Here is a 115010-nt window from a genome sequence, read left to right on the forward strand (position 1 = left end):
GGCATGGACACCGTGGCGGTATTCTCCGGTGGCGTGCGCTTCTACCGGCCCCTGATTAGGAGACACGCCCTAGGAGGCTGCTGAATTAATCGTGGGTTGGGCGCGTCGGCTGGACTCGTGGGCCTGGTGATTAAGACTGGTCTTATGCAGGGACGCGAGGACGCGCAACGCGGGTATTTGGATGTGGAGGCATTGGCCGGAGAGTTATTGGCTCCGGGCAGTGTCTTCGCTTTTCTGGCCAAACACCGGGGGCGCCTGTTTCCGGATTCAATGATGGAGGACCTCTTTCCGTCGCGGCGGGGCCGGCCGTCGGTTCCGGCGCGGGTCATCGGTTCGGTGCTGGTGTTGCAGGCACTGCAGGGGCTCTCTGACCGGGAAACCGCCGAGGCTTTGATCTTCGATCTGCGCTGGAAAGCCGCGTGCGGGTACGGGTTGACCGATACCGCGTTCCACCCGAGCACGCTGACGTATTGGCGACGGCGTCTGGCCGGGTCGGGAAACCCGCACCGGATCATGGAGGCCATCGCCGAGGTCGTGGCGGAGACCGGAATCCTGAAGGGCAAGCGCCGGCGGGCGATGGATTCGACGGTCCTGGATGACGCGGTCGCGAGGCAGGACACCATCACGCAGCTGATCGCCGGAATCCGCCGCTTCGGCCGTGACGTCCCTGACGGCCAGGACCTGGTGAGCGCCCACGCTACGGGGTATGACTACACGCGCACCGGCAAACCGGACATCGCCTGGGACGACCAGGAGGCCAAGGACGGGCTGGTCTCGGCGCTGGTCACCGACGCGCTGGCGCTGCTGGCCGCGGTCGATCCCGAGACCTTGGACACCAAAGCGGCCGATGCGTACGCACTGCTTGCACTCGTCGCCGGACAGGACGTGGAACCCGCCGAAGACTCGGACGGGACCGACGGGCGGTGGCGCATCGCCCGGAAGGTCGCCCCGGACCGGATGATCTCCACCGTGGATCCGGACACCCGGCACGCGCATAAGACCCGGTCCCGGCAGCAGGACGGATTCAAGGCCCATTTGGTCATCGAGCCCGATACCGGGCTGATCACCGCCGCGGAGCTGACCAAGGCCTCCGGACCGGAGAACAGTGACGGAGCCGTCGGTGCCCGGCTGATCGGCATGGATCCCACGATTGCCGGCACCAGCGTGGACGTCCTGGCCGACTCGGCCTACGGTTCCGGGGAAATGCTCGCCGCTCTCGCCCGCACCGCGCACACCCCAGTGATCAAACCCTGGCCGCTGCGCCCGGCTGTCGAAGGCGGGTTCACCCTCGATGACTTCACCGTCGATGAGGCCGCCGGCACCGCGACCTGCCCGAACAACATCACCCGCACCATCACCGTCAAACGGCGGGTTACGTTCGGCACAGCCTGCAACGGGTGTCCTCTCAGGGCCCGGTGCACCACCTCACCACGGGGACGCAAGCTCGTCCTCCACGAACACGATGCCCTGCAGCGCGAACACCGTCAACGCGCCACGGACCCCGCCTTCAAGGATGACTACCGCACGCACCGGCCCATGGTCGAGCGGTCCATAGCCTGGCTCACCCGCGGCAACCGACGCGTTCCCCACCGCGGCATCAAACGGAACAACGCTTGGCTGAAACTGCGAATCGCTGGACTCAACCTGCGACGCCTTCTCGCCCTCGGACTGACAGAGAACGACGGATCATGGGCGCTGGGATAATCCACCGCCCGGACCCCGACTCATCGATAAAACCACTGGATGACGCCCCAGATCTGAGGCAGAATGAAGCCAAGCGGGCGGAACGACCCCGTTGTCGCACCCAAGGGTGCTGACCAGAACACGCCGCTAGACGACCATTGGTGGCGTCCCGCCCGCCCCACAACCGCCTTATTCAGCAGCCTCCTAGCGGAGTCCCCACCAAAGAACCGGTCGTCCTCGTGGCACCCTTCGCCGCCCAGGCCACCGCCGCCGGCTACNCCGTTGTCGCACCCAAGGGTGCTGACCAGAACACGCCGCTAGACGACCATTGGTGGCGTCCCGCCCGCCCCACAACCGCCTTATTCAGCAGCCTCCTAGCGGAGTCCCCACCAAAGAACCGGCGGCTGTACTGCGAGAGTTGCGGGAACCAACGCTTCGTGGCGGCTGGCGCTGACAGGCAAATGCTTTCAGCCTCAGCCGCATGTGCAGCACGTCGGTCCCTTGGGCCCCCGAGTGCCAGTACGCCGATTCGCTCAGAGCCGCGAATAGGCCACGTTACTTACCGGCGTTCACTCCTGGCTGGCTCGGCGTCGACATACGAGCCTGGTCGCAGGGTGGGCTGGGACGCGCATTTGCACTGTGCGTCCACTTGCAGATGGACAGTTACTTCGCGGGTGTCCTCAGGGACGTTGAGGGTGAGCGTTTGCATCACGTTTGTGTCTTTCATCATTTCGGAACGCCTCTCGATAGTTTGCTGATTATTGGACCATCTCTGCGCTGCCACGCGGCGCGCGAGTAAGCCTTGCTTCCGCACCCGGAGGTCCTTGTCGACCGCGGGTTACGTGCCAAGGCCCGATATCACTGTAAATCCTCAACTGCACAAAATGTAAGCCCCAATGCTCATGTGAGCATGGCGGTGGATCGGCGGCTGACAGCAAACTTCGCCGGGGAGGCTTCTCATTCCAGCTTTGCCACCGACGTCGCACAGATGGCGGTAGCGGAACCTCTGCAAGTTGTGGAATTCTCCCGGAGCGCTGGCATTCGGCGAAAGTGTCCCGTCGGAACCGCGATCGGCGTTCAACTGGACCTGCGAATTTAGAGGAGCTCGGAGCCGAAAAGGACTGCGCCGGTTGATTTGTGCCTGTTTCTGACGTCTTCGGCCCATTCAACCGCCTCTGACGGATCCAGGAAGGTCCGTTCAGAACGGGGCCAGTCGGGTAGTTCACCTGTGAGTGCCCAGGCTGCCTGGCGGGCGGCTCCCAGAGCTGCGTATTCGCGAGGTTCGGGCCAGCCGACCTGGCGGCCCGTCAGATCGGCGACGGCCTGTCTTAGCGCCATGGAGCGTGACCCGCCACCGATTAGGGTGACACGCTGAACACGAAGTTCGGCCCGGGCCAGGTCATCGATGGCATCAGCGATCGCGCAGGCAAGGCCGAGCACGGCGGCGCGGGCAAGGTTCTCGGGGGTCATGGATTGTCTGGTGAGGCCTACCAGGGCACCTTGCGATTCCGGAAGCAATGGTGTTCGTTCGCCATCCAGGTAGGGCAGGAAGCACAGTCCCTGGGCGTCCGGTGGACCTGCGGCGGCGAGCATGTCCAGTTCGTCGAGGCTCAGCCGGAGCATCCTGGCGGTGGAGTTCAGCGTCCGTGCACCGTTCAGCGTGGCCACAATGGGCAGCTGGCCGCCGGCGGCGTCCGCCATGTCTGCGACGTGCCCGGCAGGGTCGGCAACGTGCATGGTGTCGGACATGGACACGGTCATGCTCGTGCCAATGGACACGACCGCTTCACCGGGCTCCGCGCCGAGCCCGAACACGGCCGCGGCATTGTCCCCGCAGCCTGCACCAACGACTACCCCGGACCGGGTGATGCCTGCACGTTCTCCGGGTTCCAGGACCCGTGGCACTTCCGGCGCCCTCCCGAAGGCGAATTCCATGATGTCTTCGCGGTAGCCGGCGCCTGTGGAAGCCCAGTATCCGGTTCCCGAGGCGTCGGAGCGGTCCGTCGTCGGTTCGCCCGCTGCCCCCAGCAGGTGCCAGGTCAGCCAGTCATGGGGGACCATGACTTTCCGGAGCCGGGCGGCGGTCTCTGGTTCCGTGCGCGCGAGCCAGCGCAGCTTTGATACGGGGTGGGCAGCGGTGGGAACCATGCCGATCTCCCTCGCCCAGCGGTCTTGTCCGTATTCGTGCCGGAGGTCGAGCGCGCATTGGGTGGCGCGGTGGTCGTTCCACAGGATGGCGTCGCACAGGGGCTCGTTGTCTTTGCCGAGCAGAATCGTCGAGTGCTGCTGGGCCGTGATGGATACGGCTTTGACGCCGCGCAGGGACGCCGCGCCGACGCCGATGAAGGCGTCCCACCAGTGCCGCGGGTTTACGGCTGTGCCGTCGGGGTGCGGCAGCGCCGTTGATCCTGTTACGTCTCCCGTTGCAACATCGACGGTGATGTATTTGCAGCTTTGCGTCGAGGAGTCGACGCCGGCGACGAGCAGTGGGCGCGCCATGGTCAGCCTCCGAGTAGTCTTTCGGCTGTGGCGCTGTCTGTCACGAGGCCATGGAGCAGGCCGGAGGCCAGTATCGCCCGGATGGCCCGGGTTTTCGTGGGGCCACCGGCCACCGCGATGACGGTGGGGATGGCACGCCACTGTTTCTCGGAGATTGCGATGCATCGGTCATCGATGTCGTGGATGACTTCGCCCGTGTCGGTGATCAGTGTTGCGCCGAATTCCGCGACGACACCCCGGGCCAGCAGCTTCTCGCGGTCCGAGGTGTCGAGTGCGCGGTTCTTGATCATTTGGGAGTTTTCGGGTTGCCACGAGCCGATTGCCCCTACAGCGACGGTCACGCGAGAAAACTGTTCAAAGGTCTGGCTTGTGTCCGGCTGACGGCGCACGCCAACCGCGGCCTGGGCGTCGCTCATCACCAGGGGCGAGTAGATCGTCCACGGCCGGACACCGGCGATTGCACTGATGCGGCGCATGATCTCGAGGCCCGTCTCCTGGATGGGACCTGCGACCCCTGCAAGCTGCACAACCCCGCACTTCGGCAGGCTGCTCAAGGACCGCGCCATGGCGCTGAGGGTGCGGCCTGAGGTGAGTCCGAGAACATCGTTGTCGGTGAGGATTTCGCTCAGCAGGTCCCCGGCGGTGGATCCCAGCCTTGCCTGCAGGACATCATCGGAGTCCGAAGGCACATCGACAACAACGGCGTGCATGAGGCCGAAACGGTCCTTGAGCTGCACAGAGAGATCGAGCCGCATGCCCGAAGGACTCTGAATGTCGATTCGAACGATCCCTGAGCTCACTGCTTCGTCGAGAAGCCGGCCAACCTTGAACCGGCTCAGACCGGTTTCGTTGGCGATCTCAATGCGGGTCTTGTTCTGCAGGTAGTGCTGGGTCGCTATATGCGCGATCTGCACCTGCCTACCCGGACCTGGGGTCTGTGCCATGACATCTCCTCCTTGATTCATTTGAGCACACATTCCCAGCAAATGTCAGGGGTGCTCCTATGAGCAATATAATATCATTTAATGTCGTTTGCTCATATGAGCATTGGGTATTAACTTTTGTGCCTCATTGTCGTAGAGTGATACCTGTCACTCCCCACGTGGCGATGAGACGGCAAGCAAAGGAGCTCGATACAGGTGTCGACCGTCCAAACCGACGACAGAACTACCGTCGTCCCCATGCTCGATTGTTCGGGTATCACTATGTCCTTCGGAGGGATCCCCGTTCTCAAAGGGATCACCTTCTCCCTGGAGCCAGGCACCGTCACGGCCCTCGCTGGCGAGAACGGTGCCGGGAAGTCCACGCTCATGAAGATCGCTTCGGGTCAGTACCGCCCCGACAGCGGCCAGGTGCAGGTCCGCGGCCAGCACCTGCCAAGCGGCAACACGCAAGCGGCCTACGCCCTGGGCGTCGCTATCGTTCCCCAGGAACTCGCGTCCATCCCCGAAATGATGGTCTACGAGAACCTGTTCATCGGACGGGAGCTGAAGAACCGCTTCGGCGTTCTCGACCGTGCTGCCATGATCGAGGCCGCGAAGGGCTACCTCAAGGAATTCGGCCTGGACACGGACCCCAAAACCCGCATGAAGGCGCTGCCCGTGGGCGTGCGCCAGATCATCGAAATTATCAAGGCAACCCACCGCGGGGCCCGCGTACTGCTGCTCGACGAACCCACCAGCGCGATCGCAGCGCGCGAAGTCGCCCGGCTGGTCGGAATCGTGCGCTCACTGCGCGATCAGGGCGTGGCCATCCTCTTCACCACGCACAAGATGGAGGAAATCCGGGCGATGGCCGACCGCGTGGTCGTGCTCCGTGACGGCAAGCTCGTCAGTGACACGCCGCTGGCCGACATCACGGACGACGGCATCGTCACCGCCATGATCGGCCGCGAACTCGACCAGCTCTTCCCGGAACGGCCTGACGCCGGAACCGACACCGTGCTCGAAGTCGATAACCTCGTCATCGCCGCCGGCGCGGAACCAGTCAGCTTCACCGTGAAGAGAGGCGAAATCCTTGGCCTGGCCGGCCTCGTCGGTGCCGGACGCACCGAGCTCCTCGAGTGCATTTACGGCATCCGCAAGCCCGTCTCCGGGACGGTGACGGTATCCGGCACCACACTGAAGCCAGGTGCCCCGCTGAGCTCGATCGCCCGGAACCTGGCGATCGTCCCGGAGGACCGCAAGGGCGCCGGCGCCGTGCTCTCCCTGAGCGTTCTGGACAACGCCACACTGCCGCGCATCGCCGCTTTCTCGAAATTCGGCATCCTCAGCGGCCGTAAGCGGCGCGAGGCCATTGGCACGGTCATGAAGTCGATGCGCCTGAAGAGCAACGGCCTGGACCAGCACCTCGACCACCTTTCCGGCGGCAACCAGCAGAAAGTCGTCTTCGGCCGGTGGCTCACTGGCGAGGTTGACGCGCTGCTGCTGGATGAACCCACGCGAGGCGTCGATATCGGCGCGCGCAGCGAGATCTACCGCATCATCACGGAACTGTCGTCCGCCGGAATGGCTGTCGTCATGGCCTCAAGCGACATGCCCGAGATCCTCAGCCTCTCCCACCGTGCGTTCGTGATGCGCGAACTGAGCGTCGTCGGCGAACTTGACCGCGCCCAGCTTGACTCCCCGACCGTTCAGGACTCCATCTTCCGACTGGCCTCCGGCCAGAATGCCGCACCCGTGAAAGACACCACGCCATGAATACAATCATTGAAGCCGTCCCCGCCCTGCAACGCCGAGACTTGAAGGAAATCGCCAGCGGATTCCTCATCCGCCACATCATGGTCGTGGTGATGCTGCTCATCGTCGCGTTCTTCGCCTACCGCAGCGCACGGTTCGCCACACCCGATAACCTCACCAACATCCTCATCGCGGCCGCGCCTTTCGCGCTCATCGCCCTCGGGCAGACGCTCGTGATCCTGACCGGCGGCATCGATCTCTCCGTCGGCAGCGTCATGGCCGCCAGCGCCATGGCCGCCGCCTGGACCGCGAAAAACGCAGGCGACAACCCCATGCTGCCGCTGCTGGCAGCAGTGGTCACCGGCCTGCTCGCAGGTTCCATCAACGGGCTCATCGTCAGCAAATTCGAAGTGCCGCCGTTCATCACCACACTCGGGATGTTGACCCTGGCGTCCGGCATCGCCTACGTCATCGGCAACGGCGCCCCCATCAGCGGGCTGCCGGCCAGCTTCGGATCCTACGCCAACACCCAGATCCTGGGCCTGACGCTCCCTGTCGTCCTCATGATCGTTGCGATCCTCGTCCTGGCCTTCGTGATGAAACGCACGAACTATGGCCTGCGCGTTTACGCGATCGGCGGCAACCGCCTTGCCGCCGAAATCGCTGGCGTCCGCTCCCGCAACATCCTGTTCAGCGTCTATGCCATCAGCGGCGTGCTTGCCGGGCTCTCCGGCCTGATGCTCGCCTCTCGCGTCATCACCGGCGCCCCTAACCTTGGCCAGGGCTACGAGCTGGACGCCATCGCCGCGGTCGTCATCGGCGGTGCGAGCCTCATGGGCGGCCGGGGAACCGTGTGGGGCACCGCAATCGGGCTGCTGTTGATCCAGACCATCAACAACGGCCTGGACCTCCTGCTCGTGCCCGCCTACTGGCAGAACGTCATCAAAGGCGTGATCATCGTCGCCGCCGTCGGCGTCGACGTGTGGGCCGCCCGCCGCGGCAGCCGCTGACAGTCCCGAAACCATCCCCCACTAGCCCCAAACCTATGAGAAGGAACATCATGAAGAAACCATCCTCAATGACGAAGAAGCTGCTCGCGGGCACCGCGATGGCGGCCGTCGCCACCCTCGGCCTCGCAGGCTGCGGCGCCGGAGACCCCAGCGCCACCGGCGGAGATAAGACAATCACGGTCGGCGTGACTGTGTACGACATGTCCTCGTTCATCACCCAGGGCAAGGAAGGCATGGAGGCCTATGCCAAGGCCAACGACATCAACCTGCAGTGGAACTCGGCCGGTGGCGACGTGTCGGCCCAGGCCAACCAGATGGACCAATACGTCAACGCCCAGGTCGACGCGATCATCATCGTCCCCGTCCAGGCCGACTCCCTGCAGCCGCAAATTGCTGCCGCGAAGGCGGCCGGTATTCCCGTCATTGACGTCAACACCGCACTGTCCGGTGCGGATCTGAGCGCCAGCGTGCAGCCCGATGACGTGGCGGCAGGAGAGCAGGAAGCGACGATGATGATGGAAAAGCTCGGCGGCAAGGGGAACGTCGTCATCCTCGAGGGCCCCATTGGCTCCTCCCCGCAGATCAACCGGGGCAAAGGCATCCAGAACGTGCTCAGCAAGAACCCGGACGTCAAGGTCCTGGCCAAGGACACCGCCAATTGGAAGCGCGACGAGGCCGTCAACAAGATGAGCAACTGGGTTTCCGCGTTCCATGGCGAGATTGACGGGGTGATTTCGCAGAATGACGACATGGCGCTCGGCGCGATCCAGGCGCTGCGTGAGGCAGGAGTTACCAATATCCCCGTCGTCGGAATCGACGGCATCGAGGACGGACTCAAGGCCGTGCAGGCCGGGGACATGATTGGCACTTCGCTGCAGCACGGCACCGTTGAGCTTGCCGCCGGCCTCGCGGTCGCCGCAAAGATTGCCCGCGGCGAGGACGTGAACAAGAAGCCTCTCTACACGATGCCCGCCATCACCGCGGCCAACGTCGGGGATGCCTTCAAGAACGTCGTGACCGGCCGGGAGGCCTTCCTCGAAGGCCTGCCCAAGCTCATCGACGAGAACCTCAAGAGCGGCAACATCGCTTACGAAGGCCTCCCCGGCCAGAAGAAGTAACCGCTCACCCACCCTGCCGGGGCCCGAACACCATGGGCCCCGGCCACCCCTCAACAACCTTCCGACCGGAGCGCACCACCATGACTGTCCTTTACAACGACCCCGCCGATTTCGCCGAAGATCAGTTTGCCGGCTTCCTCGACCTCTATTCCGACCGTCTGCGAGGTGTCCCTGGCGGTGCCGTCGCCCACCGCTCCGAGACGCCGCAGGTCGCCGTCGTCGTCGGTGGAGGCTCCGGGCACTATCCCGCGTTCTGCGGCATCATCGGTCCCGGCTTCGCAACCGGAGCCGTCGTCGGCAACATCTTTACATCCCCCAGCGCAGCTCAGGTCTACTCCGTGGCCAAGGCTGCCCACCAGGGCAAAGGCGTCATCCTCACCTTTGGCAACTACGCCGGGGACAACATGAACTTCGGCATCGCCGCGGAACGCCTGCGCAAGGAAGGGATCGACACGCGCATCGTCGTCATCACTGACGACATCGCCTCCTCGCCCACCGAGTCAGAGCGCCGCGGCATCGCCGGCGACTTCACCGTCTTCAAGGCCATGGGCGCGGCCGCTGCAACAGGTCTGGACATCGACGAAGTCGAGCGGATTGGCCGGGCCGCCAACACCGCCACGCGCACTTTCGGCGTCGCGTTCTCCGGCTGCACCATGCCCGGCGCGTCCGCGCCGCTCTTCACGGTACCCGCCGGACACATGGGCGTCGGCCTCGGCATCCACGGCGAACCCGGCATCCGCGACGAACCCCTCACAACAGCCGACGACCTCGCCCACCTCCTCGTCACAGACCTCCTCGCCCACGCGCCGGCTTCTGCCTCCTCCCGCGTCGCGGTCATCCTCAACGGCCTCGGCACCACCAAGTACGAGGAGCTCTTCCTGGTGTGGAAATCCGTCGCGCCGCGGCTGCGAGAGTCGGGCCTGGAAATCATCGACCCCGAAGTCGGTGAACTCGTCACGAGCCTGGACATGGGCGGCATCTCCCTGACACTTATGTGGCTCGACGAAGAACTCGAGCGCACATGGACTGCCGACACCTACACTCCCGCCTACCGCAAGCAGAAATCTCCGATCAGCGCGCTCCGCCCCGCCGTGAGCGACCTCATCACCGCCGAAGCCCACGAGGATGCGCCCACCCCGAGCGCCGCAGCAGCCCCCATCGCCGAACTCGTCGTCGACGGTCTCCGCACCCTGGCACGCACGATGCACCACAACGAACTCGAGCTGGGGCGCATCGACGCCGTCGCCGGCGACGGTGACCACGGCCGCGGCATGGTCAAAGGCTCAGATGCGGCACTCGCCGCAGCAGAGAGCGCGGCCGCAGCATCTGCAGGTCCAGCGTGGATCCTGGCCAAGGCAGGACAGGCATGGGCCGCCGCAGCCGGCGGCACCTCCGGTGTTCTCTGGGGCGCAGGGCTGGAAAGCGCCGGAGCAGCGCTCGATGATCAAGCCCTCACCTTCGGCGGCGGCGAGCTCACCGCCGCTGTGCACGCCTTCGCCACCGCCATCACCGACCTCGGGCGTGCGAAGCTCGGCGACAAGACACTTGTCGATGCGCTGCTGCCCTTCGTTGACACCCTCGAGCTCGCGCTTCTGAGCGGCAAAGACCCCGCCGACGCCTGGGCCACCGCGGCAACGACGGCCACGACAGCTGCCGCGGAGACAGCCGCACTGACCCCGAAGATCGGACGCGCCCGCCCCCTCGCAGAGAAGAGCGTCGGAACACCGGACGCCGGGGCGACCTCCTTCGGCATGATCGTCAGCGCCCTCGAAGCCCTCACCCCCGCAAAAGAAAGGAACCAAGCATGACCGACAACAAATGGCGCATCGTCATCGGCTGCGATAACGCCGGGTACGACTACAAGGAAATCCTCAAACAGGACCTCGAAGCAAGCGGCCTCGTGGCCTCAGTAGTCGACGTGGGCGTCGACGCAGACGGCGACACTGCCTATCCGCACATCGCAGTCAACGCGGCCCGAATGATCGCCAACGGCGAGGCCGACAGGGCACTGCTCGTCTGCGGCACCGGCCTCGGCGTCGCCATCGCCGCCAACAAAGTGAACGGCATCCGCGCTGTCACAGCCCACGACTCGTTCTCAGTGGAACGCAGCGTGCTCAGCAACAACGCCCAGGTGCTCTGCATCGGCCAGCGCGTTGTCGGCCTCGAGCTCGCAAGGCGTCTCGCCAGGGAATGGCTGACCTACCAATTCGACACCAGCAGCACCTCGGCCGAAAAGGTCCAGGAAATCTCCGCCTACGAAGGATGACACTAATGGAACAGGAATTTGAAGGCCGCGTCGCCATCGTGACCGGCGCCGCGAGCGGTATCGGCTACACCGTCGCCCACCACTTCGCCGTCCGCGGCGCACGCGTCGTCGGCGTTGACCTCTCCGACCGCGTCAGCGCGCTCATGGCCGAGCTGCCCGGGAAAGGCCACCACGGCATCGCCCGCGACCTCACCGCTCCCGAGGCAGCCACCGAGGTCGTTGCCGAGGCCGTCCGGGTGGCAGGCACACCCCATATCCTGGTCAACTCGGCAGGCATCGCCCTGCTCGACCCGGCAGTGGATGTACCGGCCGCCCGCTGGCAGGCCACAATGGACGTCAACCTCAGCGCCAGTTTCTACATGGCCCAGGCCGCCGGCCGAGTCATGATCGACGCCGGCTACGGCCGCATCATCAACCTCGCCTCCCAGGCGGCAGTCATCGGACTCGACCAGCACGCCGCCTATTGCGCGTCAAAGGCCGCGATCGTCGGGCTGACGCACGTGCTCTCCCTCGAATGGGCGCCCAAGGGCGTCACGGTCAACGCAGTGTCACCCACAGTCGTTGAGACCCCGCTCGGCAAAAAAGCCTGGGCCGGGGAGAAGGGCGAGAAGGCCAAGCAAGCGATCCCGGTCGGCCGGTTCGCCCAGCCCGAAGAAGTCGCATTCCTCATCGCCTACCTTGCCAGTGACGTCGCCGCGATGATCACCGGCACCAACGTCCTGATCGACGGCGGATTCACCACCGTCTAGTCAGGCATCGCACAGCGACGGAACGTCGCGCACCGCGAGGCGTTCCGCTGCTGTGCAATAGCCGTAGGCAAAGATCCGTGCCCACTGCCAGCGAACGTACGCTCCAGGCTAAGGGCGGCCGTGCCGCCGGAACCCTCCAGATTCGTCGACGTAGCCCCCGAGACACGGACATACGAATCTGGCCACCACTCCCATAACCCCTTAGACAACGGTGCACCAGGTACCGTCATCAGCACAGAGAGGGCCCGTTTTCGTGCCACATTTGGAAGAGCAAGAACTGTCATGGACCAGTTTGGACCAGAAGGCCGTGGACACTGTCCGGGTACTGGCCGCTGACGCGGTCGAAAAAGTAGGCAACGGCCATCCCGGCACCGCGATGAGCCTTGCCCCGGCCGCTTACCTTCTCTTCCAGAAGCTGATGCGGCACGACCCGAAGAACCCGGACTGGATCGGCCGGGACCGGTTCGTCCTGTCCCCGGGCCACACGTCCCTGACCCTGTACATCCAGTTGTTCCTTTCCGGCTACGGCCTGGAGCTGAACGACCTGCAGGCGCTGCGGACCTGGGGTTCGCTGACCCCGGGCCACCCGGAGTACAAGCACACCGCCGGCGTGGAGATCACCACCGGCCCGCTGGGCCAGGGCCTGGCGTCCTCGGTCGGGTTCGCGTACTCCCAGCGCCGCATGCGCGGCCTGTTCGACGCCGACGCCGCCGAGGGCACGTCCCCGTTCGATCACACGGTGTGGGTCATCGCCTCCGACGGGGACCTCCAGGAAGGTGTCACCTCCGAGGCGTCCTCGCTCGCCGGGCACCAGGAGCTGGGCAACCTGGTGGTGATCTACGACGAGAACCACATCTCGATCGAAGACGACACGGACATCGCGTTCACCGAGGACGTGCTCAAGCGCTACGAGGCGTACGGCTGGCACACCCAGCGGGTGGACTGGACCAAAACCGGCGAGTACGTCGAAGACGTCCAGGAACTGTACGCGGCGCTGCTCGCCGCGAAGGCCGAGACCACCAGGCCCTCGATCATTTCGCTGCGGACCATCATCGGCTACCCGGCGCCGAAGAAGCAGAACACCGGCAAGATCCACGGTTCGGCCCTGGGCTCGGAGGAAGTCGCGGCGCTGAAGCAGGTCCTGGCCTTCGACCCGGCCAGGAGCTTCCAGGTCGACGAGGACGTCCTGGCGCACGCCCGGGCCGTGGTGGAGCGCGGCGCCGCCGCCCGCACCGAATGGCAGTCCTCGTTTGAGGCCTGGCAGGCCGCCAACCCCGAGAACGCTGCCCTGCTGGAGCGGATCGAGGCCAAGAAGCTGCCCGTGGAGCTGGACGCGGCCCTGCCGGTCTTCGAAGCCGGCAAGGACGTCTCCACCCGCGCCGCGTCGGGCAAGGTCCTGAACGCGATCGGCCCGGTCCTGCCCGAACTCTGGGGCGGCTCCGCTGACCTGGCCGAGTCGAACAACACCACCATCGAGGGGTCCGCGTCGTTCATCCCGGCCTCCCGCTCCACCGGGGCCTGGAAGGGCAACCCGTACGGGCGGGTGCTGCACTTCGGCATCCGTGAGCACGCCGCCGCGTCGATCGTGAACGGCATCTCCCTGCACGGGCGGACCCGGGCGTTCTCGGGCACGTTCCTGATCTTCTCCGACTACCAGCGCCCGGCCATCCGTCTCGGCGCGCTGATGGGTGTGCCCTCGCTGTACGTGTGGACGCACGACTCGATCGGCCTGGGCGAGGACGGTCCCACTCACCAGCCGGTGGAGCAGCTGTCCACCCTGCGGGCCATCCCGGGCCTGGACGTGGTCCGCCCGGGAGATGCGAACGAGGTCTCCGTTGCCTGGAAGGTGATGCTGGAGAACCACGAGAACCCGGCCGGGATCGTCCTGACGCGGCAGAACATCCCCACCTACGCCCGCGGTGAAGGCGACGCCGAGGGCGACACCTTCGGCTCCGTAAACGGAGTGGCGAAGGGCGGGTACGTCCTGGCTGAAGCGTCCGCGGACGGCAAGACCGCCGAGGCCCAGGTCATCCTGATCGGCACCGGTTCCGAGGTCCAGCTGGCCGTGAACGCCCGCGAAGCCCTCCAGACCGAAGGCATCCCCACCCGCGTGGTGTCCATGCCCTGCGTGGAGTGGTTCAACAAGCAGGACGCCGCCTACCGCGACGCCGTCCTGCCCCCCGCCGTGAAGGCACGCGTGTCCGTCGAAGCCGGACTGGCCCTGGGCTGGCGCGAATTCGTCGGCGACGCCGGCCGTTCCATCTCGCTGGAGCACTTCGGCGCGTCCGCCGACGGTAGGCGCCTCTTCCAAGAATTCGGCATCACGGCAGAAGCCGTCACCGCAGCGGCGAAGGAATCCCTCGCCGGCCTCTTTAACTGATCCACCACGGTTCCGGGGGAACACCGTCCCCCGGAACCGCTGATCTCAAGGAGTTTGATATGACTACCCCCACCCAGCAGCTCTCCGACGCCGGCGTCTCCATCTGGCTCGATGACCTCTCCCGCGGCCGCCTGAAAACCGGCACCCTGCGGAAGCTGATCGAAGAGAAGAACGTCGTTGGTGTCACCACCAACCCGTCCATCTTCCACGCCGCCATCACCACCGGCCACGACTACGACGCCGTCATCGCAGCCCAGGCCGCGGCCGGCGCCACCGTTGAGGAGACCGTCTTCGAAATCACCACCACCGACGTGGCCGACGCCTGCGACCTGTTCGCCCCCGTCGCCGCCGCTTCCAGGGGTGTCGACGGCCGCGTGTCCATCGAAGTTGACCCGCGCCTGGCCTGGGACACCGCCGGCACCATCGCCGAAGCCAAACACCTGTACAAGAAGGTCGGCAAGGACAACGTCCTGATCAAGATCCCGGCAACGCTCGAAGGCCTCGAAGCGATCACCGCCACCCTCGCCGAAGGCATCAGCGTCAACGTGACCCTGATCTTCTCCCTGGAGCGCTACCGCGCGGTCATCAACGCCTTCCAGTCCGGCCTGGAACAGGCAAAGGAAAACGGCCACAACCTCGCCACAATCCACTCGGTCGCCTCATTCTTCGTCTCCCGCGTGGACGCCGAAATCGACAAGCGCCTCGACGCCATCGGCACTCTCCAGGCCAAGTCACTCAAGGGAATGGCCGGGGTTGCGAACGCCCGCCTGGCCTACCAGGTCTACGAGGAACTGTTCTCCACCGAACGCTGGGCCGTCCTCGCCGAAGCCGGCGCCCTGCCGCAGCGCCCGCTGTGGGCCTCCACCGGCGTGAAGGACCCGGCCTACCCGGACACCCTCTACGTCACCGAACTCGTCGCACCCGGCGTGGTGAACACCATGCCGGAGAAAACCCTCGACGCCACCTTCGACCACGGCACCGTCACCGGCGACACCATCACCCGCGGCTACGACGACGCCAACGCCACCCTCGACGCCCTCGAAGCGCTCGGCGTTTCCTATAACGACGTCGTGGCCATCCTCGAGTCCGAGGGCCTGGACAAGTTCGTCGCCAGCTGGAAGGAACTCCTCGGTGATGTCGAAGGCGCCCTCTCCACCGGTCGCTGAATCGAGCCCTCCTCTACAGGTTGCGCAGACGGTAGAGGCAGCCGGCCGCGAGCATCAGGTATGAGTCAGGACATTTACATGAACCTTGCCAGGACGCGGGAGATCCCTTGGTGGGACACCGAAAATGGACGACGCCGAGCGTTTCCGCCAGCTCCGGCTCTGGAGAAGGCCGCCCCACAGGAACACAGATCCGCCGCACGCTGACCGCCACGCATCCCCCACTACCGTTCAAGAATGAGGTCGCTATGTCTGAGGCTTCCAGGTCAACCCGCTATTCAACCCTGTCCCCGGCGCTGGCCGTGGGCGATGACGAACCCGACCGGAACCTGGCGCTGGAACTCGTCCGCGTGACCGAAGCGGCCGCCATTGCCGGTGGCCACTGGGTCGGGTTCGGCGACAAGAACAAGGCCGACGGCGCGGCCGTGGACGCCATGCGTTCCCTGCTGTCCACCGTCCATTTCAACGGCGTCGTCGTCATCGGTGAAGGCGAAAAGGACGAAGCCCCCATGCTGTACAACGGCGAGCACNGCCATGCGTTCCCTGCTGTCCACCGTCCATTTCAACGGCGTCGTCGTCATCGGTGAAGGCGAAAAGGACGAAGCCCCCATGCTGTACAACGGCGAGCACGTCGGTGACGGCACCGGCCCCGAATGTGACGTCGCCGTGGACCCCATCGACGGAACCCGCCTGGCCGCCCTCGGCATCAACAACGCCCTCGCGTCCTCGCCGTGGCCGAGCGCGGCACCATGTTCGATCCGTCCGCCGTCTTCTACATGGAGAAGCTGGTCACCGGGCCGGAGGCCGCGGACGTCGTGGACCTGCGGCTGCCGGTCAAGCAGAACCTGCACCTCATCGCCAAGGCCAAGGGCGTCAACGTCAACCAGTTGAACGTTATGATCCTGGACCGCGACCGCCACCGCGGGCTGGTGGAGGAAGTCCGCGAGGCCGGTGCCCGCGCCAAGTTCATCATGGACGGCGACGTCGCCGGTGCGATCGCGGCAGCGCGCTCCGGTACCGGCGTTGATGCCCTCATGGGAGTCGGCGGAACGCCGGAAGGCATCGTAACAGCCTGTGCCATCAAGACGCTCGGCGGCGTGATCCAGGGCCGGCTGTGGCCGACCAGCGATGACGAGAAGCAGAAGGCCATCGACGCCGGCCATGACCTGGACCGGGTCCTTTCCACCGACGACCTCGTCACCGGCGACAACTGCTACTTCGCGGCCACCGGCATCACCGACGGCGACCTTCTCCGCGGTGTCCGCTACGCCAAGGACAAGGTGCTGACCCAGTCGATCGTGATGCGGTCCAAATCAGGCACCGTCCGCTTCGTCGACGGCGAACACCAGGCCCACAAATGGGAATGCTATTCCCGCCGGAGCTAACCACTGAACCTCACCGGTCGACGCATTCCAACCGGAATGCGTCGCCTGGTGAGTTCGGGGTCTGAGGAGGATCGGTACGTCGGCTGACGCACAACGACGGCCGCAAGGCAGTGGCGACACCACTTTCAGAGTAAGCCCGGCCGCCGGCAGCCCCCACGGGCAGCCTCCGGCAGATAGTTGCACCGATTCCGCGCCGCTAGAAGCCAGAGTGGCCGTAAATCCGTTGCACGCCCAGGCCCAGGCCCAGGTTCAAGTTTCCGCTGTCCTCCGTCCCGTTCTGCTCGTTCCTACACGCGGCAGAAAGACGGATGTGGCGTCCGCGCGTTCCTGGGCGCGTGACCGTACACCGCCGGCAAGACAGCCCGGCGGGTCAAGCCTTCAAGAGGACCCCATGACGATCACTGCCCTGACCATTCCCCAGCCGACCGCCGCTATCGCGCACACTGGCTCCACAGCCCCTCCCCTCGATGCCGAGGCCCGGCTCGCCGCGATCCGTGTACTCCACCTCAGGGCCCTCAATCCGATGGATCCAGTGGGAGCAATGTGGACCAATTCTCATCTGTGTCAGGTCGAGGTCCCTTGGCTCACCGAAGTGCTGGAATTGGCGCTGCGGAGAATCCAGGAGCTTGAAGACGGACTCACCCGGGTACAGCCCGATGACATGCCGGACAGTGATGCCCTCCTAAGAGCCGTACGCCGCTAGTCGACACATACGGCTTATTTCTCTTAGCTAGGACGTTCAAATGCCTATTCCAGCTGGAAAATCCATCATCTCCGCCCATGCCACGGCATCGGCGGACCAACCGCGTCTTCTACTTGAATTTGCCGAACCCGGAGGAAGTCTCGCCGCTTCAGCTTTGTCTAAGATGCATCGTTCCAGACGACGGGACGAAAGCCGTCGGCCTACCAACGGGCGATCACGCGAGTATTCAGCCCGGGGTTTCGCCCTTTACGTGGGCGTCGATGAATCAGCGGCCCAAGCAGCTGGTACATCAGTTACCGCACTGGCTCGGGAAATACGCGCCTTTAGTCATTCACTGGTCCAAGGGCTGGAAAGCCATGCAGCAGTGGCACTCGGCCCCGCCAATGCTCCAGGAGGGGCCTTGGACAGCGTGTTCTCAGCTTTCGGTGACCCGACGCTGCTGGTGCGGCCTCGAACGGATGCGGAGCACCCGGGCAGGGAAGAGCAATCCGGTCACGTGGGTGTGATCATCGACGTGTCGGGGCGCAGTGTGCACCTGGACGGAATGCCCGTGCGCCTGACGCGTGTGGAGTTTAGCCTGATGATTTACCTCATGGGTGCCAGCATGCGTGCTGTCGGCCGGGAAGAACTCCTATGCCGCGTTTGGGGTGATGGCGCTGCCGTGCCGATCGACCGAACCATCGACGTCCACATCCGCCGCCTTCGGAACAAGCTCGGGCGATTCGCCAGGACGATTCGGACGGAACGAGGTGCTGGCTACCGTTTCCACGCTCATCCGGAGATTAGCGTGTTCACACCGGAATACGTGATCTAGGCCCGGCGTCCGGGTGCACTTCAGCTCGGGTGAGGGCTGTCCAGCCGAGCGCCTTACGCTGGAGTCTGCGAATTCCCGCACTCAACACGAAAAAGTCGTCAGGGGTCCGGCGAAACCGCACCTCCGAGGCGGATGCCATCTGGGTCGGCGGCACCAGCCGCACCATCATCAACGGACACATCCGACTCTGAGCCACCACCACCGGCGGTGAAGATGCCCAAGGATGACAGGAAAAATAAAGGCCATCATCGCCGGCCCGTTCCGGGGCGGGTCATCAGCGAGGGAATCTTCAGGGCGACCCCAGCTCCGCACCCCGGTGACAAAGCCGCCAAGCCATCCTGCAAGTTAACCGCCACTACCGACTAACAGTCACAGCCTGCCTTAGTCCACGATTGAATGCGGCCGTGTCGTGGGCCTCCACCCTTCCGGTCCGGTTTATTCACACCCCAACCTGACGAATAGGACGCGTATGACTTGACGTGCTTCTGGGGCAGGCCTAGAACTCAACCTGACAGAACAGACTGGGGAGGTCTTGACTTTCAGCTGGAGCGGGCCTAGAAGTCATCCTGACAAAACGAAGGTTGGAGGAAACCGTGGCTGGCCAGCGGATCGGATACGTGCGAGTGAGCACTCTGGATCAGAACGAGAAGCGCCAGCTCGAAGGCCAGGTTCTGGACCGGGTCTTCATGGACAAGGCCTCCGGCAGGGACACCGCCAGACCACAGCTCACAGAGCTGCTGCGGTTCGCCCGTGACGGGGACACCCTGCACAGCATGGACCGGCTCGCACGCAACCTCGATGACCTTCGCGCCCTGGTTCACGTCCTAACCCGCATGGGCGTGCGGGTGGAGTTCGCCAAAGAAGGCCTCGTCTTCACCGGCGAGGACTCGCCCATGGCCAACCTCATGCTCTCCGTCATGGGCGCCTTCGCCGAATTCGAACGCTCCCTCATCAGAGAACGCCAAAGGGAAGGCATCGCTCTGGCCAAGCAGCGCGGCGCCTACAAAGGACGAAAAAAGACCCTCACCCCGGAACGGGCCGCCGAACTGGTCCAGCGCGCCAGCAGCGGTGTACCTAAAGCCCTCCTTGCCCGTGACTACGGGATCAGCCGGGAGACCGTCTACCAGTACCTGCGCCACGCCAAGCTGGACTGAACCTCTTGCCCGCCGGCGCGGCTGTTACTGCTAGGGAACGCAATTTGCTTGATGGAAGGTCCCTTATCGGCCAGTTTCGAAGAGGGCCGGAATGCGCAGCTCTCGTGTCCGGTTTTAGTTTTGTTGGCAAGGATCTCAATAGCCCTGGCAATCTACGGACTGTCGGGATCTGCCTCGCCGTACTTGGCAAACGCAGCTGGCGGACTCGAATGGCGTTACCTTGCCAGGGGCACCTCGCGGCCGCCGGGCTGCTGCATACGGAATTGTCAAATTAAATGAGACGGAGGCGGCATGATCTATCTCAGCTAACCCGGCAAAACCTCACGTCGGCAGTTGGCGCGCGCCACTGGTGAAAGGAGATGGTGTCCAGCTCACGGGACTTCGGCTCCGCCTACGATGTCACCGAAAGACATCTTCGAATCCGGATCCATGGCCGAGTCCACGCCACATTTCACCGCGGCCTGCGCAGCGATGCGGTTGCGGAGGCCAGCTGCCTGGCGGATGTGCCTTCAGTCTGGGCCCTGGAGACCGCTAATCTCCGGGCTGGCAGCTCTGATGGACACGTAGGACGGCTCTTCTCCGCTGAAGGTTCGCACGCCTCCTGCGGGCCGGTAGCTTGGGACCATGAGACTGAAAATGTGCAGCATCCATGTCCAGGATCCGGCCACGGCCCACACGTTCTACACCGGGACCCTCGGGTTCGAGACCCTGATGGCGATGCCTGAGTACAATCTCTTCATCATCAAGGATCCGGGCGCCGACGCCGCTTCGGTGGGTCTGCTGCTGGAGCCCAGCGACAACCCGATCGGTGCGAACTACATGAACGCACTGCACGACGCCGGGATCGCGGCGATCACGTTCGGGGTTCCGGATGTGCAGGCCGAGTACGACCGGCTGGTGGCTGCCGGCGTGAAATTCCAGGGCGAGCCGTCAGAGGATCCGTCCGGGATCAGTGCAGTCTTCGACGACGGCTGCGGCAACTTCGTGCAGCTGCACCAGGACTGATTAACCAGCCTTCGGCACCGCGAGGAACGTGCTTTCCTGAAGTTCACACGTCACATCGATGCTGCCCGGCAGGTGGTACCAGCGGGGTGCGGGGCCGAAGTTGAAGACTCTGATGAGGTGGAAGACCTCAGCCTGCTCTTGGGAAAGTCTTAATTCGTTGCGGGACACGAAGAACGGCGTCTCGGCACGGGATTTTGTGGTTTTGACCTCGAGGAGCCGTTCTTTTCCGCTTTCTTCGAAGGAGAGGATGTCGTACCCGAGGCCATCGCCGCGGGTCTTGGACACATGCTCGACCGACTCCGCAAGCTTGCGCTTTCCAGCACTGTGCAGCCGCCGCCGTTCAAGGTCGACGACGGCTTCCTCGCCGCCGTCGCCGAGCTTGCGGTTACTCGCCTCAACTGTTGCGTAGTCGTAGTGACGCGCTGTTCGGGGGGAAGCTCGGGCGTCAGGGAGGACGATTTTGGGGATGGGGGACCAGGCGATGTCGAGTGACCCAATTGCGGCGGCGTCGGGCGTCTGCAGCGCTTCGGCCAACACTTGTTCAATGATGGACGGCGAGGAAGCGAGCTGCGCTTGAACTTCAGCGATCAGGGCGTGCTGGTAGTTTTTAGCTGGCTGGTATCCCTTGATGGGGCGAAGGCCCAGCCTCATCATGACGGCCGAGATGTTCTGGTGCTTGTACTCGACGGCGGTGTGGGTCCGGTTGTTCAACAAGGCCAGCAGCCGGTCGCGGAACATCGTCTTACTGTAGGGCTGCCCGAGGACTTCCAAACGAAGCATTTCCAGGTAGCTGGCCACAGTTGCCGCGATTTCAGCTCCTGACCAGTCTCTGGTCGTCAAAGTGTTTCGCTCCCAGTGCGCATAGCGTCCAGGCTATCGCTTCGACGCCCGGACCCGGCCCCGTAATGAGCTGGATTGTCAGCCCCGCCCTCAGTCGCCTACGGTGAGGATCTCCACGACATCCTGAACCAACTCGAAGTCCCTGGCGTTGCGGGTCATCAAAGGTATGCCGAGCGAGTGGGCTTGGGCGGCAATCATGATCTCCTTACTTCTGGCGTGCTGGGGCCTCAATAGCTTGACCCGCGCGGCCAGCTCGCCATAGCTCTCGGCGGCATGCTCGTCGAAGAGAATCCAGTCCATTAGCTCCCGCCAAACGGCAAGGCGGCGGACTCTGTTGCGGCGGATCTCCTCAGATGCTGACGATCGGATTCCGAATTGGAGTTCCGCCAGGGAGATGATGCTCGAGCCGAGCACTGTGCCGGCTGGCCACACGGCCGGGGGTGCGATCAGGACATTTGTGTCCAGCAAGATCATGGGGTTGTCCACGGATCTACCAGGGGATCGGCATCCCTGGATTCTTCATGTTCTGTGAGCCACCCGGTCTGGTCTGCGCCGAGCTCGGCAAGCTTCAGGGCGATTGCCACTTCAGCGGCTGAAGTCCACTTCTTGCGATGCGTTACGGGTGAGATCACTGCAACCGCGCGGCCTTGGAGGGTTATCTCCAGCGTGGCGCCGTGCTCAACCCGCTCAATGACGGCCCTCGGATTTTGCTTGAGTTCCCGAACACCAACCTTGTCCATGGCTGAATTCTACGCCAGATGTAGCCTTTGTTCTACGATTGGCAATGAAAAGAAAACAACAGAGGCTTGACCGCGGATCTGAATCGTCAAGGTTCGGATCCGCGGACAAGCCTATGAAAAGCGGAGGCTACTCGGCCTGGGCGCGGGCTTTCTTGGCGTCCTTTTTGGCAGCCTCGTCCTTGACGCGCTGGGCTTCGGTGCGGACGGCGGCGTGGGTGGAGCGCTCGGCGACCAGCCAGGCCGGGGGAGCCTGCAGCAGCGCGGTGATTTCCGCCGTCGTCAGCGCTTCCTCAACACCGCCGCGGGCCAGGCCGCTGATGGAGACGTTCAGCTTCTGGGCCACCACGGGGCGGGGGTGCGGGCCGTTCCGGCGGAGTTCCGCGAGCCACTCCGGCGGGTTGGCCTGGAGTTCGGCGAAATCGGCGCGGCTGATGGTTGAATCCTGGAACTCCTGCGGTGTTGCCGGCAGGTAGATGCCGAGTTTCTTGGCAACGGTGGCCGGCTTCATGGACTGGGAGTTTGCAGAGGTCATGGTTCAAGGGTATCCGGCTGCCTGCCTGAAAGGCACCAATACAGCACCACCTCGGTACCAGTCCTGAGTCAACGCCGCCCCAGGCCCGGCATCGCGGGGCCGCGCGGGCGGTACTGTGAAGACGTGCCCGCAGACAATGAATCCCCGCAGAACACCAGCCCCGACGAATCGCCGGAGCAGGAGGCGCCCCGTGTGCTCCGCTTCGCCTATGTGGCCGGCGTAACCCCGGGCAAGTGGATCCGCCGCTGGGAAGAGCGCGTGCTGGACATCCCGCTGGAGTCGTTTATGTCCGACGACGGCGCCCAGCTTTCCGTATTAGGCGACGGTTCCGCGGACCTCAGCTTTGTCCGGCTTCCGGTGGAGCGGGAAGGCCTCAACGTGATCCCCCTGTATGAGGAGCAGCCCGTGGTGGTGGCGCCCAAGGGGCACGAGATTTCGGTGTTTGAGGAAGTGGCCCTGGCCGACCTGTCGGCAGAGACTTTCCTGGACGTCGCCGAAATGGGTGGCCCGGAAGCGGCCATGCAGGTGGTGGCGTCCGGTGCGGGCCTGGTGATCCTTCCGATGTCCGTGGCCAGGCACTTCAACGTCAAAGACACCGTGGCCCGTAAGCTGACGGGTGCCCCGGTCACAGAGATCGCGCTTGCCTGGCCCAGCGACTCCTCGGACGACATCATTGAGGAGTTTATCGGGATTGTCCGCGGCCGCACCGCGGCGAGCTCCCGGCAGCCCTCGGCCCAGCAGGAGAAGCCCAAGAAGGAACCGAAGCCGGACCGGCGCGGCCCCGCGGTCAAGAAACCGAAGGTGGCCCAGCGTTACGCGCCGAATCCGGACAAGGGCCGCGGCAAGGGCTCGCGGAAAAAGGGGAAGCGCTAGCTTGTGAGGAACGCGGGGTCACTCCCTGCCCAATAATCCCTGGATATCGGGCCGGAAGTGACCCCGCGTTGCTCTAACAGGAACCGGCGGAACTAAGCCGAGCAGGCTTCCGTCAGTGCGTCGACTGACTCAGTCGGCACCTGGTCTCCGGCCTCGGCGATCTGGCCCAGCGGCGTCGTAATTTCAGTGGGGACCCCGGCAGCGTCCGCTGCGGACACCAGCCCGCCCAGCAACGCCTTGTCCTGAACGCTGACCAGGCCGTCCTCCACCACGGTGCAGACCTGCTTCTTGACCTCGTCCGAGGCTGCGGTGGCCACCTTGGAGGCGGCATCGTTTGCGGTGTTTTCAGCGACTTCCTGAACCGATCCGCAGGCGGAGAGCAGGAGCATCAGGGGGACGGCGGACAGGGCAGCAAGGCGGCGTTTCATCAGTTCAGCCTACCGGCTCAGTCTGTTCCGGCTTCGCCGTGCACTTCGCTCAGGTTGTCTTCGGAGCGGTCCAGATACGCCTGCAGAAGGTCAGCCGCACGGTCAAGTTCCCCGGATTCCAGGGCCAGGCAGATCGTCTCGTTGTCCTTCAGATAGTGATGGTAAAACTGCGCGTCCACCGTGGCCTTGTGGAAAAACAGGCGCATCTCGGCCAGCACCTGGCCCATGATGCTGTTCAGCCGCGGGCTTCCGGCCATGGCCACAATGGCACCGTGGAAGTGCTGGTTGGCGGTGCCCAGGGCTTCATCGTCACCGGCTGCCGCCGCGCGTTTGCCTTCCTCAACGGCGGCCCGGACGGCGGCCACATTTTCCGGGCTACCTCCTGCTCGCATGGCGCTAACCTCGATGGCGCGGCGGACCGTATATACGTCGTGGATATCGCCCGCCTCCAGGCTTGCCACAAAGACGCCGCGGTTGGGATGACGGACCACCAGGCGTTCGCTGGCAAGTTCAACGAAGGCCTCACGTACCGTGTTGCGGGAGACGCCCAGGTCCTCCGCGATGGTGGATTCGGTGAGCCGTGTGCCGGGAAGCAGCGCGCCCTCCGCCAACTGCAGGCGGAGTTCATCCGCCACCCGGTCCGCCACTGACGGAACGGCCACCCGCAGGCGGCCTGCGGCGGTCCGCGTCGCCGCGTGATTCGCCGCAACGCGGGAAGAGGGGACGATCGGTTCTGAAGAGGCCATACTCGAGAATTTACACGATCGTCACATTGTTGAATCGAAGGATTGTTGAACAATCTGTAAATTTAGTGCATCCTAGTAGGACCACTCCATGAGACGGGGATCACAAATGGCAACGATTGACCTGAACAGCGACGTCGGCGAGTCCTTCGGCCGTTGGAGCCTCGGCGATGACCTGGCCATGTTCGGCTCGGTTTCGAGCGCGAACGTGGCCTGCGGATTCCATGCCGGCGATCCCAGCGTCATCCGCAGGACCTGCCGCGAGGCAGCAGGAGCCGGCGTTGTCATCGGTGCCCACGTCGGCTACCGGGACCTTGCCGGTTTCGGACGCCGTTTTATGGACATCAGCCCCACGGAACTGGCCGACGACGTGGTCTACCAGATCGGTGCCCTGCAGGCGCTGGCCGCTGCCGAGGGAACGAAAGTCCGGTACGTGAAGCCGCACGGCGGACTGTACAACGCCATCGTGACGCACACAGCGCAGGCCCAGGCCGTCGTTAATGCCGTGAAATCGGTTGACCCCAACCTACCGATCCTCGGCCTCCCCGGGTCGGAAGTCCTGCGGCTTGCCGAAGCAGCCGGACTGCGCGCAGTGACCGAAGCGTTCGCGGACCGCGCCTACAACCCGGACGGCACCCTGGTGTCGCGCTCCCTCCCGGGAGCAGTCCTTGAGGATCCGGAACAAGTGGCGGAACATGTCCTGCGGATGGCCACTGAATCCGCAGTCCGCGCAATCGACGGTTCCGTCCTCAAAATCCGCGCAGAAAGCATCTGCGTGCATGGTGACTCACCCGGGGCCCTAGCGATGGCCACTGCAGTGAAGTCCGCTCTCGGAGACGCCGGTGTCAGCATCGGCTCGTTCCTCTAGCCCCATCCCATGGCCGCAAACAGGCCCCCGCACCATCCCTCATCCCCCCGGAGGAAACCATGACCAGCACAAACAAGGCAGCAAAGGCCGCGGCAAGGAAGCCGCCGCCCGGCGCGCTCAAGGCCTATGTCGCCAGCCTCACCGGCACCTCGCTTGAGTACTACGACTTCGCCATCTACTCGGTGGCCTCAGCCCTCGTTTTCCCCAAGATATTCTTCCCTTCGGACGATGAATTCGTGGGCCTCCTGCTGTCCTTCTCCGCCTTCGCGGTGGGCTACCTCGCCCGCCCCATTGGCGGCATCGTGTTCGGCCGGCTCGGCGATAAGGTGGGCCGCAAGTACGTCCTGGTCTTCACCTTGGTCCTGATCGGCGTCGCCACCGTCCTCATCGGTGCGCTGCCTGACTACTCCGCAATCGGGATCTGGGCCCCCATCATCCTGGTGCTCCTGCGCCTGGCCCAGGGCATCGGCGTCGGCGGTGAATGGGGCGGCGCTGTGCTGCTGTCCAGCGAATTCGGCGACCCCAACAAGCGTGGTTTCTGGTCCTCCGCAGCCCAGATCGGCCCGCCCGCCGGCAACCTCATGGCCAACGGCGTACTTGCCATCCTGGCAGCCTCGCTGAGCACCGAAGCGTTCCTGTCATGGGGCTGGCGCGTAGCCTTCCTGGCCTCGGCACTGCTGGTGGTCTTCGGCCTGATCATTCGCCTCAAGCTTGAGGAAACCCCGGTCTTCAAGGCCATCGCGGCCCTCGGCGACCAGCCGAAGGCACCGATCAAGGAAGTCTTCACCACCCAGCCCCGCGCGCTGATCTCCGCCGCCCTGTCCCGCGTCTGCCCGGACGTGCTCTACGCGCTCTTCACCGTTTTTGTGGCCGTCTACGCCACCAAGGAACTGGGCATGACCACCGGCAACGTGTTGGCCGCCATCCTGATCGGCTCCGCGTTCCAGCTCTTCCTGATCCCGCTCGCCGGCGCCCTGACCGACCGGTTCAACCGCCGCTGGGTTTACGGCATTGCCGCTGCTGCCACTGCGGTCTACATTCCCCTGTTCTTCCTGATGATCGCGGGCAAGTCCGTGGTGATGCTGATCATCGGCGTGGTGATCGGCCTTGCCCTGCACGCCTTTATGTACGGCCCGCAGGCAGCATTCATCACCGAGCAGTTCCCGGCCCGTCTCCGCTACGCCGGCAGCTCCCTGGCCTACACCCTTGCCGGCGTCATCGGCGGCGCTGTGGCTCCGTTGATCTTCACCGCCCTTTACGGCGCAGCGTCCGGCGGCTGGTACCTGATCGCCGGGTACATCCTCCTGACGGCCATCATCACGATCGTGGGCATGCGCCTCGGCCGCGACCCGCAGCCGGAAGAGGACCTCCGCCTGCTGCACCGCGACGACGCGCAGGAGCGCCGCGCCTGAGCGGCGCGGCCTGATCCCCATGGAAACAGTCAGCAAGCCCATTGCCGCGGCCCGCGTCCTCGCCGTCAGGCCGGTAGGTACGACGGCGGTGCTCGCCGAACTCTCCGGGCTCCACGACGTCCTGGCACTGCAGTCCCTCCTCCTGGAGCGGCCGCTGCCCGGCCAGGTGGACGTCCTGGCCGCCGCCGAAACCGTGATGGTCAAGGCGGATTCACCCGCTGCCGCCCGCCGGATGGCGGCCCGGCTGCTGGAGATGGACCTGACGGTCCAATCCCACGCCGAAGGCAAACTGGTGCAGATTGAGACCGTGTACGACGGCGACGACCTCGCCGAAGTGGGCCGGCTCACCGGGCTGGGCACCGACGGCGTCATCGCCGCCCACACCGGGCAGGTCTGGACCGTCGCATTCGGCGGCTTCGCGCCGGGCTTCAGCTACATGGTGGGGGAAAACCAGGTACTTGAAGTCCCGCGCCGGAGTTCGCCCCGGACCTCCGTCCCCGCAGGTTCCGTGGCCCTGGCCGGCAACTATTCGGCCGTGTACCCGCGGAAGTCCCCGGGCGGCTGGCAGCTGATCGGCCGCACCGCGGCCCACATGTGGGACCTCAGCCGGGAGCAGCCAGCCCTGGCGGCACCCGGTGACCGCGTGCAGTTCAGCGCGGTACGCGAGCTCATTGAAGTCGCGGAGCCGCTGGTTGCTGCCGTGGATGCCGCCGCCCTTGCTGCCCAGGAACCGGACGTCCAATCCGGTCTGCTGATCCTGTCGCCGGGACTGCAGAGCCTCATCCAGGACCTCGGCCGCCCCGGTCACGCCGGGCTCGGAGTGTCCTCGGCCGGGGCCCTGGACCGTTCTTCGCTGCGCCGCGCCAACCGGATCGTGGGCAACGACCCCTCGGCCGCCGTCGTCGAATCCGTTGCCGGCGGGCTGCGCGTGCAGGCCGTTGGGGACCAGGTGCTGGCTGTGGCCGGCGCGCCGTCGGCACTGACTGTGGTGACGCCGTCGGACGTCCCCGACCCGGACGCACCGGAAGACGAAGGTGACCAGTCCGAGCAGGTGCGCGAGGTGCCCATGGCCACGGCGTTTGCCCTGCTGGACGGCGAGATCCTGACCATCGGAGCGCCCGAGCGCGGCTTCCGCAGCTACCTGGCCATCCGCGGCGGCGCAGCAGTCGATGCGGTGCTGGGGAGCCGGTCCACGGACACCATGTCCGGGATCGGGCCTGCACCGCTGGCCGCCGGGCAACTGCTGGGAGCCGGCGCCGCCACGTCCTCCAACGTGGTGGGCAACCCCGAACTGCAGCCCGACTTCCCGGACACCGGCGTCACGGTCCTGGACATCGTTCCCGGACCCCGCGAGGACTGGTTCGACGCCGCAGCATTGGAATCCCTCTGTGCCCAGGAGTGGGCCGTGACGCCCCGCTCGAACCGCGTGGGCATGCGCCTGGACGGCCAGCCGCTGAGCCGAAGCCGTGACGGTGAACTGCCCAGCGAGGGAACCATGGCCGGCGCGCTGCAGATCCCGCCGGAAGGACAGCCGGTCCTCTTTCTGGCCGACCACCCCATCACCGGCGGCTACCCCGTGATCGGCGTGGTGGTTGACCACCAGCTGGACCTGGCCGCCCAGGTTCCCATCGGCGGGTCCATCCGGTTCCGCTGGGCTCCCGGATACCGGCTGCCCACCGGCTTTTCCCATTCTTCCCATGACATTTCCCAGACAAAGTGAGCAACTGATGCGCAAGGTCCTGATCGCCAACCGCGGAGAAATCGCCGTCCGCATCGCCCGCGCCTGCGAGGACGCCGGACTGGAGTCCGTGGCTGTCTATGCGGACGTTGATGCCGACGCCATGCACGTGGGCGCCGCCACCGAGGCCTACAGCCTGGGCGGCAACGCACCGTCGGAAACCTACCTGGATATCCCCAACCTGCTGCGCGTGGCCGCGGAGTCCGGGGCGGACGCGGTGCACCCGGGATACGGCTTCCTGTCCGAGAATGCCGGCTTTGCGCAGGCGGTCCTGGACGCCGGCCTGACCTGGATCGGGCCTAGCCCGGAGGCGATCCGGCAGCTCGGCAACAAAATCACGGCGCGCGAGATCGCCGTCCGTGCCGGCGCCCCCTTGGTGGCCGGCACCGACGGTCCGGTGGATTCGGCCGCGGAGGTCCGTAAGTTTGCCGAGGAGCACGGCCTGCCGATCGCCATCAAAGCGGCCTTCGGCGGCGGCGGACGCGGGCTGAAAGTGGTTCGCGAGATGGACCAGATCGAGGAGTCCTTCGATTCCGCGGTCCGCGAAGCGGTGGTGGCCTTCGGCCGCGGCGAGTGCTTTGTGGAGCGGTACCTGGACCGGCCCCGGCACGTGGAGGCGCAGGTCCTGGCGGACCAGCACGGCAACGTGGTGGTGGTGGGCACCCGCGACTGCTCGCTGCAGCGGAGGCACCAGAAACTGGTGGAAGAGGCCCCCGCACCCTTCCTGACCGAAGAACAGACCCAGCAGATTTACGACGCCGCCAAGGCAGTGTGCCGCGAAGCCTCCTATTCGGGGGCCGGGACCGTGGAGTTCCTCGTGGCCGCCGACGGCACCGTCGCGTTCCTCGAGGTGAACACACGCCTGCAGGTGGAGCACCCCATCACCGAGGAGACCACCGGTGTGGACCTGGTCCAGGAGCAGTTACGGATCGCCGCCGGCGAGCCGCTTCGCTTCACCGCCGATCCCACACCGCGCGGCCACTCCTTCGAATTCCGGCTCAACGCGGAGGACGTGGGCCGGGGATTCCTGCCGTCGCCCGGAACCATCGCCACCTTCAGCGGCCCGACGGGACCGGGCATCCGCCTGGACTCCGGGGTCCGCTCCGGCTCCATCGTGGCGCCGCAGTTCGATTCGTTGCTGGCCAAGCTGATCGTCACCGGCGCCGACCGCCAGCAGGCGCTCCGCCGGGCCCGCCGGGCCCTCGCCGAAATGGAGATCACCGGCGTGGCCACCGTCCTGCCGTTCCACCGTGCCGTGGTCCAGGCGCCGGACTTCACGTCCGAGACCGCGCTTGGCATCCACACGCGCTGGATTGAAACGGACTTCGCGGATTCCATCGCGGCGGATCCGGAGTTCGGCACGTCCGTTCCGGACGGTGAGCGGCGCACCATTACCGTCGACGTCGACGGCCGGCGCCTCGCCGTCGGCCTGCCCGCTGACCTGCTGGATGGCTGGGCGCGCTCCGGTGCCGCCGTTCCGGCGGGTGTCTCCCTTGACGGGACTGGTTTGGATGGCACTGCCGACGGCGGTGCTGCGGCAGGTGCCGCTGATCCCGGCGAGCTGCGGGCAGACATGGCCGGGACCGTGGTCAAGTGGCTCGTGGAGCCGGGCGCCGAAGTGTCGACGGGGGACGCCGTCGTCGTGCTTGAGGCGATGAAAATGGAGACCCAGGTGACCGCCCACCGTCCCGGAATGCTGACCGGGATCCGCGCAGAAGCCGGCGGCGTGGTGAACGCAGGAGCCGTGCTGGCGCTGATCGGCTGAGCCGTTCGGGCATGCCTGGCTCCAGCGAAAAGGTCCGGCCGGTGTTCGCACCCGGCCGGACCTTTCCTGGCTTGTCGAGTTTCTTGCCCAGCTCAATTGAAACGGCCGGTGGGGACGGACGACGAAGGTGTTTGACTATGCTTCATGACACTAAATCGAAACCCGGTGGTTGATTCGTTTCTTGAATCATTGGACCACCCGTTGAAGCCTGTGATTGAGCGCCTTCGGCTGGCTATCCTGGACGCGGATGACGCCATCACGGAGCACATTAAGTGGAAGGCGCCGAGCTTCTGCTTCAATTCTGTTGACCGGGTCACCTTCAACTTGCGGCCGCTTCATCAAGTGCAGCTGATTTTTCACCGCGGTGCAAAGACCATCGAGGATGACTTCCATTTTGATGCCGCGAAATGGAGCGGGGTGTTGGAAATGATCGGGCAGGACCGCGGCCAGGTGATTTTTCCAAGCGCGGAGTTAGCGGCAGCCCGGCAGGCGGAATTCGTGGCGCTGGTGCGGGAGTGGGTTCGAGCCTGACCTGCTGGTTGACCTGCGCATACCGGCAGTGAGTGCGCGATTCGACGGCTTTGGCTGGCGGTGACCTGGCATGATTCTGATAGTCTTCAGTCATCCACGGGCCTCCCGGTCGCTTCTTAGGCCGGTTGTAGATAACGAGTGGGAGCTCGCGATTTATCGCGAATGATTAGGAGGCTTTTATGCATCTAACGCCACGCGAAAGCGAAAAACTGATGATTGTGGTTGCTGCCGATCTTGCACGACGGCGGCAGAAACGCGGACTTAAGCTCAACCATCCGGAATCCGTCGCGATTCTTACCTATGAGCTGGTGGAGGGCGCCCGCGACGGACGCCGGGTCGCCGACCTCATGAGCTATGGCACCACCATCCTGACCAGGGAAGATGTCATGGAAGGGGTCGCCGACATGATCCATGACGTCCAGGTCGAGGCGACGTTCCCGGACGGCACCAAGCTCGTCACCGTGCACAACCCCATTCGCTAGGCGAAGGAGAACCCATGAAACCCGGCGAATACATCCTCCGCCCGGAGCCCATCACATGCAATGCGGGCCTCATTCCGCTCGCCCTCGCCGTGATCAATCGCGGTGACCGCCCCATCCAGGTGGGGTCCCACTATCATTTCTTCGAGGTGAACGATGCCCTCGAGTTTGACAGGGACGCGGCCCACGGCTTCCGGCTGGACATCCCGGCGGGTACTGCGGTGCGTTTCGAGCCCGGCGATGCCAAAACAGTCAACCTGCTCGCGCTCTCGGGCGAGCGAGCGGTCTACGGGTTCCGGGACCGCATCAACGGCCCGCTCGAGCCGAGCCGCGGCCTGATCTCCCTGCAGGACGACACAAAATGAGTTTTGAGCTGAGCCGCAAACAGTACTCGGACCTCTACGGCCCCACCACGGGCGACGCCGTTCGCCTGGCGGATACCGATCTTTTCCTCGAGATTGAGCACGATCACACCAACTACGGTGAAGAGGTGGTGTTTGGCGGCGGCAAGGTCATCCGCGACGGTATGGGCCAGAACGGGCAGCTGGTCCGGGACGACGACATCCCGGACACCGTGATCACGAACGTGATCGTGCTCGACTACACCGGCATCTACAAAGCCGATGTGGCTCTGCGCGACGGACACATCTTCAAAATCGGCAAGGCCGGCAACCCCCAGATTTCCCGGGGCGTGACCATCACCATCGGCGTTGCCACCGACATCATCGCGGGCGAGGGCAAGATCCTCACCGCAGGCGGCATTGACACGCACGTGCACTTCGTGAGCCCCGATCAGGTGCCCGTGGCGCTGGCGTCAGGGGTCACCACCATGATCGGTGGCGGCACCGGACCGAGCGAGGCGAGCAAAGCCACCACCGTCACGCCGGGCGCCTGGCACATTTCACGCATGCTTCAGGCCGTGGAGAACCTGCCGATCAACATCGGCCTGCTCGGCAAGGGCCATGCCAGTGCCATCGAGCCACTCGCGGAGCAGATCCGGGCCGGCGCCATCGGGCTGAAGGTGCACGAAGACTGGGGCGCCACCACGTCCTCGATCGACATGTCCCTGCGGGTGGCCGATGAGTATGACGTGCAGGTGGCCATCCACTCCGACACCCTCAACGAGTGCGGCTTCGTCGAAGACACCATCCGGGCCATCGGCGGCCGCGTCATCCACACGTTCCACACCGAAGGTGCCGGCGGCGGGCACGCTCCGGACATCATCAAGATCGCGGCGCTGCCCAACGTCCTCCCGGCGTCGACCAATCCCACCCTGCCGTACACGGTCAACACCATCGACGAACACCTCGACATGCTGATGGTTTGCCACCACCTGAGTCCGGACATCCCCGAGGATGTGGCCTTCGCCGATTCGCGGATCCGCAAGGAGACCATCGCGGCGGAGGACGTGCTGCATGACATGGGCATCTTTTCCATCACCAGCTCCGACTCCCAGGCCATGGGCCGGGTCGGCGAGGTGGTCCTGCGGACCTGGCAGGTAGCGGACGCCATGAAGCGCCAACGCGGAAAGCTCGACGGCGATCCCGCGGTTGGCGATAACTTCCGGCTCAAGCGCTACGTGGCCAAATACACGATCAACCCGGCGATCGCCCACGGCATCGCGGACTCGGTCGGAAGCATCGAGGAGGGCAAATTTGCCGACCTCGTGCTCTGGGACCCGATGTTCTTCGGCGTCAAGCCCGAGCTCGTGCTCAAAGGCGGGCAGGCGGTCATGAGCGTTATGGGAGATCCCAACGCCTCGATCACCACCCCGCAGCCACGCGTCCTGCGCGGCAACTTCGGGGCACTCGGCACCGCGGTACATGCCTCATCGATCACGTTTCTTTCCCAGGCCGCCATTGCCTCCGGAGTCCCCGATCAGTTGGGCCTGCGCCGCGTGATCCGGCCGGTGAGCGGTATCCGTACCCTCACCAAGGCAGATATGAAGCACAACGGCGAGACGCCGGATATCGCCGTTGACCCGGAAACGTACTCGGTGACTGTCGACGGCGATCCGATCACGGCGGAGCCCTCGACGGTGCTGCCCATGGCGCAGCGCTACTTCCTCTTTTAGACACATATCCCTAAGGGGGCATATATGATCATCGACCACGTCATCGCCAACCGGCACGATCTCCGCGACGGCGAGCTGGCCGGCCTCCACGAGGAACAGGTTCTGCTGCCGAGCGCGGAACTCGTCAAGAAAATCCAGCGGGTGACCACCGACCACGGCCGTGAGCTGGGCATCCGGCTCAGCGATGCCGCGGGCCCGGTGCGCGATCTCCGCGACGGCGACATCCTGTTCCGCGACGACAAAACAGTCATCGTGGTGACTGCGCTGGCAACCGACGTCCTTGTTATTGCCGCGCGCAGCATCCGTGAAATGGGGGTCGTGGCGCACAACCTCGGCAATCGGCACATGCAGGCGCAGTTCTTCGACGCCGACAGTGAATATGCCGCCGAGGTGATGGTGGTGCAGTACGACCACACGATCGAGGACTACCTGATCCACGTTGGTGTGCCGTACTCGCGCCAGGAACGTGTGGTGCCTGTGCCGTTCCGCCATGCCGAACACACCCACTGAGCGCGTGAACGAGCCGCCGTCGTACCTGCTGCCGCTGTTGCAGCTTTCTGACTCCGCGCTCCCCACGGGCGGGTTCAGCCATTCCTTCGGAATGGAGACGTTCCTGGAACGCGGGCTCATCGACGGCGAAGCGGGCTTCGCCAGCTGGCTGAGCCAGTTTGTGGGCATCCAGCTGACCTACAGTGACGGGTTCGCCCTGCGCCTGGCCTACGAGGCGTCCTCGGTTGACGATATTGCCCGGGTCGACCGGATGATCGCCGCGGCGGCGCTGCCCCGTGAGGTCCGCGAGGCGGGGACCAAGATGGGCGCACGGATGCTGGCCATCGCCGGTACGGTGGCGCCAGGTGCGCGGCTCGCGGGCTACGCGGCCGACGTCGGATCCGGGCGTTGCGCCGGGCACCCGGCGGTAGCGTTCGGCGTTGCCGGCCGGCAGCTGGGCGTTCCGCTGGAGGAATTGCTCGCGAGCTACCTCTTCACGGCGGTCACGTCACTGACCCAAAACGCCATCCGGGCCATCCCCATCGGGCAGGACGCCGGTCAGCGTGTGTTGCTGGGAACGCATCCCAGGATCATGGATGCCGTCCGCCGGATCCAGGCACTCGATGCCGACGACTTCGGGATCACGGCCCCGGGCCTCGAAATCGCCCAGATGCGCCACGAACGCCAGCGCGTCCGCATGTTTATGTCGTAGCAGTCCGCGGTTGGCCGCATCCAATACGTAGCAAGGAGCACCATGAAACTCATCAAAATCGGCGTCGGCGGTCCTGTCGGCGCAGGCAAGACCCAGCTCGTGGAACGCCTGACCCGCCACCTCAGCGCCGAGATTTCGATGGCCGCGATCACCAACGACATCTACACCATCGAGGACGCCAAGATCCTCGCGGCCAACGGGATCCTTCCACTGGACCGCATCATCGGCATCGAAACCGGCGGCTGCCCGCACACGGCCATCCGGGAGGACACGTCGATGAACTCGGCCGCTGTGGAGGAGCTGCGGCTGCGCCACCCCGGCCTCGAAGTCGTCTTCATCGAAAGCGGGGGAGACAACCTTTCGGCCACGTTCAGCCCGGAGCTTGTGGACTTCTCGATCTACATCATCGACGTGGCGCAGGGCGAAAAAATCCCGCGCAAGGCCGGCCAGGGCATGATCAAGTCCGACTTCTTCATCATCAACAAAATGGACCTTGCCCCGTATGTGGGTGCTGACCTCTCCGTGATGGAGGCGGACACTCTCGAGTTCCGCGGCAACAAGCCCTACTGTTTCACCAATCTCAAGACCGACGAAGGCCTGGAGCACGTCATCAACTGGATCAGGCGCGACGTGCTCATGCTTGATCTCCGCCAGTGACGGGTGCGTCGGCGCCCGAAGTCCCGGTGCGCCGCGCCGCCGTCGAACTCGCCGGTACGCTCGCCCTCACCGTGGGTGTGCGGGGCGACCGCTGCATCGCCACGAGCCAGTACCACCAGGGCGCTCTGCGTATCCTGCGGCCGCACTACCTCGACGACACCAGCCAGGTCTGCTACGTGGTGGTCAATCCCGGGGGCGGGTACGTCGGTGGCGACGAGTATGAAATCGACATCACTGTGGAAACAGGGGCACGGCTCCTGCTGACAACACAGTCAGCGACGAAGGTCTACCGCACTCCCGCGACCCGCGCCGAACAGCGGACGCACATCCGGCTCGGCCCCAACGCGAGCCTGGAATCCGTGCCCGACCCGCTGATCGCCTACCGCGGGGCGACCTACCGGCAAGCCACCGTGATTGAGATGCACGGCAGCGCCTCGCTGGTGATGGCCGAGATCGTCACGCCGGGCTGGTCACCGGACGGCGCCCTGTTCGGCTACGACGAAATCCGGCTGCGGAACGAGATCTCGGTCGACGGGCGCCTGGCGGTGCTCGACAACCTGCTGATCCGCCCGCTGACCGGTGCCGCCCCGATAGACGGCATGGCCTTCCTCGAGGACTACACGCACGTCGGTTCCCTCCTGGTCATGGATGCCCGCGTGGACGCCGCGCTGCTGAACGAGCTGCATGAGGAGCTGCTGCCGCTTGCCGGGGGCTGCAACCTGGGCATGTCACTGCTTGACGGCGGCCTGGCCATCCGGGCCCTGTCCCACGCCACCGAGCCGCTGGACGCCGTCATCCGGGCCGGAATCGATTTTCTGCGATGCCGCTGGCACGGCCAGCCCCGTCTCAACCTTCGAAAGTACTAAATGAAAGCCCTCTTGAACCACCACGAGCGGGAAGCCCTCCCGACAGGCCGCCGCTTGGCGGTCACATTCGGGGCAGTCGCGGCCCTCCACGTGGTGATGCTCGCGCTGCTGGCCGATTCGCTGCGCACAAACCACAACCCTGTGGTGCTCGGCCTGCTCATCACCGCTTACCTGGCCGGTGTGAAGCACAGCTACGACTGGGACCACATTGCGGCGATCGACAACTCCACCCGCCGCTTCGCGGCCCAGGGCCGCAGCCCCGTCAGCGTGGGCTTCGCGTTCAGCATGGGCCACAGCATGGTGGTTGTGCTTGCCGGGGTACTTGTGGTCAGCGGTGCCGGCATCATTCAGGACGCACTTAATGACGGCTCGTCCGCGAACACGGTTTTGAGCATTACCGGGGCATCCGTCTCGGGCTTGTTCCTGCTGACCATCGGTGTTTACAACGCCGCCGCGTTCCGACGTACTGCCTTGCTGTACCGCCGGGTCAAGGACGGCGCCACAGTCAACCGCGAGGCGTTGGCGCCGACCGGGCTGGTGGCCCGCCTGCTCGACAAACCGCTCTCCCGCGTTAACCGCCCGCGCGACATTTTTGTCCTGGGGTTCCTTTTCGGCCTCGGCTTCGACACAGCCTCGACCATCGCGTTCCTGCTCCTCACGGCGACGGCCGCCCTCGCCGGCATCTCCCCGGTCGCGCTGATGGCCCTGCCCTTCGGCTTCATGGCGGCGATGACACTGTGCGACACGGTGAACGGCGTCGCGATGATGAAGATGTACCGGCGCGCCGTGGTGGATCCCAAGCGCCGTATCGGTTTCAACATGGTCATCACAGGTGTGTCCGCAGCCTCTGCACTGTTCATCTCTGTCATCACCATCGCAGGCGTACTGCACACGATGCTCGGGCTTACCGACCCGGTGACCACCTTCCTTGCCGAACTGGACCTTGGCCACGCCGGGCTGGTCCTGGTAGCGCTGCTGCTCTTCATCTGGGGCGCGCATACCTGGGTGCGCCGCGCCGGCCACGCCGCCTCAGCCACAACAGGCGGAAACCCGCAGGGATAGGGCTCGACGGCGGGATCGCCGCTGGGTCCTGCCGGCGCAAGGCTGGGCCGCGCTATTCGGCGGACGGCCGCTGCCGTTGCCGTTTCGTCGCCGAGCGCTGTTCCTTGGCGGCGAGGCGACGGCGGTTCGAACCCCGAGTGGGTTTGGTCGCCCGACGGCGGGGGCCTTCGGGTGCCAGGCCTTCCGCCACAAGCTCGGCGAGCTTCGCCAGGGCGGTCTCGCGGTTGCGCAGCTGGGAGCGCTGCTCGGAGGAGGCCACGGTGATCACCCCGGCGACGAGGCGTGGTCCAAGCCGCCTGAGCAGCATCAGCCGCTGGTCATCCGTGAGCACGGCGGAGCCGGCGATGCTCCACGAGACTTCCGCACGGCTGTCCGTCGTGTTGACGTGCTGACCACCTGGCCCCGACGAACGCGAGAACCGCCAGCGGAGTTCCGACGCGGGAATTGTGAGCGCGGGCGACACCTCCAGATCCATGCAACCAGCGTTGCACACTCCGGGCGCGATCCACGCCCTCAGGCTCGGGGCTGGAGGGAGGTACTGGCAGACCCCTGATAGGCAGGGCCCTCGCTAGGACCGGGAAGACAGCATTGTATTGAACGTGAACCCCAGTCTTTGCCCTTACCCATAGAACGGAGCCAGCGTGACCGCCGTCGAAACCACGATTCCCGCACGCGAGCAGGCGGTGGGACGGCCCCTGGCGATTGTGCTCGGGCTGCTGACCATCTTCGGTCCTATCTCCATGGATCTCTACCTTCCGGTCCTCCCAGCCCTCACCGCTGAGCTTCAAAGCACGACGTCGGTGGCCCAGTTGACCATCACCGCGTGTCTGCTGGGCCTCGCCATCGGCCAATTAGTGGCCGGGCCGCTCTCGGACCGCCTCGGGCGGCGGACGCCGCTGCTGATCGGCGTCGTTGCCTACACGCTGACGTCTGTCCTCTGCGCGCTGAGCCCAACCATCGAGACGCTCATCGTCGCGAGGTTCGTCCAGGGCCTGGCCGGAGCCGTGGGTATCGTCATTGCGCAGGCCGCCGGGCGGGACGTCTACTCGGGCGCCAAGCTGATCCGCTACTACGGCCGCCTCACGGTTCTCGGCGGACTGGCCGCCATCATCGGCCCGGTCATCGGCGGGCAACTCGCCACCGTCACCGACTGGCGCGGAGTCTTCCTGTTCCTCGCAGCCGTCGGGGTCGCCGTCCTGCTGGCGTCATTGGTGGTCTTCCAGGAGACCCTGCCCGCGAACCGGCGGGTGACTGGAGGCCTCTCCCACACCCTGCAGGATTTCCGCCGGCTCCTTGCCGACCCGGTGTTCGTCGGAGCTGTGCTGATCACCGGTTTCACGTACTCTGCGGTCTTCGCCTATTTGAGCGGGGCAACCTACATCCTCCAAGGCATGTACGGGCTCTCCCCGCAGGGATACTCGTTCGCTTTCGGCCTGAATTCACTGGGTTTTGTGGTCTTCGGATTCGTCGCCGGCCGGCTCGCTGAACGGTGGTCCGAACGCGGAACGCTCACCGTGGGCCTGCTCATGACGGCGGCCGGCGCCCTGGGGTTGCTGGCCACGGCGCTCCTGCACCTGCCGCTGATTGCCATCGTCCTGGCCCTGTTCACGATGGTCAGCGGCGTGGCCGTCACCAGCCCGCCGGCCACCTCGCTCGCACTCAAGGATTATCCCGATATCGCCGGGACGGCCTCCTCATTGCTGGGGCTGGCCCGGTACGCCTTCGGAGGGATCGCCGCCCCTTTGGTGGGCATCGGCGGCGCCAACGACGCCGTTCCGTTCGGGATCGTTGCGGCCGTCTCCGCGGCAGCGGCCGTCCTTTGCTTGGGCCTGGTCAGGAGGCGGCGTGGTCCGCATTGAATTCGCTGACCCGGACAACACCCGCGCACTATCTATGGGCATTCGTCAGCGAGGCTTGTAGACGTCCGCGCGGTGCTCGATGCGGTGGACATATAAGGTGTGCTCTTCAACATCGAGGGTGAACAACACGCGGTAGTCACCGCGGCGTGCGGTGCGCAGGCCCAGGAGTTCACTTGTGAGGGGCTTGCTGAGCCGGCGGGGATTGTCGGCCAGAACTCCAGTAACGAATTCGACAATTGCGGCAGCAGCCTTCTCCGGCAGCCGACGAAACCCCTTCAGCGCGGGGCTGGTGACTTCGATTCTCCAGGGGCCCTGCTCGTTCGACGGTTCCTCAGTCACCTCGGCGGTAGCCCAAACTCGCGGCGCAGGTCATCGCCGCTGACAGTGTTCCCTGCCTCGATGTCGCGCCGGGCCTGTTCCAAATCTGTCCTGATGTCCGGCTGCGATAGCCAGTGGATGGTTTCCTGGAGTGACTCGAGGTCGTCAGCGGACATCAACACCGCTGACGGGTGCCCGTGGCGGGTGATCTGGATGATCTCATGCGTCTTGTCCGCCTCCTCCACGAGTGCGGAAAGCTTGTCCTTGGCTTCACTAAGGGGCACGGTCTTCATGCTGTAATTATAGCCTGAAGTCAGGCCATTTAATGGCCTGACTTTTAGCCGATAATTGAACTCTCGGGGGATCAGCTGATGTCACTGCTTAGATCCGCCGCGTCACCCCGTCCGCTCCACCGCCGCCAGGATCGCGTGGCCCAATTCCTCAGGTTTCGTGAACTGGGGCCAATGGCCTGTGGGGAGGTCCACGTACTCGACGTCGCGGATGCGGGCCAGCTCGGCGGTGAAGGGATGGCCGGCGTCGATCCATTCGGTGAGGAGCGACGACGGGAACTGGCACGCGATCACAGTCGCGGGAACGTCGTAGCGGCGAACGTCATGCAGGCGCTGACGGCCATGCGCAACGCCCCTGGGCTCGGGGATGGCGCGCGCCCGGAACGACGCGCGCAACTCATCGGTGAGGTCCACCAGATCGGCGTCATCGAAGCCATCCCACGGCGGCAGGGGCACGTCGTCGCCCTCGGTGGGCAGCCCGTCATTGATGACGCCGCCCTCGCCCAGGGGTCCGCTGTCCACGTAAATATTCCGGGCAACGCGGTCCGGCCGTGCGTCCGCCACGCCGTGGATGACCGCGCCACCACCGGAGTGCCCCACCAGGACCACCTTTCCGTCGAGACCGTCCAGAACGTCTACGACGGCGGCAATATGGTCCTTCAGAGTGATGCCGCCACGCCGTGCGTCCACAGATTCAAGGCCGGGAAGAGTCAGGGGATGGGTTGTGTGCCCCGCCGCCGCCAGCGCTGGCGTCACCTTCTCCCATGACGACGCGTCCAACCAGAAACCGGGTACCAAGATGATGTCCATGACGGAACCCTACTCCGCGCCCCCGGCGCTAAGTAAGGCACCCGGGTAAGACCGGGGCGGTCAGGCCGCCGTCGCACATTACAGCGACGGCGTCGGTCAGCGGGACGAATTCGGTGTCGTGCGTGACCATCACCGTGGCTACCTGGAACTCGTCCGTGACCCGGCGCAGCAGCCCGACGATCGATGCGCTTCGTGCATGGTCCAACGCCGCCGTCGGCTCGTCCACCAGCAGCACCTTGGGGCTGCCCATCAGGGCCCGGGCAATGTTCACCCGCTGCCGCTGCCCACCCGAGAGCTGGTGCGGGCGCTTGCCCGCGGACTCAGCCAAGCCCACCAGATCCAGAAGTTCCGCGGCACGCAAACGCGCGGCCTTCAGGGACTTGCCGCGCAGGTGGTGGCCAATCATCAACTGCTCGACGGCGGTCAGGGACGCCAGGAGGTTGGGCTGCTGGAAGATGATGCCCACCTTCTCCCTGCGCAGTGTGGTCAGCTCGTTGTCCTTCAGCCCAGCGGTGTTGGTCCCGTCAATGATCACGTCCCCGCTGGTGGGGCGGATCAGGGTGGCGGCGACAGCCAGGAGGCTGGATTTGCCCGAGCCGGACGGGCCCACCAGGGAGACCATCCGGCCCGCTTCAACTCGCAGGCTGACAGTGTCCAGGGCCTTGATGGTTCCGCCGCCGTCCGGGTATTCGAGGGTGACGTTATTGAGGGTCAGCGGGTGGGTGAGAGCGGAGCCGGCGGCAGGGGCGAGGGGTGCAGTAGTGGTAACAGACATGGGAAGTACCTTTCGGGAGTTTCAGGGAGAGGAATTAGTTGCCGCCGAGGGCGATCAGCGGATCGACGGTGGTCACCCGCCGGACTGCCAGCGCGGCGCCCGCCAGGCCCAGGGCCACAATTCCCAGCACGGGCAGCAGCGTGGTGGCGGGCGTGACCAGGAACGGCGCGGCCTGTGCCGCGGCGAATCCGCCCAGAATTCCGATCGCCCCGCCCAGGCCCGCACCGGCCAGCAGCACAATGGCGGCCTGGGTCATGGCATCGCGCAGCACGTAGCCGCCGGACGCGCCCATGGCCTTGAGAACGGCGATATCGCGGGTGCGCTGCACGGTCCAGACCGTCAGGAACGCCACGATCACCAGCGCCGAAATCCCGTAGAGGAACGCCTGCATCAGCATCAGCGACCCGTTTTCGCTTTTGAAGGAACCCAGCGCCTGGAACGAACCTGTGCGGCTGGTGCTGACAGTGCGTGCCATCGCGTTGGCCGCTTCCTCGTCCACCACGGCCCCGTCCTGATAGGTGACCGCGACGACGGTCGCCACTGGAATACTCCCCGATGCGCTGCCGGCAGCCGGCGCCAGGTGCGCCACCTCGGCCCATGTCGGCAGCGCCGTCCACACCACGCCGGTGTGCGAATACCACTGGTCATCCACGACGGCGGCGACGGTCACCCCAGTGCCACCCACCGTGGCCGTATCGCCGACGACGAGCGAGAGATCCGCGGCAACGGTCGCGCCGATCACCACCGACCCCGCCCTAACCGGCGACGGCGCCAGCTGCCCGTCCTCGGCAACGCCGAACACCGCCACATTGATGGTGCCGCCATCGCCGCCCTGGAGGCGGGACTGGCTGATGCCCAGGGCCTCGGCGCTTGCCACGCCCGGGACGTGCTTCCAGCTGTCCACCTGCGCTGCCGTCACTTCGCTTTCCGTGAAGGACGCCGTGGGCTGGTTGGTGCCCGGGGCGCCGAAAACGATGCTGTCCACCGGCCTGGCCTCAGCGCCGCTTCCTGACTGGCCGCCCCCCAGCTTCCCAATGGCGGATGTGGACTGGTCGCCCAGCCCGGCGGTGAGCCCGGACAGCAGCACCAGCAGCAGCGTCACGAGGGCCACCACGCCGCCCATCAGGGCAAACCTGCCCTTGGCGAACCGGATGTCGCGAATAGCGAGAAACACGTTGTACTTCCTTCAGTCGGGGGTGGAATTCCTTCTGAATCCACTCTCCGGCGCATCGGCCCGGCCCACATCGGGGATTTAGTTGAGCCGGGCGGGACAAAGGGCTGAAGGGGCGGTCAACCTTTTGGTTGATCCGCACACACCCGCCGGCGCATAAGCTGATGAAATGCCTGCCGCGGACCCACAGACCACCCCCTCGGGGGCTGCCATCCTGCGGTTCCTGCGGGTCACGCTGCATGTCGGGTTTGCGGGGCTGCTGCTAGTCGCCATCCTGCGGATGCACCTCGCGGACGGAGCGGACGACGTCGGCACTCCCGCGGGAGCGCGGCGCCTCGCCTGGTCCGCCCTCGCCCTTGCGCTCGCCGCGGCTTATCTCGCCGGCACTGTCCTGGAGAAGCGCTTCGCCGCCGGCCGCTCCAGCTTCAACCCGCACCCCTACGCCGCCCCTTGGCTGGGCCTTGTCACGGCACTGTGGGGCGTCCTCCTGGCCGGCAGCGCCGAATTTTCCTGGGTCGCCTTTCCGCTCTTCTTCCTCCACCTGCACGTCCTCCCGCGAAGGATTGCGCTGTTCACCATCGCCGCGATGACGGCCGCCGTCGTGGCTTCGCAGTGGGTGGCCAGCGGCATGCCGTCGCCCACCCTGCCCATGGTCCTGGGGCCGGGGCTGGGTGCCGTTTTCGCGGTGGTCACCGGGCTGGCTTACAGGGCGCTCTACCAGGAGAGTGAAGCCCAGCGGCTGGCGGCGGACGAACTCCGGCGCACCCGCGCAGAACTTGCCAGAACCCAGCATGAGGCCGGCGTCGCAGCTGAGCGTGAGCGCCTTGCCCGCGAAATCCACGACACCTTGGCGCAGGGCCTGTCCAGCATCGTCCTGGTGGCGCGGGCGGCCGAAAAGTCGCTGGCCAGCGGCGATCTTGCCACCGCCGCGGAGCGGTTCGCGCTGGTGCAGCAGACGGCATCGGACAACTTGGCGGAGGCGCGCAGCTTTGTCCGCGGCCTGACGGCGCCCAAGCTCCAGGAGTCGTCGCTCCCGGAAAGCCTGCAGCGGCTCTGCGGCGAAACCGAAACGCTGGCCGCCGCGCGCGGTGACGGACTCCGCTGCCGCTTCGAGCTGGTGGGCGACCCCACGGAGCTGCCGCCGCAGTACAGCGTTACCCTGCTCCGGGCCGCCCAGGCCAGCCTGTCCAACGTCCGTCTCCATGCCAAGGCAAGCACCGCCGTCGTCACCCTTGCGTTCCTGGGGGACGAGGTCACCCTGGACGTGTACGACGACGGCACGGGCTTTGCGCCGGAAACGCCGGGTTCCGGCGTGGCCGGCCGGGCGGACGGCAGCGGGTTTGGGCTGAGCTCGCTGGCTGCCCGGGTGGCTGAGCTGAACGGCTCCCTGGACGTCGAGACGGCGCCCGGCGAGGGGACCGTCGTCGCCCTCCGGCTGCCGCTCACCGGCGGGGACAACGGCGCCGAGGGGGAGCGGGACTGATGGGGGAGCTCCGTATTCTCCTGGTGGATGACCACCCCGTGGTCCGCGCGGGCCTGCGCGCCATGCTCACTGAATTCGATGACTTCAGCGTGGCTGCCGAGGCCGCCGACGGGGACGCCGCGCTGCGGGAACTCGCGCGGCTGCGGACACTGGGGGACCGCGTGGATGTGGTGCTGATGGACCTGCAGATGGGCGCCGGGATGGACGGTGTCACCGCCACCGCCGCGATCCGGCAGCTGGACGCCCCGCCGCCGGTCCTGATCCTGACCACCTACGACACCGAGGCGGACATCCTGGCCGCCGTCGAGGCAGGCGCCAGCGGCTACATGCTCAAGGACGCGCCGCCGGAACAGATCCGCCAGGCGGTCCTGTCGGCGGCGGCTGGCCAGACGGCCCTGGCGCCCAAGGTCGCGGCACTGCTGATGTCGCGGATCAGCAGCCCGGAAACCGCGCTAACGCCCCGCGAGGTGCAGTTGCTTGAACTGCTGGCAACCGGCCTGACAAACCGCGCCATCGCCCGGCGGCTGTTTATTTCCGAGGCCACCGTCAAAACCCACCTCGTGCACATCTACGGCAAGCTCGGCGTGGACAACCGGACCTCGGCCATCGCCCTGGCAACGCAACGGCGGATAATCCGCCCGCCGGGCCAATAACGGTGCCATACTGGGCGTTCATCGCTTCGTCGGCAGGGGAACTTCCGAAATGGGCTTGGACATAGTCACCCTCAGGGTGGCCTTTAGCCTGATGGCACTCTTGCTTGGCCTGCTGTTCTACTTCTTCGCGTACCGCACCACACGCGCGCCGTACAGCGGCTGGTGGTGCGTGGCCTTGGCGCTGTTTCTGACCGGAGCCCTTGCTTTCCTGCTCGATGGCACGGCCCTTCAGCGGTGGACTAATCCCCTGGGGCATGTCCTGTTGGTTTCGGGGGCGGTGAGCGTATGGGTAAGTGCACGTTCGCTGCGGAGGTCCCCGCCGCGGCCGTTGTTGTTCGCCGCCGCGCCCGCTGTGACCCTGGTGGCCTGCGCTCTTGACAGTCCTGCCACGAACACCTGGGCGGGTGGACCGGTCTTTCTTGCCTCGATGGGCCTGCTGTTTGGGCTGGCGACGCGGGAGATGTGGCCGGCCGAACCTGCGTACACCCGGGTGCGGATCCCCATGACGGCATCTGTCGGGCTGGTGTCCGTGTTCTACCTTGGCCGCCTTATTGCGTTTCTCGCGGATGGACCAGGAGGACCCACTTTCGAGTTGCTCTTCGGCTCGGCCATCACCACCATGCTGACCATGGTGTTGCTAGTGGTGGTGTCCTTCAGCATGGCCGGTCTCATCAGCGAGCAGCAGACCCGGGCCCTGCGCATGGTGGCCACCCGCGACGATCTCACCGGCCTGCTCAACCGCAAAGCTTTCCTGGACCTGGCCGCGGCGCAGTTGAACGACAGGGCCGTCACTCAGGGAACGGGAGCCCTGATCCTCGCAGATCTGGACAAGTTCAAGGCCGTCAATGACACCCACGGACACGCTGCCGGCGACCTTGCGCTCCAGACCTTCGCAAACGCGTGCCGGGATACGGTGAGATCCTCGGACCTCGTGGGCAGGTACGGCGGGGAAGAGTTTGTCCTCCTCATCCCGGGTGCCTCCGACGGGCGGGCGGAGGAAATCGCCGAGGAGGTCAGCAGGCGGCTCGCCCAAGTGCCCACCGTCGACGGGCTGGAGATGCCCACCGTCAGTTACGGCGTAGCACTGTACGGCCCCGGGACCTCCGACCTGGAGGACCTCATCGCCTCTGCTGACCGGGCCCTCTACGCGGCCAAGTCACTGGGCCGGAACCGCACCGTCCACAGCGACCCGCTGGGCTAGCCCGTCAGTTGAGCTTCCCCGCCAGCCGTTCCCGCATGGCCACGCTGGCTGCATTCAGTCCGATCAGCTCCACGTCCCGCCCGTGCCGGCGGTACTTGTCGGTCACGGCGTCCAGCACCGCGACGGTTGAGGCGTCCCAGAGGTGCGAGGCGTGCAGGTCCACAATCACCCGGCTGACGTCCGGCTCGGCGTCCAGGGCGTACTCGAACTGCGTGTAGAGGTCGTTGGACGAGGCAAAGAACAGCTCGCCGTCCACCGTGTAGGTGGCCACGTTCTCACCGTTAAGTTCGACGACGGTCCGTTCCACCGTGACGAAGTGCGCCACCCGCCGGGCGAACAGCGCCGTGGCCGCCAGCACGCCCGCCCCGACGCCGATGGCCAGGTTGTGGGTGGCCGATACGACAGCCACGGTGATCACCATGACGGCGGTCTCGGCCTTGGGCATGCGGCGCAGGGTCCGCGGAGCGATGGAGTGCCAGTCGAAGGTAATGGCGGAAACGAAGATCATTACGGCCACCAGGGCGGCCATCGGAATCAGGCCCACAACATCGCCGAGCACCACCACCAGGACCAGCAGAAAAACGCCGGCCAGGAACGTGGACACGCGGCTCCGTGCCCCGGATCCCTTGACGTTGATCATGGTCTGGCCGATCACGGCGCAGCCGCCCATGCCGCCGAAAAAGCCGGTGACGATGTTCGCCAGGCCCTGGCCCCAGGACTCGCGGGTCTTGTTGGAGCGGGTGTCCGTGATGTCGTCCACCAGCTTGGCGGTCATCAGCGATTCGAGCAGCCCTACCAAGGCCATGGACAGCGAGAACGGCACGAGGACCTGGAACGTCTCCCACGTCAGCGGGACATTGGGGACAAACACCGAAGGCAAGCTCTCGGGCAGCTGGCCCTTGTCCTGGACGGTGGGCACATCCACGCCGGCCAGCGGGGATGAACCGCATCAATCGTGTGACGCCGAGGACCGCCAGCAGGACCTGGAAAACGCCGGCCAGGATCAGGGCCGCAATCAGGTGGTCCAGGCCGTGGCTGCGCATCAGCGGGGCGATGACCAGGGCGACGGCGCCGGTGGCGGCGGAAATCATGGCGTGCTGGTCCGGGCATCGGGGACGCTTCGTACGGCCATGGCTGGGTCCAATCGTGCTGGTGAAGCCGGCAGATGGGGGCTTCATTCTTACGCGGGGATGGGCGGCGCGACGCCTCATTGCGAAATAGGGGGCACGTCCGCCCCTACCAGTCTGGGGTACGCGCTAAGCCAACTGCTAAAATGACTGGGTTGTAGACCGGCCTATAGCTAGTCCAGCCAGCGCCGTAAACGTAAGTAGGGGACCACACAAGACATGACGGCAGGCGGTTCACACATCAGCACTTCGGAGAGCGTCCCGGGTCCGTCGAAAAAGACAGCGGCGGAGCTCCCGAAGTCTGCTGCGCCCGCCCAAGCGCGCCTCACGAAGCGCCGGGTGTACATCGCCACCTGGCAGGGGTTCCTCGGCGCCCTCATGATGTTTGTGGGCTCGATCGGAACGGGCTGGATCGCCAACGGCTCTCCCATGATCCGCCAGCCGGTGGTCATCGCGCTGCGGACCGAGGGCTGGGGCGTGACGCTGTCCACCGTGCTCCTGACGGTGGGGGCGATGCTCCTGATGCGGTCCTGGCTCCGCCTGGGCCAGCGGCTGGACGACTGGGGCGAACACTCCCTGCGGTCGGTGGTCATAGCCATCACCGCCTGGTCCCTGCCGCTCCTGCTGGCCGTCCCCATCTTCTCCCGCGATGTTTACGCCTATACCGGCCAGGGCCGCCTGGTCATGGAAGGCCAGAACCCCTACGCCGTCGGCATTTCCACCCTCAACAACTGGTTTGCCCTCGGCGCGGACCCGGCCTGGGCCGAGAACAGGACCCCCTACGGGCCCTACTTCCTGTGGCTCGCCCGCGGCGTGGTGGAGCTGACAGGGGCACAGCCCGACGTGTCCGTCCTGCTGTTCCGCCTGATCGCCGGCGTCGGGGTCCTGCTCTGCGTCCTTTACGTGCCCAAGCTGGCCGAACTGCACGGCATCAACGGCGCGCGGGCACTCTGGATCGCGGTGGCCAACCCGCTGTTCCTCATCAGTTTCGTGGCCAGCGCCCACAACGACGCGCTTATGGTGGGCCTCGCCGTCGCCGGCGTCTACTTCGCCGCGACGAAGCGCTACCTGGCCGGAATCCTGCTGGTCACCGCCTCCATCGGGATCAAGCCGATCACCGTGCTGCTCCTTCCGTTCATCGGGGTCATGTGGGCCGGGCCCGCGGCCTCGTGGACGCGGAAGTTCCTGATTTGGGGCGCGACGGCGGGAATCAGTTTCGCCGTGCTGGCCGTCAGTGGGATCCCGTACAACCTCGGGCTGGGCTGGGTCTGGGCCATCATGGACCCGACGCCGGGTTACACCGGCTATTCGCCGTCGGGCTTCCTGGGGCAGCAGGTTGAGTTCCTCGGCAACGTGCTGGGACTGTCGGGCGGCACCATCGCGGACCTGCTGCGGACGGGCATGAAGTGGGCTGCCATCGGGCTGGTGCTGCTGCTGATGTTCCGTGGCGACTACTCCCGGGCGGTGCGCCGGCTGGCCCTGGCGTTTACCGCCGTCGTGATGCTTTCGCCCATCATCCAGCCCTGGTACATCCTTTGGTTCCTGCCGTTCCTGGCTGTGACGGGGATCCGGAACGACTGGCAGATCCGCTCCCTCTACGTGGGCGTGACGTTCTTTGTGGTGTTCGGCGCGCAGGACCAGCTTTCGGTCTGGTCCTTTGTGCAGCTGGCCGTGGACGCATCCTCCCTGGCCTTCGTGACGGCGCTGCTGTTTACGTTCTATCTGCTGGTCCTGGACATCCACACGCGGAAGCTGCTGATCGAGGGTAAACCATTGGACTGGGCCCGGCGTGGCTGGCGCTGGGTCCTGGACCAGCGCCGCAGCGCCCGCTAGTAGGGAGTCTGGTGTTTTGCCCCGTCACCCGTATCAACACGACATAACGCCGATATTGGGTCTCCGGTTAGCTCAGATAGCCTTGGAAAATGGTCAGACCGGACTTCCCGCGGACGATCCTGGAGTTTCAAGCGAGGTTCGGCGACGAGCAGGCTTGCCTGGACTAGATGGGGACTAGATGTTCGACTGTCGCTGGCCTGAGCTGGATGGGAGGAAGTATCCGACCAGTCGGATGAGGAATGGTACCCTCCGGTGGCTTCTGCTGCGCGGCGGACGAGGTGGGGGGAGACCTTGAAGGCTGCCTCGGCGAAGGTGCTGGCGAAGGACTCCTCCTGGATTTCAAGCGCCAGGGTCGCCGACGTCGGGCGGGATACTTCACCGTCACTGAGTCGATTGTGATATCTGGTGAGCCGATTCTGTGGATCGCGACGCTTGTGTGTCTCACCATTCTCGCCAACAAGGGTTCGGCTGCGGCTCGTTCCAACCAGATCGAGCACTTGCCCGTAACCTAGAGTCACCGGATGCCCTGCCTCGAAGCTGGCGGGGCATCCGGTCGTTCGGGATCGGAAATCATGGACTTGAACGGCGCTAAATCTGATCGTGTGAGGCCATATTCGAGTCATAGGTAGGCCGTGCCGTCGATCCGTTGTATGAGTCAATAGCACCTCATCTTCCCGCGGCACATTCAGCGACAAGCGCCGACGGTGCCTGTACACAGGCGACCACAATTCAGAGCTATCAGAACACTCAGCCGGAATAAATTGCACTACTGGGGTCCTGAGCTGCCCCCGGTGACTATTCGCTGGTTCCGGGCGGTCTCTACGGGGTATCGGAGTGGCCCGGCCGATAAGGCGCGAGCGGTGCGATGTGGACTTTACAGTTGGCTGCGATTGCTTCTCTGTCCGCGGCGGGCACGTCGTCGGTGAGGATGACGTCTGTGAAATCGCTGACGGGGACGAAGTGGTGCAGGGAGGTCCGGCCTACTTTGCTGCCGTCCATCATCAGAATCCGCCGCGTGCCTGCTTTGAGCATGGCACGCTTCATGAAGACAATGTCCTGTTCCTGGTGGTAGGTCATCTCAGAGCCCATGGTCGAGGTTGACTGGAACACGATGTCCACGGCATAGGAGTTCACTGAGCTGTCGGTGGGCAGTCCGATGAACGAGTCGTGTGTCCGGGAGTACTGGCCGCCGATGACAATGAGACGGATGTCGTCGTTTTCACGCAGGACTTCGAGGGCCTGCCGGTAGTTTGTGAGGACCGTCAGAGGGCCGGTCTTGTTCAGCAGGCGTGCCAGTGCGAGAACGGTTGTGGAATCGTCGAGCATGACCGACATGCCGGCCTCTACGAACTCCAGAGCCTTGTGGGCCAACGCGATCTTGGCCTGGGCCTGCATCTGCATGCGTATTTCGGAGCTGGCTTCGAACACGGTTGACGGCAGTGCGGACACGCCGCCGTGAACCTTGCGCAGAACTCCCCTCCCGGCCAGATCGTCAATGTCGCGGTGAACGGTCATGAGGCTGACGCCGGCGAGGGCTGCCAGCTCGGCAGCAGTTGCAAACCCGGCACCGACCACGTGTTCGACGAGTTCCTGCTGGCGACGGAGCCGCGGCTTCTTCAACGCAGTTGTCTCGCTCATCAGCTTGCCTTCACCTTCGACTTGAATATGTTCCCTGCACTTGCCGGGGCCTTTGAGGCACGGAGTCCATTCAGGATACCGCGGCAAACAGCGGCCTGGTGAAAGTATATCAATTTTAGTGGCTCAATTCACAAATTTTCTGTTACTATTATCACATCGGTTGCGGCGCGAGATGGCCGCACGCCGTAGACCTCACCCCGAGAAAGGGAATTCAATGAAGAACTTCTACACCCGAGCGGCCGCCGTCACCGTGGCTGTCGTGGCGACTGTGGCGGCCCTGGCAGGCTGTTCCACACCCCAGGGCACCACCGGCGCCGGCGGTGACGCCTCCAGCGCCAAGATCGCGTTCCTGATGCCGGACATCGCCTCGACCCGCTACGAACTGTTCGACAAGCCACTGTTCGAGGCCAAGATCAAGTCGCTGTGTTCGGGCTGTTCGGTCATCTATTCCAATGCCAACGCCAGCGCCGCGAAACAGCAGGAACAGGCGAACTCAGCCCTGGCCCAGGGGGTAAAAGCGATCGTGATCGACCCTGTTGACTCGGCTGCGGCGGCCACCATCGTCAACACCGCGAAGGCACAGAACGTCCCGGTCATCGCCTATGACCGGCCAATCCCGTCAGTTCCGGCCAGCTACTATGTGTCCTTTGACAACGAAAAGATCGGTTCCCTGATCGCCCAGTCCCTGGTGGACCACCTGAAGAAAAGCAATGCCACGGGCGGGCTGCTTCAGGTCAACGGTTCCCCCACGGATGCGGCCGCAGGGTTGATCAAGAAGGGCATCCACACCGCGGTGGACTCCAGCGGCTTCAAGCTGCTGGCCGAATTTGACACCCCGGGCTGGGAACCGACCAAGGCGCAGGACTGGGTCAGCGGACAGATCACCCAGTTCCCGGGAAAGATCGCCGGAGTTGTGGCTGCCAATGACGGTACCGGCGGCGGCGCGATTGCCGCATTCAAAGCCGCCGGAGTCAACCCGGTACCGCCCGTGACGGGCAACGACGCCGAGCTTGCAGCGGCCCAGCGGATCATCGCCGGGGACCAGTACAACACCATCTCCAAGCCGATCAAGATCGTTGCCGAAGCGGCCGCGGACATCGCCTACAAGTTTGCCAAGGGTGAAAAGCCCGAGGGCAAGGCCACGTTGTTTGATACCCCGTCGGAGCTGTTCGTCCCGACCGTGGTCACGATCGACAACCTCAAAGCGACGCTGGTGGATACAGGAATCATGAAGGCCTCGGACCTGTGCACTCCCACCTACGCCGCCGCCTGCGCCAAAGTAGGCATCAAGTAAGAACGGCACTGCCCTACTGGGGAGAGTCCCGGCGCACATTCTCACCAACGCCGGGACTCCTGCCCCAACCCATCAAGGCCCATGAAACAACAGGGAAAAACATGTCATCACAATTGACCGCCTCAGCAGGCAGCCCCCAACTGCTGACACTGCGTGGAATCAACAAATCCTTCGGCGCCGTCGCAGCGCTCATGGACATCGAACTGGACGTCGCCGAAGGGGAAGTCGTTGCCATCGTCGGTGACAACGGCGCCGGTAAATCAACACTGGTCAAGGTGCTCGCCGGAGTGCATTCGCCGGACTCGGGCACCATCACGTTCGAAGGCCAGGAAGTGTCCATTCCCAGTCCGGCCGCCGCCCAGCATCTCGGAATCGCCACCGTCTTCCAGGACTTGGCGCTCTGCGACAACCTCACCGTCGTGGACAACCTCTTCCTTGGGCGCGAACTTTCCCCCCTGCGGCTCAACGAAGTCGCCATGGAGGTCCGTGCCTGGGAACTGCTGAAGCAACTCTCGGCCAAGATCCCCTCCGTCCGGACACAGATCGCGTCCCTCTCCGGCGGCCAGCGCCAGACCGTTGCCATCGCCCGCTCCCTGCTCGGCGATCCCAAAATCGTCATCCTCGACGAACCGACCGCCGCCCTCGGCGTGGCACAAACCGCCGAGGTGCTCAATCTCGTCGAAAGACTGCGCGAACGCGGCCACGGCGTCATCATGATCAGCCACAACATGGCCGACGTCCAGGCAGTGGCCGACCGCGTGGTCGTGCTGCGCCTTGGCCGCAACAACGGAGACTTCCGCGTCAAGGATGTCTCAACTGAAGAGCTCATTGCCGCGATCACCGGAGCGAGCGACAACGTCGTCACACGACGGTCCGCCGCGCGCAGCACCAGCGAGGAGACCCACACATCATGAATGCCAAGACCCAACCCACACCGGGCGCCCTTGCCCTGGACCTGCAGGACGAAAGGCTCCAGGACCGGACCGGACTGCGCGGGCAGTACAAAGCCTTCGTGGACCGCACCCGCTCCGGGGATCTGGGCGTCCTGCCCGTGATCGGCGGCCTGATTGTCATCTGGACCGTCCTCCAGATTCTGAATCCGATATTTCTTTCCCCGGCCAACCTGGTCAACCTCGCCATGGAAAGCTCAGCGGTCGGCATCATCGCCCTTGGCATCGTCTCGGTCCTCCTGGTCGCCCAGATTGATCTCTCCGTCGGTTCCGTCAGCGGCCTCGCCGCCGCCGTCGTAGCAGTCACCTCGGTGAACATGGGCTGGCCCGTCTGGCTGGTCATCCTCGCAACCGTCGGCCTCGGAGCGGCGATTGGCTGGGTGTACGGGCAGATCTTCAACCGCTTCGGCGTACCGAGCTTCGTCATCACCCTCGCCGGTCTGCTCGGATTTCTGGGACTGCAACTGTACACCCTCGGCGCCAGGGGCTCCATCAACCTGCCCTTCGACTCACCCCTGGTGTACTTCGCCCAGCTGGCATTCGTACCCCTCTGGCTGTCCTACATCCTCGTAGCAGCCGCAGCGGCAGGGCTGTTCGCCACCGATTACTTCCATGCCCGCGCCCGCAAGCACGCCGGACTGTCCGCGATGTCCCTGCAGAACATGGCCCTGCGGGCAGTCCTGCTGCTCGTTGCCCTCGGAGTGGCCGCCTGGTACCTCAACCAAAGCCGCGGAGTCGGCTGGATGTTCGTGCTCTTCATCGCACTGACACTCATCCTGAACTACCTGCTCAAACGGACCCAATGGGGCCGCTCGGTCTACGCCGTGGGCGGCAACCCTGAAGCTGCACGCCGTGCCGGCATCAACGTCAAAGCCATCTACACCTCCGTGTTCATCACCTGCTCCACACTCGCAGCAGTGGGAGGACTCCTCGGAGCGGCCCGCCTCGCCGCAGCAAACCAGGGCAGCGGCACCGGCGACGTAAACCTGAACGCAATCGCCGCTGCCGTGATCGGCGGAACAAGCCTCTTCGGCGGACGGGGAAGTGCCTTCGCTGCCATCCTTGGCATCATCGTGATCCAGTCGATTTCCAGCGGACTGACCCTGCTGAACATGGACTCCTCGTTCCGGTTCATGGTCACCGGCGTGGTCCTGCTGCTGGCCGTGATGCTCGACTCGGTTGCACGCCGGTCCCGTACCTCGCACGGCAGGGCCTGACCCCGCCACCGCGGGCCACACATCCACAGCACGAAGGAAGGTTTGGACATGGCTGTCATCTGCGTTGACGCCGGTACCACGATGATCAAGGCGGTCGGATACGACGAGGAAGGCACGGAAGTGGTGGTCGTGCGACAGGGCACCTCTGTAACGCGCCCCCACCCCGGGTGGGCGGAACAGGACATGCTTTCGGTCTGGGACGCCGTGGTCTTCACCGTCCGCGGCGTGGTCCGCCAGCTCCAGTCCGAGGTCGATTATCTGGCCATCACCGCCCAGGGCGACGGCACCTGGCTCGTTGACGCCGGCGGGGCCCCGACCGGTCCGGCCATCCTGTGGAACGACGGCCGCGGCGTGGACATCTTGTCCGCCTGGACAGACGCCGGGATCCTCGAACAGGCCTTCCCCATCAACGGCTCGCTGACATCCTCGGGAATGCCCAACGTCATCCTCAGCTGGCTGCGGCAAAAGGATCCGGACAGGCTCGACCGCTCGCACGCGTCCCTGACCTGCGGAGGATGGGTTTTCGCCCAAATGACCGGCGAATTCGCGGTCGACGAGTCCGACGCGGCCGCCCCGTTCATGGATATCCGCACCCGCCAGTACTCCCAGGAGCTGCTGGGCCTCTACGACATGGAATGGGCGCAGTCCCTGCTGCCGCCCATCCGCGACGACGGCCACCGGGTCGCGGAGCTCACCCGTCACGCCGGGATTCTTCTGGGCCTGCCGGCGGGCCTGCCGGTCGTGATGTCCTCCTACGACATAGCCTCCACCGCTATCGGTGTCGGCGCCGTCAGCTCCGGCCAGGCCTGCAGCATCCTGGGCACAACACTGTGCACCGAGATCATCACCGACCAGGTCCGGATCAGCGACCCGGCCGCCGGACTGAACATTGCCCCGGGCCTGCCCGGGAAAATCCTGCGCTCCTTCCCCACACTCGCCGGCGGCGAGGTCATCCAATGGGCCTGTGAACTGCTCGGAATCGAGGACCCCGAGGCACTCACGCACCTCGCCTCGACGTGCGGACCCGGCGCCGGAGGACTGATGTTCCTGCCCTACTTTTCCCCCGCCGGCGAACGGGCCCCGTTCCTGGACCCCCTGGCCCGGGGGACCTTCCTGGGGATGTCCTTCGAGCACCGGCGCGAACACATCGCCAGGGCCGTTCTGGAAGGACTCACCCTGGTCATCCGGGACTGCCTCACCGCCTCCGGAGACACCCCCACGGAACTGCGCGTCTGCGGCGGAGGGGCAGCCAGCGTGCTGTGGCTGCAGCTGATCGCCGACGTCACCGGCATCCCGGTGCTGCGGTCCGCGGACACCGAGGTCGGAGCCAAGGGGGCCTTCCTGATCGGACTCGTCGCCACCGGCGGCGCCGGAAGCGTGGAGGAGGTGGCCCCCTGGTATGTCCGGATCCGGGACACCTTCACACCGGACCCCTCCCGGGCCGCCTTCTACAGCGGACTCTACGAAGACTTCCTGGCCCTGCGCCAGATGACCAAACAGGCCTGGCCCCGCCTGGCCGGGATGCGGCAGCGCTCCGCGGCCACGGGCGGGCCCGAGACCTTCCCGGCCGCCACATCCGTGCCCGCCGCCGACGGCCACGGCACATCACGGCAAACCATTCACAGGACTGCAGGGAGCACCACATGAGAGAGAAGCCGGGCCCGTTCGAAGAGGTGTGGGTGGGAATCGATCTGGGGACTCAAAGCGTCCGGGTCCTGGCGGTCACCGGTACCGGTGAGGTGATCGGTTCCGGCAGCCGCCCGCTGACCAGCCACAGGGACGGCGCCCGCCACGAGCAGAACCCGGAACAATGGTGGGAGGCTGTCGCCGGGGCAGCCACGGATGCCCTCCGGGATGTACCCGCCGCGGCGGTACGGGGGGTCGCCGTCGACGCGACCTCCGGCACGATCCTGCTCATGGACCGGGACGGCCGGCCCCTGACGCCGGGGCTCATGTACGACGACGGACGCGCCGCAACGGAGGCCGCACGCGTCAACGATGCCGGGGCCGACGTCTGGAGAGAACTGGGCTACCAGCGGATGCAGCCGGCCTGGGCCCTGCCGAAGCTTCTCTGGCTGCTGCGCGAGCATCAGGACACGGTCCCCGGCGCCCGGCTGGCCCATCAGAACGACTTCATCAACCGGCAGCTCACCGGCCATGATGTCCCCACCGACCTGAGCAATGCCCTCAAAACAGGTGCACACCTGATTCAGGAACAGTGGCCCGAGGAACTCATGCAGGACCTCGGGGTCCCGGCGGGGGTCCTTCCGGAGCTCGTTCGCATGGGCACCCGGATCGGGGCCGTCAGCAGCGCGGCTGCCGCGGCCACCGGCATCCCCGCTGGCACCCCGGTCATCGCCGGTGCCACCGACGGCTGCGCCGCCCAGCTCGGCGCCGGGGCACTGAAAGCCGGCAGCTGGAACTCTGTACTCGGCACAACACTGGTGCTCAAAGGCGTCACCCGGGACCTGATCCAGGACCCCCTGGGCGTTGTCTATTCGCATAAGGCCCCCAACGGCGACTGGCTCCCCGGCGGTGCCTCCAGCACCGGAGCCGGCGCCATCACCCGGGACTTCTCCGGCCAGGACCTGGCCCGGCTCGAGCGCCAGGCCAGAGCCTATGAACCCGCCGGCGCCCTCGCCTACCCGCTCGTGTCCCGCGGTGAACGCTTCCCTTTCCTCGCCCCCGGCGCGGAAGGATTCGTCCTCGGGACCCCCGCCACCGACGGCGAACGGTACGCCGCAGTCCTGCAGGGCATCGCCTACATCGAACGGCTCTGCTTCGACTACCTCGACCTCCTGGGCGCACCCCTGCACGGCGAGTTGATCCTCACGGGCGGAGCCACCAAAAGCGAATACTGGTGCCAGCTGCGCGCAGACGTTCTGGGCCGTCCGGTGACGTTGCCGCAGAACGCGGAGCCGGCGCTCGGAATGGCCGTCCTCGCGGCCTCCCCGGGGCGGCAAACCGCCGACGTGGCCGCGGAGATGGTGCGGATGCGCCGGAGAATCGATCCCCAGGACGGTGCAAACGCCACGTATAACGCCTCCTACCTGAACCTTGTCGGAGAGCTCGAAGAACGCGGCTGGCTCCCGGAAGCCGTCGCCACACACGCACGTGAAAGGACAAACGCATGACCGACCTCATCCTCGTCCGGCACGGCGAAACCATCTGGCACGCGGAAAACCGGTACGCCGGCCGCAGCGACATCGACCTGACGCCCCGCGGCCTGGAGCAGGCATCCCGACTCGCCCGCTGGGCAGAAACCGAGGGACTGACCGGCATCTGGGCCTCGGACCTTAGCCGGGCGCGCCGGACCGCTGAAGGCTGTGCCGAGGCCACAGGCCACGAATTGAAGATCGACCCGCGGCTGCGTGAGCTCGACTTCGGCGACGGAGAGGGCCTGACCGGTGCCGAGATGGAAGCCAAATTCCCCGAGGCCCGCAAAGCCTTTCAAACCGACCCCGCCGCGTCCCCGCTGCCCGGCGGTGAAGACCCCTTCAAGGCCGCTGAACGGTTTGTGCAGTGTCTGTACGACATAGCGGAGGAACAGCCGGACGGCCGTGTCCTGGTCGTCGCCCACACCACGGCCATCCGGCTTAGCCTGTGCCGGCTCCTGGGTATCCCCCTCGGCGAATACCGGAGGGTTTTCCCCTCACTGCGTAACTGTGCCCTGACCACGATCCGTCTTCAGGGCCAACAGGCCGGCCTGCTCGAATACAACGCATCCGCCCGGCCGCTGACTGAACCATCCGCAGCCGGAGCACCTGCTGCTTCCCCGGCATCCTGACCAACCAGACCTAGGAGTTCCACATGAGCACCCGTATCCTCGCTGCAGGAGACCATTTCGTCCTGAACCGCCTCCTCATCGACGCCGTAGAACGCGAAGTAGCCGACGGCGTCGAATTCACCGAAATGACGCTCCCGTGGCCGCTTACCCCGTTCGGCCGGATCGCCGAAGTGGACGAAGCCTCCGGAACCGAAGAACAGCTGATCGAGTCGCTCCGCGGCGTCGAAATCTGCATCACGCAGATGGCGCCGCTGACCGAAAAGGTCCTCCGGGCGTGCCCGGACCTGAAACTGTTCTGCATCAGCCGGGGAGGCCCGGTCAACGCAAACCTGGAAGCAGCTACCCGCCACGGCGTTGCCGTCACCTCCGCCCCCGGACGCAACGCAGCCGCCACCGCCGAACACACCCTGGGCATGATGCTGGCCGCCATCCGCCGCATTCCCCAGACCAACGCCGACCTGTCCGCCGGAACCTGGCGGGGCGACTACTATACGTACGAGAACGTCGGTCCCGAGCTTGAAGGCAGCACCATCGGCCTCGTTGGCTACGGTGCCATCGGCAGCCGCGTAGCACGCATGCTCAATGGCTTCGGCGCGGAGGTCCTGGTCCACGACCCCTACGTCACCGCCGACCTCCTGGCAGGAAACGCCACACAGGTAGGACTGGACGAGCTGCTCTCCCGCAGCCTGGTGGTAAGCCTGCACGCCCGGGTGACCCCGGAGACCACCAAAATGATTGGCGCCGCACAGATCGCCGCCATGCCCGCAGGATCCATCATCATCAACTGTGCCCGCGGGGCACTGCTGGACTACGACGCCCTCTGCGACGCCCTCGACTCCGGCCACCTCTTCGGCGCCGCATTCGACGTATTCCCAGAAGAACCCATCCCCGCAGGCTCGCGTCTTCTCACCACCCCCAATATCGTCATGACCCCCCACCTGGCCGGCGCCAGTAAACAAACGGCTGCCAAAGCCGCAGCAATCATCGCCGGAGACGTCGGACGCTACCTGCGGGGCGAGCCCCTGGCCCACTGCGCCAACCCCGACGCCCTGCGCCCCGCCAACAGATAACCGTCGCCGGCCACTTAACCGACCGTTCGGGTCTACTCCTGACAGCGGATTGTGGTGTAAGGCCCGAGGCTGCAGGAAGTCTCACGCCCCGCTGAGGCGAGTCCGCGGATCCTTGCCGCCCGTCGGGGGGCGTCCGCCAGTTTAGGCGGTCCGCTCCTGCGGGACCGCCTGCGATTTGCGGCCAAGCTCCGCGGTCCGCTTCACCGACCACCACAGCAGCAGCACCAGGAGCACGTTGCGGGTGGTCAGGATGGCAGCCATGACCGGGTGGGCGTGGATGAGGGGCGTGTAGAACAGCGGGTAGATCACAAACGTGGTGATGGCGATGCCCATGAGCAGGGCAGCCGGGACCTTCCACCGCTCCCAGTCGTGCGTCAGGCCCGCGATGATCACCGGGGCCAGCCAGATGATGAACTGCGGCGACCCCACCTTGTTGAACACGATGAACGCCGTGGTCATCATCAGTGCGCCCTCGAGGAAGAGCTCCTCCCGCTCGGCGCCGCGGTTCAGTGCCCGGACCAGCAGGACGGCGGCCACTACGGCGGCGAGGATCAGCAGGGGCTGCATCAGGAACGCGGCCACGTCGGCGCCCGGGCCGTAGACCTCCGTGGAGTTGATCGCGGTGTTGTCCGCCATCTTGGACCCGGCGATGTTGAACACGCTGAGCCACACCCACGGTGTGGAGAAAGTGGCTTCCAGCTGCATGCCGCGCTCGCCCTGGTTGGTCAGGAAGTCCATGATGTGCGGCAGGCCGCCGGACAGGTACGTGCCCAGGCCCACGACGGCGGTGACTGCGACGCCGGACACCAGCACCTGGATCCGCTTGCGGCTGGCAATGACGATGGGTACCAGGACTGCTGCCGGCCACACCTTGAGCCAGGTGGCCACGCTCAGCAGGATCCCCGCCAGCACGGGGCGTTCGGCCGCGTACAGCAGGGCAATCAGCACGATGGGGGCGGTGATGCCCTCCACCCGGGCGAAGCTGAGGTAACCCATAAAGACGGTGAAAAACAGCCACCACCAGGCCGGAGCGATGCCCCGCACCTTCCGCGGTCCGCGCGTCAGGAAAGCAAGCCCGACGGCGTTGAGGGCTGTGATGATCAGGAACCAGCACAGGAGGTAGAGGCTTGGTCCGGCAATGTTCGCGAGGAAGATCGGGATCTGTGCCAGCACCGGGTAGACCCAGGGGCTGATCTTGCCGTCCAGGCTGTCCGGGTTGTAGCCGTCCATTGCCCACTGGCGGTACTGCTCGGTGTCGCTGAACGTATCGCCGTTGAGGAAGAACGACGCCATCCAGCCCAGGAAATACAGGTGGATGACCGCGAAGCCCCACCAGACGCTGGACTGACGGGCGAACCAGTCCACCGCTCGGGCGGGCAGGACGGTGCTGCGGACGCTGACCAGCCGGTCGAAGAACTTCGTGGAAATCTCAGGACTCCTTGAGCGCGGGGACGGTCGCGGGAGTCTTTTTGCCCAGCGAGTAGAGGCGCCGGACCGACCACAGGAACAGGACCACCAGAAGGACGTTGCGGATGGTCAGCACACCGGCCATGAGGGGGTTGTTGTGGCTGAGGGCATCGTAGAACAGCGGGTAGATGAAGAACGTGGCCACGGCGATGGCGATGAGCATGGCCGCGGGGACCCGCCATTCACGCCAGCTGTGCGCCAGGCCAACAGCCACGGCCGGGGCCAGCCAGACCATGAACTGGGGCGATCCCACCTTGTTGAAGACCACGAAGGCGGTGGCCAGCGTGAGCGCGCCGGCCAGCAGCAGTTCGGTCCGGTCCACGCCGCCGTCGGCCTTGCCGTTGCCGTTGAGCTTGCCGTTGTGCAGCGCCCAGAAGGTTAGCCCGGCCACGAGCAGCGCGGCAAGGATGAGGAGCGGCTGCATCAGCACGGACATCACGGCGGTGCCGGGCCCGTCCACCTGCATGGAGTTGATATCGGTGTTCATGTACATCCGGGAGTCGCCGATGTTCAGCACCGACAGCCACAGCCACGGGGTGGTGAATGTTGCCTCGAGCTGCATGCCCCTGTCACCCTGCTGGGTCAGGAAGTTCAGCAGCTTGGAAACACTGCCAACCGCGGCGGCGAGTGCCACCACCACTGCTGACGTGGCCACACCGGCCAGCACCACCAGCAGGCGGTTCTTGACCACGGCGAACAGGGCCAGCATGACGGCCGCCGGCCACACCTTCACCCAGGTGGCGGCGGCGAGGATGACCGAGGCGATGAACGGCCGGCCCACGCCATAGGCCAGTGCCACCAGGACGATCGGTGCGGTGAGGCCGTCCACGCGCGCAAAGCCCAGCCAGCCCATCAGCAGCGTGAAGATCAGCCACCACCAGCCAGCGGGGATCGCGTCCTGGTTGCGGCCGCGGTCCGTCAGCTTCGCCAGGCCCCAGCCGTTGAGGAGAGAGGTCATCAGCACCCAAAGGAAGAAGAACGGTCCGGGTCCGGCCAGCCCCGCCAATGCCATGGGGATCAGCGCGAGGATGGGGTACACCCACGGGCTGGGGCCGCCGCTGAGGTTGGCTTCGTCGAAACCCGCCCGGGCCCAGTCGCGGTAAATGAAGGTGTCGCTGAACGCCTCGCCGCGCATGGACAGCAGCGCCGCGAAGATCAGGAACCCCAGGTGCACCAGGATAAAGCCGGTGAGGAGCCCCCGCGGCGTGTTCAGCCAGGACCGTGCGGCCGCTGGCAGGATGACGTTGCGGATCCGGGTGAGCGTGGCGAAGAATGCGTCCGTGGAAATGGCGGAATCCTTGTCAGAGAGGGGCAAAAACAGGTGCCGGATCTTGCCGCGGGGCTGGAGCCGGGAGCATCGGAGGTCCGTCTACAACAGCCTCCACCATGAGTCAAGGGTAGTTGAATGTCGGTGGTGCCCAATAATCCTGCGGCTTCGCGATTGTCTACTCGGACTTGGTCTGGCGGTAGCGCTCGATCTGTTTGAGCCGCCGCAGGAGGCTGTCGCGCCGCGGGTGCGGAACGGCGTCGGGCGCCTCTGCGGTGAGGTCAATGTGTTTGGTGCCGTACTGCCAGAGCAGGAGGTCATCCAGCAGGCGGTCCGGGCCGGGGGAGTAGCGGTGGTCCAGTGCCTTGCGGACCTCGGTGATCCGCTGGGCGCTGAGCAGGCCGGCCAGCTGGACCGTCTGGTTGAGACCGTGGGCCGCCATGAGCTCGGACGCCCAGCCCCAGTCGTCATCCACTTTGCGGTCCACGTGCGGCAGCAGCGTGCGCCAGACGTCCCGGATCCGGTTGGGGGTGAGCTGCGCGGCGCCTTCGCCGTCCATGTCCCAGTAGCTGCGGACTTCCTCATAGCGTTCGTGCAGGTCCGCGAAGGCGCTTTCCACGGTTTCCAGCATGGCGGCGGTGGCGGTGAACTGCCGGTCGAAATGCGGCGTCCAGGCGCGTGGGTCCTCGGCCTTGAAGCGGATGTCGTGCTCGATCTCGCTCCAGGCGTGGGCAAAGACGGTGCGGATCTGGCATTCGAAGAAGTAGCTGCCGTTGGCCGGAATGTCCGGGTTGAAGGCCTGCTGGTAATCCTTGACGGCCTCGTTCTGGATGGTGCGCAGGATGAGGTGGCGGCTGGAATAGCCGTACGTGCCGGACTCGATGGAGCCGATGTCCTTTTCGCGGTCGCCGCGGCAGTCGAACACCTGGCGCTGGCGCTTGATGATGTTGGCCACCAGGGCGTTCTCCGCGGGCAGCTTGGTGATGACGCGCACGCCCACCATGTCGTTAAGGGTGCGGAACGGGTCCGGGAACTTCAGTACCGGCGGACCGCCGGGTTCCAGCGGTTCCTCAATCCGGGAAATCTTCTCCCGGAAGGATTCCACCGATTTGGTGCGCCCGGTGACGAACAGCGGCGTGACCTCGGTGTCCTTCAACATGTCGCGGAGGATGTGGAGAACGTCCTTGGTGACCAGCTTCAGGGCAGGGCGGACGCGCTCGTAGATCTCCACGTTCTCCTGCACGGATTCACGCAGGCTGATGTCCAGGCTGTCCCAGTTACTCGGCATGCCCCCAGCTTACGGCGGGGGTGTGACAGCGGCTTGTCATGCCCGGCTCAGTGTTATGCCGATGTCGAGTTGCGGACCACCAGCGAGCTTTCCAGCGTCAGCTGAGGCTGCTCCAGCCGGAGGCCTTCCATGAGCAGGCGCAGCTGCTCTCCTGCCTTCAGCCCCAGCGAAGTTGCGGGCAGGTGCACGCTGGTCAGGCTGGGATTGCTCGTGGCGGAGTATGGCAGATCATCGAAGCCGGCTATGGCCAGCTGGCCCGGGATCTGCACGCCTGCCACCCGTGCTTCCTGCAGTACTCCGTAGGCGTGGGTGTCCGTGCAACAGACGATGGCGGTGACCCCGGCCTGCTGCCACGCCGGCCAGGCGGCGGCGAATGCGGCGGCGGACGCGCCGACATCGATGGTGGTACTGATGATGCCGTCGGCGGGCACCGACATTCCGTGTGCGCTGGCAGCGGCCAGGAAGGCACGGCGTCTGAGCTCAAATGTGGCCGTGCCTGTCACGCTGTCCACGTAGGCCACCCGGCGGTGCCCACTGTCCGCCAAATGCGCGGCCAGCTGGCGCGCGCCGTGCGCAACGTCCAGATTCACGGACGGGGCGTAGGCCTCCAGCCCCGGGGCATCGAGCAGGACCACGGGCCCCGCGGCGGAAAGATCGTCCAGGAATTCTGCGTTGGGAGCGTCAACCAGAAGCCCGGCCGGGCGGAGCGCCATCAGCTTGCGGACGTCGTCGGCGTGCGGGAACTCCCCGGCGTCGGTGACGGACAGCAGCAGCTGGTAATCAGCCCCGAGCGACTCCCGGACGCCGGCGATCACCTTGGCGAAAAACGGGTTGGAGATGTCCGGGGCCACGAGTAAGACGATGGAGCTGACGCCTTTGGCCAGCGAACTGCCCACGCTGTCCACGACGTAGCCGAGCTCGGAAATAGCCTCCCGCACCCTGACGACATTGTCCTCAGAGACGCGGCCGGAAGTCTTGCCGTTGGCCACCAGGGAAACCGTCGCCGTCGAGACGCCGGCGCGGGCAGCGACCATGGCCGCCGTGATCCGCCGCGAGCGGACGGATTGCTGCACCTGCTCCGCGGATTCCATACCTCGATCGTAGTAGGTAGGTAGGCAGGCAGGCATGCGGGCGTTCCGTCCGCCGGCGTTCTAGACGAGGGTGGAAGTGTCGATGACGAACCGGTAGCGCACGTCCGAGGCGAGAACGCGTTCGTAGGCATCGTTGATCTTGCTGGCCGGGATGACTTCGATTTCGGCGCCGAGGTTGTGCTCGGCGCAGAAGTCGAGCATTTCCTGGGTTTCGCGGATCCCGCCGATCATGGAGCCGGCGAAGGAGCGGCGGCCGATGATGAGGGCGAACGCGTTGACCGGGAGCGGTTCAGCGGGCGCACCGACGTTGACCAGGGCTCCGTCGAGGGTCAGCAGCTGCAGGTAGGCGCTGATGTCGATTGATGCGCTCACGGTGTTGATGATCAGGTCGAAGGTGCCGGCGAGGTCCTCAAAGGTGGTCTCGTCGCTGGTGGCGTAGTAGTGGTCCGCGCCCAGCTTCAGTCCGTCCTCCTGCTTTTTCAGCGATTGGGAGAGTACGGTGACTTCGGCGCCCATGGCGTGGGCGAGTTTGACGGCCATGTGGCCGAGTCCGCCGAGGCCGACGACGGCGACCTTCTTCCCGGGGCCGGCACCCCAGTGCCGCAGTGGGGAGTACGTGGTGACGCCCGCGCACAGCAGGGGAGCGGCGGCGTCGAGCTCGATGCCTTCGGGGATCCGCACAACGAAGTCTTCGGTTACGACGACGTGGGTGGAGTAGCCGCCCTGCGTGATGGTGCCGTCGCGGTCCACGGCGCCGTAGGTGCCGATGTTGCCGTTCAGGCAGTACTGTTCTTCGCCCTTGAGGCAGTTGGCGCATTCGCGGCAGGAGTTGACCATGCAGCCGACGCCGACCCGGTCTCCGATAGCGTGCTTGGTGACGGCGGAGCCGATTTCGGTGACGATGCCGGCGATTTCGTGGCCGGGGGCGAGCGGGTACTGCTGGGGTCCCCAGTCGCCGCGGACGGTGTGGATGTCCGAGTGGCAGATGCCGGCGAACTTGATGTCGATCAGGACATCGTGCGGTCCGACGTCGCGGCGTTCGATTGTGGTGGGGATCAGGTCCCCGGCGGCGGACGGAGCGGCGTAAGCATTAGCGGTAAACAATATTTTCTCCTGTTTTGGGGTGCCTTCCACCAATATCACCCCATTTCCAACGGCTGAAGAAGGCTGCGTTTATAGGGGTATAAGCTCTCCCCCCCTTTAGCCCGGTGAACCGGGGCTATCGTGGTTTCATGGACAACCAGCCCGAGAACCGCGCCGACATCCGGGACTTCCTGGCCAGCCGCCGCGCCAAAATCCGTCCGGAGCAGGTGGGGCTGCCCGCGGGCAGCCGTCGCCGCGTTCCTGGACTGCGCCGCGAAGAGGTTGCTGTCCTCGCCGGAGTGAGCACCGAGTGGTACGCGCGGTTGGAGAAGGGCAACATCAGCGGCGTGTCTGACGACGTCCTCAAGGCCGTCGCCCGGGCACTGCATCTGAACGATGAGGAATGCCTGTACCTTTTCGAGCTGGCACGGGCCGCCCGGCCCATGCGCCGGACGCATTCCCGCCGCAAGGAAGTGGGGCTGCCGCTGCCTGTTCATTGGCTGCTTGATTCCGTCACCATGTCGGCCGCGTTGGTCCGCAATGGCCGCCTCGATATCGTGGCCTCTAATGCGCTGGGGCGAGCACTCCACGCGCCCATATTTGCCAGCGACACCACCGCTGCCAACGGCCACGCAAACTTCGCACGCTTTCACTTCCTCGACCCGGCCGCACGGGAGTTCTTCGTCGACTGGGACGCCGGCGCCGCGGCCACCGCCGCTCTGCTGCGCGCCGAGGCCGGCCGTGAGCCCAACGACCGCTCTCTGCGCGAACTCGTAGGCGAACTATCCACATTGAGCCCCGAGTTCCGCACACTATGGGCATCGCATGACATCCGTTTCCGTCACGAGGGAACCAAACGGCTGCGACACCCCGTGGTGGGCGAGCTGGAGCTGACCTACCAGTCCCTGGCGTTGACCGCCTCCCCGGGTGTCGTCAACGACGTCAGCTTCTACACGGCCGAACCCGGAACGACCCACGAAGAGCGCATCAAACTCCTCACGAGCTGGGCGGCCACGGCGGTTTCGGAAGCAGCAAAACCGAACAATTAGCGTGTTGGCGCAGGCGTTACGAGGTCCGGGGGCTGTTGTCTCTGCTGACCGGTAAACCGGTTGACGAATCCGTGACGGACTTCCCGCCCGTCTACTCCGACTTCGGGAAAAACTTCTCCCTCGGCGACAGGATCTTCATCAATTCCGGGTGCAAGTTTCAAGATCACGGCGGTGTAGCCATCGGGGACGACTGCCTGATCGGGCACAACGTGGTGATAGCCACGCTCAACCACGACATCATGCCGAGCCGTCGCGCGGACATGCACCCGCCCCTGTGGTCATTGGCCGCAATGTTTGGATCGGGGCGAACGCCACAATTCTGCCGGGCGTGACGATCGGTGATGATGCCGTGGTGGCGGCTGCGTACGTGGTCACGAAGGACGTACTGGAAAGTGCAATTGTCGTGGGGTCGCCTGCACGGGTAGTGCGCTCCGTAACAGACTGAACCCGCCGGGGTTCCAAGGCAGCACACCAAAACATCAAGCGCTTGACGTGGACAACGTTAAGCGCTTGACGCGCGGCCCGGGCGGATGCCATGATCACTCTGAATGCTTTCGGCCACTGCCTCGGCAGGCCCCAATGACGTGGAGATTTAACGTGGAATCCAAACCGATGAAACCCGCCCCCAAGAAGATCATTCTTGACTGCGACCCCGGGCACGACGATGCCGTGGCCATCCTGCTCGCGCACGGCAACCCGGACATTGAACTGCTGGCCGTCACCACCGTGGTGGGCAACCAGACGCTCGAAAAGGTCACCAAGAACGCGCTCGCCGTCGGGACAATCGCCGGCATCACCGGGGTGCCGTTTGCCGCCGGCTGCGGCCGGCCCCTGGTCCGCACCATCGAAACCGCGCCGTCCATCCACGGCGAGACGGGCATGGACGGCCCCGCGCAGCCCGAGTCCACCATCGAACTGGACCCGCGCCACGCCGTCGACCTCATCATTGACACTGTGATGGCCCACGAACCGGGCACGGTCACTTTGGTCCCCACCGGCGGCCTCACCAATATCGCGCTGGCAGCCCGCAAGGAACCGCGCATTGTGGAACGCGTCAAGGAAGTTGTCCTCATGGGCGGCGGCTACCACGTGGGCAACTGGAGCGCCGTGGCCGAATTCAACATCATCATCGACCCCGAGGCCGCCCACATCGTGTTCAACGAGAAATGGCCGGTCGTGATGGTGGGCCTGGACCTCACCCACCAGGCCCTGGCCACCCCGGACGTCGTGGCGAAGATCGCGGCCATCGGCACCAAACCGGCGCAGTTCGTGATGGAACTGATGGAGTTCTTCACCCAGACCTACAAGGATGCCCAGGGCTTCGACTACCCGCCCGTGCACGACCCCTGCGCCGTGGCCTACGTGATCGACCCCGGCATCGTCACCACCCGGAAAGTGCCCGTGGACATCGAACTCCAGGGCACGCTGACCCTCGGCATGACCGTGGCCGACTTCCGCGCACCGGCGCCGGATGACTGCACCACATCCGTGGCCGTGGACCTGGACCACGCGCGCTTCTGGGACCTCGTCACGGATGCTCTGGTGCGCATCGGCGAACCTGCCGCCCTTGAAGCAGCCGCCCTTGCAGCAGCCACGGGAGGCAACTAAATGAGTGCCACCCTCACCGACAAGAAGACCAGCCGGGGCAACGTCACCGCCCTGATGGTGGCCCTGCTGGCCGCGTGCGTCGCCTTCCAGCTCAACGCCTCCATGCTCAGCCCCGCCCTGGTCACCATGGGCAAGGAACTGAACACCGATCAGGCCGTCATCGGCCTCTCCCAGACCTGGTTCTTCACCGCGGCCGCCCTGTTCTCCCTCTTCCTGCCGCGCCTGAGCGACATCATCGGCCGGAAGAAGATCCTGATCGGCATGATGCTGCTGATGGCCGTCGGTTCGGTCATCGCGGCCATGGCCCCCGACGTCACGTGGCTCTTTGTGGGCCGCATCATCCAGGGCGTCAGCGGCCCCACCGTGCCGTTGTGCCTGATCATGCTGCGCTCCGCCGTCAGCAACCCGCGTAAATACGGGACGCTTATGGGCCTCATCACCGCGGTCAACGGCGGCGTGGCCGGCGTCGACTCCTTTGTAGGCGGCTACTTTGCCGAGCACTTCGGGTTCCGCAGCATCTTCTGGCTCATGGTGGTCCTGGCCCTCGTCGCCACCGCCCTGATCGCCTTCCTCGCCGGCGAGAGCAAGCCGGCCGCCGGCACCTCCATGGACTGGCTGGGCGTGTTCTTCATCGTCGTCGCCGTGGGTGCGCTGCTCACCGCCCTCAACGAGGGCTCCAAGCTGGTGGGCGCCTTCGCGCCCGGCACCCTCCTGTTGGCCATCGGGCTGGTGGTGGTTGCCGCCGTCGCGTTTTACTGCTTCTGGACCGTGGAAAAGCGCGCCAAACAGCCCATGGTGGAAACCGTCCACCTGCGCCAGCGCTCCACCTGGGCACCGCTGCTGACCACCACGCTGACCATGACCGGCATCTTCGCCGTCATCAACGGGATCGTGCCGGCGTACGTGCAGGCCGCGGACCCGGGTTTCGGCATCGGCCCGACCGAAATGTCGCTCATCATCCTCACCCCGTACGCCCTGCTCGGCTGGCTGGTGGGTCCCCTCAGCGGCAGGCTCGCGCCCATCCTCGGCTACACCAAGGTCCTGCGCATCGGCATGCTGGGCAGCATCGCCGCCCTGGCCATCATCGCGTTCTTCGGCCTCAGCAGCCTGCCCATGATGATCGCCGGAACCGTCTTGCTGGGCATCATGTACGCCGGTACGGTCAACATCTTGCTGAACGGACTCGGAGTTCTCCTCTCACCCGCCGGAAACCCGGGGTTCCTTCCCGGCATGAACGCGGGCGCCTTCAACCTGGGCGCCGGACTGAGCTTCCTGGTGTTGCCGGCCGTGCTCGTGGCCACCTCGGCCCTCGGCGACGCCCAAGCGTCCTACCTCTCTGTGGTGGTGACCGGCCTGGTCATCACGGTGGCCGCGTTCGCCGCCTCGCTCCTCATCCCCAAGCCCGTCGAGGCTGAGGTGACCGAATGACCGCCGCAACGGCCGGCACCCAAGGCCGGATCGTCGTCGTCGGATCCCTGAACGCTGACCTGACCATCTATTGCGAGCGGCTACCGCTGCCCGGTGAGACGGTGCACGGCAACGGTTTCGCGGTGAACCCGGGCGGCAAGAGCGCCAACCAGGCCGTCGCCGCCAGCCTGCTGGGCGGGAACGTCAGCCTGGTGGGTGCGGTCGGTGTGGACGCCAATGGCGACATGCTCCTGTCCTCCGCTGCCGGCGCCGGGGTGGACATCTCCGGCGTGCGGACCTCAGCAACTGAGGCCACCGGCGTCGCCGTCATCGCCGTGGATTCCAGCGGCGAGAACAACATCATCATCTCGGCCGGCGCCAACGGCACCCTCTCGCCGGCGGACGTCGCCGCTGCGGCGGAAACGTTCGACGGCGCCGCGGTGGTCTGCCTCTGCCTGGAGGTCAGCCTTGACACGGTTGAGGCCGCGGCAAGGGCAGGGCACGACGCCGGCGCTACAGTTCTGCTGAATCTCTCGCCTTACGCGGAGATCCCGCAGCAGCTGGCTGACCTGACCGATGTCCTGCTGGTCAACGCCCATGAGGCGTCGCTGTTCCTCGGCTCCGCCGAAATTCCCGGCAGCGACGCGGATGTCAACGTTTGGGAAGCGGTCAGGCTGCACTTCGCCGAGCGGGGCCTGCAGCGCGTCCTGGTCACGCTGGGGGCCCACGGCTCAGTAGTGCTGGATTCGCTGGCTCCTGCCGGGCAGCAGCTGGTCCGGGTGGCACCCATCAAAGTCAAGGCCGTGGACACCACCGGCGCGGGCGACGCGTTCACGGGGGCCGTGGCAGCCCGCCTGGCAGCCGGCGCGCCGCTGGCTGACGCCGCCGCCTTCGCTTCGATTGCCGCCGCGCTGGCCACCACGCGCAAGGGAACCCAGGCGGCCTATCCGGAGGTGGCGGACGTGGAGCGCGTGCTCGCGTCCGGGGCCGTCGCGCTTTAGCGGACTGAGGTACGGAAACGCGGGAAACGCCGACGGCGACAGGTGACTGTCGCCGTCGGCGTTCCTTGTATTTGGGGTTGCGGAGTTGGGGTTGTGGAGCCGGGGTTACCGGCTGTGGCTACCGGCCGGCTTCTGCTGCCGGACCGCCGCCGGTGTGAACCGGGCTCCCGTGTCCGGGAAGCTGGGCACCTCAATCCGGGCATGCGTGTGAACCTCCTGGACCGTCCGGCGGGTGTGCTCGGCGATCTCCTCCAAGGTGGTGACCCACATGCCGTCCATTGATTTCACGCGGTCAATCAGCTTCTCCAGGGCCACGACCTTGGACGGCCGCCCCGAGATGAACGGGTGGTTGGTCAGGACAAAGCAGCTGCCCTGGGCATGGTGTGCCTCGGCCTCCAGCGTCCACATTTCCAGGACCTTGGCGGGGCTTTCGATGACGCCGCTGCCCGTGACTCCGGGGTAGAACGCGTACTGTTCCCAGTCATCCAGGGTCCAGTCCACCGGGATTTCCACTATGTCCCTGTCATCGCCCGGGGCGACGCTGAAGCGGTACGGTGCGTCGCCGTCGAGCAGGCTCGAATCGTAGAGGAAACCGCGGTCCGCCAGGAGCGCCGGGGAGTGCCAGTTCAGTTCCCACCACGGCGCGCGGTACCCCACCGGTTCCACGCCGACCTTGGCGAGGGCCTCCAGTCCGCGGTCGATGTACCGGGCCTCAGTCTCGGCGTCGATTCCCTGCATGGGTTCGTGCAGGTAGCCGTGGTGGGCCACCTCGTGCCCGCCGTCCACGATGCGCCGCACGGTGTCCGGGTAGCAGTCTGCCGTGAAGCCGGGAACGAAGAAGGTGGCCCGGATGTCCTGCCGCTGGAGGATCTGAAGCAGCCGCGGCACCGCCACCTTGGGCCCGTAGGACTGATGGGTCATCAGGGACATCCGGCGCGTGCTCTTCGGATCGTGGGCGATGGTGCAGGATTCGGCGTCGACGTCGAACGTGAACGAGGCTGCTGCCCGCTTGCCATTAGGCCAGGCGATGGGATGGGCGGAATCCGCGAATGCTTCAAAGGTCATGTCGTGTTTCCTTGAGGTTCAGTGTCCGGGGAAATTTCAGGTCCGGTGCGTTTCAGAGACCGGCCGGTGCGCTGGGCTGGGTGGCGAATTTCAGGTCGGCGGTGGCCTGCGCAACGGTGGCGGCCGGCAGCGCGGAGTCCAGGTGCCTGCGGTGGAACTTCGGGCCAAGGATGGCGTAGCTGCCGGCGCTTGCCAGGCCGCCTGCGAGCCAGGAGAGGTCCCAGCCGCCCAGAGCCACGGCAATGGGGCCCTGCATGGCCGGAACCAGACCGTACATAAACAGCCAGGTGGCGAAGATGCCCACCAGGAGGGAGACGACGCCGGCCCAGTTGACGTCGGGGAGGCGCTTGGTGCCCACTGCGTCGAAGAGCCTTTCCGGGTTGCCCGGCCAGCGCTTCTCGAGCCAAAAGTAGTGGACCAGCATGACTCCGCCCCACGCGGCAACCCAGGCGACCAGGCCGATGAGCCAAGCGTCGAGTACGGTGGCGAAGTCTTCCTGGAAGATGAAGAAGACGACGGCGGCGAGGGAGAATACGCCCACAAAGAGATTGAGTTTGCGGCGGCTGATGGTGATGTCCAACGACTGGGTTGCCACCGAGAACGTGTAGATGTTCAGGATATTGGTGGCGATGGGGCCGTGGAGCACCATGAGCAGCACCGGCAGTGCGAGGATGCCGAAGTTCTGGACGATGAGTTTTCCGGGGTCGATTTCCCCGCTGTTGGTAGCCAGGCTGGCGCCCAGGATTCCGAGCCACACCACGGGGATGAACTGGCCGAGGACTGATGCCAGGTACACCATGCGCTTGGGAACTTCGGTGCTCACGAACCGGGAGTAGTCGGCGGCGTAGGTGAACCAGGTGATGCCCCAGCCAATGCCGATGGCGGTCATCACGGCGCTCATGGCCGCGATGCGTTCCGAGCCTTCGAGGATCTGTCCGGCAGGGCCGGCATAGCCCCAGTCGATTTTCATGCCAAACCAAGCGACGGCGGACATCGCTGCCAGGATGATGATGGTGGGCGGCACAGTCCACTTTTCGAACGCGGCGATGGCCTTGTAGCCGAACCAGGCGATGGCCACCTGGGCGGCCATGATGGCGGTGGCCACGCCGATCTTCCAGGCGTAGTTGTGGGCGGTGGGATCAACCCAGCCGAGCGTGCCGAACAGGGCCATGACCAGGTCCAGGATGATCCACGTGTTGACCGCGCACCAGCCGATCACCAGGAGTGCCTGGATGGCTGCCGGCAGGTAGTTGCCCCGGCGGCCGAAGGCTGCGCGGGCCAGGACCATGCCGGTGGCGCCGGTCTTCTGGCCAAGCAGGACGAAGCAGCCGAACAACAGCATGCCGATCAGGTTCCCCAAAACCAGAACGGTGACCGTGTCCGCGAAGCCGAGGCCGAGATGGATGCCGAGGGCGCCCAGTACCCAGTTGATGGGGGCCAGGTTGGCGCCCGCCCAGATCCAGAACTGTCCGGAGACCTTGTGTGTCCGCTGGGATTCGGGGATGGGCTGGAGCCAAGCTTCGCAGTCCTCGGTCGGCGTCATTGCCGACCCTGGCTGCGTTGTGGAGAGGTTGTCTTGCATGGGGGAGCCTCCATGAGTAAAAGGGATAAGCCCAGATTATGTGGCCCAGGCCACATGCACCACATACAATGTGTCTTGAAGTTCACGAGAAAACGCGACGGAGTGTCATGCCCATACGCCTGCAGGATGTCCTGAAACATTCCACCCTCACGCCGGCGGACCCTGTGATCCGCGCAGCTGCGGCCATTGCGGCCCAGACGCAGCTGCGCTGGATCCACTCCAGTGAGGTCTTGGACATTGCCCCGTTACTTGGCGGCGGAGAACTGTTGCTCACCGGCGGCCAGGCCCTCGTCCTGGCCACGGATAAGCGGCGTATCGGCTACATCTGGGAGCTGGCGGAACGCGGCGTGGCCGCGCTGGCCATCGAGACGGGCACGGAGCTGCCGTCCATTCCGTCCTCGATGGTGGCAGCAGCTGAAGCCGCCGGGCTTCCCCTGATAGAGCTCCGCAAGGTGGTGCCCTTTGTCGGCGTTATGGAAGCGATCAACTCGCTGCTGGTGAGCGAGACAGCTGGCCACCTTCAGCAGGCTGACCGGGCGAGCCATGCCATGGCGGTGGAGCTGGCCCATGGCGGCAGTCTTGACCGGATCCTGGCTGTCCTGGCGGACGCTACCCGCTCGGAAGTTGTGCTGACGTCCGTCGCGGGCGCCCCGCTGGCAAGTGCGCAGCCGGTTGATCATGCGGAGGAGCCGGAACCCGCAGAAGCCAGCGATGCGCAGGATCGTACCCGGACCATCCAGGTTGACGTGTCCGTGCGTGGCATCCCTTCAGCCCGCCTTACGCTTCACGCCCTGAAGGGTGCCGACGTGAACCTGGCGAGGATTGCGGGGAACCGCTCGGTGGACATTCTGGCGTTGGCCCTGCTGCAGCGCATGCCCCCCGGCCTGAAGGAGATGGCGGGTGCGGCGCTGATCCGCGCCGTCGATTCAGGGACTCAAAACTGGCGGCTCCAGCAGCTCGCCCCGGCGGCCGGGATCCCGTTGGCCGCGCAGCTGGTGGCCGTGGTGGTTCGTTCCCCTGGCTCAAAGCAACCCCGGATGGCTGTGGAGCACCTGCTGGAGCGGGTGGGGCATCACAGCGCAAGCTATACCGACAACGCCGAACTGTTGGCGCTGGCCGTCCTCCGCCCCGGGAAGACGCAGGAAGACCGGGACGCAATTCTGGCCGGACTGCAGTCGCTGGCGTTGCCGGAGGGAACGGTCAGCGCCGTCGGTCCGGTGGCCACCGGAATCTCCGCCGCGCCATGGTCCCTGACGGAAGCCCGGCTGACGCTGGACCTTGCCGCCGGCGCCGGACCGCTCAGGGATGGTTCGCTCAGAGCCGGGCCGGGACAGTCCGGAGTGGTCCTCGACGCCGACGCTTTCGCGGTGGAGCGGCTCGCTTTCCATACGCTGAATGAAACCCAGCGCACGGACTATGTCAGCCAGCAGCTCGGAGCCCTCCTCGTCCACGATGCCCAACGAAATTCCGCGCTGGTTGAGACGCTGCGGGTCTGGCTGGATTCCGGCTGCAACACGGCGCAGGCTGCACGTGAGCTGCACCTGGAGCGGCAGTCGATGCATCAGCGGCTGCAGAGGATCTTCTCACTCTGCGGCGGTGATCCCCGCGGAACGGGCCGTTTGGCAGCGCTGCACCTGGCCACCCGGCTGGCAGCGCTGTAGCCCCGCCCCGGACGACCCTCTCTCACTTAATGTGGGTTTTTCGGCGATCCTCTCTCACTTAACGGGCGTTCCCGAGCAACCCTCTATCACTTACCCAGGGCCAGCGCCCGCCTGTGGATAACTTCTGCAGCATCACACCTTTTCGGGTCACAATGCCAGCATGCGAAAGCAAGATTTTCTGCCCCTGCCGTTAGCGGCTGCTCCGTTTACCTTCGGCTCAGCCCTGGCCTCCGGCGTCACCTTAAACCGGCTTCGCCGCAAGGATGTAGTTAACGTGGGCCGCGGTCTCTACCGCCCGGCGGACTGGGACTTTGATCTGGAAGGCGCCGCCAGGGCTCTATCTGCTGCTTCGCCCGGAGCCTGGATCTCACACGTCACCGCGGCCCGGCTTCGGTGCCAGCTGTTGCCTCCCTGGCTTGCCGACTCCACAGAGCTGCACCTAAGCAAACCGCGTTCGCTGCCATCGGTCCGCCGGAAGGGCGTGTTCGGCCACACCGTCCTGACGCTGGACGACGAGATCGAACTGATCGACGACATCCGCCTGAGCACACGGTCACGGACATGGCTGGATTTGGCGCGGACCCTGCCGCTCAGAGACCTGGTGAGCATGGGCGACGAACTGATCCGCATCCCGCGTGTGGACTTCGAGGGAAGGACGCAGCCTTACGACACGATGGAGGGGCTGCGGGTGCTGGCGGGCCGCCACTCAAATCTCCAAGGCATAGTCCGGGCCCGTGAAGCGCTGGATCTGATGCGTGTCGGTGCCGATTCCGCCCCCGAGTCGCTGCTTCGGTTGGCCATCACCGACGCCGGGCTGCCCCAGCCCGAACTCCAAGTGCCATTGCGCGCCGGAGACGTGCGATCGCCGTCGGCCGATCTCGCCTACCGTCACCGCCGGCTCGCCATCCAGTACGACGGCGGACATCACCTTGGTGACGCACAGATCCTCAGCGACAGGAGACGGGACAAGGCGTTCGAATCAGCTGGCTGGACGGTCCTGGTTTTCGATACGAACGATCTTGCCGACGAATTTCAACGGGCAGTCGTGAAGGTCAAAAAGGGGCTCCGCACGGGCCGGCTTGACCATCCGCAAGCGTCCGGTTTTGCCAGCGACTGAGCGTTAAACTCGTGACGCCCCCTCACCACAGTGAGAGAGCGTCACGCAAAAACCCACATTAAGTGAGAGAGGATCGCCTGAAAACCCGCATTAAGTGAGAGAGCGTCCGGGGGTAGGGGTAGGGGTGGGGGAGCGTTAGCGGAGCACTACCGTCCTGTTGCCCTGCAGGATCACGCGGCCTTCGCAGTGCCAGCGCACGGCGTTGCTGAGCGCCTTGCACTCGGTATCACGGCCGGCGGCAACCAGGTCCTCGGGCCCGTAGGTGTGGTCCACTTCCACCGTCTGCTGCGAGATGATCGGCCCCTCGTCCAGCTCGGCATTCACGTAATGCGCAGTTGCCCCCACGGTCTTCACGCCGCGCGCGTAGGCCTGGTGGTACGGCTTTGCGCCCTTGAAGCTGGGCAGGAACGAGTGGTGGATGTTGATCGCCCGCCCGTCCAACCGCCGGGTGAGGTCGTCGCTGAGCACCTGCATGTAGCGGGCCAGCACCACCAGCTCCACGTCGAACGTGTCCACCAGTTCCAGCAGCCGGGCCTCGGCCGCAGGCTTGGTGTCGGCTGTGACCGGCACATGGAAGAACGGGATGCCGTGCCATTCCACCAGCGCCTGGTGGTCCGTGTGGTTGGAGACCACGGCCGCGATCTCCACCGGAAGCTCGCCGGTTCTGGCACGGAACAGCAGGTCGTTGAGGCAGTGGCCGAACTTGGACACCATGATCAGCACACGGCGCTTGGCACCGAGCCGCTCCAGCCGCCAGCTCATCCCGAACCGTTCCGCCACGGGGCCAAAAGCGGCCCGCAACGTGTCCGCGGTGGAGGCATCGCCGTCGGACGCGAAGTGCACGCGCATAAAGAAGTGGCGCTCCGACCGTTCGCCGAACTGTTTGCTGTCCACGATGTCGCAGCCGTGCTCCAGCAGGAAGCCGGACACGGCGTGGACAATCCCGGGCTGCTCCGCGCAGTCCAAAGTCAGGACGTGTTCAACGGTGGTGACGGGCTGGGGGAGGGACGTTTCAGTCTGGATGGCAGTCATGGCTAGCACTCGATCACGTTGACGGCGAGGCCCCCGCGGGAGGTCTCCTTGTATTTGGTTTTCATGTCCGCTCCTGTCTCACGCATGGTTTTGATGGCCTTGTCCAGCGACACCTTGTGGCTGCCGTCCCCGTGGAGGGACAGTCGCGCGGCGTTGATGGCTTTCACGCTGGCGATGGCGTTCCGTTCGATGCAGGGGATCTGCACCAGGCCGCCCACCGGATCGCAGGTCAGCCCGAGGTTGTGTTCGATCCCCACTTCGGCGGCGTTTTCCACCTGCTCCGGCGTGCCGCCCAGGACCTCGCACAGGCCCGCGGCCGCCATGGAACAGGCAGAGCCCACCTCGCCCTGGCAGCCCACCTCCGCACCGGAGATGGAGGCGTTGATCTTGAAAAGAATCCCGACGGCGGCTGCCGCGAGGAGGAAGCGGACCACACCGTCGTCGTCGGCTCCGGGAACAAACTTGACGTAATAGTGCAGGACGGCAGGCACGATGCCCGCCGCGCCGTTGGTGGGGGCCGTGACAATGCGCCCGCCGGCGGCGTTTTCCTCGTTGACCGCGAGTGCGAACAGATTGACCCATTCCATGGCGCGGAAGGGGTCGGTGACGCCGGTATCGGCGGTCAGCGTGCGGAATAACGACGGCGCCCGGCGCCTGACGTTTAACCCGCCGGGCAGGATCCCTTCCGCGGCGCAGCCGTTGTCCACACATTCGCGCATGACCGCCCAGAGTCCCAGCAGCCTTTCGCGGAGTTCCGCTTCGCTGCGCCACACCAGCTCGTTGGCGAGCATCACGTCGGAGATGGACATGCCTTCGCGGCTGCAGATCGCCAGGAGTTCATCGGCGGTGGTGAACGGGTACGGCAGCACGGTGTCATCGGCCACCACCTTGTCGCCGGCGCCAGCATCCCCGTCCACCACAAAGCCGCCGCCGATCGAGTAGAAGCTCCGTTCGCTCAGCACGGTACCGGCGTGGTCGAGTGCCCGGAACGTCATGCCGTTGGGGTGGGCGGGCAGGGATTTGCGGCGGTGCAGCACCACGTCCTCGTCCCAGTTGAAGTCCACCCGGTGGTCCCCGCAGATCCTGAGTTCGGCGTCGAGCGCGGCGGCGGCCACCTGGTCGTCGGCGCTGGAGGTGTCCACCGTTTCCGGGTCCAGGCCCTGCAGGCCCAGCACCACCGCCTTGTCGGAGCCGTGGCCCCGGCCGGTGGCACCCAGCGAGCCGAACAGCTCGGCCTGGACCCGGGTGGTTGAGCTCAGGAGCCCGCCGCCCTTAAGGCCGTCGGCGAACAGCTTCGCTGCCCGCATCGGGCCGACCGTGTGTGACGACGACGGCCCGATGCCAACGGAGAACAGGTCCAGGGCGCTCAGCGCCATCAGGGCACCTCAGGGGAAGCGAACTCCCTCATGGCGTCCAGGAGCCACCGGCCCAGGAAGTCCGCGAACGAGGCCCGGGGGAAGAGCCGGAAGCTTTCCTCGCCGGTCTTCTGCAGGACCACAGGGATGTTGCCGATCTCGGTGTTCAGGGCGGTTCCCACGGTGAAGCTGCGAGGGTGCAGGTCCAGGGCACAGCCCTTTTCCAGGGCCGCGCGGGCCCGGGGGCCGGAAAGCTCGAACGTGGTGCGGTTCGCGGAGAGGTCCACCACCTGGCCCGGAGCCTCGCCCAGCGCGGCTACGAGGGAGCCGATGAGGTCACCGCCCAGGGAATCGTGGGCCTCTTCGGGTGCCACCACCAGGAACTCGGAGGGTCCCAGCCAGAGGACGCTGACGCGGTCGGTGCCGGCCACGTCGCCGCAGCGTGCCGGCAGTCCGCCGGTGACGGCGGCGATCCGTGCGCCTTCCTCGGAGCGGGGGTCCACGCGGACGCCCGCCATGGTCTGGAACGGGCCTTCGTTCAGGACCACCGTCCCCTGGATGGAGCCGGCCTCCAGTGCAGCGGCCAGGTGGGAGGCGGGGCTGCGGCGGATGTCCCGGAGTCCATTGATGCCGTTGATTGCTGCTGTGTTAGCCATCTTTGCGGGTCCCTTCGGGGTCAAAAAGTACGGTTTCTGCGACAACAACGTCAACCAGCTGGTCGCCGGCGGCGGCCACCAGGGTCTCGCCGATGCGGTTGCGGCCATTCTTGATCAGTGCCAGCGCGAAGGACCTGCCCAGCGCGGCGCTGTGGTAGCTCGAGGTCACGAAGCCCTGCATGGGCACCGGGCCGTAGGCGGGGTTGGTGCTGATGCCCTTTTCCACGAGCTGGGTGCCTTCCGGCAGCCGGATGGTGCCGTCCACGGGCAGGACGCTGACCAGGTGCTTGCGGTCCCCGCGCTGGGCGTCGGCCCGGGTGTAGGAGCGTTTGCCGATGAAGTCCTTGGCCTTGGAGACCACCCATTCCATGCCCGCGTCCTGCGGGGTGACGGTGCCGTCGGTGTCCTGCCCGACGATCGGGTAGCCCTTTTCGGCGCGGAGCACGTGCATGGTTTCGGTGCCGTAGGGGGTGATGTTGAATTCGGCGCCTGCCGCGGCCACGGCTTCCCAGGTGTTCAGCCCGTACCATGACGGCACGTTGATCTCGTAGGCCAGTTCGCCGGAGAAGGAGATCCGGCAGACCCTGGCCTGCACGCCTGAGGCGAGGGTGGTTTCGCGGAACGTCATGAACGGGAAGGCTTCCGCCTCCAGCCCGCCGCCCGCCGCCAGGTCCGGCGCCAGTTTGGCGAGCACCGCCCGGGATTTGGGCCCGACGACGGCAATGGTGGACCACTGTTCGGTCACCGAGGTGCAGTGCACGTCGAGTTCGGGCCATTCGGTCTGCAGCCATTCCTCCAGCCAGTCCAGCACCTTCGCGGCACCGCCGGTGGTGGTGGTCATGAAGAACCGGTCATCGTCGAGGCGCAGGGTGACGCCGTCGTCGAAGATCATGCCGTCCGCCATGCACATCACGCCGTAGCGGGCCGAACCCGGGGCGAGCTTCTTGAACGCGTTGGTGTAGATCCGGTTGAGGAACTCACCGGCGTCCTTGCCGCGGATTTCGATCTTGCCGAGGGTGGTGGCGTCCATAAAGCCCACGGATTCGCGGACGGCTGCGCACTCGCGGAGCACGGCGGTGTCCATGTCCTCCCCGCCCTGCGGGTAGTACCAGGGCCGCTTCCACTGCCCGACGTCCTCGAACAGTGCCCCCTGTGCCTCGTGCCACGGGTGGATGGACGTTTTGCGGGCGGGGTCGAACAGTTCGCCGCGCTGGCGTCCGGCGAGGGCAGCGAACGCCACCGGAGTGAAGGGTGCCCGGTAGGTGGTGGTGCCGATGTCGCCGATGCCCCGGGACGCTTCGCCGGCGGTCCGGAGCGCGGCGGCGATGACGCCGATCGCGTTGACCCCGGAGGTCTTGCCCTGGTCGTTGGCGGTGCTGATGGACGTGTAGCGCTTGATGTGCTCCACGGACCGCATCCCGGCGCCGGTGGAGCGCAGGACGTCGGCCACGGACTGGTCGCGCTGGAAGTCCACAAAGTGGTGGTGCCAGTCGTCCGGCGTGCCCGCCTGGCCCGGGACCAGCCAAAGCTGGCGGGTCGGGGCGGAGGCCTTCGGCTCGCCGAGGACTGACGGTTTGGTTTCCGACGCGAATCCTGCGGCGATGGCCGCGGCGGCGCCGGCGGAAATGCCCTCGGCCACGCAGTCCTCGAGTTCGAAGCTGCCGCGTCCGGAGCCGATGGTCTGCTGGTTCGGAACTATGGTGCTTGGCACGAAAGCGGCCAGTTCATCGGCCCAGCGCAGCTTGCCCTGCCGCTGGGAGTGGAGGTGCACCAGCGGGCTCCAGCCGCCGGAGACTGCCAGAAGGTCGCAGGCGATCTCTTCGACGCCGGAGGTGAGTTCGCCGTCGTCGTTGATGCTGCGGACGGTGACTGCGAACAGCCGGCCGTCATCGCCGGCTGCCGTGTTGGCCACCGCGCTGCCGATCAGCACGCGGGTGCCGGCTTCGACGGCGGCAGCTGCCACCTGGGTGAGGGCGGGACGGGCGTCGACGACGGCCGCCACCTTGACGCCGGCGGCGCGCAGGTCCGCGGCGAGGGCGTAGGCGCTGTCGTTGGTGGTGCTGATGACCACGCGCTGCCCGGCGGCGACGGCGTAGCGGTTGAGGTAGCTCCGGACGGCAGAGGCGAGCATGATGCCGGGGCGGTCGTTGTTCTCGAAGACCAGGGGCCGTTCGTGGGCGCCGGGCGCCAGCACCACCTGACTAGCACGCACGTGCCAAATCCGCTGCCGGGAAACGCCGGGCGCGGCCGGGCTGGACAGGTGGTCGGTGCGGTTCTGGACCGCGATGACGTAGTTGGCATCGTAGGCGCCGAAGGCCGTGGTGCGGTTCAGGACCGTGCTTTCGGCTCCGGAAATGAGTTCGGCTTCCACATCGGCCACCCATTCCAGGGCGGGCTTGCCTTCGATGTCCTCGGCCAGCCCGGGCGCAGTGGATCCGGACAGGAGCGATCCTCCCAGTTCGGGCTGGTCATCCATGAGCATCACGCGGGCACCGGTGCGGACCGCTTCGCGGGCGGCGGCCAGGCCGGCGGGGCCGCCGCCGATCACCAGGACGTCGGTGTGGACGTACTTCTTGTCGTATTCGGCCCGGTCTTCCTCGGGGTCCAATCGGCCCAGTCCGTTGAGGAGCTCGGCCTTGAGCCCGTCCACCAGGGTGACGGTGGTGGCGGGGAGCATGGACTCGGCCACGTCACCGGGAAAGCGCGGCGCGACTTTGACCATCGCGTTGGACTCCTCCACACCGGCGGACATGATGCCGCGGGCGCGGTCCTCGTAGAGGGAGTTGCCCGCGGAGATCCGGCCGTTGGCGAGCAGCGCGGAGGCGAGCGTGTCACCGGGGTGTCCGGTGAATTCCTCGCCGTCCACAGTGAAGCGCCAGGAGATGGTGCGGTCGATGCGTCCGCCGGCGGTGAGGCGGGCGTTCTGGGAAGTCACTTGGTTGCTCCTTCCGGGGCGGTGGTGCTGGATGAAGAGGTGCTTGGCGCGGCGTTTCCGGTGGTGGTGCTGTCAGCGGCGGTGCTGGCAGTACCGGGTTCGGAGGCTGCCGGGCCGGTCGTTGCCGGTCGGGGAGTACCCATCGCGTAGACGGCCTGGATGTCGTACGTGACGGTGTCGCGGAGCATGTTGAACCACTGGCGGCAGCCGGTGCTGTGCAGCCAGCGCTCGGCGAAGGCGCCCTTGGTGTTGTCCCGGTAGAACAGGAACTCGGCCCATTCGCGGTCGTTCAGCTCGGTGGGGTTTTCCGGGTAGGCCACGTGGGCCTGACCGCCGTAGTGGAACTCGGTCTCGTCGCGGGAGCCGCAGTTGGGGCATGGGATAAGCAGCATGTGCGTCTTCTTTCTAAAGGTCGCTGGCGGCGGCTAGTGGGCGACGGCGGCTGCGCCGTGCTCGTCGATCAGGGCGCCGGTTTCGAAGCGCTCCAGCGCAAACGGCTTGTTCAGCTTGTGCGGGGTCCCGGTGGCGATGGTGTGCGCGAACGTGAGGCCCGCGGCCGGGGTGCCCTTGAAGCCGCCGGTGCCCCAGCCGCAGTTCACGAACATGTTCTCCACCGGGGTAGTGCCAACGATGGGGGAGGCGTCCAGGGTGGTGTCCACGATGCCGCCCCACGTCCGGAGCACGTGCGCCCGGGCAAAGATGGGGAAGAGTTCGACGGCGGCAGCCATCTGGTGCTCGATCACATGGAAGGAGCCGCGCTGGCCGTAGCCGTTGTAGGAGTCCACGCCGGCGCCCATGACCAGTTCGCCCTTGTGGGCCTGGGAGACGTAGACGTGCACGTGGTTGGACATCACTACGGTGGGGTGGACCGGTTCGTGCAGTTCGGAGACCAGCGCCTGGAGCGGGTGTGACTGGATGGGGAGCCGGAAGCCAGCCATTTCCGCCAGGACCGAGCTGTGCCCGGCGGCGCAGAGGCCCACCTTTTCGGTGTTGATGGTGCCCTGGTTGGTCTTGACGCCCACCACGCGGTTGCCGTCCTTGACGAAGCCGGTGACTTCGCAGTTCTGGATGATGTCCACGCCCAGCTCGTCGCATTTGCGGGCGAAGGCCCAGGCCACGTGGTCATGCTTGGCGATGCCGGCACGAGGCTGGTAGGTGGCGCCCATGACGGGGTAGCGGATGTTGTCGTTAATGTTCAGGATGGGGCAGAGTTCCTTGACCTGCTTCGGATCCAGCCACTCGGCGTCCACGCCGTTGAGCTTGTTGGCGCCGACACGCCGGATGCTTTCGCGGACGTCACCCAGGGTGTGGGCAAGGTTCATCACGCCGCGCTGGCTGAACAGGAAGTCGTATTCGAGCTCCTCCGGCAGGATTTCCCAGAGCTTGAGGGCGTGCTCGTAGATGGCCGCGCTCTCGTCCCAGAGGTAGTTGGAACGGATGATGGTGGTGTTCCGGGCCATGTTGCCCCCGGCCAGCCAGCCCTTTTCCAGGACGGCGATGTTGGTCATCCCGTGGTTCTTGGCCAGGAAGTAGGCCGTGGCCAGGCCATGCCCGCCGCCGCCCACAATCACGGCATCGTAGGAGGACTTGGGCTCCGGGTTCCGCCAGAGGAAATCCGGGTGTTCCGGGAGCTGTTGGTTGCTCACTGGGCTGCTCCAATCATGTCAGATTCGAAAGCGGCAATGTCGGTGCCGTTATTGAGATGCGCATAAAGCGGGAACTGGTCGGCCAGAGCCGTGACCCGGGCACGGAGTACGACGGCGGCGTCGTCGCTGAGGCGTGCACCGCCGGAGGTGCCGTCCCCGGCGTCGTTGTTGCCTGTGCCAGTAACGGCGGCGATGAGCGCGGTCGCGATGATGTCCGCGACTTCGGTGAATTCGGTGGCGCCGAAGCCCCGCGTGGCAAGGGCCGGCGTGCCGATCCGGAGGCCGGAAGACACCATCGGCGGGCGCGGATCGAACGGCACGGCGTTGCGGTTGACCGTGATGCCGATCCGGTGCAGGGCGTCTTCCGCCTGCTGGCCGTCCAGTTCAGAGTGGCGAAGGTCCACCAGGACCAGGTGCACGTCCGTACCGCCGTTGACCACGGAGATTCCCGCGGCCGCAACGTCCTCACGTAGGAGGCGTTCGGCAAGCAGCTTGGACCCCTGCAGGACGCGTTCCTGGCGTTCCTTGAATTCGGGGGTGCCGGCGAGCTTGAAGGCCACGGCCTTGGCGGCGATGACGTGCTCCAGCGGGCCGCCCTGTTGGCCGGGGAACACGGCGCTGTTGATCTTGCGGGCGTACTTTTCCTTGGCGAGGATGACTCCGCCGCGAGGGCCGCCGAGGGTCTTGTGCGTGGTGGTGGTGACAACGTCGGCGTAGGGGACCGGGTTGGGATGCAGCCCTGCGGCGACGAGGCCGGCGAAGTGCGCCATGTCCACCATGAGGTAGGCGTCCACGAGGTCGGCGATCCGGCGGAACTCGGCGAAGTCGAGCTGGCGGGAGTAGGCGGACCAGCCGGCGACGATCAGCTTCGGGCGGTGTTCCAGGGCCAGCGCCTCGACCTCGGCCATATCGATCCGGAGGTCCGATTCACGCACGTGGTAGGGGACCACGTTGTAGAGCTTGCCGGAGAAATTGATCTTCATGCCGTGGGTGAGGTGGCCGCCGTGGGCCAGGCTCAGGCCCATGATGGTGTCGCCCGGGTTCAGCAGGGCGAACATGGCGGCGGCATTGGCCTGGGCGCCGGAGTGCGGCTGGACGTTGGCGAATTCGGCGCCGAACAGGGCCTTGACGCGGTCGATGGCGAGCTGCTCGATGACGTCCACGTGCTCGCAGCCGCCGTAGTAGCGCTTGCCCGGGTAGCCCTCGGCGTACTTGTTCGTCAGGACCGAGCCCTGCGCCTCCATAACCGCGGACGGGGCGAAATTCTCCGACGCGATCATTTCCAGCGTCGACTGCTGGCGGACCAGCTCATTGTTAATGGCCTGCTGGACCTCGGGATCGACTGCGGAAAGTCGCTCGTTCAACTGCTCAACCACGGATGCTCCTTTTGAAATACCACTGTTGTTATGACTGATATATCAGTGTGAGGTCAATGGTATGATTGGGATCACAGCAGAGTCAATAGCTGGAATCAAAATGGCATGGAGCTTCCGCTTGTAAGTCGGAGCCTGAACAGTGAAGAACGGAGTGGCGCCTTGAATGCACTTCTTGCCCTGCCCCCCGCGGAGGGCGAAGCGCCGTCGCAGGCCGAGGCCGCGTATAGGCAGCTGCGCGACAAGCTGATCATGCTGGAGATCCGGCCGGGTGAGCCCATTAACGACGGGCAGCTGGCGGCAGAGCTCGGATTCGGCCGCACGCCCGTGCGCGAGGCGATCAAGCGGCTTGAGGTGGACCATCTGGTGGTTTCCTATCCTCGTCGGGGGACCTTTGCCACCAATGTGGACTTCACGGAGCTCGCCGACGTCTCGGAGATCCGGGAGCTGCTGGAGCCGCTGGCTGCGCGCCGGGCCGCCAGGAGGGCAAGCGAGTCCATGCGCCGTGAACTGCTGCAGGTGGCCGATGTCATCGCGGAACTGGATCCCAGCCCGGGGGAGTCCCGCGACCTGATGCGCTACGACCTGACCGTGCACCGGCTGATCTACAAGGCGGCCGCCAACCCGCACCTGGAAGACACGCTCATCCGCTACGACAACCTGGCCACGCGCATCTGGTGCCTGGTCCTGGACAAGGTGCCCTCCGTGAGCGGCCACATCACCGAGCATGTGGAGCTGCTCAAGGCGGTGGCCGCGGGGGACGCCGACAAGGCAGGCGAACTGGCCCTGCATCACGTCACCAGCTTTGAGGAAACCATCCGCAAGGTGCTCTAAGCCGCCCCGGAACCCTCTCTCACTCAAGGTTGGCACGTAGGGACTTTCCGCAATAAAAACGGAAACGCTCTCTCACCTCCTGCAACCAAAACGGAAATGCTCTCTCACCCGGGTGAGAGAGCGTTCCCTAAATTCCTGCAGGAAGTGAGAGAGCGTCCTGGAAGGCTAGATGATCGCGGCGCGCAGCTCCTTCGCTGCCAGGGCGGGGTCGTCGGCGCTGTAGATGGACCCGCCGACGACGGCGACGTCGGCCCCGGCGCGCTGCACGGCTTCGATGGTGGAGATGTTCACTCCGCCGGCCACGGAGAACGGCACGCGGGCCTCTTCCCCGGCGCTGAGGAGCACGTCCAGGTTGTAGCCCGGCTTGGCCTGCTCGTCCAGTCCGGCGTGGAACTCGATGAACTTGGCTCCGAGGGCGCGGGCTTCCCTGGCGCGGGTCACCTTGTCCGCCACGCCGATCAGGTCCACAACGATGCCCTTGTTGTGGGCCTTCGCTGCCTTGACCGCGCCGGCGATGGTGGAATCGTCGGCGCCGCCGAGCACGGACACCAGGTCTGCACCTGCGCTGAACGCGATGTCGGCTTCGAGCTCGCCTGCGTCCATGGTCTTCAGGTCGGCGAAGACGATCTTGTCCGCGTGGGCGGTCTTGACGGCGGTAACGGCGGACAGCCCGGCGTTCTTCACCAGCGGCGTTCCGAGCTCGATGATGTCAACGTATTCGGCGACCTTGCCGGCGAGGTCGAGGGCGGCTTCGATGGTCAGGACGTCCATGGCTACTTGCAGTTTCATGTGGGTTCTTCTTTCGGGTTGGGGGAGCGTTCTTGCTGAAACAGGGTTGGAACGGCGCGGCTTGGTTATTCGAGGTTCGCGTGGCGCTGCCAGAGGTCTTCCGGTGACGCAGCATCATCGTCCCAAAGGCTCTGGAACACCGCCTCGGTAGTGGTGAACAGCACCTGCTCAAAGAGGCTGCCCGAATACTGCCGGGACGCCGCCGAGCCGTGGTCAGTCTTTTGGGCGGCGGGGATAAGTACGACGGCGATAGCAACGGCCGCGAGCGGGGAACCGGAGCTGGTGGTGTAGGCAGCCACCCGGGCACCTTGGGCGGCCGCGGTTTCCGCCGCCGTGACGACGCCGGCGGTGGTCCCGGAGCCGGAGGCTGCCAGCAGCAGGTCGCCGGCGCGGATGGCCGGAGCCGTGGTCTCACCGACCACGTGCACCGTCAGGCCGAGATGCATGAGCCGCATGGCCGCCATTTTCAGGACAAGGCCGCTGCGTCCGGCGCCGGTCACGAAGATCCGGTCGGCCAGCCTGAGCTCGGTGACGAGGGCTGCGACCTGCACCGGGTCAACGCGCTCTGACGCAGCCCTGATCTCGCCCAGGACCAGAGCCCGGTTCCGGTCAAGGGCCTTGGACGTTCCGGCCAGGCCGGCTGGACTGGTTTCTGCGGTGACACTCATTGGCGCCAGCCTCCTTCGTTTGTGACTCCTTCATCCTGTCCCGTCCGTTGAGTGGGGCCAACGCCATCATCGGACGGTCCTGACTACCCAAACGGGTAGGAAGCGGACGCCGCACCCGTAAACTGGGCAGGTGGAAACGTCCAATGCAGCCCTGCTCGAAGCCATCGCCGCCCTGTCCACCGCCCCGCTGGCCACCATCGCACAGCGGCTGCGGGAGGCCATCCTGCCCTATCTCGGCAGCAGCGCCCTGGTCATCTTCACCGAGGACTGCACGGGGCGGCCCCAGAAGAAAGCCGGCGACGAGGCCATCATCAGCCGGGTGTCCATCGCCGAGCTGGACCACCTCCGGGCGTCGCTGGCGGATGGCAGCGGCGACGGCGACACCTGGCGCGGAGAAGCAACCCTCGGCGGCGAACCACGCCCGGTCCTGGCACTGTCCTCACCCAGCAACGCACTGCTGGTCCTCGCCAATCCAGAGCCCCTGCCGGACCCCGCCGGCCACGAAGAGGCCGAACGCATGCTCCGCTATCTCTGGACGCTGGCGGCCGAACGGATCCGCGAGAAGGTGGCTGATGCGCCGCCGTCGTACCTCATCGAATCCCGCGCGGCCTCGGCCGAACGCTTAAGGGTGACCGCCGAACTGGTGGACCGCCACTCCACCACCTTGGAAACCGTGCTTGCCGCGCTGAGATCGCCGGCACTGAGTGACGACTTGGCGCGGAAGTCCGCCACCGACGTCGCCGCCCGGGCACTCGTAGGGCTACGCACGCTCAGCGACCGCACCACGGAACTCGTGGAGGAACCCGTCGCCACCGCGTTCCAGCGTCTCCGCGAGGACCTCAAGCCACTGGTGAACTTCAGCGGCATCGACGTCCAGTTCATCGAGCCTCCCGTCAACGGCCGAGCCGTGCCCGGCGAAGTGGCTCATGCTGCCCGGGCGATCGTCCGCGGGCTGGTCCTGGCCATGATGGACCAAAGCGGTGTCCGCCGGATCCGCGCGCAGTGGGATTGCGACGGCGGGAACCTCCTGGTCAACGTCCGCGACGACGGGCCCGGCGAACTGTCCGCGGCGGCGCCGTCCATGGCCCGCCTCGCCCAGCGCGTCGAAGCCCTGGACGGCAGCATGTCGGTGGACGTGATGCCCGGCTGGGGTGCCGACGTCGCCGTCGCCCTCCCGCTCGACCCGCCGGCGAGGCAACTGGCCGACGTCTCCGACTGGAAACTCGGGGACCGCGAACTGGAGGTCCTCCAGCTGCTGGCCGCCGGCCAGCGGAACCGGGCCATCGCCGCGAAACTGCACATCAGCGAAAACACGGTGAAGTTTCACCTCCGCAACATCTACCGGAAGGTGGGCGCCTCGTCGCGTACCGAAGCCATCGCGATGGCCCACAGCAGCGGCCTGCGCTGACTACCGGCCGCGTAACGCAATACCGGCTCCCACGTGTCTGGCGGCATAGGATCGGAAGTGGGGAACTAACTGATAGGACGCTCTAAGCGGCCTTCGTGGCGGGCAGGCAAGCCGCACACTACTTGAGAGTATGGATCATGGCTTCGAACAATGACCGCGAATCCGACGTCGATGCGGACTCAGGCCAGCACGGCGGCGTCCAGTCCGTGGACCGGGCCCTGGCGGTCCTGGAGATCCTGGCGCGCGACGGCCATGCCGGCGTGAGCGACATCGCCGAAGAGATGGGCATCCACAAATCCACTGTCTCCCGGCTGCTGGGTTCGCTGGTGAGCCGGGAAATGGTCCACCAGAACAGCGAGCGGGGAAAGTACCAGCTGGGCTTCGGCATCCTCCGGCTGGCAAGCTCCATCCCCGGGCGGCTCAGCCTGGTCCGTGAAGCCCGGCCGGTGCTGGAAAGCCTCGCGGAGGAATTCAAGGAGACGGTGAACCTCGCGGTCCTGCGTTCCAACTACGCCGTCAACGTGGACCAGGCCATGGGCCCGTCCACGCTGGCCACGTATGACTGGGTGGGCAGCCTGACACCCCTGCACGCGACGTCGAGCGGGAAGGTACTGCTGGCGGCGCTGCCCGCGGACGAGCGGGACCGCGTCCTGAAAGAGACCGGGCTGCCGCCCCGGACTCCGCGGACCATCACCAACAGGAAAGAGCTCGAAACCCAGTTGATCGACGTCGCCCGTGATGGTTACGGGGTGGTGCGGGAGGAATTCGAAATCGGGCTCACTGCGGCCGCCGTTCCCGTCTTCAACCATATGGGAGCGGTCATCGGTGCAGTCAGTATCTCCGGGCCGGCCTTCCGCTTTGATCCGGAATCGGCGCCGGGACTCCTCGAAGCGCTGAAGCAGGCCGGCCTGCAGATCAGCGCAAAGATGGGCTACACCGGGCGTTAAACGCCAAACCGGTGATCGAGCTTGTCGAGATCCAGGTTCCGACAATCTCAACCACCGGCTACTGTGGCGAAAACTCAGGAGACGAGGCTGGCCGGGAACTCGTGCCGGACGAGGGTTTCAGCGCGCTCCTCCAGCGGCGGGGTGCTGTCGGTGAGGCCCAGCCGCACCTCCCCTGACTGGGCGATGTCACCCACTTTTTCCTGTACCCAGTCGTGGAAGGCGCTGATGTGGTGCTCGCTTGGGACCAGCACACCGCCCTTGGCGTAGGTCTTCGACGCCATTCCGGGCTGGCAGCGTTCGCAGGCGTCGAAGTCCTGCATGTTCACGCGGTGGAACAGCTCCACCGAAGCGCTGACATCCTTGCCGCTCTCCACAACACTGGGCAGGTACAGCCAATCGCATTCCACGATGGTGTGGTCCGCGGCCATGGGGAACATGCGGTGGATGATCACGTGGTCCGGGACCAGGTTCACAAACACCGTGGGCTTGATGGTGATGGCATAGTAGCGGCGGTCCTGGCCCTCCTCAATGCCCGGAATCAGGTCGAGCCCCTCGGAGCCATCTATGGTGAAGCCTTTGACGTCCTCACCGAACTCCGCGCCGTGCCCCACGAAGTACTGCGCGGCCAGGCCGTCCGCGAACTCCGGCAGGACCTCCGTCAGTTCCGGGTGGATGGTGGCACAGTGGTAGCACTCCATGAAGTTCTCGATGATGAGCTTCCAGTTCGCCTTCACGTCGTAGCGGATGCGGCGGCCGAGGCTGAGGTTGGCCACGTCGTAGCCTTCGATCGCCTTCAGGTCCCCGAGCCGTTCCTCGATGGCACCCATCACGTCCTCTTCGAACGACGGCGGCTCGTCCGCCAGGCACACCCAGACGTAGCCCAGGTATTCGCGGATGTGGACTTTCACCAGGCCGTATTCGTCGCGGTCGATATCCGGCATCTTGGTGAGGTTGGGCGCCGCGATGAGCTTGCCCTCGAAGTCGTAGGTCCAGGCGTGGTATGGGCACTGGAATGAGCGTGCAGCTTCACCCTGCTCTTCCATGCACAGCTTGACGCCGCGGTGCCGGCAGACGTTGTAGAAGGCGCGGATCCCGCCCTTGCGGGTGCGGCTGATCAGCACGCTTTCCCGCCCGATCTGGACTGTCCGCCAGGCGCCCGGCTTGTCCAGGTCGGCCGAGCGGATGGCACAGAACCACATCTGCTCGAAGATCCGCTCCTGCTCTGCGCGGAACACGCCCTCATCCACATACGTGTGGCCGGGAAGGGTGGGGATCAGACTCGGGGCAGTTACCTCAACAGACAATTTGTCCTCCTAACGAACAAAGATCAACTAACAACACAGGCCATAACGCGGGGTTTCAGGTTTGGAGCGTCGGAACAGGGCTTTCAGGACACGACGGCGGCCCCCACGAGTCCGGGAACGTCCAGCCGGACAGGTGCTGCCACATCGGGTGCCGGCGCCGCGAGGCTCCGGCGCCACTTGGTAAACAGCCGGGGCTGGTTCATGCCGAGGACCGCCACTGCCACATCATCGCGGTAGTAGACGGCCAGGCAGCAGTGCGCGTTGACGTCGCCCACTTCGATCTCCACCCGGTCGTAGCCGGCGGAATGGCCGGCGAACTGCAGCTTCACGCCGTACTGGTCGGACCAGAAATAGTGCGGCTTGGCCGGGCGGGGCGCAGCGTCGGCATCCAGGAGTGCCTCGACGGCGACGGCGGCCCGCTCCAGGGCGCCGGTCCAGTGCTCCATCCGGCGGTGCGTGCCCGACGCCTGGTCGAACCAGGCGGCGCAGTCGCCCACGGCCACGATTCCCGGCATGCCGGTCCGTCCCATGGAGTCGCACAGCACGCCGCCGCGCAGCTCCAGGCCGGAGCCCTCCAGCCACCCGGTGTTGGGCTCGGCTCCAATGCCAACCACGACGACGTCGGCGGCCACGTAGCGTCCTCCGGCCAGTCGGATTCCGGTGACGTTGCCTTCGCCGCTGTAGAAGTCCTCGATCACGGCAGAGGAAATGAGCTCCACTCCGTTGACGGCGTGCAGGCCGGCAACCACGCCGCCCATCTCGGTTCCGAGCTGCGCGGCGAACGGGACGGGCTTGGTATCGATCATGGTCACTTCCATGCCCCGCGACGCGGCGGCTGCGGCAACTTCGGCGCCGATGAAGCCGGCACCGATCACGGCCATCCTGCTTCCGGGCACCAGCTCGGGGGCAAGGCTCTGTGCGTCCGCGAGCGTGCGGAGCGTAAAGACATTGCTGAGACCGGCCAGCGTGGGCAGTCGCCGCGCCCTGGCGCCCGTCGCGATCACGATGCCGTCCGCCTGTATGGTGCGGCCGTCCTTAAGGAGGATGGTCCGGGACGACGCATCCAGGGAAACGGCCTCGGCACCCAGCACCCACTCGGCTGCCAGCTCGTCGGCGTCGGTCTCCAGGAAGAGGTCCTCTGCCGAGATCGCGCCGAGCAGGAAGTCCTTGGATAGGGGCGGGCGGTCGTACGGCCGGTGGGGTTCATCGCCGATGATGACCAGCCGTCCGGTAAAGCCTTGGGCGCGGACCGCCCGGGCGGCGGACAGTCCCGCCAGGGAGGCTCCGATAATCGCAAGCGTCTGCATCAATACGGCCTCTTTCAATTGCTTCTTGCGCAACAACAATCGCTATATGCAACAGCGTGATCTATGCCACGGTCACTGTCAAGGGTGGAAAGCCAGGAAGTCGGGAGGCCGCAACAGAAGGGAAAACCCTTGACAAGCACTGTGAGCTGGCGCACTGTGTTGCATATGGCGATTGCTGTTGTTCACTACGGAACGTTGCGGCCATCGCGGCAGACATAAGGGTCCCCGAAGAAAACAAGAGGTCCAACCATGCACAAGGCATGCCCGCTCAGTGAACTGGCTCCCGGGGAAGCGCTGCGGCTCGATACGTCGCCGCCCATCGCCGTCTTCCACACCGAGGAAGGCGAGCTCTTTGCCATCGACGACACATGCACCCACCAGGACGCCTCGCTGGCGGACGGCTGGGTGGAGGACTGCTGGGTGGAATGCCCGCTGCACGCCTCCAGGTTCAACCTGCGCACGGGAAGCGTCGACGCGCCGCCGGCCAAGCTGCCGGTGCGCTCCCACGAAGTAACAGTGATCAATGGCGACATCATGATCACCGAATCCACGGAGGTCCCCAACCTTCCCCCCGGCCTGACAGTGGACGGCCACGTATAGCACCAGCCCATGCATCCGAACAAAAGGACTTGCTCATGGCTTTGAACAGCGACACCCGCGCGGACGACACCCGCACGGCCAACGAAATCAGCGTTGACACAGACTCCCTTCCGATAAATGTCCAGGATCAGCTCGCCGAGGCCGAGGACACCGAGCAGATCATGCAGGAACTCCGCCAGGCCCGGTCCGAACAGGCGGTGACAAACCGCCGCAACCGCAAGCTCACCCTCGACAAAACCACCTTCGGCATCACCGGAGCCCTCGCCCTGGCGTTTGTGGCCTGGGGCTTCCTCGGCCGGGACAGCCTGGCCTCCACATCAACCCTCGCCCTCAACTGGGTCATGGAGTACACCGGCTGGCTCTTTATGGTCCTGGCATCATTGTTTGTTGTCTTCGTCCTCTGGCTGGCCCTTGGTAAATGGGGCAACATCCCACTGGGCAAGGACGGGGAAAAGCCCGAGTTCAGGACGGTCTCCTGGGTCTCCATGATGTTTGCCGCGGGCATGGGCATCGGCCTCATGTTCTACGGTGTGGCCGAACCGCTCTACCACTACATCTCTCCGCCCCCCGGAACCGTGGACGGGAGTACTCCCGCAGCCATCCAGACGGCCATGGCCACCTCCATCTTTCACTGGACCCTCCACCCCTGGGCCATGTACGCCGTCGTGGGCATCGCCATGGCCTACGGCACCTACCGCCTGGGACGCAGGCAGCTGATCTCCGCAGCGTTTACCTCGCTGTTCGGCATCAGGACTGTGGAAGGGCCGGTGGGGAAGTTCATCAACATCCTCGCCATCTTCGCCACGCTCTTCGGCACCGCCGCTTCGCTCGGCCTAGGTGCACTGCAGATCGGCAGCGGCCTGACATCGAACGGCTGGATCGGCGAAATCGGCACCCCCGTCCTGGTGGCTATCGTCGCCATCCTGACGGCCTGTTTCGTTGCCTCGGCTGTCTCCGGCATCAGCCGCGGCATCCAGTGGCTGTCCAACATCAACATGGTCCTGGCCGTGATCCTGGCGCTCATCGTCTTCATCGCCGGGCCAACCCTGTTCATCCTCAACCTCATCCCCGCCGCAGTAGGAGACTACGCCAGGGACCTGGCCGAAATGTCCTCCCGCACGGAGGCCGTCGGTGACGAGGCGTTGCGCAAGTGGATGTCCGGCTGGACCATCTTCTACTGGGCCTGGTGGGTATCCTGGACGCCTTTTGTTGGCATGTTCATCGCCCGGATCAGCCGGGGCCGAACGATCCGCCAGTTCGTTACCGGCGTCCTGCTGGTCCCCAGCATCGTCAGCGTCATCTGGTTCGGAATCTTTGGCGGAACCGCCTTCCACGTCCAGCAGGAAGCGGACAAGGCGGGCACGCCCGGCCTGGTGTCCATGGCTGACGGAACGCCTTCCATATCCTTCGACGGCGCCCTCTTCGACCTGGTAAAGAACATGTCCATGCCTGCCTGGCTGACCACGGCGGTCATCATCCTGGCCATGGTCCTGGTGGCCATCTTCTTCATCACCGGAGCCGACTCGGCGTCGATCATCATGGGGTCACTGAGCTCCAATGGGTCCTCCGATCCGAAACGAGGCCTCGTGATTTTCTGGGGCCTCCTCACCGGTGCCGTGGCGGCGGTCATGCTGCTGGCCGGCGGTGACGAGCCCTCGGAAGCCCTGTCCGGTCTACAACGCATCACCATTGTGGCGGCGCTGCCGTTCGTTCTGGTCATGCTGCTGCTGTGCTTCGCCCTCGTCAAGGACCTGCGCCGGGACCCAATGTCCCTCAGGCGCCGGCTGGCGGACTCAGTGGTAGAACGTGCCATCCGCGAGGGCGTGGACCAGCATGGGGGAGTCCAGTTCGACCTGGTGACCAGGCATGAGTGCGGCGGTCGCTGTTCAGCCGACAGCCCATGTCCTGGCGACGCCACCAAGCCCACACAGGCACTTTAGGAGAACTTCGTGACCACCATCATTGAAAGCCGCCCTCCGCGCAGCGTCACGGCCGTCACGGCCGCTGCGGGTGCTGCGACCGCGGCCGCCAAAACCCGCCGCGCCGAATTTGTCCTCACGCTGTCCTGCCCCGAACAGCCCGGCATCGTCCGGGCCGTGACGGCCTTCCTGGCCGACCGCGGGTTCGACATCGTAGAGCACCAGCAGTTCGACGACCACGTCAGCGGCAACCTTTACCTGCGCACGGCCTTCACTGGCGGCGACGGTGACCAGGTCCGCCCGGATCCGTGTTTGGGCGGGCTCGGTTTCGGCAAGCTCAACCACCGGGATGTGGAGAGCCTCACCGCAGAGTTCGCGCCGACGGCCCACGAATTCGGGATGGATTTCAGCATCCACGACGGCAGGCCGCAGCGGCTGCTGGTGATGGTCTCGAAGTTCGGGCACTGCCTGAACGACCTGATCTTCCGCTGGCAGGCGGGCAGCCTGGGTGCGGAGATCGCCGTCGTGGTTTCCAACCACGAGGACCTGCGCGCCATGGCCGAAGCCGCCGGCCTGCCCTTTATCCACGTGCCGGTGACGGCTGGCACTAAACCCGAAGCGGAGGCCCGGCTGCTGGAACTCGTGGCCGAGTACAACGCGGACCTGGTGGTCCTGGCCCGCTACATGCAGGTGCTGTCCAACGACCTGTGCACCAGTCTGCGCGGCCGGGCCATCAACATCCACCATTCGTTCCTGCCCGGCTTCAAGGGCGCCAAGCCCTACCACCAGGCCTATGACCGCGGCGTGAAGCTCGTCGGGGCAACGGCGCACTACGTGACGCCGGACCTTGATGAGGGCCCCATCATCGAGCAGGAGGTCTTCCGTGTGGACCACAGCCTGGATGCCGAAGCCCTGGTGACCGTAGGCCGGGACGCGGAATCCCAGGCCCTGTCCCGCGCCGTGAAGTGGCATTGCCAGCACCGAGTCCTGCTCAACAACACGCGCACCGTCGTATTCCGCTAACGCGAACACCCTCCAAGCCAACCAGGAGAACCACTTATGAGCGCATCACCACGCGTTGTCATCATCGGCGCCGGCATCGTCGGCACCAACCTCGCGGACGAACTCGCCACCCGCGGCTGGACCAACATCACGGTGGTTGAACAGGGGCCGCTGGAGCTGGCCGGCGGTTCCACTTCGCACGCCCCCGGCCTCGTCTTCCAGACCAACCCGTCCAAAACGATGACCGAATTCGCCAGCTACACGGTGGACAAGCTGCTCTCCCTCAAGAACGACGGAGAGTCCTGCTTCAACCAGGTGGGCGGCCTTGAGCTGGCCACCACCGAGGCGCGGCTGCAGGACCTCAAACGCAAGCTCGGCTACGCCACGTCCTGGGGCATCGAAGGCCGGATCATCGACCCCGACGAGTGCGAGAAGTATTACCCGCTGCTGAACACCGGGGCGCTTGCCGATGGCCGCCGCATCCTCGGCGGCCTTTACGTCCCCACCGACGGCCTGGCCCGCGCGGCCCGCGCGGTCCAGCTGCTGATCAGCCGGGCACGCCAGGCCGGCGTGACCTTCCTCGGCTCCACCGCCGTGACCGGGATCGAACAGGCGGGCGGCAAGGTCACCGGCGTCGAAACGGCCGACGGCGTGATCCCGGCCGACATCGTGGTGTCCTGCGCCGGCTTCTGGGGCCGCGAACTCGGCAAGCTGGTGGGCCTGAAGGTCCCGCTGCTGCCGCTGGCGCACCAGTACGTCAAGACCACCCCGCTGAACGGGCTGCGCGGAGTCAACGATCTTCCCAACGGGGCCAGCAAGCCCATCCTGCGCTACCAGGACCGCGACCTGTACTTCCGCGAGCACGGTAACCGGATCGGCATCGGCAGCTACGCACACAAGCCGATGCCCGTGGACATGGAACAGCTGCCCCGCGTCGGCGCGGAGGAGATGTCCGATCACCACATGCCTTCCCGCCTGGCCTTCACGCTGGAAGATTTCGCCCCGGCCTGGGAGGACTGTCAGGACCTGCTGCCGGCCCTGCACGCAACCCAGATCAATGACGGCTTCAACGGCATCTTCTCCTTCACTCCCGACGGCGGTCCGCTGATGGGGGAGTCGCCCGACGTCGGGGGCTTCTTTGTTGCCGAGGCTGTCTGGGTCACCCATTCGGCCGGCGTGGCCAGAGCGATGGCCGAGCTGCTGATCGAGGGCCAGTCACGGACCGACCTGCACGGCTGTGAGCTCAACCGCTTCGAGAAGGTCCAGACGTCCGACCAGTACGTCAGCGAAACGTCGCAGCAGAACTTTGTGGAAATCTACGACATCCTGCACCCGCTGCAGCCCAAGGAATCCCCGCGGGACCTGCGGGTCAGCCCGTTCAACGCCCGGCAGAAGGAGCTCGGGGCGTTCTTCCTGGAGTCTGCCGGCTGGGAGCGGCCGCACTGGTTCGAGGCCAACCGCGGCCTCCTCAACGAACTGCCGGCCGAATGGCAGGCGCCGGAGCGGGACGAGTGGGCGGCAATGTTCCATTCTCCGATCTCCGCCGCCGAAGCGTGGAAGACCCGCACCGCCGTCGGGCTTTATGACATGACGCCGCTGAAGCGGCTGGAGGTCAACGGGCCGGGTGCTCAGGCACTGCTGCACCGCCTGAGCACCGGCAATATCGCCAAGAAGCCCGGTGCCGTCACCTACTGCCTGCTGCTGGCGGACGACGGCGGCATCCGCAGCGACGTGACGGTGGCCCGGCTCGCGGAGGAGCAGTTCCAGCTGGGCGTGAACAGCAACGTGGACTTCGACTACCTGCGCGTCGAGGCCAGGAAGCAGTCGGCCGCGAATCCCGCCCAGTGGGTGCACGTCTCCGACATCACGGGCAGCACCTGCTGCATCGGGCTGTGGGGGCCGCTGGCACGCGAGGTGATCGGCAAGGTCAGCGGGGACGACCTCACCAACGACGGGCTGAAGTACTTCCGGACCAAGGAAATCTCGGTGGGCGGCATCCCCGTCACGGCCATGCGGCTCTCCTACGTGGGCGAGCTCGGCTGGGAGCTGTACACCACTGCCGAGTACGGGCTGAAGCTCTGGGACCTGCTGTTTGAGGCCGGGCAGGAGCACGGCATCATCGCGGCCGGGCGTGGTGCCTTCAACAGCATGCGGCTCGAGAAGGGCTACCGGCTCTGGGGCACGGATATGACGTCCCAGCACCACCCCTATGAGTCCGGCCTGGGCTTCTCGATCGCCAAGGACAAGGAGGGCTTTGTGGGCCGGGAGGCGCTGGCCGCCCGCAAGGAGCAGCCGTCCACCCGGGCGCTGCGGTCCCTGACTGTCGACGACGGCACCTCCGTCGTGCTGGGCAAGGAACCGGTGTACGTGGCCGGGGAAGCCGTTGGTTACGTCACCAGCGCCGCCTACGGCTACTCGGTCCGCAAGCCGATCGCGTATGCCTGGCTTCCGGCGTCGGTCTCTGTCGGTGATTCCGTGGAAATCGAGTACTTCGGGAAGCGCATCGCCGCGACCGTCACGGCCGAGCCGCTCTTCGATCCCGGCATGGAGCGCCTGCGCGGCTGAGTTGCCGCCTGGGCCTCGGTGGTTGAGCTTGTCGAAACCCGGCAGGCTCAACCGTGTCGCTTGAATGTCAGACCCTCCCGCGATGATGGGTATATGGGTAGAGAAGCGGTGGCGAAGGCATTTGCGGATATCAATGCCGCCGTCGCTGTGCTTACTGCCGAGATTAACGGGAACGGCTCGGGGGGCGCAGTTGATGCCGACCCGCTGCGGGGCGTGGCGGATATTTGCCTGGACATCCTTGCCGGGACCGCCGGGTCGGAGCCGCGGTTTGCCGCGGTGAAGGCCCAAGGTGCGGCGAAGTACACGGAGATAATGCAGTCGATGGCACCTCCCACCGCGTGGGAGCAGGCGCAGGAGATCGCAGTAGCTGCGGAGATCGCGTGCGTCCTGACCATCGGGCCGCGCGCGGCGAGTGCGTTGCTGTCCGAGTCCCACGAACTCACCACCCGCTTGCCGCTGACCCTGTCCGCCCTGCAGGGCGGCACCATTTCCTGGCAGCACGCCCGAGCCATGGTGGACGAAACCGCCGGCCTCGATCCGGCCGGCGCCGCGGCACTGGAAGCGCATTTCCTGGACCCGAACGCACCGAACCCGGACGCGCCGAACCCCGCCCGCGGCTGCCCGGCCGGGGAAATGCCCGCCTCCCGGTTCCGCCACAATGCCCGCATCTGGCGCGAACGCCACCACACGGAGAGCATCGAGAAGCGCCACGCCAAAGGCGTCCTGGGCCGGCGGGTCGAATACATGCCGGACAAGGACGGCATGGCCTGGCTCTCGGCCTACCTTCCCGCAGACCAGGCGGCAGCGATCTGGAACCGCACCACCGCCCTCGCTCGTGGTCTGCAGGGCCCCGACGAGAACCGCAACCTCACCCAGCTCCGCGCCGACACCTTCGCCACCGCACTCCTCGGCGGCGGAAACGGCCGCAGTCTCGGCCACGGTGGGGACGCGGGGAACCCCGGCAAAGTCCCCACGCCCCGGGCCGAGGTCCTGGTGACGGTGCCCGTGTTCTCCCTGCTCGGCGCCACCGATGAACCGGCCATGCTCAACGGGTACGGCCCGATCCCACCGTCGATGGCAAGGGACCTCGTCGCCAACGGAGCAGACTCGTTCTACCGGGTCCTGGTTGACCCGCGGGACGGGGCCTCGCTGGAGATCGGCCGCAAGAGTTACCGGCCCAGCAAAGCGATGCGGCGTTGGCTCCGGATGCGGGACGGTCGATGCCCTTTCCCGGGATGTTCAAACCAGTCCCTGGACAACGAAGCGGATCACGTCCTCGCCTGGCATCGGGGCGGAACCACCGGCGTATCGAATTTGGGCCAGCCATGTCCCCGACACCACCGGCTCAGACACACCAGCGCCTGGAGACCCACGCCGGCCACCAAGAACGAGCCACCCGGCTGGACTTCACCCTCCGGCCGGCACTACAAAAGCGAACACCAGGACTGGGAACCACCTCACTGGCCCGGTGAACAAAAACCGGAACCCAAGCCGGAACCCAAACCGGAGCTGAAATCCGTGCTGACATCAGACGGGCGCCGGTGCCCGGCGCCGCCTGAAGGCCGCGGTCATCCCGACTTTGTCCACAAATGCACTCTCCCTGGGAGAGAAAGGCTTGGAGCGTTTCCTCCACACCGCCGTCTGACAAGTGCCCGAAAGCAGCGTGTTCCCGGTCTCGACTCGGCTGAGCACTTGAACGAACGTGGAGGCGGGCCGTTGGCTTTTCCTCGGCTCTTTGGCCGTACCCATGGTTGCCGCGGGCCGGAACGGGTACAACTAAGTGATGACGACTTCCCTGGTGCTTGGTCCCATGATGCGGTATGTGGATGAGACCTCGGCGAGCATCTGGGTGGAGACCCGGAGCGATTCCCGCGTCACAGTCCGGGCCGGACAGCAGAGCTGGGTGGCGCGTACTTTCGCCGTGCACGGCCACCATTACGCGCTCGTGGAGGCGGACGGAATTGAGCCTGGATCAGTGCTGCCCTACACCCTGGAAATCGACGGCGAACACGTCTGGCCCGATCCGGCATCAGAGTTTCCGCCGCCGGTGATCGCGACGCTGAAACCCGGCAAGCCGTTGCGCCTGGCCTACGGCTCCTGCCGCACGAGTGTCCCGCACGACGCGACGGGCAACCGGACGCACGGCGTCGACTCGCTCCGCGCCTATGCACTGGCGATGGCCTCGGGCGACAACCGGCCATGGCCGGACCTGGTGGCCTTCCTCGGAGACCAGGTGTACGCCGACCTGACCAGCGAGCAGATGCAGCAGTTCATTCGCGCCCGCCGCGACATCAACGAGCCGCCCGGCGAGGAGCTCAAGGACTACGAGGAATATGCCCACCTCTACAACCTTGCCTGGTCCGACCCCGCGAACAGGTGGTTGCTGTCCACGTTGCCCAGCGCCATGATCTTCGACGACCACGACATCCGCGACGACTGGAACGCCTCGCTGAGCTGGAAAAGGGAGATCGAAACCACCTCATGGTGGCACGGGCGGATTGTCTCAGGGCTGGCCTCCTACTGGGTCCACCAGCACCTGGGAAACCTGTCGCCGCAGGAGCGGCAAAACGATGCCATCTGGCAGCGGATAGCCGGCCATCAGGGCGAGGCTGAACCCGACATCAGCGCTGAACTGGACAGCTTCGCGGAACGCGCAGACCGGGACCCGGAATCCTACAGATGGAGCTTCTGCCGGGATTTCGGGGATACCAGGCTGATCGTGGTGGACTCCCGCGCCGCCAGGAGCCTGGCGCCGGAAAGCCGTGCCCTTCTTGATGATGCGGAGATGGCCTGGCTCGACGGCCGGATGCGCGGCGGATTCCGCCACCTGCTGGTGGCAACGTCGCTGCCTTTCCTGCTGCCGATGGGCCTGCACCACGTCGAGTCGTGGAATGAGGCCGTTTCAGAAGGTGCATGGGGGAAACGCCCCGCCCGGGCAGGCGAGAAGCTGCGCCAGGCGGTTGACCTGGAACACTGGGCCGCCTTCCAAAAAAGCTTCCGGCAGGTGGCCTTGATGGCGGCCGAGGTGGCCGATGGCAAACGCGGCCCGTCCCCGGACACTGTCACCTTCCTTTCCGGGGACGTGCACTTCTCCTACGTGGCGGAGGTAGTGCGGTCATCGGGCAGCCGGATCATCCAGGCCGTCTGTTCCCCGATCCGAAACCCGCTTCCCCGGCTGATGAGGTACTTCGGCGCCGTCATGGCTTATGGCCTGGCTACACCGGTGGGTGCCCTGGTTGCCCGCTCGGCACGGGTACCGGACCCGCCGTTCCGCTGGGCACGCCTTGAGGGGCCCTGGTTCAACAACAACCTGGCCAGCCTGGAGGTGGTCCCGGAGGGGCTGAAGCTGTGGTGGCAGACCGGTGTGGTGGACGACGGCGACGAACTGCACCCGCGGCTCGAACGGGTGGCATCCGTTACTGTGGCCTCCCGGGAGGAAGGCGGGAAGCCACCAGCCGGGCGGGGTCTGGACAGGCTCACCCGCCGGCGCGCGGAACGAACCTAGCCAGCAGGAACCTCATCGGCCAGGTGCACAGTCCCTTCGAGGTACGGCACGCACGTGCCGGAGAGCAGGGTGCGTTCCCCCTCCACACGGCAGAGCACGGTCCCGCCGCGTGCCGAGAGCTGGCGGGCGGCCAGCACGGTGCTGCCCAACCTGCCGGCCCACAGCGGTGCCAGCTGGGAGTGCGCCGAACCGGTCACCGGGTCCTCGTCGATGCCCGCCCGGGCACCAAAGAACCGTGAGACGAAGTCGTAGCCGGTTCCGTCACCCGCCGCGGTGACGACGACGCCACGCACCGACAGCTTCGCAAGCGCCCCAAAATCGGGGGTCAGGGTGCGAACGGTCTCGGCATCCTTGACGACGTGGATGAGGTCAGTTGCCAGGAAGGCTTCGAGCGCTGGAACTCCGAGGGCTTCGGTGACGGAGGGGTCGATGGCCACCGGTTCAGGCGTCTCGGACGGGAAGTCCAGGATGAAGCCGTCGCCGTCGCGCTCCACAAACAGCCAGCCGCTGCGGCTCCAGAACTGAAGCCGTTTGGCGTCAGGATGGACGTCTGTGAAGAGGTAGGAGGCTGTGGCCAGGGTAGCGTGCCCGCAGAGGTCCACCTCAATGGCCGGTGTGAACCAGCGAAGGTGATAGGCGGGCTGCGCGAAGTCGAACGGCGTGGCGTTGTCCGGGATGTCCGCCACGATGAAGGCCGTCTCGGAGAGGTTGTTCTCCTCGGCCAACTGTTGGAGGACACTGTCAACCAGCCAGCCCTCCAAAGGCATTACGGCTGCTGGATTCCCCTCGAAGGGCTTGGTGGCGAAGGCGTCGATCTGGATCAGGGGTATGTGCATGCCTTTCACCGTAGCGGCAAACTGGACTGCAAAGTTAGAGCCAGTTTGAAGAAGTGGCCTGCTGGCCCAGGCCTGGGCAGGCAGGCCCGGGCTCAGCCGCCGGCGTGTGGCTCGAACCGGACGAACATTGCTTTGAAGCCGGGGGTGTTGGATTCGCGGGCGACGTTTTCCTTGTGGACCAGGGCGTTGGCTTCGGGGAAGTACGCGGCGGCGCAGCCCTTGGCTGTGGGGTAGGCGACGAGCCGGAATTTGTCGGCCTGCCGGTCGTGGCCGCGGAAGGTGCTGACCACGTCTACGAGGTCGCGGTCCTTGAAGCCGAGTTGTGCGAGGTCTTCGGGGTGGACCAGGATCACGCGGCGGCCGCCTGAGATGCCGCGGTAGCGGTCGTCGAGGCCGTAGAAGGTGGTGTTGTATTGGTCGTGGCTGCGGATGGTCTGGAGGACCAGGTGGCCGTCGGGCGGGGTGAGGTATTCGAGTGGGCTGACGGTGAAGCGGCCGCGGCCGATGTCCGTCTTGAAGGAGCGGGTGTCCCGTGGCGGGTTGGGCAGCACAAAGCCGTTTTTGGTCCGGATCCGGGTGTTGAAGTCCTCGAACCCGGGCAGGACGCGGGAGATGTGGTCACGGACCACGTCGTAGTCCCCGGCCATGGCCTTCCAGTCCACAAGGTGGTCCGGCCCGAAGGTGGACTCCGCCATCCGCGCGACGATGACCGGTTCGGCGAGCAGGTGCTCGGAGACCGGCGCCAGCCTGCCTTGGGTGGAGTGGACCACGGACATGGAGTCCTCCACGGAGAGGAACTGGGCGCCCTTGGGATGTTTGTCGTCCTTGTCCGTCCGGCCCAGTGTTGGCAGGATCAGCGACGTGCGCCCGTGCACCACGTGGGACCGGTTCGGCTTGGTGGAGATGTGCACCGTCAGGCCGATCCGCTGCATGCCCGCTTCGAGGGTTTCGGTGTCCGAGCAGGCGAGTGAGAAGTTGCCTCCCATGGACACAAAAACGTCCACGTCGTCGCGTTCGAAGGCCTCCATGGTTTCGACGGCGTCGTAGCCGTGGTGCCGCGGGGACGTGATCCCGAACTCGGTGTCCAGGGCGTCCAGGAGCCAATCCTTGGGTTTTTCCCAGATGCCCATGGTCCGGTCGCCCTGGACGTTGGAGTGGCCGCGGACCGGGCAGGCCCCGGCGCCGGGCTTGCCGAAGTTGCCCTGCAGGAGCAGGACGTTGACCATTTCCTTGATGGTGTCCACCGAGTGCGGCTGCTGCGTCACCCCGAGGGCCCAGCAGAAAATAGTGGCTTTGGACCTGACCAGCATCCCGGCCACGGCCTCGATCTGTACCCGGGGCAGGCCCGTCGCCTTCTCGGTCTCGGCCCAGTCCAGCTCCTTCCGGGCGTCACTGTAGGCATCGAACCCGTTGGTTTGCGCGTCAACAAAGGAACGGTCGACGACGGTGCCCGGGTTCCGTTCCTCCTCCGCCAGGAGCAGGTGGCCCAGTGCCTGGAACAGGGCCAGGTCACCGCCGACCTTGATCTGAAGGTACTCATCGGCCAGCGGCGTTCCGCCGCCGACGACTCCGGAGACGGTCTGAGGGTCCTTGAAGTTGAACAGCCCGGCCTCCGGCAGCGGGTTGACGGCCACCACCTTGCCGCCCTTGTCCTTACACTCCTTCAACGCCGAGAGCATCCGGGGGTGGTTGGTGCCGGGGTTCTGCCCCACGACGAAGATGAGTTCGGAGTCGTGGATGTCTTCCAGGGACACGGTGCCCTTGCCGATGCCGATGGTCGGGTTCAGCGCCGAGCCCGAAGATTCGTGGCACATGTTCGAACAGTCCGGCAGGTTGTTCGTGCCCAGGGCCCGCGCGAACAGTTGGTACATAAACGCCGTCTCGTTCGCGGTCCGGCCGGAAGTGTAGAAAACGCACCGGTCCGGGGTGGAGGCGCGGATGTGTTCACCGATCAGTTCGAAGGCTTCGGCCCAGGAAATCGGCGAATAGCGGGTGTCGCCTTCCCGGATCACCACCGGTTCACTGAGCCGGCCCTGGTTGCCCAGCCAGTACTCCGTTTTCCCTGAGAGTTCGGCGATCGAATGCTTCGCCCAGAACTCCGCCCCCACGGTCCGGAGGGTGTTCTCCTCGGCCACGGCCTTGGCGCCGTTCTCGCAGAACTCGGCTGCTTTGCGCTTCGTGGCCGATTCCGGCCAGGCGCAGCCGGGGCAGTCGAAACCGCCCTGCTGGTTCAGCCGCAGCAGGGACTGCGCCGTCCGGGTCACCCCGGCCTGGGCCACGGCACGTTCCAGGGCCACCAGCACGGCTTTGACTCCGGCCGCTTCCGTTTTGGGCTTGTGGACTTCGAGGTTGTCCTCGTTGATGTCCGCAACGGGGGCGGGCTGCTTGCCGAACTTCACTGAACCGACCTTCATTGGACTGCTTTCACTGGATCACATGGGCATTACTGGGCTGGTCTCACTAGGCCAGCTGCGCCAGCGTCTCCTGCTCGGCCCCGATGGTGGTGTTGTCGCCATGGCCGGTGCGGACCACAATACCGGGCGGGAGCGTGAGGAGGCGTTCGCGGATGGAGGCGAGGATCGTGGGGTAGTCGCTGAAGGACCTGCCCGTGGCGCCCGGACCGCCGTTGAATAACGTATCTCCCGTGAAGACCGTCCCTTCGCCCTCCAGCAGGAAACAGGTGGAGCCGGGGGAGTGGCCGGGCGTGTGGATGGCCCGCAGGGTGGCGCCGCCCACCGCGAACACTTCGCCGTCGCTGATGCTGTTCTCTGGCTGCTGGTCCGGGTAGACCTGCTCCCACAGGACCAGGTCATCCGGGTGCAGATGGATGGGCGCTTGCACGGCCTCGGCTACGGCACGCGCGGCGCCGATGTGGTCGTTGTGCGCGTGGGTCAGCAGGATGGCCAGGACCTTCCGGCCGCGGACCTGGTTGATGATCGCGGCGGCGTCGTGCGGGCAGTCGATGATCACGCATTCGTCGTCGTTGCCCACGATCCAGACGTTGTTGTCCACGTCCCAGGTGCCGCCGTCGAGCGCAAAAGTGCCAGAGGTGACCAGGTTTTCGATGGTGACTGTCATGAGAGATCCTTCCGGGACTGTACTTCGACGACCGAGCGCAGGACTTTGCCCTCGTGCATCTTGGCGAAGGCCTCCTCCACCTGGTCGATGGTGATGCGCTCGGTGACGAAGGCGTCCAGGTCAAGGTTGCCCTGTTTGTAGTGCGCCACCAGCATCGGGAAATCACGGGAGGGCAGGCAGTCCCCGTACCAGGAGGACTTCAGCGACCCGCCCCGGCCAAAGACGTCCAGCAGGGGCAGCTCAAGCAGCATGTCCGGCGTCGGGACGCCCACCAGCACCACGCGGCCGGCGAGGTCGCGGGCGTAGAACGCCTGCTTGTACGTTTCGGGACGGCCGACGGCGTCAATCACCAGGTCAGCGCCGTTGCCGTTCGTGAGGGCCCGGATGGCCTCGATGGGGTCTTCCTTGCTGGAATCCACGCCGTGCGTTGCGCCCAGGGATTTGGCCATGGCCACCTTGTTCGCGTCGATGTCCACGGCGATGATGGTGGTGGCACCGGCCAGCTTGGCGCCGGCGATCGCGGCGATGCCTACCCCGCCGCAGCCGATCACCGCCACCGATTCGCCGCGCTTGACCTCGCCGGTGTTGATGGCCGCGCCGATTCCGGCCATCACGCCGCAGCCGAGCAGCCCGACGGCGGCGGGATCGACGTCGTCGTCAATCTTGGTGCACTGCCCGGCGGCGACCAGGGTCTTTTCTGCGAAGGCACCGATGCCCAGCGCGGGGGAGAGCTCCGTGCCGTCCTCTAGCGTCATCTTCTGCGAGGCGTTGTGCGTGTTGAAGCAGTACTGCGGCTGGCCCTTGGCACACGCGCGGCATTCCCCGCAGACAGCACGCCAGTTCAGGATTACGCGGTCACCGGGCCCCACCTCGGTGACGCCGGGACCGACGGCGCTGACCACACCGGTGGCCTCATGGCCCAGCAGGATGGGGAAATCGTCGGTGATGCCGCCCTGCTTGTAATGCAGGTCCGTGTGGCAGACCCCGCACGTGAGGATGTCCACCAGCGCCTCCCCCGGACCGGGGTCCGGCACCAGGATGGTCTCCACCGATACCGGGGCATTCTTTTCCTTGGCGATGACCGCCTTGACTCTGTGAACCATTAGCTGGTGTTCCTTTCCTGAGTCCAGGGACTCCTGGGCGACGGCGCTCCGGGCAATCCGGCCGACCCGTCGGGTTCAAAAGGTTCTCACGCCGCTGCTCCGGGCCCTCAACCGCTGGTTGCCGGAACTGGAGTTATTGCGTATTACACAACTCGGTGCACATAGCGCGTACTCGAAAATATGTCAGCCGTCACGGAGCGTGTCAATAGAACGCTCTTGTGCTGCGTTCGTCCGCTGTCCGGGTAAGGGCGTGGGCGCATGCCATTGTTCGCAACATGATTTCATCCTACGCAACTGCTTGCATCGTCCTTTCCTGCCGCGCGTCGCCGGGAAGCCAATACTGCCCCGGCGGTGAGCCGGATTCCGTGTTGCAAAATAACCATTGACTGTGTTCCTGATCACGCTTATTCTGGTGCAACAGCGTTGCGCTGATTGCAACCCCAAACAACTTGGTGGATCCATGAGTAACGAAACTTCCTCTCCCGCTCCTGCGAGCGGCCGCAGCACAATGAGCGGCCAGAATTTTGAACCGGCTGACAATGTGGTCAGCAAAGAAACGCGCCGCAGAGTCATTGCGGCCAGCTTCATCGGCAACTTCGTTGAGTGGTTCGATTACGCCGTTTACGGCTACTTGGCCGTCACGATCGCCACAGTCTTTTTCCCCGAATCAGATCCCCAGACCGGGCTTCTGCTGACCTTCGCCCTGTTTGCGATTTCATTTCTGGTACGCCCGCTCGGCGGGTTCGTCTGGGGCCACATCGGTGACAAGGTGGGCCGGCGGACAGCTCTCTCGCTGTCGATTTTGATCATGTCCGGAGCAACCTTCTGTATAGCCCTCATTCCGGGCTATGCCACGATCGGCATCTGGGCTCCCATCCTGCTTCTGGTCATCCGGGTAGCGCAGGGCTTCTCCGCCTCTGGTGAATACGCTGGGGCGTCGGCCTTCCTGGTCGAGTACGCTCCGGCCAACAAGCGCGGCCTATACGCCGCGGTTGTTCCCGCCAGTACCGCGGCCGGCCTGCTCCTCGGCTCCCTGATCGCAGGCCTGTTGACAGTCCTCCTGAGTTCCGATGCCATGCAAAGCTGGGGTTGGCGGCTGCCGTTCCTGCTCGCAGCCCCGATGGGACTGATCGGCCGCTACATCCGGACCAAGCTCGAAGATACCCCGGTGTTCCGCGAGTTGGCAGCGGAGGACGAGGCAATCAAGGCACCCGTGTCCAGCCTGTTCCGGAACCACTGGCGGCAGCTGCTGCAGGCCGTCGGCGCCGTCCTGCTCAACGCCGTCGGGTTCTACGTGATCCTCAGCTACATGCCCACCTATCTGTCCTCGGAACTGGGCCTTGGCGAAACCGAATCGTTCCTTGCGACCACCATCGCGCTGGTCACGTACATCGGCTTTATCTTCCTGACCGGCATGCTTTCGGACCGTTACGGACGCAAAAAGGTGCTGATCAGTGCATCCATCGCCTTCATTGTGCTGACCGTGCCCGCCTTCGCACTGCTGGGAACCGGGAATTTCCTGGTCATCGTCCTCGTGCAGATCCTGCTGGGAGCGATGCTCACCCTCAACGACGGAACACTTCCCAGCTTCCTGGCCGAAATGTTCCCCACCCGGGTCCGCTACAGCGGCTTCGCGGTCAGCTTCAACCTCTCCAACGCCCTGTTCGGCGGTACCGCCCCGTTCATGGCCACGCTCCTGATCGCGGCCACCGCAAGCGATCTGGCCCCCGCCTGGTACCTCGTCGCTGCGGCTGTCATCTCCCTGATCGCCGTTTCACTGTCGAGGGAAACGTGCAAAGAGCCGCTACGCCACGAATAGCCAACCCCTTCAACTTCCTCCCCTCACGTAAATGCACCACAGAAAGGCATCACCTCCATGACCACCACCGCATCTGAAAACGCCACCTCCGTCGCCGAACTGGAGCGACTGAAGGTCCTCAACAACGGCCAGAAGGTCTCCCTGACCTTCTCCGATGCCGAATTCGAGCGGCGCATTGCCGGTCTTCGCCGGATCATGGCCGAGAAGGAACTGGACGCCGTTGTCCTCACCAGCTACCACTCCATCAAGTACTACTCCGACTTCCTGTTCACCACGTTCGGCCGCTCCTACGGCATGGTGGTCACCAAGGATGACACCGTCACCGTCACCGCCAACATCGACGCCGGCATGCCCTGGCGTCGCAGCTACGGCGACAACCTGGTCTACACGGACTGGCGCCGCGACAACTACATCTTCGCTATCCAGGAAGTCCTGCGGACGCGAGGCATCAACCCGCGCCGCCTCGGCGTCGAGGACGACTCGCTGCCGCTGGACAACCGCAACAAGATCCAGGCCGCCTTCCCCGGCGCGACGCTCGTGGACGTGGCGCAGGCAGCGATGCGCCAGCGCATGATCAAGTCCGCCGAGGAAATCGAGGTCATCAAGCACGGTGCCAGGATCGGCGACCTCGGCGGCGAGGCCATCCGCAACGCCATCACGGCCGGCATCACGGAGTACGAGGTCGCCCTGATCGGTACCGAGGCCATGGTCCACGAGATCGCCCGCACGTTCCCGGACTCCGAAATCCGGGACACCTGGGTCTGGTTCCAGTCCGGCATCAACACGGACGGTGCCCACAACTGGGCCACCACCCGCAAGATCCAGGAACACGACATCCTGTCCCTGAACTGTTTCCCCATGACCTCCGGCTACTACACGGCCCTGGAGCGCACCCTGTTCTATGGTGAGCCCGATGCCCGCTCCCTGGAACTGTGGAACATCAACGTGGAGGTCCACAAGCGCGGACTTGAGCTGATCAAGCCCGGCGCCGTGTGCAAGGACATCGCCGCGGAGCTCAACGAGATCTACGTGGGCCACGGGCTCCTCGCCAACCGGACGTTCGGCTACGGACACTCCTTCGGTGTCCTCAGCCACTACTACGGCCGCGAAGCCGGGCTGGAGCTCCGCGAGGACATCGACACCGTGCTGGAACCGGGCATGGTGGTGTCCATGGAGCCCATGATCACCGTCCTGGACGGCCAGCCGGGCGCCGGCGGCTACCGTGAACACGACATCCTGGTGGTGGGCGAAGACGGCGCCGAGAACATCACCAAGTTCCCGTTCGGCCCGGAGTACAACATCATCGGAGCTTAACCCCGGTGGGTTGAGCCTGACCCCGGTGGTTGAGCCTGCCGAAACCCTGACAGGCTCAACCACCGCCCCGGGGAGCGGCGCCGTGTCTGACACGGCGCCGCTTTCCGCTGACTATGCGCAATGATAGTGAGCATCATGACCACACCAAATTCCATTGACACCAACGGCAGCGACACCAACGGCAAGGGCGACACCAAGGGCGCCTCAGTCATCGTCAACGCCATCGCCGTCCTTCGATCATTCACGGCCGACGAGCCGTTACTTGGCGTGACGGAGATCGCCAACCGGGTGGGCCTGCACAAGAGCACCGTGTCAAGGATCCTGGCAACCTTTGAACAGGAAAACCTCGTGGAACGCGATGCGGACACGCGCCGTTTCCGCCTCGGACTGGGCCTGATCGCCGTCGCAGGTCCGTTGCTGGCCGAACTGGAGGAGCGGCGGGTCGCCTATCCGGTCCTGCGCGAACTCACGGAACTGACCGGTGAAACCAGTGCCCTGATGATGTGGGAGGGCAACGAGTCGATCTGCGTGGAGCAGATTGCCAGCCGCCACCAGATCAAGCACACTGCGCCGCTGGGGGCCCGGTACAGCGACGCGTTGAGTTCCTCGGTTCAGGTGTTCCTTGGAATCCAACCGGAGGAGAGGGTGCGTGCCCTCCTGCGCAGCGGAGCCATTACCTACCCCGGGCTGGACGAGGCCTCCCTTGAGGACTATCTGCTCCGCCTTAAAGACGACTCCCGCCGCGGGTGGGCCATCAACTACGGCGAGTCCTCCTTGGATGAAGTCGGCGTCGCCGCGCCCGTCTACGATCACCGCGGCGACCTTGTGGCAGCAGTCCTCATCCCGGCCCCTCGTTTCCGCGTCTCCAAGGAGCGACTGCAGAGCCTCGGAGAATCCTGCAGGGCAGCGGCGGACAAAGTCACCGCACGTCTGGGCGGCAACGCACCCGGCACCATCAAACGCTCTCTCACTTAACGCAGGAAAATCACCAACGCTCTCTCACTCGCCTCAAGAAAGTGAGAGAGCGTTGGGCTCGAAGGGGCATTAAGTGAGAGAGCGTCTGGCCCGCTAGGGCTCTTCGGACCGCGGTGGATCTTCAGACCCCAGCTCGTCCGCATAGGGCGCGCGGGGGCCGGCGTGGTCATTGAACAGTTCATTTGCCGCCATGGCCAGGAGGTCCCGCTGCAGTTCGGGCAGGGAAAGAAGTCCCTGCAGGTAGGCCTCCACTTCATACTCGCCCACAGATCCGCCGATGCCGAAGTAGTAGAGCCACAGGTCACCCGTGCTGACTTGTGCTGCTGTCAATGCTGCCTGGAGCCTGCGGCGTTGCTCCGGTTCGCTGCTATCGAAGCCCATCACTACTGCCTCTACGCGGGTGGGAGGCCACGCCTGCCAAGACAATGGCGCTGACTTCCTTAAGCGTGCTGCACGTCGCGCGGGCCTGCCGCATCAACTGCTGCAGGGCAGCGTCCTCGGCGATGGTGTGGCGCTCCATGAGGATTCCGCAGGCCCGGTTAATAAGGTCCCTGCTGAAGAGTGCCGATTGAAGGCCCGCGCTGATGCGTTCCGGAGTTTCGGCAGTCTGGATATGGGACAGAAGGGTTGCCGCGGGGGAGGCAAAAAGCTCCATGAGGGCAGCGGTGGCATCCTCAAAAGCGCCGGGGGTGGCGGCGTAAATCTTCATCGCACCTATGGCCTGCCCGTCGGCGATCAGCGGGGTGCTGATCACTGAGCGGATTGGGAAGTCAACGACGGCGGCGCTCCAGTTTGGCCAGCGGGCTTCAGTTGCAACGTCATGGATGAGGATGCTCTCCTGGGTGGCCCAGGCTGTCAGGCAGGGCCCCTGGACCAGCTCATACTGAAGGGCGTCGGCGCGTTCCACCACACTGCCGGTAAAACCGGAACTAACAGGGCGGGCATGGGGATCAAGGATTGAGACACCTGCCCCAACAGTCCCCGGGATGGAATCCCTGACGGCGCGGGAGAGATGCTGGACGGCGTGGTCCACTTTTTCTTCCGTGAGGAGCAGCCCCATGATCCTGCCCAGGGCAGTGGATAGTTCATCCAGGGGATACTTCTTGATCATGGTTTTTGCCTCCGGCCATTCTGCGTGACCGGCCTCCGGCGGGCCGGATGAGCCTGTTTGTGAACCGTTCAGCGCTTCAGGTAAAGCCTAGCGTGCGTGGTGCGCTGCGCACCCGGACCTGCACGGATTCAGGCTGTTTGGCTATTCATCGTAGGTGGTGGGGAATTCCCGTTCGCCGCCAATTCCGGAAATGATGCCGGCGGCCACCTCCTTTAGCTTGATATTGCGGTAACTGGACGCCTTGACCAATATCTCGAATGCCGCATCGCGGTTGCACCGGTTCTGCGCCATGATGGCACCAATGGCCGTGTCAATGACAGTGCGGGACTTCAGGGCGGCGGCGAGGTCGTCACGCGCGTCGCGCAACTGTGCGATGTTCAGGGCAAGGTCCAGCGCCTTGGCGGCGATGCCTGCCAGCCCAACAGCCGCATCAATCCCGTGATGCGGGAAGCCATCCGTGTTGGGGGAATATAGGTTAATCACCGCGTGAGCCGGCGCATGCAGATGCATTGGTAGTGCCAGGATGGAGCCGATGCCCATCTGGCGGGCAGCGTGGTTGTATTTCGGCCAACGGACATCGGCGTCCAGATCCGGAACATGGACCATCGATTCTGTCCGAAGGGCTGTCAGGCACGGTCCGCGGCCGAAGCTGTTTTGCAGTTCGTCCTGGTTCCGGGCGAGGGCATCGCTGCTGGCAACAGCGACCGGCCGTTTCTGCCGGACTACCGTGATCCCGCAGGACAAGTGGTTCCCGGGCTGTGACAGCTGCGTGGCAAGAATCGCGGCCGTGTCCGTCAGGAATTCACGGACGTCGGAGCTTGCCAGGACGAGGTCCTGCAGGTGGAGCACAAACTCGTGCAGCCCGGCGCCGGCGCGTCCAACGTTGCCGGATTCGGGTTCTCGGATATCAAAGTCCTGGGACATGTGCGCTTCCCGGTCCGTCCGCCGTGATCTCCTTGATTGCGGTCTGGATGAGATCCATCTGCAGCGGGGCCAATTCCACCAGCTCGTGCAGATAGGCTTCCACCCCGAGCTGATCGACGTTTCCGCCGATCCCGCAATAGTAGGTCCATAGCCCGGGGAGGCTGATGTTCCCGCTCCGGAACTGGGCGGCTGCAAACTTGCGCTGGTCCGCCTCGAAGGCAGGCTGGGGGGTGCCCAATCCGCCGTCGTCCATCATTTCTCCCCGCCTCCGGTAATGACGGGGATATCCGAGGCGTAGTGCAGGATGTCCTCGGCGATGTCATGTAGCCGGCGGTTGCTGCTGCGGGAGGCAAGGTGCAGGAGCTTGACGGCGGCTTCATGGCTGCAGCGGTTCTGCACCATGATCAGGGCAACGGCCGAGTCCACAACGGCCCGGGACCGCAGCGCCGACCTCAAATGCTCCGGGTAGGGGTCCGAGGGGTGCACTCGGATTGCCAGGCGCAGGATCCGGGAAAGCGATGCAGCGTGCTCTTCAATGGCGGTCACCGTGTCGGGGCCAAAAGTATTGAGTTCGGTTGAATAGCAGTTCAGGGCGGAGCGGGATCCGTTGTCGGTGGGGATGGGGACGGCCAGGATTGTCCGGATGCCTTCGTCTGCCACCGCCCCGGCATACCAGGCCCAACTCTCGTCCGCCTGAAGATTACGGATAAGGACTGTGCGCTGCTCCCGCAGCGCCGTAAGGCAGGGGCCGTCGTCGAATGCGTACTGGCGTTCGTCCAGGCTCCGGGCCGTCTCCGTGCTGCTGGCTACCGTCGCTGGCCCGGTCTCCCGTTCCACCGTGATGGCACAGAGCAGCGGCGTGTCCCCACCCAATAAGGACGCGGAAATCGCGGTCAGTCCCAGGAGGAATTCGGTGAAACCCGGACTTTCAAGAAGCAGGTCCTGTAATTGCTCCGCCGTCGGCAGGGCATCATTCTCGGCCATGCGGCCTCAATTCCAAGCATCGCCGGGGTCAGATGACCCGGCTGGCGGCTGTGCGCTCTCTTCGCGCGCGGCCCGTATATTCAACCCCGGACCTATATGCCACCCCCGAAATCTCCTACTACTGACACTACGCCCTTCCCCGGTGGTCCCGGCGAAGTATTAGTTCGCCACGGCAGTGAAGACGGCGGCGCCGTCCAGGCAGTGGATCGCGTGGTCGCCGCGTTTCCCGCAGGACACGCACGACGGCGGCTGTTGCGTCCCGGTAGTGAGGCGAGCTGCCAGCCGTACCGGTTCGCCGCCAGGGCAGGCCAGGTTTCCGACCGGCCGTCCGCCTGCTGGCAATGCGTCAGCGAACTGCCGTACGTCAGCCAGCGTTTGCCGGACTCCGTCACCGGGTGGACGCCCGCGCCATTCAGTGATGCTTCCCGGATCCTGACCGTCCCAAACGGGGGGGAGCCATAGCTGGACCGACGTCCCGGGCTTGAGGGGTCCCAAGGCAAGCTCGAAACTCACCCTGCCGGCTGCGGTGACCCGGTGGGCGAGCTTCCCATCCACCAGCACGTCAAACGGCGAGCTGTCGGCTGTGCCTTTCGCTTCCAGGACCAGCGTTCCTGACGACGCCGTCCAGTGCGCGTTGATGGAATTCACGGGCACAAACCTACCGGTTTCCTGCTCGGTGACTTTGCCGGGAGGCACCACGCTGTAGGCTCGGCACATGGCTGATCTGCGGCGTCGGACGTTTGTCTTTCGCACGCTGGTTGGTGCGGCTGCCGCGGCGGCCGTTGGAATTCTCGGCGCCGCGTGTTCGCCCGGCGCCGAGCGGGACGGTACCGCCGGTGGCGGCGCCAAGGGGGATGCAGTGAAGCGGCACAAGTACCAGTACGGCGAGGACGCCAGCCAATGGGGCGAGCTTTTCCTGCCGGAGCTGCCAGCCGGCGGCGAGCACCGCGGCCTGGTAGTGGTGATCCATGGCGGCTACTGGCGCTCGCAGTACGGCGCCGAGCTGGGGGAGCCCATCGCCAAGGACCTGGCCGCCCACGGCATGGCCGCCTGGAACCTTGAATACCGCCGGGCCGGAAACGGCGGCGGCTGGCCAAACACCTTCATTGACGTGCTGGCCGGTATCGACAAGCTGGGTGACCTCGCGGCGAAGCATGCCCTGAACCTGGGTCCGGTGGTGGCGCTGGGCCATTCAGCCGGCGGGCATCTGGCCGCCTGGGCTGCCGGCCGGGGCAAGCTTGCCCAGCTGGGAATGCCGGATGCTGACCGCCAGGTGCCCCGCACCTCAGATGCCTCCGCGGTGCACCTCACCGGAGTGGTCAGCCAGTCCGGCTTGCTCAACTTGGCCGAGGCCGAGAAGCTGAACCTCAGCAACGGTGCGGTGAGCAACCTGCTGGGCGGGTCGTCGTCGAAATATCCGCACCGCTACAGATATGCGGACCC

At 65.5% G+C, this 115010-nt stretch carries 104 protein-coding genes and 2 pseudogenes (1 of these 106 running past the window's edge); 62 read left to right on the forward strand and 44 right to left on the reverse strand.

The features are described 5' to 3' along the window. Positions 1–144: 144 nt before the first annotated feature. Entirely contained in the window at positions 145–1704 is a 1560-nt protein-coding gene (locus ASG77_RS16180; RefSeq protein WP_056347397.1) for an IS1182 family transposase, read from the forward strand. 1074 nt (positions 1705–2778) lie between these two features. Here ASG77_RS16180 and ASG77_RS16185 read toward each other — a convergent pair. Further along, the gene (locus ASG77_RS16185) at positions 2779–4182 is read right to left on the reverse strand and encodes a xylulokinase (protein ID WP_056347399.1); all 1404 of its coding nucleotides are present in this window, start codon (positions 4180–4182) and stop codon (positions 2779–2781) included. A gap of 2 nt (positions 4183–4184) precedes the next feature. Next, positions 4185–5126, reverse strand: coding sequence for a sugar-binding transcriptional regulator (locus ASG77_RS16190; RefSeq protein WP_056347401.1), 942 nt, complete (start codon positions 5124–5126; stop codon positions 4185–4187). Between the two features lie 195 nt (positions 5127–5321). On the opposite strand from ASG77_RS16190, the gene ASG77_RS16195 reads away from it, so the two are divergent. From ASG77_RS16195 to ASG77_RS16255, 14 genes and pseudogenes are all read left to right on the forward strand, one after another. Beyond that, positions 5322–6881: a sugar ABC transporter ATP-binding protein gene (locus tag ASG77_RS16195; protein WP_235564609.1), complete on the forward strand. Its 1560-nt coding sequence runs from the start codon at positions 5322–5324 to the stop codon at positions 6879–6881. Beyond that, positions 6878–7870 (forward strand): ABC transporter permease, encoded by a 993-nt coding sequence (locus ASG77_RS16200; protein ID WP_056347403.1) that lies wholly within the window; start codon positions 6878–6880, stop codon positions 7868–7870. Before ASG77_RS16195 ends, ASG77_RS16200 begins: the two co-directional genes overlap by 4 nt. Positions 7871–7920: 50 nt before the next feature. Further along, a complete protein-coding gene (locus ASG77_RS16205; RefSeq protein ID WP_056347405.1) occupies positions 7921–8988 on the forward strand; it encodes a substrate-binding domain-containing protein in 1068 nt (355 codons plus the stop codon). 80 nt (positions 8989–9068) lie between these two features. Then, entirely contained in the window at positions 9069–10796 is a 1728-nt protein-coding gene (locus tag ASG77_RS16210) for a dihydroxyacetone kinase family protein (RefSeq protein WP_056347407.1), read from the forward strand. Beyond that, a complete protein-coding gene (locus ASG77_RS16215) occupies positions 10793–11254 on the forward strand; it encodes a ribose-5-phosphate isomerase (protein ID WP_056347408.1) in 462 nt (153 codons plus the stop codon). The genes ASG77_RS16210 and ASG77_RS16215 overlap by 4 nt, the downstream gene beginning before the upstream one ends. A 5-nt stretch (positions 11255–11259) precedes the next feature. Next, positions 11260–12003, forward strand: a complete 744-nt coding sequence (locus tag ASG77_RS16220) for a GolD/DthD family dehydrogenase (RefSeq protein ID WP_235564610.1) — start codon at positions 11260–11262, stop codon at positions 12001–12003. Positions 12004–12265: 262 nt separating this feature from the next. Then, positions 12266–14383: a transketolase gene (tkt, locus tag ASG77_RS16225; RefSeq protein WP_056347412.1), complete on the forward strand. Its 2118-nt coding sequence runs from the start codon at positions 12266–12268 to the stop codon at positions 14381–14383. A 59-nt stretch (positions 14384–14442) separates the two neighbouring features. Next, positions 14443–15549: a transaldolase gene (gene tal / locus ASG77_RS16230; protein ID WP_056347413.1), complete on the forward strand. Its 1107-nt coding sequence runs from the start codon at positions 14443–14445 to the stop codon at positions 15547–15549. Between the two features lie 245 nt (positions 15550–15794). After that, a partial coding sequence (locus ASG77_RS22660) for a fructose-bisphosphatase class II (RefSeq protein WP_268760671.1) occupies positions 15795–16076 on the forward strand: 282 nt, incomplete at its 3' end. A 1-nt stretch (position 16077) separates the two neighbouring features. Next, positions 16078–16931 (forward strand): annotated as a pseudogene (gene glpX, locus ASG77_RS16235) (class II fructose-bisphosphatase); the annotation flags it as partial. 391 nt (positions 16932–17322) lie between these two features. Then, positions 17323–17634, forward strand: coding sequence for a hypothetical protein (locus ASG77_RS16240; protein ID WP_056347416.1), 312 nt, complete (start codon positions 17323–17325; stop codon positions 17632–17634). A 409-nt stretch (positions 17635–18043) separates the two neighbouring features. Next, entirely contained in the window at positions 18044–18448 is a 405-nt protein-coding gene (locus ASG77_RS22145; RefSeq protein WP_235564647.1) for a winged helix-turn-helix domain-containing protein, read from the forward strand. 593 nt (positions 18449–19041) lie between these two features. Continuing rightward, positions 19042–19602, forward strand: coding sequence for a recombinase family protein (locus ASG77_RS16250; protein WP_056347944.1), 561 nt, complete (start codon positions 19042–19044; stop codon positions 19600–19602). 624 nt (positions 19603–20226) lie between these two features. After that, entirely contained in the window at positions 20227–20607 is a 381-nt protein-coding gene (locus tag ASG77_RS16255; RefSeq protein ID WP_056347419.1) for a VOC family protein, read from the forward strand. On the opposite strand, the gene ASG77_RS16260 is transcribed toward ASG77_RS16255, so the two are convergent. The 4 genes from ASG77_RS16260 to ASG77_RS16275 all read right to left on the reverse strand — a co-directional run bounded on the left by ASG77_RS16260 (position 20608) and on the right by ASG77_RS16275 (position 22719). Beyond that, complete coding sequence (locus tag ASG77_RS16260; RefSeq protein WP_156380358.1) at positions 20608–21447, reverse strand: DUF3883 domain-containing protein; 840 nt, start codon at positions 21445–21447, stop codon at positions 20608–20610. 90 nt (positions 21448–21537) lie between these two features. Continuing rightward, positions 21538–21921 carry a PIN domain-containing protein gene (locus ASG77_RS16265; protein ID WP_056347425.1) on the reverse strand — a complete coding sequence of 128 codons (384 nt, stop codon included), beginning with the start codon at positions 21919–21921 and terminating at the stop codon, positions 21538–21540. Continuing rightward, complete coding sequence (locus ASG77_RS16270; protein WP_056347427.1) at positions 21918–22187, reverse strand: type II toxin-antitoxin system Phd/YefM family antitoxin; 270 nt, start codon at positions 22185–22187, stop codon at positions 21918–21920. Before ASG77_RS16270 ends, ASG77_RS16265 begins: the two co-directional genes overlap by 4 nt. Before the next feature lie 127 nt (positions 22188–22314). Beyond that, the gene (locus ASG77_RS16275; RefSeq protein ID WP_056347429.1) at positions 22315–22719 is read right to left on the reverse strand and encodes a DUF5997 family protein; all 405 of its coding nucleotides are present in this window, start codon (positions 22717–22719) and stop codon (positions 22315–22317) included. 123 nt (positions 22720–22842) lie between these two features. On the opposite strand from ASG77_RS16275, the gene ASG77_RS16280 reads away from it, so the two are divergent. Beyond that, complete coding sequence (locus ASG77_RS16280; protein WP_056347431.1) at positions 22843–23592, forward strand: LysR substrate-binding domain-containing protein; 750 nt, start codon at positions 22843–22845, stop codon at positions 23590–23592. Between the two features lie 92 nt (positions 23593–23684). On the opposite strand, the gene ASG77_RS16285 is transcribed toward ASG77_RS16280, so the two are convergent. Further along, a complete protein-coding gene (locus ASG77_RS16285) occupies positions 23685–24020 on the reverse strand; it encodes a hypothetical protein (RefSeq protein ID WP_056347433.1) in 336 nt (111 codons plus the stop codon). Positions 24021–24037: 17 nt separating this feature from the next. Beyond that, on the reverse strand, positions 24038–24748 hold the full coding sequence (locus ASG77_RS16290; protein ID WP_442854253.1) for a GntR family transcriptional regulator: 711 nt from the start codon (positions 24746–24748) through the stop codon (positions 24038–24040). A gap of 124 nt (positions 24749–24872) precedes the next feature. Between ASG77_RS16290 and ASG77_RS16295 the strand changes: the two genes are divergently transcribed. From ASG77_RS16295 to ASG77_RS16355, 13 genes are all read left to right on the forward strand, one after another. Further along, positions 24873–25631 (forward strand): LamB/YcsF family protein, encoded by a 759-nt coding sequence (locus tag ASG77_RS16295; RefSeq protein WP_082576110.1) that lies wholly within the window; start codon positions 24873–24875, stop codon positions 25629–25631. Positions 25632–25690: 59 nt separating this feature from the next. Continuing rightward, a complete protein-coding gene (locus ASG77_RS16300; RefSeq protein WP_056347436.1) occupies positions 25691–27043 on the forward strand; it encodes an MFS transporter in 1353 nt (450 codons plus the stop codon). Positions 27044–27062: 19 nt separating this feature from the next. Then, positions 27063–28763, forward strand: coding sequence for a 5-oxoprolinase/urea amidolyase family protein (locus ASG77_RS16305; RefSeq protein ID WP_056347438.1), 1701 nt, complete (start codon positions 27063–27065; stop codon positions 28761–28763). Between the two features lie 7 nt (positions 28764–28770). Next, positions 28771–30546, forward strand: coding sequence for an ATP-binding protein (locus tag ASG77_RS16310; protein ID WP_056347440.1), 1776 nt, complete (start codon positions 28771–28773; stop codon positions 30544–30546). A gap of 144 nt (positions 30547–30690) precedes the next feature. Then, the gene (locus tag ASG77_RS16315; protein ID WP_082576111.1) at positions 30691–31077 is read left to right on the forward strand and encodes a DUF1801 domain-containing protein; all 387 of its coding nucleotides are present in this window, start codon (positions 30691–30693) and stop codon (positions 31075–31077) included. A gap of 179 nt (positions 31078–31256) precedes the next feature. Then, positions 31257–31559 (forward strand): urease subunit gamma, encoded by a 303-nt coding sequence (locus ASG77_RS16320; protein WP_056347444.1) that lies wholly within the window; start codon positions 31257–31259, stop codon positions 31557–31559. 14 nt (positions 31560–31573) lie between these two features. Beyond that, entirely contained in the window at positions 31574–31921 is a 348-nt protein-coding gene (locus ASG77_RS16325; protein WP_056347446.1) for an urease subunit beta, read from the forward strand. Beyond that, positions 31918–33630 (forward strand): urease subunit alpha, encoded by a 1713-nt coding sequence (ureC, locus tag ASG77_RS16330; RefSeq protein WP_056347447.1) that lies wholly within the window; start codon positions 31918–31920, stop codon positions 33628–33630. Before ASG77_RS16325 ends, ureC begins: the two co-directional genes overlap by 4 nt. A gap of 24 nt (positions 33631–33654) precedes the next feature. Then, a complete protein-coding gene (ureE, locus tag ASG77_RS16335; protein WP_056347449.1) occupies positions 33655–34140 on the forward strand; it encodes an urease accessory protein UreE in 486 nt (161 codons plus the stop codon). Continuing rightward, positions 34121–34831 (forward strand): urease accessory protein UreF, encoded by a 711-nt coding sequence (locus ASG77_RS16340; protein WP_056347451.1) that lies wholly within the window; start codon positions 34121–34123, stop codon positions 34829–34831. Before ureE ends, ASG77_RS16340 begins: the two co-directional genes overlap by 20 nt. A 42-nt stretch (positions 34832–34873) precedes the next feature. Beyond that, on the forward strand, positions 34874–35488 hold the full coding sequence (ureG, locus tag ASG77_RS16345) for an urease accessory protein UreG (protein ID WP_056347453.1): 615 nt from the start codon (positions 34874–34876) through the stop codon (positions 35486–35488). Beyond that, positions 35485–36354: an urease accessory protein UreD gene (locus ASG77_RS16350; protein WP_056347455.1), complete on the forward strand. Its 870-nt coding sequence runs from the start codon at positions 35485–35487 to the stop codon at positions 36352–36354. The genes ureG and ASG77_RS16350 overlap by 4 nt, the downstream gene beginning before the upstream one ends. Then, positions 36355–37416, forward strand: a complete 1062-nt coding sequence (locus tag ASG77_RS16355; RefSeq protein WP_056347457.1) for a HoxN/HupN/NixA family nickel/cobalt transporter — start codon at positions 36355–36357, stop codon at positions 37414–37416. It begins immediately after the preceding gene. 52 nt (positions 37417–37468) lie between these two features. On the opposite strand, the gene arfB is transcribed toward ASG77_RS16355, so the two are convergent. Further along, the gene (gene arfB, locus ASG77_RS16360; RefSeq protein ID WP_056347459.1) at positions 37469–37891 is read right to left on the reverse strand and encodes an alternative ribosome rescue aminoacyl-tRNA hydrolase ArfB; all 423 of its coding nucleotides are present in this window, start codon (positions 37889–37891) and stop codon (positions 37469–37471) included. Between the two features lie 166 nt (positions 37892–38057). On the opposite strand from arfB, the gene ASG77_RS16365 reads away from it, so the two are divergent. After that, complete coding sequence (locus ASG77_RS16365; RefSeq protein ID WP_056347461.1) at positions 38058–39275, forward strand: multidrug effflux MFS transporter; 1218 nt, start codon at positions 38058–38060, stop codon at positions 39273–39275. Positions 39276–39320: 45 nt separating this feature from the next. Here ASG77_RS16365 and ASG77_RS16370 read toward each other — a convergent pair whose 3' ends face one another. From ASG77_RS16370 to ASG77_RS16390, 5 genes are all read right to left on the reverse strand, one after another. Beyond that, on the reverse strand, positions 39321–39614 hold the full coding sequence (locus tag ASG77_RS16370) for a type II toxin-antitoxin system RelE family toxin (RefSeq protein WP_056347463.1): 294 nt from the start codon (positions 39612–39614) through the stop codon (positions 39321–39323). Continuing rightward, positions 39611–39886 carry a type II toxin-antitoxin system Phd/YefM family antitoxin gene (locus tag ASG77_RS16375; protein WP_056347465.1) on the reverse strand — a complete coding sequence of 92 codons (276 nt, stop codon included), beginning with the start codon at positions 39884–39886 and terminating at the stop codon, positions 39611–39613. The genes ASG77_RS16370 and ASG77_RS16375 overlap by 4 nt, the downstream gene beginning before the upstream one ends. 102 nt (positions 39887–39988) lie before the next feature. Then, positions 39989–40693 (reverse strand): alpha/beta fold hydrolase, encoded by a 705-nt coding sequence (locus tag ASG77_RS16380; RefSeq protein ID WP_056347468.1) that lies wholly within the window; start codon positions 40691–40693, stop codon positions 39989–39991. Between the two features lie 28 nt (positions 40694–40721). After that, positions 40722–41468, reverse strand: a complete 747-nt coding sequence (locus ASG77_RS16385; RefSeq protein ID WP_056347469.1) for an ABC transporter ATP-binding protein — start codon at positions 41466–41468, stop codon at positions 40722–40724. A gap of 34 nt (positions 41469–41502) precedes the next feature. Then, positions 41503–42642, reverse strand: coding sequence for an ABC transporter permease (locus ASG77_RS16390; RefSeq protein WP_056347471.1), 1140 nt, complete (start codon positions 42640–42642; stop codon positions 41503–41505). A gap of 166 nt (positions 42643–42808) precedes the next feature. On the opposite strand from ASG77_RS16390, the gene ASG77_RS16395 reads away from it, so the two are divergent. From ASG77_RS16395 to ASG77_RS16405, 3 genes are read left to right on the forward strand one after another with little or no spacing between them, the layout of a single operon-like run. After that, entirely contained in the window at positions 42809–44122 is a 1314-nt protein-coding gene (locus ASG77_RS16395; protein WP_056347474.1) for a sensor histidine kinase, read from the forward strand. Continuing rightward, a complete protein-coding gene (locus ASG77_RS16400) occupies positions 44122–44775 on the forward strand; it encodes a response regulator (protein ID WP_056347476.1) in 654 nt (217 codons plus the stop codon). Before ASG77_RS16395 ends, ASG77_RS16400 begins: the two co-directional genes overlap by 1 nt. Before the next feature lie 49 nt (positions 44776–44824). Then, positions 44825–45976 carry a GGDEF domain-containing protein gene (locus tag ASG77_RS16405; RefSeq protein WP_056347477.1) on the forward strand — a complete coding sequence of 384 codons (1152 nt, stop codon included), beginning with the start codon at positions 44825–44827 and terminating at the stop codon, positions 45974–45976. Positions 45977–45980: 4 nt separating this feature from the next. Here ASG77_RS16405 and ASG77_RS16410 read toward each other — a convergent pair. Continuing rightward, positions 45981–47070 (reverse strand): annotated as a pseudogene (locus ASG77_RS16410) (SulP family inorganic anion transporter); the annotation flags it as partial. Positions 47071–47322: 252 nt separating this feature from the next. Between ASG77_RS16410 and mptB the strand changes: the two are divergent. After that, a complete protein-coding gene (mptB, locus tag ASG77_RS16415; RefSeq protein ID WP_056347479.1) occupies positions 47323–48936 on the forward strand; it encodes a polyprenol phosphomannose-dependent alpha 1,6 mannosyltransferase MptB in 1614 nt (537 codons plus the stop codon). 819 nt (positions 48937–49755) lie between these two features. On the opposite strand, the gene ASG77_RS16425 is transcribed toward mptB, so the two are convergent. Beyond that, positions 49756–50574, reverse strand: coding sequence for a DeoR/GlpR family DNA-binding transcription regulator (locus ASG77_RS16425; RefSeq protein WP_056347483.1), 819 nt, complete (start codon positions 50572–50574; stop codon positions 49756–49758). Between the two features lie 214 nt (positions 50575–50788). Here ASG77_RS16425 and ASG77_RS16430 point away from each other — a divergent pair, with 214 nt between their 5' ends. The 7 genes from ASG77_RS16430 to ASG77_RS16460 all read left to right on the forward strand — a co-directional run bounded on the left by ASG77_RS16430 (position 50789) and on the right by ASG77_RS16460 (position 58892). After that, positions 50789–51868: an ABC transporter substrate-binding protein gene (locus ASG77_RS16430; protein WP_056347485.1), complete on the forward strand. Its 1080-nt coding sequence runs from the start codon at positions 50789–50791 to the stop codon at positions 51866–51868. A gap of 101 nt (positions 51869–51969) precedes the next feature. Continuing rightward, complete coding sequence (locus tag ASG77_RS16435) at positions 51970–52782, forward strand: ATP-binding cassette domain-containing protein (RefSeq protein ID WP_056347487.1); 813 nt, start codon at positions 51970–51972, stop codon at positions 52780–52782. Then, positions 52779–54035: a sugar ABC transporter permease gene (locus tag ASG77_RS16440; protein ID WP_056347489.1), complete on the forward strand. Its 1257-nt coding sequence runs from the start codon at positions 52779–52781 to the stop codon at positions 54033–54035. Before ASG77_RS16435 ends, ASG77_RS16440 begins: the two co-directional genes overlap by 4 nt. A 48-nt stretch (positions 54036–54083) precedes the next feature. Next, positions 54084–55682: an FGGY-family carbohydrate kinase gene (locus ASG77_RS16445; protein ID WP_082576112.1), complete on the forward strand. Its 1599-nt coding sequence runs from the start codon at positions 54084–54086 to the stop codon at positions 55680–55682. After that, positions 55679–57169 carry an FGGY-family carbohydrate kinase gene (locus ASG77_RS16450; RefSeq protein ID WP_056347492.1) on the forward strand — a complete coding sequence of 497 codons (1491 nt, stop codon included), beginning with the start codon at positions 55679–55681 and terminating at the stop codon, positions 57167–57169. Before ASG77_RS16445 ends, ASG77_RS16450 begins: the two co-directional genes overlap by 4 nt. Then, complete coding sequence (locus ASG77_RS16455; RefSeq protein WP_056347494.1) at positions 57166–57822, forward strand: histidine phosphatase family protein; 657 nt, start codon at positions 57166–57168, stop codon at positions 57820–57822. The genes ASG77_RS16450 and ASG77_RS16455 overlap by 4 nt, the downstream gene beginning before the upstream one ends. 23 nt (positions 57823–57845) lie before the next feature. Next, positions 57846–58892: a 2-hydroxyacid dehydrogenase gene (locus ASG77_RS16460; protein WP_056347495.1), complete on the forward strand. Its 1047-nt coding sequence runs from the start codon at positions 57846–57848 to the stop codon at positions 58890–58892. A 141-nt stretch (positions 58893–59033) separates the two neighbouring features. On the opposite strand, the gene ASG77_RS16465 is transcribed toward ASG77_RS16460, so the two are convergent. The 5 genes from ASG77_RS16465 to ASG77_RS16485 all read right to left on the reverse strand — a co-directional run bounded on the left by ASG77_RS16465 (position 59034) and on the right by ASG77_RS16485 (position 65109). Next, positions 59034–60257: a glycosyltransferase family 87 protein gene (locus ASG77_RS16465; protein ID WP_200950791.1), complete on the reverse strand. Its 1224-nt coding sequence runs from the start codon at positions 60255–60257 to the stop codon at positions 59034–59036. A 64-nt stretch (positions 60258–60321) separates the two neighbouring features. Then, positions 60322–61674, reverse strand: a complete 1353-nt coding sequence (locus tag ASG77_RS16470; RefSeq protein WP_156380359.1) for a glycosyltransferase family 87 protein — start codon at positions 61672–61674, stop codon at positions 60322–60324. A 130-nt stretch (positions 61675–61804) separates the two neighbouring features. After that, positions 61805–62914 (reverse strand): GTP pyrophosphokinase, encoded by a 1110-nt coding sequence (locus tag ASG77_RS16475; RefSeq protein WP_056347499.1) that lies wholly within the window; start codon positions 62912–62914, stop codon positions 61805–61807. 53 nt (positions 62915–62967) lie between these two features. Then, complete coding sequence (locus ASG77_RS16480) at positions 62968–64005, reverse strand: LacI family DNA-binding transcriptional regulator (protein ID WP_056347501.1); 1038 nt, start codon at positions 64003–64005, stop codon at positions 62968–62970. A gap of 60 nt (positions 64006–64065) precedes the next feature. Continuing rightward, positions 64066–65109 (reverse strand): NAD(P)-dependent alcohol dehydrogenase, encoded by a 1044-nt coding sequence (locus ASG77_RS16485; protein ID WP_056347503.1) that lies wholly within the window; start codon positions 65107–65109, stop codon positions 64066–64068. Between the two features lie 128 nt (positions 65110–65237). Here ASG77_RS16485 and ASG77_RS16490 point away from each other — a divergent pair, with 128 nt between their 5' ends. From ASG77_RS16490 to ASG77_RS16510, 6 genes are all read left to right on the forward strand, one after another. Next, on the forward strand, positions 65238–66137 hold the full coding sequence (locus tag ASG77_RS16490) for a helix-turn-helix domain-containing protein (RefSeq protein WP_056347505.1): 900 nt from the start codon (positions 65238–65240) through the stop codon (positions 66135–66137). A gap of 35 nt (positions 66138–66172) precedes the next feature. Then, the gene (locus ASG77_RS23090) at positions 66173–66469 is read left to right on the forward strand and encodes a hypothetical protein (RefSeq protein WP_442854254.1); all 297 of its coding nucleotides are present in this window, start codon (positions 66173–66175) and stop codon (positions 66467–66469) included. Then, complete coding sequence (locus ASG77_RS23095; protein ID WP_442854251.1) at positions 66412–66582, forward strand: DapH/DapD/GlmU-related protein; 171 nt, start codon at positions 66412–66414, stop codon at positions 66580–66582. Before ASG77_RS23090 ends, ASG77_RS23095 begins: the two co-directional genes overlap by 58 nt. A gap of 134 nt (positions 66583–66716) precedes the next feature. Then, a complete protein-coding gene (uriH, locus tag ASG77_RS16500) occupies positions 66717–67745 on the forward strand; it encodes a uridine-preferring nucleoside hydrolase UriH (RefSeq protein ID WP_056347507.1) in 1029 nt (342 codons plus the stop codon). Then, a complete protein-coding gene (gene uriT, locus ASG77_RS16505) occupies positions 67746–69173 on the forward strand; it encodes a uridine transporter UriT (protein ID WP_056347509.1) in 1428 nt (475 codons plus the stop codon). Beyond that, positions 69170–70153, forward strand: coding sequence for a ribokinase (locus ASG77_RS16510; RefSeq protein ID WP_056347511.1), 984 nt, complete (start codon positions 69170–69172; stop codon positions 70151–70153). The genes uriT and ASG77_RS16510 overlap by 4 nt, the downstream gene beginning before the upstream one ends. Positions 70154–70258: 105 nt before the next feature. Here the strand turns inward: ASG77_RS16510 and ASG77_RS16515 are convergent, their stop codons facing one another. Together ASG77_RS16515 and ASG77_RS16520 are read right to left on the reverse strand one after the other, a co-directional pair. Next, a complete protein-coding gene (locus tag ASG77_RS16515; protein WP_056347514.1) occupies positions 70259–71218 on the reverse strand; it encodes a polysaccharide deacetylase family protein in 960 nt (319 codons plus the stop codon). Between the two features lie 52 nt (positions 71219–71270). Next, positions 71271–72800: a purine-cytosine permease family protein gene (locus ASG77_RS16520; RefSeq protein ID WP_056347516.1), complete on the reverse strand. Its 1530-nt coding sequence runs from the start codon at positions 72798–72800 to the stop codon at positions 71271–71273. 107 nt (positions 72801–72907) lie between these two features. On the opposite strand from ASG77_RS16520, the gene ASG77_RS16525 reads away from it, so the two are divergent. After that, positions 72908–74461, forward strand: a complete 1554-nt coding sequence (locus tag ASG77_RS16525; RefSeq protein ID WP_056347518.1) for a PucR family transcriptional regulator — start codon at positions 72908–72910, stop codon at positions 74459–74461. 160 nt (positions 74462–74621) lie between these two features. Next, positions 74622–75578: a DUF559 domain-containing protein gene (locus ASG77_RS16530; protein ID WP_056347520.1), complete on the forward strand. Its 957-nt coding sequence runs from the start codon at positions 74622–74624 to the stop codon at positions 75576–75578. A 135-nt stretch (positions 75579–75713) separates the two neighbouring features. On the opposite strand, the gene purU (ASG77_RS16535) is transcribed toward ASG77_RS16530, so the two are convergent. The 7 genes from purU (ASG77_RS16535) to glyA are packed head-to-tail and all read right to left on the reverse strand — an operon-like array spanning position 75714 to position 84578. Then, positions 75714–76610, reverse strand: a complete 897-nt coding sequence (gene purU, locus ASG77_RS16535) for a formyltetrahydrofolate deformylase (protein ID WP_056347522.1) — start codon at positions 76608–76610, stop codon at positions 75714–75716. Between the two features lie 2 nt (positions 76611–76612). Continuing rightward, entirely contained in the window at positions 76613–77986 is a 1374-nt protein-coding gene (locus ASG77_RS16540) for an L-serine ammonia-lyase (protein ID WP_056347524.1), read from the reverse strand. Then, entirely contained in the window at positions 77986–78621 is a 636-nt protein-coding gene (locus ASG77_RS16545) for a sarcosine oxidase subunit gamma (RefSeq protein ID WP_056347527.1), read from the reverse strand. Before ASG77_RS16545 ends, ASG77_RS16540 begins: the two co-directional genes overlap by 1 nt. After that, on the reverse strand, positions 78614–81556 hold the full coding sequence (locus ASG77_RS16550) for a sarcosine oxidase subunit alpha family protein (protein ID WP_056347528.1): 2943 nt from the start codon (positions 81554–81556) through the stop codon (positions 78614–78616). The genes ASG77_RS16545 and ASG77_RS16550 overlap by 8 nt, the downstream gene beginning before the upstream one ends. Then, a complete protein-coding gene (locus ASG77_RS16555; RefSeq protein ID WP_056347531.1) occupies positions 81553–81948 on the reverse strand; it encodes a sarcosine oxidase subunit delta in 396 nt (131 codons plus the stop codon). The genes ASG77_RS16550 and ASG77_RS16555 overlap by 4 nt, the downstream gene beginning before the upstream one ends. Before the next feature lie 33 nt (positions 81949–81981). After that, on the reverse strand, positions 81982–83202 hold the full coding sequence (locus ASG77_RS16560; protein ID WP_056347533.1) for a sarcosine oxidase subunit beta family protein: 1221 nt from the start codon (positions 83200–83202) through the stop codon (positions 81982–81984). After that, on the reverse strand, positions 83199–84578 hold the full coding sequence (gene glyA, locus ASG77_RS16565) for a serine hydroxymethyltransferase (RefSeq protein ID WP_056347535.1): 1380 nt from the start codon (positions 84576–84578) through the stop codon (positions 83199–83201). The genes ASG77_RS16560 and glyA overlap by 4 nt, the downstream gene beginning before the upstream one ends. 159 nt (positions 84579–84737) lie before the next feature. Between glyA and ASG77_RS16570 the strand changes: the two genes are divergently transcribed. Then, positions 84738–85409: a GntR family transcriptional regulator gene (locus ASG77_RS16570; protein WP_056347536.1), complete on the forward strand. Its 672-nt coding sequence runs from the start codon at positions 84738–84740 to the stop codon at positions 85407–85409. 165 nt (positions 85410–85574) lie between these two features. Here the strand turns inward: ASG77_RS16570 and hxlA are convergent, their stop codons facing one another. Both hxlA and hxlB read right to left on the reverse strand, forming a co-directional pair. After that, positions 85575–86198 carry a 3-hexulose-6-phosphate synthase gene (gene hxlA, locus ASG77_RS16575; protein ID WP_056347537.1) on the reverse strand — a complete coding sequence of 208 codons (624 nt, stop codon included), beginning with the start codon at positions 86196–86198 and terminating at the stop codon, positions 85575–85577. A gap of 65 nt (positions 86199–86263) precedes the next feature. Continuing rightward, positions 86264–86866, reverse strand: coding sequence for a 6-phospho-3-hexuloisomerase (gene hxlB, locus ASG77_RS16580; RefSeq protein WP_056347539.1), 603 nt, complete (start codon positions 86864–86866; stop codon positions 86264–86266). Positions 86867–86996: 130 nt separating this feature from the next. Here hxlB and ASG77_RS16585 point away from each other — a divergent pair, with 130 nt between their 5' ends. Continuing rightward, positions 86997–88274, forward strand: a complete 1278-nt coding sequence (locus tag ASG77_RS16585) for a helix-turn-helix transcriptional regulator (RefSeq protein WP_056347541.1) — start codon at positions 86997–86999, stop codon at positions 88272–88274. Positions 88275–88411: 137 nt separating this feature from the next. Beyond that, on the forward strand, positions 88412–89221 hold the full coding sequence (locus ASG77_RS16590; RefSeq protein ID WP_056347543.1) for an IclR family transcriptional regulator: 810 nt from the start codon (positions 88412–88414) through the stop codon (positions 89219–89221). Positions 89222–89295: 74 nt separating this feature from the next. Here the strand turns inward: ASG77_RS16590 and ASG77_RS16595 are convergent, their stop codons facing one another. Beyond that, positions 89296–90525: an aromatic ring-hydroxylating oxygenase subunit alpha gene (locus ASG77_RS16595; protein ID WP_056347544.1), complete on the reverse strand. Its 1230-nt coding sequence runs from the start codon at positions 90523–90525 to the stop codon at positions 89296–89298. An 83-nt stretch (positions 90526–90608) separates the two neighbouring features. Continuing rightward, positions 90609–91832, reverse strand: coding sequence for an NAD(P)/FAD-dependent oxidoreductase (locus ASG77_RS16600; protein WP_056347546.1), 1224 nt, complete (start codon positions 91830–91832; stop codon positions 90609–90611). 249 nt (positions 91833–92081) lie between these two features. On the opposite strand from ASG77_RS16600, the gene ASG77_RS16605 reads away from it, so the two are divergent. From ASG77_RS16605 to ASG77_RS16630, 6 genes are all read left to right on the forward strand, one after another. Then, complete coding sequence (locus ASG77_RS16605) at positions 92082–92432, forward strand: bifunctional 3-phenylpropionate/cinnamic acid dioxygenase ferredoxin subunit (RefSeq protein WP_056347548.1); 351 nt, start codon at positions 92082–92084, stop codon at positions 92430–92432. 35 nt (positions 92433–92467) lie between these two features. Beyond that, complete coding sequence (locus tag ASG77_RS16610; RefSeq protein WP_056347550.1) at positions 92468–94372, forward strand: BCCT family transporter; 1905 nt, start codon at positions 92468–92470, stop codon at positions 94370–94372. A 9-nt stretch (positions 94373–94381) separates the two neighbouring features. Then, a complete protein-coding gene (gene purU / locus ASG77_RS16615; protein ID WP_082576113.1) occupies positions 94382–95374 on the forward strand; it encodes a formyltetrahydrofolate deformylase in 993 nt (330 codons plus the stop codon). Positions 95375–95410: 36 nt separating this feature from the next. After that, a complete protein-coding gene (locus ASG77_RS16620) occupies positions 95411–97918 on the forward strand; it encodes a GcvT family protein (RefSeq protein ID WP_056347552.1) in 2508 nt (835 codons plus the stop codon). 93 nt (positions 97919–98011) lie between these two features. Beyond that, positions 98012–99748 (forward strand): HNH endonuclease signature motif containing protein, encoded by a 1737-nt coding sequence (locus ASG77_RS16625; protein WP_082576114.1) that lies wholly within the window; start codon positions 98012–98014, stop codon positions 99746–99748. Then, positions 99702–101423, forward strand: a complete 1722-nt coding sequence (locus ASG77_RS16630) for an alkaline phosphatase D family protein (RefSeq protein WP_056347556.1) — start codon at positions 99702–99704, stop codon at positions 101421–101423. The genes ASG77_RS16625 and ASG77_RS16630 overlap by 47 nt, the downstream gene beginning before the upstream one ends. Here the strand turns inward: ASG77_RS16630 and ASG77_RS16635 are convergent. From ASG77_RS16635 to ASG77_RS16650, 4 genes are all read right to left on the reverse strand, one after another. Continuing rightward, positions 101420–102259 (reverse strand): PhzF family phenazine biosynthesis protein, encoded by an 840-nt coding sequence (locus tag ASG77_RS16635; RefSeq protein ID WP_056347558.1) that lies wholly within the window; start codon positions 102257–102259, stop codon positions 101420–101422. The genes ASG77_RS16630 and ASG77_RS16635 overlap by 4 nt on opposite strands. Before the next feature lie 92 nt (positions 102260–102351). Further along, positions 102352–104673, reverse strand: coding sequence for an FdhF/YdeP family oxidoreductase (locus tag ASG77_RS16640; RefSeq protein ID WP_235564612.1), 2322 nt, complete (start codon positions 104671–104673; stop codon positions 102352–102354). Between the two features lie 46 nt (positions 104674–104719). Next, positions 104720–105337 carry an MBL fold metallo-hydrolase gene (locus tag ASG77_RS16645; RefSeq protein WP_056347560.1) on the reverse strand — a complete coding sequence of 206 codons (618 nt, stop codon included), beginning with the start codon at positions 105335–105337 and terminating at the stop codon, positions 104720–104722. After that, positions 105334–106440, reverse strand: a complete 1107-nt coding sequence (locus tag ASG77_RS16650) for an S-(hydroxymethyl)mycothiol dehydrogenase (RefSeq protein WP_056347562.1) — start codon at positions 106438–106440, stop codon at positions 105334–105336. The genes ASG77_RS16645 and ASG77_RS16650 overlap by 4 nt, the downstream gene beginning before the upstream one ends. Positions 106441–106900: 460 nt before the next feature. On the opposite strand from ASG77_RS16650, the gene ASG77_RS16655 reads away from it, so the two are divergent. From ASG77_RS16655 to ASG77_RS16665, 3 genes are all read left to right on the forward strand, one after another. Then, complete coding sequence (locus ASG77_RS16655) at positions 106901–108259, forward strand: MFS transporter (RefSeq protein WP_056347564.1); 1359 nt, start codon at positions 106901–106903, stop codon at positions 108257–108259. 57 nt (positions 108260–108316) lie between these two features. Next, the gene (locus tag ASG77_RS16660; protein ID WP_056347566.1) at positions 108317–109573 is read left to right on the forward strand and encodes an aminopeptidase P family protein; all 1257 of its coding nucleotides are present in this window, start codon (positions 108317–108319) and stop codon (positions 109571–109573) included. Between the two features lie 135 nt (positions 109574–109708). After that, complete coding sequence (locus ASG77_RS16665; RefSeq protein WP_056347568.1) at positions 109709–110548, forward strand: IclR family transcriptional regulator; 840 nt, start codon at positions 109709–109711, stop codon at positions 110546–110548. 93 nt (positions 110549–110641) lie between these two features. Here ASG77_RS16665 and ASG77_RS16670 read toward each other — a convergent pair whose 3' ends face one another. From ASG77_RS16670 to ASG77_RS16695, 6 genes are all read right to left on the reverse strand, one after another. Next, positions 110642–110929 (reverse strand): hypothetical protein, encoded by a 288-nt coding sequence (locus ASG77_RS16670; RefSeq protein ID WP_056347570.1) that lies wholly within the window; start codon positions 110927–110929, stop codon positions 110642–110644. Continuing rightward, positions 110916–111659, reverse strand: coding sequence for a GAF and ANTAR domain-containing protein (locus tag ASG77_RS16675; protein ID WP_056347572.1), 744 nt, complete (start codon positions 111657–111659; stop codon positions 110916–110918). The genes ASG77_RS16670 and ASG77_RS16675 overlap by 14 nt, the downstream gene beginning before the upstream one ends. A 141-nt stretch (positions 111660–111800) precedes the next feature. Beyond that, positions 111801–112583, reverse strand: a complete 783-nt coding sequence (locus tag ASG77_RS16680; protein WP_082576115.1) for a GAF and ANTAR domain-containing protein — start codon at positions 112581–112583, stop codon at positions 111801–111803. Then, positions 112567–112839, reverse strand: a complete 273-nt coding sequence (locus tag ASG77_RS16685; RefSeq protein ID WP_056347575.1) for a hypothetical protein — start codon at positions 112837–112839, stop codon at positions 112567–112569. Before ASG77_RS16685 ends, ASG77_RS16680 begins: the two co-directional genes overlap by 17 nt. After that, positions 112836–113567: a GAF and ANTAR domain-containing protein gene (locus ASG77_RS16690; RefSeq protein WP_056347577.1), complete on the reverse strand. Its 732-nt coding sequence runs from the start codon at positions 113565–113567 to the stop codon at positions 112836–112838. The genes ASG77_RS16685 and ASG77_RS16690 overlap by 4 nt, the downstream gene beginning before the upstream one ends. A gap of 159 nt (positions 113568–113726) precedes the next feature. Next, positions 113727–114215, reverse strand: a complete 489-nt coding sequence (locus ASG77_RS16695; protein ID WP_156380361.1) for a hypothetical protein — start codon at positions 114213–114215, stop codon at positions 113727–113729. Between the two features lie 211 nt (positions 114216–114426). Here ASG77_RS16695 and ASG77_RS16700 point away from each other — a divergent pair, with 211 nt between their 5' ends. Beyond that, on the forward strand, positions 114427–115010 hold the 5' portion of the coding sequence (locus ASG77_RS16700) for an alpha/beta hydrolase (protein WP_056347956.1). It continues 220 nt past the right edge of the window; only the first 584 of its 804 coding nucleotides appear in the window; it begins with the start codon at positions 114427–114429; its stop codon lies off the right edge, out of view.

The sequence above is a fragment of the Arthrobacter sp. Soil762 genome (assembly GCF_001428335.1).
GTDB lineage: Bacteria > Actinomycetota > Actinomycetes > Actinomycetales > Micrococcaceae > Arthrobacter.

Excerpts from the sequence above, each read along its gene's own strand:
- ASG77_RS16180 (WP_056347397.1), top strand. The coding sequence starts at position 145 with ATGCAGGGACGCGAGGACGCGCAACGCGGGTATTTGGATGTGGAGGCA.
- ASG77_RS16185 (WP_056347399.1), bottom strand. The coding sequence starts at position 4,182 with ATGGCGCGCCCACTGCTCGTCGCCGGCGTCGACTCCTCGACGCAAAGC.
- ASG77_RS16190 (WP_056347401.1), bottom strand. The coding sequence starts at position 5,126 with ATGGCACAGACCCCAGGTCCGGGTAGGCAGGTGCAGATCGCGCATATA.
- ASG77_RS16200 (WP_056347403.1), top strand. The coding sequence starts at position 6,878 with ATGAATACAATCATTGAAGCCGTCCCCGCCCTGCAACGCCGAGACTTG.
- ASG77_RS16205 (WP_056347405.1), top strand. The coding sequence starts at position 7,921 with ATGAAGAAACCATCCTCAATGACGAAGAAGCTGCTCGCGGGCACCGCG.
- ASG77_RS16210 (WP_056347407.1), top strand. The coding sequence starts at position 9,069 with ATGACTGTCCTTTACAACGACCCCGCCGATTTCGCCGAAGATCAGTTT.
- ASG77_RS16215 (WP_056347408.1), top strand. The coding sequence starts at position 10,793 with ATGACCGACAACAAATGGCGCATCGTCATCGGCTGCGATAACGCCGGG.
- ASG77_RS16220 (WP_235564610.1), top strand. The coding sequence starts at position 11,260 with ATGGAACAGGAATTTGAAGGCCGCGTCGCCATCGTGACCGGCGCCGCG.
- tal (WP_056347413.1), top strand. The coding sequence starts at position 14,443 with ATGACTACCCCCACCCAGCAGCTCTCCGACGCCGGCGTCTCCATCTGG.
- ASG77_RS16240 (WP_056347416.1), top strand. The coding sequence starts at position 17,323 with ATGACGATCACTGCCCTGACCATTCCCCAGCCGACCGCCGCTATCGCG.
- ASG77_RS16255 (WP_056347419.1), top strand. The coding sequence starts at position 20,227 with ATGAGACTGAAAATGTGCAGCATCCATGTCCAGGATCCGGCCACGGCC.
- ASG77_RS16265 (WP_056347425.1), bottom strand. The coding sequence starts at position 21,921 with ATGATCTTGCTGGACACAAATGTCCTGATCGCACCCCCGGCCGTGTGG.
- ASG77_RS16270 (WP_056347427.1), bottom strand. The coding sequence starts at position 22,187 with ATGGACAAGGTTGGTGTTCGGGAACTCAAGCAAAATCCGAGGGCCGTC.
- ASG77_RS16275 (WP_056347429.1), bottom strand. The coding sequence starts at position 22,719 with ATGACCTCTGCAAACTCCCAGTCCATGAAGCCGGCCACCGTTGCCAAG.
- ASG77_RS16285 (WP_056347433.1), bottom strand. The coding sequence starts at position 24,020 with ATGAAACGCCGCCTTGCTGCCCTGTCCGCCGTCCCCCTGATGCTCCTG.
- ASG77_RS16295 (WP_082576110.1), top strand. The coding sequence starts at position 24,873 with ATGGCAACGATTGACCTGAACAGCGACGTCGGCGAGTCCTTCGGCCGT.
- ASG77_RS16300 (WP_056347436.1), top strand. The coding sequence starts at position 25,691 with ATGACCAGCACAAACAAGGCAGCAAAGGCCGCGGCAAGGAAGCCGCCG.
- ASG77_RS16305 (WP_056347438.1), top strand. The coding sequence starts at position 27,063 with ATGGAAACAGTCAGCAAGCCCATTGCCGCGGCCCGCGTCCTCGCCGTC.
- ASG77_RS16310 (WP_056347440.1), top strand. The coding sequence starts at position 28,771 with ATGCGCAAGGTCCTGATCGCCAACCGCGGAGAAATCGCCGTCCGCATC.
- ASG77_RS16315 (WP_082576111.1), top strand. The coding sequence starts at position 30,691 with ATGACACTAAATCGAAACCCGGTGGTTGATTCGTTTCTTGAATCATTG.
- ASG77_RS16320 (WP_056347444.1), top strand. The coding sequence starts at position 31,257 with ATGCATCTAACGCCACGCGAAAGCGAAAAACTGATGATTGTGGTTGCT.
- ASG77_RS16325 (WP_056347446.1), top strand. The coding sequence starts at position 31,574 with ATGAAACCCGGCGAATACATCCTCCGCCCGGAGCCCATCACATGCAAT.
- ureC (WP_056347447.1), top strand. The coding sequence starts at position 31,918 with ATGAGTTTTGAGCTGAGCCGCAAACAGTACTCGGACCTCTACGGCCCC.
- ureE (WP_056347449.1), top strand. The coding sequence starts at position 33,655 with ATGATCATCGACCACGTCATCGCCAACCGGCACGATCTCCGCGACGGC.
- ASG77_RS16340 (WP_056347451.1), top strand. The coding sequence starts at position 34,121 with ATGCCGAACACACCCACTGAGCGCGTGAACGAGCCGCCGTCGTACCTG.
- ureG (WP_056347453.1), top strand. The coding sequence starts at position 34,874 with ATGAAACTCATCAAAATCGGCGTCGGCGGTCCTGTCGGCGCAGGCAAG.
- ASG77_RS16355 (WP_056347457.1), top strand. The coding sequence starts at position 36,355 with ATGAAAGCCCTCTTGAACCACCACGAGCGGGAAGCCCTCCCGACAGGC.
- arfB (WP_056347459.1), bottom strand. The coding sequence starts at position 37,891 with ATGGATCTGGAGGTGTCGCCCGCGCTCACAATTCCCGCGTCGGAACTC.
- ASG77_RS16375 (WP_056347465.1), bottom strand. The coding sequence starts at position 39,886 with ATGAAGACCGTGCCCCTTAGTGAAGCCAAGGACAAGCTTTCCGCACTC.
- ASG77_RS16380 (WP_056347468.1), bottom strand. The coding sequence starts at position 40,693 with ATGGACATCATCTTGGTACCCGGTTTCTGGTTGGACGCGTCGTCATGG.
- ASG77_RS16385 (WP_056347469.1), bottom strand. The coding sequence starts at position 41,468 with ATGTCTGTTACCACTACTGCACCCCTCGCCCCTGCCGCCGGCTCCGCT.
- ASG77_RS16395 (WP_056347474.1), top strand. The coding sequence starts at position 42,809 with ATGCCTGCCGCGGACCCACAGACCACCCCCTCGGGGGCTGCCATCCTG.
- ASG77_RS16400 (WP_056347476.1), top strand. The coding sequence starts at position 44,122 with ATGGGGGAGCTCCGTATTCTCCTGGTGGATGACCACCCCGTGGTCCGC.
- ASG77_RS16405 (WP_056347477.1), top strand. The coding sequence starts at position 44,825 with ATGGGCTTGGACATAGTCACCCTCAGGGTGGCCTTTAGCCTGATGGCA.
- mptB (WP_056347479.1), top strand. The coding sequence starts at position 47,323 with ATGACGGCAGGCGGTTCACACATCAGCACTTCGGAGAGCGTCCCGGGT.
- ASG77_RS16425 (WP_056347483.1), bottom strand. The coding sequence starts at position 50,574 with ATGAGCGAGACAACTGCGTTGAAGAAGCCGCGGCTCCGTCGCCAGCAG.
- ASG77_RS16430 (WP_056347485.1), top strand. The coding sequence starts at position 50,789 with ATGAAGAACTTCTACACCCGAGCGGCCGCCGTCACCGTGGCTGTCGTG.
- ASG77_RS16435 (WP_056347487.1), top strand. The coding sequence starts at position 51,970 with ATGTCATCACAATTGACCGCCTCAGCAGGCAGCCCCCAACTGCTGACA.
- ASG77_RS16440 (WP_056347489.1), top strand. The coding sequence starts at position 52,779 with ATGAATGCCAAGACCCAACCCACACCGGGCGCCCTTGCCCTGGACCTG.
- ASG77_RS16445 (WP_082576112.1), top strand. The coding sequence starts at position 54,084 with ATGGCTGTCATCTGCGTTGACGCCGGTACCACGATGATCAAGGCGGTC.
- ASG77_RS16450 (WP_056347492.1), top strand. The coding sequence starts at position 55,679 with ATGAGAGAGAAGCCGGGCCCGTTCGAAGAGGTGTGGGTGGGAATCGAT.
- ASG77_RS16455 (WP_056347494.1), top strand. The coding sequence starts at position 57,166 with ATGACCGACCTCATCCTCGTCCGGCACGGCGAAACCATCTGGCACGCG.
- ASG77_RS16460 (WP_056347495.1), top strand. The coding sequence starts at position 57,846 with ATGAGCACCCGTATCCTCGCTGCAGGAGACCATTTCGTCCTGAACCGC.
- ASG77_RS16475 (WP_056347499.1), bottom strand. The coding sequence starts at position 62,914 with ATGCCGAGTAACTGGGACAGCCTGGACATCAGCCTGCGTGAATCCGTG.
- ASG77_RS16480 (WP_056347501.1), bottom strand. The coding sequence starts at position 64,005 with ATGGAATCCGCGGAGCAGGTGCAGCAATCCGTCCGCTCGCGGCGGATC.
- ASG77_RS16490 (WP_056347505.1), top strand. The coding sequence starts at position 65,238 with ATGGACAACCAGCCCGAGAACCGCGCCGACATCCGGGACTTCCTGGCC.
- uriH (WP_056347507.1), top strand. The coding sequence starts at position 66,717 with ATGACGTGGAGATTTAACGTGGAATCCAAACCGATGAAACCCGCCCCC.
- uriT (WP_056347509.1), top strand. The coding sequence starts at position 67,746 with ATGAGTGCCACCCTCACCGACAAGAAGACCAGCCGGGGCAACGTCACC.
- ASG77_RS16510 (WP_056347511.1), top strand. The coding sequence starts at position 69,170 with ATGACCGCCGCAACGGCCGGCACCCAAGGCCGGATCGTCGTCGTCGGA.
- ASG77_RS16515 (WP_056347514.1), bottom strand. The coding sequence starts at position 71,218 with ATGACCTTTGAAGCATTCGCGGATTCCGCCCATCCCATCGCCTGGCCT.
- ASG77_RS16520 (WP_056347516.1), bottom strand. The coding sequence starts at position 72,800 with ATGCAAGACAACCTCTCCACAACGCAGCCAGGGTCGGCAATGACGCCG.
- ASG77_RS16525 (WP_056347518.1), top strand. The coding sequence starts at position 72,908 with ATGCCCATACGCCTGCAGGATGTCCTGAAACATTCCACCCTCACGCCG.
- ASG77_RS16530 (WP_056347520.1), top strand. The coding sequence starts at position 74,622 with ATGCGAAAGCAAGATTTTCTGCCCCTGCCGTTAGCGGCTGCTCCGTTT.
- purU (WP_056347522.1), bottom strand. The coding sequence starts at position 76,610 with ATGACTGCCATCCAGACTGAAACGTCCCTCCCCCAGCCCGTCACCACC.
- ASG77_RS16540 (WP_056347524.1), bottom strand. The coding sequence starts at position 77,986 with ATGGCGCTGAGCGCCCTGGACCTGTTCTCCGTTGGCATCGGGCCGTCG.
- ASG77_RS16545 (WP_056347527.1), bottom strand. The coding sequence starts at position 78,621 with ATGGCTAACACAGCAGCAATCAACGGCATCAATGGACTCCGGGACATC.
- ASG77_RS16555 (WP_056347531.1), bottom strand. The coding sequence starts at position 81,948 with ATGCTGCTTATCCCATGCCCCAACTGCGGCTCCCGCGACGAGACCGAG.
- hxlA (WP_056347537.1), bottom strand. The coding sequence starts at position 86,198 with ATGAAACTGCAAGTAGCCATGGACGTCCTGACCATCGAAGCCGCCCTC.
- hxlB (WP_056347539.1), bottom strand. The coding sequence starts at position 86,866 with ATGAGTGTCACCGCAGAAACCAGTCCAGCCGGCCTGGCCGGAACGTCC.
- ASG77_RS16590 (WP_056347543.1), top strand. The coding sequence starts at position 88,412 with ATGGCTTCGAACAATGACCGCGAATCCGACGTCGATGCGGACTCAGGC.
- ASG77_RS16600 (WP_056347546.1), bottom strand. The coding sequence starts at position 91,832 with ATGCAGACGCTTGCGATTATCGGAGCCTCCCTGGCGGGACTGTCCGCC.
- ASG77_RS16605 (WP_056347548.1), top strand. The coding sequence starts at position 92,082 with ATGCACAAGGCATGCCCGCTCAGTGAACTGGCTCCCGGGGAAGCGCTG.
- ASG77_RS16610 (WP_056347550.1), top strand. The coding sequence starts at position 92,468 with ATGGCTTTGAACAGCGACACCCGCGCGGACGACACCCGCACGGCCAAC.
- ASG77_RS16620 (WP_056347552.1), top strand. The coding sequence starts at position 95,411 with ATGAGCGCATCACCACGCGTTGTCATCATCGGCGCCGGCATCGTCGGC.
- ASG77_RS16625 (WP_082576114.1), top strand. The coding sequence starts at position 98,012 with ATGGGTAGAGAAGCGGTGGCGAAGGCATTTGCGGATATCAATGCCGCC.
- ASG77_RS16630 (WP_056347556.1), top strand. The coding sequence starts at position 99,702 with ATGACGACTTCCCTGGTGCTTGGTCCCATGATGCGGTATGTGGATGAG.
- ASG77_RS16635 (WP_056347558.1), bottom strand. The coding sequence starts at position 102,259 with ATGCACATACCCCTGATCCAGATCGACGCCTTCGCCACCAAGCCCTTC.
- ASG77_RS16640 (WP_235564612.1), bottom strand. The coding sequence starts at position 104,673 with ATGAAGGTCGGTTCAGTGAAGTTCGGCAAGCAGCCCGCCCCCGTTGCG.
- ASG77_RS16645 (WP_056347560.1), bottom strand. The coding sequence starts at position 105,337 with ATGACAGTCACCATCGAAAACCTGGTCACCTCTGGCACTTTTGCGCTC.
- ASG77_RS16650 (WP_056347562.1), bottom strand. The coding sequence starts at position 106,440 with ATGGTTCACAGAGTCAAGGCGGTCATCGCCAAGGAAAAGAATGCCCCG.
- ASG77_RS16655 (WP_056347564.1), top strand. The coding sequence starts at position 106,901 with ATGAGTAACGAAACTTCCTCTCCCGCTCCTGCGAGCGGCCGCAGCACA.
- ASG77_RS16660 (WP_056347566.1), top strand. The coding sequence starts at position 108,317 with ATGACCACCACCGCATCTGAAAACGCCACCTCCGTCGCCGAACTGGAG.
- ASG77_RS16665 (WP_056347568.1), top strand. The coding sequence starts at position 109,709 with ATGACCACACCAAATTCCATTGACACCAACGGCAGCGACACCAACGGC.
- ASG77_RS16670 (WP_056347570.1), bottom strand. The coding sequence starts at position 110,929 with ATGGGCTTCGATAGCAGCGAACCGGAGCAACGCCGCAGGCTCCAGGCA.
- ASG77_RS16675 (WP_056347572.1), bottom strand. The coding sequence starts at position 111,659 with ATGATCAAGAAGTATCCCCTGGATGAACTATCCACTGCCCTGGGCAGG.
- ASG77_RS16680 (WP_082576115.1), bottom strand. The coding sequence starts at position 112,583 with ATGTCCCAGGACTTTGATATCCGAGAACCCGAATCCGGCAACGTTGGA.
- ASG77_RS16685 (WP_056347575.1), bottom strand. The coding sequence starts at position 112,839 with ATGATGGACGACGGCGGATTGGGCACCCCCCAGCCTGCCTTCGAGGCG.
- ASG77_RS16690 (WP_056347577.1), bottom strand. The coding sequence starts at position 113,567 with ATGGCCGAGAATGATGCCCTGCCGACGGCGGAGCAATTACAGGACCTG.